The organism is Methylosinus sp. LW3 (genome assembly GCF_000527115.1).
Lineage (GTDB): Bacteria > Pseudomonadota > Alphaproteobacteria > Rhizobiales > Beijerinckiaceae > Methylosinus.
Window position 1 is genome coordinate 1,507,591 of the sequence record NZ_AZUO01000001.1, and the last position, 109,053, is coordinate 1,616,643.

The 109,053-nt window shown below is 66.1% G+C and carries 111 protein-coding genes, 1 other RNA gene and 1 pseudogene; 73 read left to right on the top strand and 40 right to left on the bottom strand.

Features of this window, described 5'->3' with window-relative positions:
- The 4 genes and pseudogenes from METLW3_RS28765 to trxA all read right to left on the bottom strand — a co-directional run.
- Positions 1–1,685 (bottom strand): annotated as a pseudogene (locus METLW3_RS28765) (hypothetical protein); the annotation flags it as partial.
- Between the two features lie 460 nt (positions 1,686–2,145).
- Entirely contained in the window at positions 2,146–3,240 is a 1,095-nt protein-coding gene (modC, locus tag METLW3_RS0107535; RefSeq protein ID WP_024879347.1) for a molybdenum ABC transporter ATP-binding protein, read from the bottom strand.
- Positions 3,237–3,956: a molybdate ABC transporter permease subunit gene (gene modB / locus METLW3_RS0107540; RefSeq protein ID WP_024879348.1), complete on the bottom strand. Its 720-nt coding sequence runs from the start codon at positions 3,954–3,956 to the stop codon at positions 3,237–3,239. Before modB ends, modC begins: the two co-directional genes overlap by 4 nt.
- 41 nt (positions 3,957–3,997) lie before the next feature.
- Complete coding sequence (gene trxA, locus METLW3_RS0107545; protein WP_024879349.1) at positions 3,998–4,324, bottom strand: thioredoxin; 327 nt, start codon at positions 4,322–4,324, stop codon at positions 3,998–4,000.
- A 268-nt stretch (positions 4,325–4,592) separates the two neighbouring features.
- On the opposite strand from trxA, the gene METLW3_RS0107550 reads away from it, so the two are divergent.
- Together METLW3_RS0107550 and METLW3_RS0107555 are read left to right on the top strand one after the other, a co-directional pair.
- Positions 4,593–5,333 carry an ABC transporter permease gene (locus tag METLW3_RS0107550; protein WP_024879350.1) on the top strand — a complete coding sequence of 247 codons (741 nt, stop codon included), beginning with the start codon at positions 4,593–4,595 and terminating at the stop codon, positions 5,331–5,333.
- Entirely contained in the window at positions 5,323–6,063 is a 741-nt protein-coding gene (locus METLW3_RS0107555) for an ABC transporter ATP-binding protein (RefSeq protein ID WP_024879351.1), read from the top strand. Before METLW3_RS0107550 ends, METLW3_RS0107555 begins: the two co-directional genes overlap by 11 nt.
- A gap of 93 nt (positions 6,064–6,156) precedes the next feature.
- Here the strand turns inward: METLW3_RS0107555 and METLW3_RS0107560 are convergent, their stop codons facing one another.
- Positions 6,157–7,320, bottom strand: a complete 1,164-nt coding sequence (locus METLW3_RS0107560) for an LptF/LptG family permease (RefSeq protein WP_024879352.1) — start codon at positions 7,318–7,320, stop codon at positions 6,157–6,159.
- An 81-nt stretch (positions 7,321–7,401) separates the two neighbouring features.
- Entirely contained in the window at positions 7,402–8,301 is a 900-nt protein-coding gene (locus METLW3_RS0107565) for a hypothetical protein (protein ID WP_024879353.1), read from the bottom strand.
- A gap of 272 nt (positions 8,302–8,573) precedes the next feature.
- On the opposite strand from METLW3_RS0107565, the gene METLW3_RS0107570 reads away from it, so the two are divergent.
- Positions 8,574–9,791 (top strand): glycosyltransferase, encoded by a 1,218-nt coding sequence (locus tag METLW3_RS0107570; protein WP_024879354.1) that lies wholly within the window; start codon positions 8,574–8,576, stop codon positions 9,789–9,791.
- A gap of 14 nt (positions 9,792–9,805) precedes the next feature.
- On the top strand, positions 9,806–11,050 hold the full coding sequence (locus METLW3_RS0107575) for a glycosyltransferase (RefSeq protein ID WP_024879355.1): 1,245 nt from the start codon (positions 9,806–9,808) through the stop codon (positions 11,048–11,050).
- On the opposite strand, the gene METLW3_RS0107580 is transcribed toward METLW3_RS0107575, so the two are convergent.
- Positions 11,041–12,057, bottom strand: coding sequence for a patatin-like phospholipase family protein (locus METLW3_RS0107580; protein ID WP_348625810.1), 1,017 nt, complete (start codon positions 12,055–12,057; stop codon positions 11,041–11,043). The two genes, METLW3_RS0107575 and METLW3_RS0107580, sit on opposite strands and share 10 nt — an antisense overlap.
- 120 nt (positions 12,058–12,177) lie before the next feature.
- Here METLW3_RS0107580 and METLW3_RS0107585 point away from each other — a divergent pair, with 120 nt between their 5' ends.
- The 4 genes from METLW3_RS0107585 to METLW3_RS0107600 all read left to right on the top strand — a co-directional run bounded on the left by METLW3_RS0107585 (position 12,178) and on the right by METLW3_RS0107600 (position 14,752).
- On the top strand, positions 12,178–12,459 hold the full coding sequence (locus METLW3_RS0107585) for a type II toxin-antitoxin system ParD family antitoxin (protein ID WP_024879357.1): 282 nt from the start codon (positions 12,178–12,180) through the stop codon (positions 12,457–12,459).
- Positions 12,456–12,800, top strand: a complete 345-nt coding sequence (locus METLW3_RS0107590; protein WP_024879358.1) for a type II toxin-antitoxin system RelE/ParE family toxin — start codon at positions 12,456–12,458, stop codon at positions 12,798–12,800. Before METLW3_RS0107585 ends, METLW3_RS0107590 begins: the two co-directional genes overlap by 4 nt.
- Before the next feature lie 116 nt (positions 12,801–12,916).
- Positions 12,917–14,005 carry a heat-inducible transcriptional repressor HrcA gene (gene hrcA / locus METLW3_RS0107595; RefSeq protein WP_024879359.1) on the top strand — a complete coding sequence of 363 codons (1,089 nt, stop codon included), beginning with the start codon at positions 12,917–12,919 and terminating at the stop codon, positions 14,003–14,005.
- A 33-nt stretch (positions 14,006–14,038) separates the two neighbouring features.
- A complete protein-coding gene (locus METLW3_RS0107600; protein ID WP_024879360.1) occupies positions 14,039–14,752 on the top strand; it encodes a class I SAM-dependent methyltransferase in 714 nt (237 codons plus the stop codon).
- Positions 14,753–14,832: 80 nt separating this feature from the next.
- On the opposite strand, the gene METLW3_RS0107605 is transcribed toward METLW3_RS0107600, so the two are convergent.
- From METLW3_RS0107605 to lnt, 10 genes are all read right to left on the bottom strand, one after another.
- Complete coding sequence (locus METLW3_RS0107605) at positions 14,833–16,338, bottom strand: ammonium transporter (RefSeq protein WP_024879361.1); 1,506 nt, start codon at positions 16,336–16,338, stop codon at positions 14,833–14,835.
- A gap of 31 nt (positions 16,339–16,369) precedes the next feature.
- Positions 16,370–16,708: a P-II family nitrogen regulator gene (locus METLW3_RS0107610; RefSeq protein ID WP_003610684.1), complete on the bottom strand. Its 339-nt coding sequence runs from the start codon at positions 16,706–16,708 to the stop codon at positions 16,370–16,372.
- A 317-nt stretch (positions 16,709–17,025) separates the two neighbouring features.
- Positions 17,026–17,913, bottom strand: a complete 888-nt coding sequence (locus METLW3_RS0107615) for an acyl-CoA thioesterase II (protein WP_024879362.1) — start codon at positions 17,911–17,913, stop codon at positions 17,026–17,028.
- Positions 17,913–18,137 (bottom strand): Trm112 family protein, encoded by a 225-nt coding sequence (locus METLW3_RS0107620; protein WP_024879363.1) that lies wholly within the window; start codon positions 18,135–18,137, stop codon positions 17,913–17,915. The genes METLW3_RS0107615 and METLW3_RS0107620 overlap by 1 nt, the downstream gene beginning before the upstream one ends.
- 131 nt (positions 18,138–18,268) lie before the next feature.
- On the bottom strand, positions 18,269–18,937 hold the full coding sequence (locus METLW3_RS0107625; RefSeq protein ID WP_024879364.1) for an LON peptidase substrate-binding domain-containing protein: 669 nt from the start codon (positions 18,935–18,937) through the stop codon (positions 18,269–18,271).
- Positions 18,938–18,984: 47 nt separating this feature from the next.
- Complete coding sequence (locus tag METLW3_RS0107630; protein ID WP_024879365.1) at positions 18,985–19,878, bottom strand: co-chaperone YbbN; 894 nt, start codon at positions 19,876–19,878, stop codon at positions 18,985–18,987.
- A gap of 109 nt (positions 19,879–19,987) precedes the next feature.
- Positions 19,988–20,731 (bottom strand): tRNA (guanosine(46)-N7)-methyltransferase TrmB, encoded by a 744-nt coding sequence (trmB, locus tag METLW3_RS0107635; protein WP_245267248.1) that lies wholly within the window; start codon positions 20,729–20,731, stop codon positions 19,988–19,990.
- A 41-nt stretch (positions 20,732–20,772) separates the two neighbouring features.
- Positions 20,773–21,963 carry a methionine adenosyltransferase gene (gene metK, locus METLW3_RS0107640; protein ID WP_024879367.1) on the bottom strand — a complete coding sequence of 397 codons (1,191 nt, stop codon included), beginning with the start codon at positions 21,961–21,963 and terminating at the stop codon, positions 20,773–20,775.
- A 151-nt stretch (positions 21,964–22,114) separates the two neighbouring features.
- Positions 22,115–22,558, bottom strand: a complete 444-nt coding sequence (locus METLW3_RS0107645; protein ID WP_024879368.1) for a helix-turn-helix domain-containing protein — start codon at positions 22,556–22,558, stop codon at positions 22,115–22,117.
- Between the two features lie 119 nt (positions 22,559–22,677).
- Positions 22,678–24,363: an apolipoprotein N-acyltransferase gene (lnt, locus tag METLW3_RS0107650; RefSeq protein WP_024879369.1), complete on the bottom strand. Its 1,686-nt coding sequence runs from the start codon at positions 24,361–24,363 to the stop codon at positions 22,678–22,680.
- 217 nt (positions 24,364–24,580) lie between these two features.
- Between lnt and METLW3_RS0107655 the strand changes: the two genes are divergently transcribed.
- From METLW3_RS0107655 to der, 8 genes are all read left to right on the top strand, one after another.
- Positions 24,581–25,042 (top strand): NAD(P)H-dependent oxidoreductase, encoded by a 462-nt coding sequence (locus METLW3_RS0107655; protein ID WP_024879370.1) that lies wholly within the window; start codon positions 24,581–24,583, stop codon positions 25,040–25,042.
- 185 nt (positions 25,043–25,227) lie between these two features.
- Positions 25,228–25,659 (top strand): hypothetical protein, encoded by a 432-nt coding sequence (locus METLW3_RS0107660; RefSeq protein WP_024879371.1) that lies wholly within the window; start codon positions 25,228–25,230, stop codon positions 25,657–25,659.
- A gap of 78 nt (positions 25,660–25,737) precedes the next feature.
- Positions 25,738–26,145, top strand: a complete 408-nt coding sequence (locus METLW3_RS0107665; protein ID WP_024879372.1) for a DUF350 domain-containing protein — start codon at positions 25,738–25,740, stop codon at positions 26,143–26,145.
- 5 nt (positions 26,146–26,150) lie between these two features.
- Entirely contained in the window at positions 26,151–26,573 is a 423-nt protein-coding gene (locus tag METLW3_RS25320; RefSeq protein WP_157096253.1) for a hypothetical protein, read from the top strand.
- Positions 26,570–27,724 carry a glutathionylspermidine synthase family protein gene (locus tag METLW3_RS0107675; protein ID WP_024879374.1) on the top strand — a complete coding sequence of 385 codons (1,155 nt, stop codon included), beginning with the start codon at positions 26,570–26,572 and terminating at the stop codon, positions 27,722–27,724. The genes METLW3_RS25320 and METLW3_RS0107675 overlap by 4 nt, the downstream gene beginning before the upstream one ends.
- 60 nt (positions 27,725–27,784) lie before the next feature.
- Positions 27,785–28,150, top strand: a complete 366-nt coding sequence (locus METLW3_RS0107680) for a 2Fe-2S iron-sulfur cluster-binding protein (RefSeq protein ID WP_024879375.1) — start codon at positions 27,785–27,787, stop codon at positions 28,148–28,150.
- Between the two features lie 243 nt (positions 28,151–28,393).
- Positions 28,394–29,101, top strand: a complete 708-nt coding sequence (locus METLW3_RS0107685; RefSeq protein WP_024879376.1) for a tetratricopeptide repeat protein — start codon at positions 28,394–28,396, stop codon at positions 29,099–29,101.
- Positions 29,102–29,151: 50 nt separating this feature from the next.
- Positions 29,152–30,549 carry a ribosome biogenesis GTPase Der gene (gene der / locus METLW3_RS0107690; RefSeq protein ID WP_024879377.1) on the top strand — a complete coding sequence of 466 codons (1,398 nt, stop codon included), beginning with the start codon at positions 29,152–29,154 and terminating at the stop codon, positions 30,547–30,549.
- A gap of 10 nt (positions 30,550–30,559) precedes the next feature.
- Here the strand turns inward: der and METLW3_RS0107695 are convergent, their stop codons facing one another.
- The 3 genes from METLW3_RS0107695 to METLW3_RS0107705 form a co-directional block, all read right to left on the bottom strand.
- Positions 30,560–30,844 (bottom strand): hypothetical protein, encoded by a 285-nt coding sequence (locus METLW3_RS0107695; protein ID WP_157096252.1) that lies wholly within the window; start codon positions 30,842–30,844, stop codon positions 30,560–30,562.
- Between the two features lie 16 nt (positions 30,845–30,860).
- Positions 30,861–31,481: a hypothetical protein gene (locus tag METLW3_RS0107700; RefSeq protein ID WP_157096251.1), complete on the bottom strand. Its 621-nt coding sequence runs from the start codon at positions 31,479–31,481 to the stop codon at positions 30,861–30,863.
- A gap of 222 nt (positions 31,482–31,703) precedes the next feature.
- Entirely contained in the window at positions 31,704–32,210 is a 507-nt protein-coding gene (locus METLW3_RS0107705) for a molecular chaperone DnaJ (protein ID WP_024879380.1), read from the bottom strand.
- A gap of 239 nt (positions 32,211–32,449) precedes the next feature.
- Between METLW3_RS0107705 and METLW3_RS0107710 the strand changes: the two genes are divergently transcribed.
- The 8 genes from METLW3_RS0107710 to METLW3_RS0107745 all read left to right on the top strand — a co-directional run bounded on the left by METLW3_RS0107710 (position 32,450) and on the right by METLW3_RS0107745 (position 38,285).
- Positions 32,450–32,869: a rubrerythrin family protein gene (locus METLW3_RS0107710; protein WP_018264950.1), complete on the top strand. Its 420-nt coding sequence runs from the start codon at positions 32,450–32,452 to the stop codon at positions 32,867–32,869.
- Positions 32,870–33,074: 205 nt separating this feature from the next.
- Positions 33,075–34,415 (top strand): heterodisulfide reductase-related iron-sulfur binding cluster, encoded by a 1,341-nt coding sequence (locus METLW3_RS0107715; protein WP_024879381.1) that lies wholly within the window; start codon positions 33,075–33,077, stop codon positions 34,413–34,415.
- A 161-nt stretch (positions 34,416–34,576) separates the two neighbouring features.
- Positions 34,577–35,167, top strand: coding sequence for a DUF3501 family protein (locus METLW3_RS0107720; protein ID WP_024879382.1), 591 nt, complete (start codon positions 34,577–34,579; stop codon positions 35,165–35,167).
- The gene (locus METLW3_RS0107725) at positions 35,164–35,487 is read left to right on the top strand and encodes a helix-turn-helix domain-containing protein (RefSeq protein WP_024879383.1); all 324 of its coding nucleotides are present in this window, start codon (positions 35,164–35,166) and stop codon (positions 35,485–35,487) included. Before METLW3_RS0107720 ends, METLW3_RS0107725 begins: the two co-directional genes overlap by 4 nt.
- An 81-nt stretch (positions 35,488–35,568) precedes the next feature.
- The gene (locus METLW3_RS0107730; protein ID WP_024879384.1) at positions 35,569–37,167 is read left to right on the top strand and encodes a peptide chain release factor 3; all 1,599 of its coding nucleotides are present in this window, start codon (positions 35,569–35,571) and stop codon (positions 37,165–37,167) included.
- Between the two features lie 61 nt (positions 37,168–37,228).
- Positions 37,229–37,459: a DUF433 domain-containing protein gene (locus METLW3_RS0107735; RefSeq protein ID WP_024879385.1), complete on the top strand. Its 231-nt coding sequence runs from the start codon at positions 37,229–37,231 to the stop codon at positions 37,457–37,459.
- The gene (locus METLW3_RS0107740) at positions 37,460–37,819 is read left to right on the top strand and encodes a DUF5615 family PIN-like protein (protein ID WP_024879386.1); all 360 of its coding nucleotides are present in this window, start codon (positions 37,460–37,462) and stop codon (positions 37,817–37,819) included.
- A gap of 82 nt (positions 37,820–37,901) precedes the next feature.
- On the top strand, positions 37,902–38,285 hold the full coding sequence (locus METLW3_RS0107745) for a hypothetical protein (protein WP_024879387.1): 384 nt from the start codon (positions 37,902–37,904) through the stop codon (positions 38,283–38,285).
- A gap of 11 nt (positions 38,286–38,296) precedes the next feature.
- Here the strand turns inward: METLW3_RS0107745 and METLW3_RS0107750 are convergent, their stop codons facing one another.
- Complete coding sequence (locus METLW3_RS0107750) at positions 38,297–38,623, bottom strand: hypothetical protein (RefSeq protein WP_245267250.1); 327 nt, start codon at positions 38,621–38,623, stop codon at positions 38,297–38,299.
- A gap of 166 nt (positions 38,624–38,789) precedes the next feature.
- The gene (locus METLW3_RS0107755) at positions 38,790–40,535 is read right to left on the bottom strand and encodes an alkaline phosphatase family protein (RefSeq protein WP_024879389.1); all 1,746 of its coding nucleotides are present in this window, start codon (positions 40,533–40,535) and stop codon (positions 38,790–38,792) included.
- 403 nt (positions 40,536–40,938) lie between these two features.
- On the opposite strand from METLW3_RS0107755, the gene glyA reads away from it, so the two are divergent.
- The 10 genes from glyA (at position 40,939) to METLW3_RS25325 (ending at position 50,149) form a co-directional block, all read left to right on the top strand.
- The gene (glyA, locus tag METLW3_RS0107760; RefSeq protein ID WP_024879390.1) at positions 40,939–42,213 is read left to right on the top strand and encodes a serine hydroxymethyltransferase; all 1,275 of its coding nucleotides are present in this window, start codon (positions 40,939–40,941) and stop codon (positions 42,211–42,213) included.
- 154 nt (positions 42,214–42,367) lie between these two features.
- Positions 42,368–42,877: a transcriptional regulator NrdR gene (gene nrdR / locus METLW3_RS0107765; RefSeq protein ID WP_024879391.1), complete on the top strand. Its 510-nt coding sequence runs from the start codon at positions 42,368–42,370 to the stop codon at positions 42,875–42,877.
- Positions 42,874–44,013 carry a bifunctional diaminohydroxyphosphoribosylaminopyrimidine deaminase/5-amino-6-(5-phosphoribosylamino)uracil reductase RibD gene (gene ribD, locus METLW3_RS0107770; RefSeq protein ID WP_024879392.1) on the top strand — a complete coding sequence of 380 codons (1,140 nt, stop codon included), beginning with the start codon at positions 42,874–42,876 and terminating at the stop codon, positions 44,011–44,013. The genes nrdR and ribD overlap by 4 nt, the downstream gene beginning before the upstream one ends.
- 1 nt (position 44,014) lies before the next feature.
- On the top strand, positions 44,015–44,620 hold the full coding sequence (locus METLW3_RS0107775) for a riboflavin synthase (RefSeq protein WP_024879393.1): 606 nt from the start codon (positions 44,015–44,017) through the stop codon (positions 44,618–44,620).
- Positions 44,621–44,949: 329 nt separating this feature from the next.
- Positions 44,950–45,450: a 6,7-dimethyl-8-ribityllumazine synthase gene (ribH, locus tag METLW3_RS0107785; RefSeq protein WP_024879394.1), complete on the top strand. Its 501-nt coding sequence runs from the start codon at positions 44,950–44,952 to the stop codon at positions 45,448–45,450.
- Entirely contained in the window at positions 45,447–45,905 is a 459-nt protein-coding gene (nusB, locus tag METLW3_RS0107790; protein ID WP_024879395.1) for a transcription antitermination factor NusB, read from the top strand. Before ribH ends, nusB begins: the two co-directional genes overlap by 4 nt.
- A 152-nt stretch (positions 45,906–46,057) precedes the next feature.
- Positions 46,058–47,041: a thiamine-phosphate kinase gene (thiL, locus tag METLW3_RS0107795; RefSeq protein WP_024879396.1), complete on the top strand. Its 984-nt coding sequence runs from the start codon at positions 46,058–46,060 to the stop codon at positions 47,039–47,041.
- A gap of 202 nt (positions 47,042–47,243) precedes the next feature.
- A complete protein-coding gene (locus tag METLW3_RS0107800; protein ID WP_024879397.1) occupies positions 47,244–49,427 on the top strand; it encodes a sodium-translocating pyrophosphatase in 2,184 nt (727 codons plus the stop codon).
- 126 nt (positions 49,428–49,553) lie between these two features.
- Positions 49,554–49,781, top strand: coding sequence for a hypothetical protein (locus tag METLW3_RS0107805; RefSeq protein ID WP_024879398.1), 228 nt, complete (start codon positions 49,554–49,556; stop codon positions 49,779–49,781).
- Positions 49,778–50,149: a type II toxin-antitoxin system death-on-curing family toxin gene (locus tag METLW3_RS25325; RefSeq protein ID WP_036308748.1), complete on the top strand. Its 372-nt coding sequence runs from the start codon at positions 49,778–49,780 to the stop codon at positions 50,147–50,149. Before METLW3_RS0107805 ends, METLW3_RS25325 begins: the two co-directional genes overlap by 4 nt.
- A 31-nt stretch (positions 50,150–50,180) precedes the next feature.
- On the opposite strand, the gene METLW3_RS0107815 is transcribed toward METLW3_RS25325, so the two are convergent.
- Together METLW3_RS0107815 and METLW3_RS0107835 are read right to left on the bottom strand one after the other, a co-directional pair.
- A complete protein-coding gene (locus METLW3_RS0107815) occupies positions 50,181–51,686 on the bottom strand; it encodes a YcjX family protein (RefSeq protein ID WP_024879399.1) in 1,506 nt (501 codons plus the stop codon).
- Between the two features lie 715 nt (positions 51,687–52,401).
- Positions 52,402–52,941, bottom strand: coding sequence for a histidine phosphatase family protein (locus METLW3_RS0107835; protein WP_348625811.1), 540 nt, complete (start codon positions 52,939–52,941; stop codon positions 52,402–52,404).
- A gap of 363 nt (positions 52,942–53,304) precedes the next feature.
- Here METLW3_RS0107835 and METLW3_RS0107845 point away from each other — a divergent pair, with 363 nt between their 5' ends.
- The 4 genes from METLW3_RS0107845 to METLW3_RS0107865 all read left to right on the top strand — a co-directional run bounded on the left by METLW3_RS0107845 (position 53,305) and on the right by METLW3_RS0107865 (position 55,092).
- Positions 53,305–53,610: a hypothetical protein gene (locus METLW3_RS0107845; protein WP_024879401.1), complete on the top strand. Its 306-nt coding sequence runs from the start codon at positions 53,305–53,307 to the stop codon at positions 53,608–53,610.
- Positions 53,611–53,725: 115 nt separating this feature from the next.
- A complete protein-coding gene (locus tag METLW3_RS0107850; RefSeq protein ID WP_024879402.1) occupies positions 53,726–54,091 on the top strand; it encodes a tRNA-binding protein in 366 nt (121 codons plus the stop codon).
- A gap of 204 nt (positions 54,092–54,295) precedes the next feature.
- Positions 54,296–54,574, top strand: coding sequence for a DUF1778 domain-containing protein (locus METLW3_RS0107860; protein ID WP_024879403.1), 279 nt, complete (start codon positions 54,296–54,298; stop codon positions 54,572–54,574).
- Positions 54,571–55,092, top strand: a complete 522-nt coding sequence (locus tag METLW3_RS0107865; protein WP_036308750.1) for a GNAT family N-acetyltransferase — start codon at positions 54,571–54,573, stop codon at positions 55,090–55,092. The genes METLW3_RS0107860 and METLW3_RS0107865 overlap by 4 nt, the downstream gene beginning before the upstream one ends.
- A 45-nt stretch (positions 55,093–55,137) precedes the next feature.
- On the opposite strand, the gene METLW3_RS0107870 is transcribed toward METLW3_RS0107865, so the two are convergent.
- Together METLW3_RS0107870 and METLW3_RS0107875 are read right to left on the bottom strand one after the other, a co-directional pair.
- Positions 55,138–55,542: a DoxX family protein gene (locus METLW3_RS0107870; protein ID WP_024879405.1), complete on the bottom strand. Its 405-nt coding sequence runs from the start codon at positions 55,540–55,542 to the stop codon at positions 55,138–55,140.
- A gap of 53 nt (positions 55,543–55,595) precedes the next feature.
- Positions 55,596–55,826 (bottom strand): DUF4287 domain-containing protein, encoded by a 231-nt coding sequence (locus tag METLW3_RS0107875; RefSeq protein ID WP_024879406.1) that lies wholly within the window; start codon positions 55,824–55,826, stop codon positions 55,596–55,598.
- A gap of 50 nt (positions 55,827–55,876) precedes the next feature.
- Between METLW3_RS0107875 and METLW3_RS0107880 the strand changes: the two genes are divergently transcribed.
- Complete coding sequence (locus METLW3_RS0107880) at positions 55,877–56,536, top strand: TetR/AcrR family transcriptional regulator (RefSeq protein ID WP_024879407.1); 660 nt, start codon at positions 55,877–55,879, stop codon at positions 56,534–56,536.
- 42 nt (positions 56,537–56,578) lie between these two features.
- Here the strand turns inward: METLW3_RS0107880 and METLW3_RS0107885 are convergent, their stop codons facing one another.
- Both METLW3_RS0107885 and METLW3_RS0107890 read right to left on the bottom strand, forming a co-directional pair.
- Entirely contained in the window at positions 56,579–57,664 is a 1,086-nt protein-coding gene (locus tag METLW3_RS0107885) for a cell wall hydrolase (protein ID WP_024879408.1), read from the bottom strand.
- Positions 57,665–57,998: 334 nt separating this feature from the next.
- The gene (locus METLW3_RS0107890; protein ID WP_024879409.1) at positions 57,999–58,418 is read right to left on the bottom strand and encodes a secondary thiamine-phosphate synthase enzyme YjbQ; all 420 of its coding nucleotides are present in this window, start codon (positions 58,416–58,418) and stop codon (positions 57,999–58,001) included.
- A 392-nt stretch (positions 58,419–58,810) separates the two neighbouring features.
- On the opposite strand from METLW3_RS0107890, the gene METLW3_RS28160 reads away from it, so the two are divergent.
- Entirely contained in the window at positions 58,811–59,080 is a 270-nt protein-coding gene (locus METLW3_RS28160; RefSeq protein ID WP_157516536.1) for a hypothetical protein, read from the top strand.
- A gap of 70 nt (positions 59,081–59,150) precedes the next feature.
- Here the strand turns inward: METLW3_RS28160 and ppdK are convergent, their stop codons facing one another.
- Entirely contained in the window at positions 59,151–61,832 is a 2,682-nt protein-coding gene (gene ppdK / locus METLW3_RS0107900; RefSeq protein WP_024879411.1) for a pyruvate, phosphate dikinase, read from the bottom strand.
- A 275-nt stretch (positions 61,833–62,107) separates the two neighbouring features.
- Here ppdK and METLW3_RS0107905 point away from each other — a divergent pair, with 275 nt between their 5' ends.
- The 5 genes from METLW3_RS0107905 (at position 62,108) to METLW3_RS0107925 (ending at position 66,884) form a co-directional block, all read left to right on the top strand.
- The gene (locus tag METLW3_RS0107905) at positions 62,108–62,317 is read left to right on the top strand and encodes a DUF1192 domain-containing protein (protein WP_024879412.1); all 210 of its coding nucleotides are present in this window, start codon (positions 62,108–62,110) and stop codon (positions 62,315–62,317) included.
- Positions 62,318–62,417: 100 nt separating this feature from the next.
- Positions 62,418–63,479, top strand: a complete 1,062-nt coding sequence (gene tsaD, locus METLW3_RS0107910; RefSeq protein ID WP_024879413.1) for a tRNA (adenosine(37)-N6)-threonylcarbamoyltransferase complex transferase subunit TsaD — start codon at positions 62,418–62,420, stop codon at positions 63,477–63,479.
- A 32-nt stretch (positions 63,480–63,511) separates the two neighbouring features.
- A complete protein-coding gene (locus tag METLW3_RS0107915; protein ID WP_024879414.1) occupies positions 63,512–64,057 on the top strand; it encodes a phospholipase D-like domain-containing protein in 546 nt (181 codons plus the stop codon).
- Complete coding sequence (locus METLW3_RS0107920; RefSeq protein WP_024879415.1) at positions 64,054–65,046, top strand: NAD(P)H-dependent glycerol-3-phosphate dehydrogenase; 993 nt, start codon at positions 64,054–64,056, stop codon at positions 65,044–65,046. Before METLW3_RS0107915 ends, METLW3_RS0107920 begins: the two co-directional genes overlap by 4 nt.
- Positions 65,047–65,324: 278 nt before the next feature.
- Positions 65,325–66,884, top strand: coding sequence for a hypothetical protein (locus METLW3_RS0107925; protein ID WP_157516537.1), 1,560 nt, complete (start codon positions 65,325–65,327; stop codon positions 66,882–66,884).
- On the opposite strand, the gene METLW3_RS0107930 is transcribed toward METLW3_RS0107925, so the two are convergent.
- Positions 66,865–67,920 carry a DUF2865 domain-containing protein gene (locus METLW3_RS0107930; RefSeq protein WP_245267254.1) on the bottom strand — a complete coding sequence of 352 codons (1,056 nt, stop codon included), beginning with the start codon at positions 67,918–67,920 and terminating at the stop codon, positions 66,865–66,867. The two genes, METLW3_RS0107925 and METLW3_RS0107930, sit on opposite strands and share 20 nt — an antisense overlap.
- Positions 67,921–68,162: 242 nt before the next feature.
- Here METLW3_RS0107930 and METLW3_RS0107935 point away from each other — a divergent pair, with 242 nt between their 5' ends.
- Complete coding sequence (locus METLW3_RS0107935) at positions 68,163–68,687, top strand: CreA family protein (RefSeq protein WP_024879418.1); 525 nt, start codon at positions 68,163–68,165, stop codon at positions 68,685–68,687.
- Between the two features lie 29 nt (positions 68,688–68,716).
- On the opposite strand, the gene METLW3_RS0107940 is transcribed toward METLW3_RS0107935, so the two are convergent.
- Positions 68,717–69,052 carry a hypothetical protein gene (locus tag METLW3_RS0107940; RefSeq protein WP_024879419.1) on the bottom strand — a complete coding sequence of 112 codons (336 nt, stop codon included), beginning with the start codon at positions 69,050–69,052 and terminating at the stop codon, positions 68,717–68,719.
- A 213-nt stretch (positions 69,053–69,265) separates the two neighbouring features.
- On the bottom strand, positions 69,266–69,664 hold the full coding sequence (locus METLW3_RS0107945) for a carboxymuconolactone decarboxylase family protein (protein WP_024879420.1): 399 nt from the start codon (positions 69,662–69,664) through the stop codon (positions 69,266–69,268).
- Positions 69,665–69,749: 85 nt separating this feature from the next.
- Here METLW3_RS0107945 and METLW3_RS0107950 point away from each other — a divergent pair, with 85 nt between their 5' ends.
- Complete coding sequence (locus METLW3_RS0107950; RefSeq protein ID WP_245267255.1) at positions 69,750–70,247, top strand: hypothetical protein; 498 nt, start codon at positions 69,750–69,752, stop codon at positions 70,245–70,247.
- Positions 70,248–70,436: 189 nt separating this feature from the next.
- Positions 70,437–71,180 (top strand): hypothetical protein, encoded by a 744-nt coding sequence (locus METLW3_RS0107955; RefSeq protein ID WP_024879422.1) that lies wholly within the window; start codon positions 70,437–70,439, stop codon positions 71,178–71,180.
- Here METLW3_RS0107955 and METLW3_RS0107960 read toward each other — a convergent pair whose 3' ends face one another.
- Positions 71,181–72,080: a LysR family transcriptional regulator gene (locus METLW3_RS0107960; RefSeq protein WP_024879423.1), complete on the bottom strand. Its 900-nt coding sequence runs from the start codon at positions 72,078–72,080 to the stop codon at positions 71,181–71,183.
- 94 nt (positions 72,081–72,174) lie between these two features.
- Between METLW3_RS0107960 and METLW3_RS0107965 the strand changes: the two genes are divergently transcribed.
- Entirely contained in the window at positions 72,175–73,095 is a 921-nt protein-coding gene (locus METLW3_RS0107965) for an alpha/beta hydrolase (protein ID WP_024879424.1), read from the top strand.
- Between the two features lie 27 nt (positions 73,096–73,122).
- Here the strand turns inward: METLW3_RS0107965 and METLW3_RS0107970 are convergent, their stop codons facing one another.
- Positions 73,123–74,319 (bottom strand): beta-ketoacyl-[acyl-carrier-protein] synthase family protein, encoded by a 1,197-nt coding sequence (locus METLW3_RS0107970; protein WP_256388644.1) that lies wholly within the window; start codon positions 74,317–74,319, stop codon positions 73,123–73,125.
- A 292-nt stretch (positions 74,320–74,611) separates the two neighbouring features.
- Here METLW3_RS0107970 and rnpB point away from each other — a divergent pair.
- From rnpB to aspS, 20 genes are all read left to right on the top strand, one after another.
- An RNA gene (gene rnpB / locus METLW3_RS27040) (RNase P RNA component class A) lies at positions 74,612–75,004 on the top strand.
- Between the two features lie 524 nt (positions 75,005–75,528).
- Positions 75,529–76,539 (top strand): 16S rRNA (cytosine(1402)-N(4))-methyltransferase RsmH, encoded by a 1,011-nt coding sequence (gene rsmH / locus METLW3_RS0107980; RefSeq protein WP_024879427.1) that lies wholly within the window; start codon positions 75,529–75,531, stop codon positions 76,537–76,539.
- Entirely contained in the window at positions 76,539–76,925 is a 387-nt protein-coding gene (locus METLW3_RS0107985; protein WP_024879428.1) for a hypothetical protein, read from the top strand. Before rsmH ends, METLW3_RS0107985 begins: the two co-directional genes overlap by 1 nt.
- Positions 76,922–78,691 carry a penicillin-binding protein 2 gene (locus METLW3_RS0107990; RefSeq protein WP_024879429.1) on the top strand — a complete coding sequence of 590 codons (1,770 nt, stop codon included), beginning with the start codon at positions 76,922–76,924 and terminating at the stop codon, positions 78,689–78,691. Before METLW3_RS0107985 ends, METLW3_RS0107990 begins: the two co-directional genes overlap by 4 nt.
- Positions 78,691–80,139: a UDP-N-acetylmuramoyl-L-alanyl-D-glutamate--2,6-diaminopimelate ligase gene (locus tag METLW3_RS0107995; protein ID WP_024879430.1), complete on the top strand. Its 1,449-nt coding sequence runs from the start codon at positions 78,691–78,693 to the stop codon at positions 80,137–80,139. Before METLW3_RS0107990 ends, METLW3_RS0107995 begins: the two co-directional genes overlap by 1 nt.
- A complete protein-coding gene (locus tag METLW3_RS0108000; RefSeq protein WP_024879431.1) occupies positions 80,140–81,558 on the top strand; it encodes a UDP-N-acetylmuramoylalanyl-D-glutamyl-2,6-diaminopimelate--D-alanyl-D-alanine ligase in 1,419 nt (472 codons plus the stop codon).
- Positions 81,559–81,570: 12 nt separating this feature from the next.
- Positions 81,571–82,653 (top strand): phospho-N-acetylmuramoyl-pentapeptide-transferase, encoded by a 1,083-nt coding sequence (gene mraY / locus METLW3_RS0108005; RefSeq protein WP_024879432.1) that lies wholly within the window; start codon positions 81,571–81,573, stop codon positions 82,651–82,653.
- 4 nt (positions 82,654–82,657) lie between these two features.
- A complete protein-coding gene (gene murD / locus METLW3_RS0108010) occupies positions 82,658–84,082 on the top strand; it encodes a UDP-N-acetylmuramoyl-L-alanine--D-glutamate ligase (protein ID WP_024879433.1) in 1,425 nt (474 codons plus the stop codon).
- The gene (locus tag METLW3_RS0108015) at positions 84,079–85,242 is read left to right on the top strand and encodes a putative peptidoglycan glycosyltransferase FtsW (RefSeq protein ID WP_024879434.1); all 1,164 of its coding nucleotides are present in this window, start codon (positions 84,079–84,081) and stop codon (positions 85,240–85,242) included. Before murD ends, METLW3_RS0108015 begins: the two co-directional genes overlap by 4 nt.
- On the top strand, positions 85,239–86,363 hold the full coding sequence (murG, locus tag METLW3_RS0108020) for an undecaprenyldiphospho-muramoylpentapeptide beta-N-acetylglucosaminyltransferase (RefSeq protein ID WP_024879435.1): 1,125 nt from the start codon (positions 85,239–85,241) through the stop codon (positions 86,361–86,363). Before METLW3_RS0108015 ends, murG begins: the two co-directional genes overlap by 4 nt.
- The gene (gene murC, locus METLW3_RS0108025) at positions 86,360–87,766 is read left to right on the top strand and encodes a UDP-N-acetylmuramate--L-alanine ligase (RefSeq protein WP_024879436.1); all 1,407 of its coding nucleotides are present in this window, start codon (positions 86,360–86,362) and stop codon (positions 87,764–87,766) included. The genes murG and murC overlap by 4 nt, the downstream gene beginning before the upstream one ends.
- Before the next feature lie 223 nt (positions 87,767–87,989).
- Positions 87,990–88,916 (top strand): UDP-N-acetylmuramate dehydrogenase, encoded by a 927-nt coding sequence (murB, locus tag METLW3_RS0108030; protein WP_024879437.1) that lies wholly within the window; start codon positions 87,990–87,992, stop codon positions 88,914–88,916.
- Positions 88,913–90,427, top strand: coding sequence for a hypothetical protein (locus tag METLW3_RS0108035; RefSeq protein WP_024879438.1), 1,515 nt, complete (start codon positions 88,913–88,915; stop codon positions 90,425–90,427). Before murB ends, METLW3_RS0108035 begins: the two co-directional genes overlap by 4 nt.
- A gap of 505 nt (positions 90,428–90,932) precedes the next feature.
- Positions 90,933–91,271, top strand: a complete 339-nt coding sequence (locus tag METLW3_RS25330) for a hypothetical protein (protein ID WP_036308753.1) — start codon at positions 90,933–90,935, stop codon at positions 91,269–91,271.
- Between the two features lie 202 nt (positions 91,272–91,473).
- Positions 91,474–92,397 (top strand): D-alanine--D-alanine ligase, encoded by a 924-nt coding sequence (locus METLW3_RS0108045; protein ID WP_024879439.1) that lies wholly within the window; start codon positions 91,474–91,476, stop codon positions 92,395–92,397.
- The gene (locus METLW3_RS0108050; protein ID WP_084484811.1) at positions 92,394–93,392 is read left to right on the top strand and encodes a cell division protein FtsQ/DivIB; all 999 of its coding nucleotides are present in this window, start codon (positions 92,394–92,396) and stop codon (positions 93,390–93,392) included. Before METLW3_RS0108045 ends, METLW3_RS0108050 begins: the two co-directional genes overlap by 4 nt.
- The gene (ftsA, locus tag METLW3_RS0108055) at positions 93,389–94,702 is read left to right on the top strand and encodes a cell division protein FtsA (protein ID WP_024879441.1); all 1,314 of its coding nucleotides are present in this window, start codon (positions 93,389–93,391) and stop codon (positions 94,700–94,702) included. Before METLW3_RS0108050 ends, ftsA begins: the two co-directional genes overlap by 4 nt.
- Before the next feature lie 97 nt (positions 94,703–94,799).
- Positions 94,800–96,506, top strand: coding sequence for a cell division protein FtsZ (gene ftsZ / locus METLW3_RS0108060; RefSeq protein WP_024879442.1), 1,707 nt, complete (start codon positions 94,800–94,802; stop codon positions 96,504–96,506).
- Between the two features lie 218 nt (positions 96,507–96,724).
- Entirely contained in the window at positions 96,725–97,645 is a 921-nt protein-coding gene (lpxC, locus tag METLW3_RS0108065; protein WP_024879443.1) for a UDP-3-O-acyl-N-acetylglucosamine deacetylase, read from the top strand.
- A gap of 135 nt (positions 97,646–97,780) precedes the next feature.
- Complete coding sequence (aspS, locus tag METLW3_RS0108070) at positions 97,781–99,559, top strand: aspartate--tRNA ligase (protein ID WP_024879444.1); 1,779 nt, start codon at positions 97,781–97,783, stop codon at positions 99,557–99,559.
- A gap of 230 nt (positions 99,560–99,789) precedes the next feature.
- Here aspS and METLW3_RS0108075 read toward each other — a convergent pair whose 3' ends face one another.
- The 4 genes from METLW3_RS0108075 to METLW3_RS0108090 all read right to left on the bottom strand — a co-directional run bounded on the left by METLW3_RS0108075 (position 99,790) and on the right by METLW3_RS0108090 (position 102,635).
- Positions 99,790–100,266 carry a GNAT family N-acetyltransferase gene (locus METLW3_RS0108075; protein WP_024879445.1) on the bottom strand — a complete coding sequence of 159 codons (477 nt, stop codon included), beginning with the start codon at positions 100,264–100,266 and terminating at the stop codon, positions 99,790–99,792.
- Positions 100,263–100,973: an aminotransferase class IV family protein gene (locus tag METLW3_RS0108080; RefSeq protein ID WP_024879446.1), complete on the bottom strand. Its 711-nt coding sequence runs from the start codon at positions 100,971–100,973 to the stop codon at positions 100,263–100,265. The genes METLW3_RS0108075 and METLW3_RS0108080 overlap by 4 nt, the downstream gene beginning before the upstream one ends.
- Complete coding sequence (locus METLW3_RS0108085) at positions 100,925–102,124, bottom strand: aminodeoxychorismate synthase component I (protein ID WP_026598170.1); 1,200 nt, start codon at positions 102,122–102,124, stop codon at positions 100,925–100,927. Before METLW3_RS0108085 ends, METLW3_RS0108080 begins: the two co-directional genes overlap by 49 nt.
- Positions 102,125–102,200: 76 nt before the next feature.
- Positions 102,201–102,635, bottom strand: coding sequence for a MarR family transcriptional regulator (locus METLW3_RS0108090; RefSeq protein ID WP_024879448.1), 435 nt, complete (start codon positions 102,633–102,635; stop codon positions 102,201–102,203).
- A gap of 80 nt (positions 102,636–102,715) precedes the next feature.
- Here METLW3_RS0108090 and METLW3_RS0108095 point away from each other — a divergent pair, with 80 nt between their 5' ends.
- The 4 genes from METLW3_RS0108095 to METLW3_RS0108110 all read left to right on the top strand — a co-directional run bounded on the left by METLW3_RS0108095 (position 102,716) and on the right by METLW3_RS0108110 (position 107,421).
- On the top strand, positions 102,716–103,474 hold the full coding sequence (locus METLW3_RS0108095) for an SDR family NAD(P)-dependent oxidoreductase (RefSeq protein ID WP_024879449.1): 759 nt from the start codon (positions 102,716–102,718) through the stop codon (positions 103,472–103,474).
- Between the two features lie 123 nt (positions 103,475–103,597).
- The gene (locus METLW3_RS0108100; protein WP_024879450.1) at positions 103,598–104,473 is read left to right on the top strand and encodes a TIGR00282 family metallophosphoesterase; all 876 of its coding nucleotides are present in this window, start codon (positions 103,598–103,600) and stop codon (positions 104,471–104,473) included.
- Positions 104,470–105,387, top strand: a complete 918-nt coding sequence (locus METLW3_RS0108105) for a neutral zinc metallopeptidase (RefSeq protein ID WP_024879451.1) — start codon at positions 104,470–104,472, stop codon at positions 105,385–105,387. Before METLW3_RS0108100 ends, METLW3_RS0108105 begins: the two co-directional genes overlap by 4 nt.
- 123 nt (positions 105,388–105,510) lie before the next feature.
- Positions 105,511–107,421 carry a S9 family peptidase gene (locus METLW3_RS0108110; protein ID WP_024879452.1) on the top strand — a complete coding sequence of 637 codons (1,911 nt, stop codon included), beginning with the start codon at positions 105,511–105,513 and terminating at the stop codon, positions 107,419–107,421.
- Positions 107,422–107,517: 96 nt separating this feature from the next.
- Here the strand turns inward: METLW3_RS0108110 and METLW3_RS0108115 are convergent, their stop codons facing one another.
- Positions 107,518–108,048 carry a hypothetical protein gene (locus METLW3_RS0108115; RefSeq protein WP_024879453.1) on the bottom strand — a complete coding sequence of 177 codons (531 nt, stop codon included), beginning with the start codon at positions 108,046–108,048 and terminating at the stop codon, positions 107,518–107,520.
- Positions 108,049–108,147: 99 nt separating this feature from the next.
- Complete coding sequence (locus METLW3_RS0108120; protein WP_024879454.1) at positions 108,148–108,903, bottom strand: hypothetical protein; 756 nt, start codon at positions 108,901–108,903, stop codon at positions 108,148–108,150.
- Positions 108,904–109,053 lie beyond the last annotated feature (150 nt).

Genomic DNA, 109,053 nt, shown 5'->3' on the forward strand with positions numbered 1-109,053 from the left:
CCGAGCTGCGTTGCGGTGAGGCCGGCGAGCTGCGTGGAGGTGAAGGCCTGCACCTCGGTCGAGGTCAGCGCGCCGAAGGCCGTGGCCGAGAGCGATCCGATCTGGGTTGAGGTGAGGTTGGCGACCTGGGTTGTCGAGAGATCGCCGACGCTTGTCGCGCTGAAGGCCGCGATCTGGCTGGTGGAGAAGTCGGCCGCATCGATGGCGTCGAGATAGGAGGCGGAGAGGCCGCCGATCTGCGTCGCCGTGAGGCCGCGGACCTGCGTCGAGGTGAGGTCGGTGACCTGCGTGGTGGAGAGGTTCGAGATCGCCGTGGTGGTGAGCTTGCCGAGCTGCGTTGCGGTGAGGCCGGCGAGCTGGGTGGAGGTGAAGGCCTGCACCTCGGTCGAGGTCAGCGCGCCGAAGGCGGTGGCCGAGAGCGATCCGATCTGGGTGGAGGTGAGGTTGGCGACCTGGGTCGTCGAGAGATCGCCGACGCTTGTCGCGCTGAAGGCCGCGATCTGGCTGGTCGAGAAGTCGGCCGCGTCGATGGCGTCGAGATAGGAGGCGGAGAGGCCGCCGATCTGCGTTGCGGTGAGGCCGCGCACCTGCGTCGAGGTCAGATCAGTGACCTGCGTCGTGGAGAGGTTCGAGATCGCCGTCGTGCTGAGCTTGCCGATCTGCGTGGCGGTGAGGCCGGCGAGCTGCGTGGAGGTGAAGGCCTGCACCTCGGTCGAGGTCAGCGCGCCGAAGGCGGTGGCCGAGAGCGAGCCGATCTGGGTTGAGGTGAGGTTGGCGACCTGGGTCGTCGAGAGATCGCCGACGCTTGTCGCGCTGAAGGCCGCGATCTGGCTTGTCGAGAAGTCGGCCGCATCGATAGCGTCGAGATAGGAGGCGGCGAGGCCGCCGATCTGCGTGGCGGTGAGGCCGCGCACCTGCGTCGAGGTGAGGTCGGTGACCTGCGTGGTGGAGAGGTTGGACAGCGCCGTGGTGGTGAGCTTGCCGAGCTGCGTTGCGGTGAGGCCGGCGAGCTGCGTGGTGCTCCAGGCCTGGACTTCCGTCGATGAGAGGCCGGCGAAAGCCGTCGCCGACAGGGCGCCGATCTGCGAGGCGCTGAGGCCTTCCGCCTGAGTGGTGGAGAGATTGCCGGCCGCGGCGCCGTCGAGTCCGGCGATCTGGGAGGTGGTCAGATTGGCGAGATTGACCGCGATGAGATCGTCGGTGCTCAGCGCATTGAGCTGCGAGGTGGTGAGGCCGCGCACCTGCGTCTGGCTCAGCGAAGTAATCTGCGTCGTCGAAAGATTGCTGATCGCCGTGGTGGTGAGCTTGCCGATTTGCGTGGAGGTGAGCGCGCCGATCTGTGTGGCGTCCCATCCCTCCAGCTCGGTCGAGGTGAGCGCGCCGATCTGCGAGGAGGTGAGCGCCGCGACCTGAGTGGCGGTGAATTCGTCGGCTTGCGTCGTCGTCAAATTGCCGATCTGCGCGAGCGAGAGGCCGGCGATGGCGTTGGCCGAGAGCGCTGCGATCTGCGTCTGCGCGAAAGATTGGAGATCGGTCGAGTTGAGCGCGTTGAGCTGCGTCGATTTGAGCGCCGCCGCCTGCGTGGTGCTGAGCGCCGCTATGTCCGTTGTCGTCAGATTGGATATGATCGTCGTGGTGAGCCCGGCAACCTGAGTGGCGGTGAGAGAGGTGAAGATCGAGGTCATCGGGCGCTCCGCTTCCAATGAAGCTGTTTACGAAGAAACGAAAGTTTGACGGCGTGACGGTTCTCGGCCCGAGCGCGCTCGGTCCGCATCGGGCGTGAGCGTAGGACGCAGCGAGGACGCGCGAGCGATCGCTCCGGCGCGAGGGGCCGGCGGCTGTGCCTTGGTCACGAAGGTTTTTGGAGAACACCGTCGCGCTTGGCCGTGCCTCCAGCGGAGTCCTGCGAGCCGGAATGGGCTCGCGAGTTCCTGGCCGGGCCGGCGGCGGACAGATCATCTGTCCTGTTCGGCGCGAATACGAAGCGATCCCTTATCGGAGGCTTCGCGGTTTTGAAGATCGCACGGAGGTCTTAATAAACATCTAAATGAAAGAGCTAACGAATTCCTATGATTTCGGTTCGAGGATTCGTGTCCGAGGGAGCCGTCCGCGAAGCGGCGTCGCCATGCTCGCGCAGCGGCGCGCTCACGCGTTTGCGCGGAGTTCTCTCTCGTCCAGCGCCACCGATTTCACCAGCGCATAGACTTGCGCGCCGACGCTCAGATTCATCTCGGCGACCGATAGCCGCGTCGTCGCCGAGATGAGCCGATCGCCGCCTTCGAGCTCGAGCCGCACGAAGGCGAGCGGACTCGCGTCCTCGTCGATCGCGACGATGCGGCCGAGAAGCACGGTGCGTATGCTGGTGTTCTCCGGCTTGCGGTAGGCGAGCGCCACATCGGTGGCGTTGATGAGCGCGCGCACCTTCCGGTCGCCGTTGACGATATGCGCCGCGACGACGATCTCGCCCGAGGGATGCGCGAGCCGCGTCACGCCATAACGCGCATCAAAGGCGCCGACATGCGCCACCAGCGCGCTGACCACCGAGAAGCGGCCGCCTTCTGTATGCCGGCTCGCGGCGGCGAGCGTCTCCGAGGGCAGGCCCTGCGCGACAATGCCGCCGCGCTCGAGCGAGATCACCTCGTCGGCGAGGCGCAATATCTCGTCGGCCGCGTGAGACACGAGCAGGATCGGAATCGAGAATTCGTCGCGCAGCCGCTCGATCAGCGTCATGATCTCCTGGCGCCGGTCATAGTCGAGCGAGGCCATGGGCTCGTCCATCACCAATAGGCGCGGCGAGCAGAGCAGGGCGCGGGCGAGGCCGACGCGCTGCCGCTCGCCGCCCGAGAGCGCGCCGGCGCGGCGGCGCAGCAGATGCGCGACGCCGAGCGTCTCGACCACGGCCTCGAATGGCACGCGGCGCTCCGCCTTGGGCGTGAAGAAGCGGCCGAACAGAATATTCGTCTTTACGTCGAAATGCGGAAACAGCAGCGCATCCTGAAACACGAGGCCGATTCGGCGCTTCTCCGGCGGCACGAAGAGACGCTGCGCCGTATCGACGAGAAGCGCGCCATTGACGACGATATGGCCCTCGTCCGGCGCCGCGAGGCCGGCGACGAGATGGGCGAGCGTCGTCTTGCCGGAGCCGGACGGCCCATGCAGCGCGAGGATGCGGGCCTTGGAGGTGAAGGCGGCGGCGAGAGTGAAATCGCCCCGGCGCAATTTTATATCGACGCCGATCATTTGCCGGCTCGCGTCGCATCGGCGCGCTTTTGCAAAATCTCCGAGACGATGAGGGCGGCCACGGCGATCGTCGCCGATACGGCGGCGAGCCGCAGCGCGTCGGCGTCGCCGTCCGGCGTCTGGGTGAAGCTGTAGATGGCGGAGGGAATCGTCTGCGTCTCGCCGGGAATATTGGAGACGAAGGTGATCGTTGCGCCGAACTCGCCGAGCGCCTTGGCGAAGCCGAGAATCGAGCCGACGATGACGCCGGGCGCCGCTAGAGGCAGCGTCACCAGGAAGAAGGTCCACAGTGGATCGGCGCCCAGCGAGCGCGAGGCGAGCGCCAGCCGCTCGTCGATGCTCTCGAAGGAGAGGCGAATCGGGCGGATCATCAGCGGAAAGCTCATCACGGCGGCGGCCAGCGCCGCGCCGGTCCAGCGAAAGGCGAAGACAATGCCGAAATATTCCGCGAGAAAGTGGCCGAGCGGCGTCTTGCGGCCGAGCAGCAGCAGCAGGGCGAAGCCGGTGACGACCGGCGGCATGACCAGCGGCAGATGAATGAAGGCGTTCAGCGCCGCATGGCCGGGAAAGCGCCAGCGCGCCAGAGCATAGGCGACGAAGACTGCGAGCGGCAGGGAGAACGCCGTGGCCGTCCCCGCGACCTTCAGGCTGAGGACGATCGCCGTCAGCTCCTGCGGGGAGAACTGGAGGGAAGGCGCAAAATCCGAGAGGTTCATGCTCTGAGGATTTACGCCTTCACTCCCGCTACGTCGAGCGCTTATATAGCGCCGTTGATCCAGCGCAGCAATTCGCCCTTGGGCGCGGCGCCCACCTTCTGCGAGGCGGCCTTGCCGTCCTTGAAGATGATGAGAGTCGGGATGGAGCGAATGCCCAGCATGCCGGCGACATTGGGATTCTCGTCGACGTTGAGCTTGACGATCTTGAGCTTGTCCTTGAGCTCGGTGGCGATCTCCTCGAGCGCCGGCGCAATGGTGCGGCAGGGGCCGCACCATTCGGCCCAGAAATCCACGACGACCGGCTGGTCGGATTTCAGAACCTCGGCTTCGAAGCTCGCATCGGAGACTTTGACGGTCACGGCAGACATGGCTTTCCTTTCGAATTGAAACTTTTCCGAAAGAGTAGGAACCGCGCGGCGCCGCGTCAAGCCGAGGTCGACCCTGGCCGGGCGGCGCCCGGCCGATCCGGCCCGCCCGGCGCCGGACCGTTGACAGAGGCGGCGCCGAGCTGGTCTATGCGGCTGCGCCGCCGCATTCGATCCCAGGAGGTTCGGCCTGTCGCTCGCTCAGATACCGCCCATCGCCTATGTCGCTCCCTTTGAGCGGGCCTGGCACCATAGGGAGCTCATCCGCGCCGTGGTGCGGCGGGAGCTCACCTCCAGATTCCGCGGCTCCGTGCTCGGGCCGCTCTGGGCCGTGCTCGCCCCGCTGATCATGCTGCTCACCTATACCGTTTTGTTTTCTATAACGGTTCCGCAATTGTCCGCGGGCATGAGCACCAGCGATTACGCGGCCGGCATCTTCATCGGGCTCATCGTCTTCAATTTGTTCAGCGAGCTCGCCTATCGCGGGCCGGGCCTGCTGCACGAGCATGTGACCTTCGTGAAGAAGTCGATCTTTCCCAGCGAGACCATCGCCTGGGTGGCGACGATTCGCGCCTTCGTCTATGGCGGCATCAGCCTCGGCGTCTATGTGGTCTTCCGCCTGCTGACGGCCGGCGAATTGCCGATGACGATTTTTTTCGCGCCGCTGCTGATTCTGCCCTTCGCCTGCTTCATGCTCGGCGTGGTGTGGTTTTTGATGGCGCTCGGCGCCTTCACCCGCGATGTGGCGCATATCATGGTGTCGGTCGTGCCGGTGCTGATGTTCGCGACGCCGATCTTCTATCGGCTCGATCAGATGCCCTCGCATATCTCGATCTGGCTGCGCCTCAATCTCGTCGGCGACTATATAGAGATGCTGCGCGGCGTGGCGCTCGACGGCGTGCTGCCCAATCCCATCGCTTATGTCGCGCTGTCGCTGGTGTCTTACGGGATATTCCTGTTCGGCTATCAGTTCTTCATGCGCTACAAATCGGTCATCGTCGATGTCATCTGAACCCATCATCCGCTGCGACGGCGTCGGCAAGGCGTTCCAGCTCTATCTGCACCGCAACGACCAGCTGAAGCAGATCCTGTTCGGCCTGTGGAAGAAGTTCTATCAGGAGCATTGGGTGCTCCACGACATAGGCTTCGAGGTCGGCAAGGGCGAGAAGGTCGGCATTATCGGCCGCAATGGCGCGGGCAAGACGACGCTGCTGCAAATTCTCTGCGGCATCACGCGGCCGACGCGCGGCTCCTTCGAGGTGAAGGGCCGCGTGGCGCCGATTCTGGCGCTGGGCTCGGGCTTCGACGGCCTGCTCACCGGACGCGAGAACGCCATGATCGGCGGCGCGATCCTCGGCCTCAAGCGCAAGGAGGTGGAGAAGCGCCTGCCGGCCATCGCCGAATTCGCCGATATCGGGCCTTTCTTCGATCAGCCAATGCGGCTCTATTCCAGCGGCATGGTGGCGCGCGTCGCTTTCGCCATCTGCGCCAACGCCGACGCCGATATTCTCATCGTCGATGAGGCGCTGTCGGTCGGCGACGAGGTGTTCCAGGCCAAATGCGAGGCCTTCATCGCCGATTTCGCCAAGACCGGGACCATTTTGATGGTCTCGCACGATCTGCGCTTCCTCGGCGATCTCTGCGACCGCGTGATCTGGATCGACGAGGGCGCGGTGCGCGAGACCGGCGCGCCGGATGTCGTCATTCCCCATTATCGCGAGGTCGTGCTCGCCGCCGCGTGATGTCGTCATTGCAAGCGAAGCGAAGCAATCCAGGAGTCGAGGGCGGCCCCTGGATCGCCGCGTCGCTTCGCTCCTCGCGATGACGAAGGTTGGTCAGGCCGCGAGGGTCTGCGGCTCCGCGGCGATGGTCTCGAAGGCCGAGAGCTTGCGCATCGGGCTGGTGTTTCTGTTGCGCCGGTAGATCAGCAGGATCGACACGCCGATCTCGAGCGCCGCCGCTCCCGCCAGAAGAAAGGCGAAGCGCGCATCGGCGCGCAGCAGCGATTCGAGCGCCACCAGAAAGAAAATATGCGTCGCCGGAATGGCGATGATGACCAGCGAACTCATGCCGCCGCGTCGCCCGGTGACGCTGCCGAAGGTCAAGACCAGCGCCATGGCGAGCAGCGTATGCGCGATGGCGAGCGAAGGCACGCCGAAGCGCTTGGCCGCCTCCGCCATCCATTCGCCGGCCTGGCGGCGGTCGAGCTTGGCGGTTTGCCAATTGGCGATGAATTCCGGCAGAGTCAGCTCATAGACGCCGCGCCAATTGCGCGGCGGCAGCGATTCGCTACCCTGCATCGGCAGCGCCATCGCATATTCGTCGAAATTGGCGATGCGGACCTCGTCCGTGTCGAAGGGCTTGGTTTGAATGCTGCCGTTGGACAGCGCCACCACGACGCCGGAGGGCTGGCGGCGGAACTCTGCACGCGCCGCGGTGATCGTCTCCTCCTGGCGCTTCTCGATGGAAATCTGCCGCACGAAGAGATTGACGGCGACGTCCGGCGACTCCCAGCGCTGGAGATAGAGAGTCTTCACGCCATTGTCGAAAGTGTAGAAATGCGCCGCGTCCAGCATGCGGTGATTGAGCGAGTTGCGCACCACATTGATGACGTCTTGCAAGCCGCTGGCGTAATAGGGCGCCATGAGATTGGCGAGCCCATAGCCGAAGACGACCAGCGCGCCGGCGCAGACGATCGCCGGCCGGCAGATGGACCATACGGACAGCCGCAGCGCATAGAGCACGGCGATCATGCCCTCATTGGACATGCGTGCGAATTCGAGCGCCGTGGCGACGCCTATGGCCATGGGCAGAGTGATGAAGCCGACTGTCGGCATGGTGCCGACCAGCGCCGGGGCCAGCAGGCCGGCGCGAATCGCCGCCGGGGTCAGCGTGTAGAGCAGATAGGAGAGCACGACCGGCACGATGAGCGCGAGCTGGACGACGAGCGTGCTGAACAGGATGCGCCGTGCGAGATAGAGGAAAAGTAGGCGAGGCATGTGTCCTGTTCCGTGCGACGAAATCGACCCGTCCCGGAGGGAGGGCCGCCGCCGCACGGCAGTCTCATAGCGGAATTCGGCCTATTTGCGAAATTTCGCCCAGGAGGCTTTGGAAAACTCCTTCCACGAGGCGTCGAAAACGCCCGTCGAGGGGAGGGCGGTCGCCCCAGCCCAATGGCAGAAGTAGATTTCCTTGCCGTCTGGATCGAGCGGCTTGCCCTCGGAAAAGGTGATTCCGGGCGCCTGATAGAAGCTCTCATGCGAGGCGCGCTCGACGCAATGCGGCAAAAGCGTGATGGCGAGCCCGCGCCGATGCGTCACGAAATTCACCAGAGGCTGGGCGAAGAGCTGCCCGCGCTTGCGCACCTCGTGGAAGAGCTTGGCGTCCTCGCGCATCGTCTCGATGAAATGGTCGAGCTTCAAATATTGGTTGGACGTGACCCAAAAGCCGTCGTTGAACAGCAGCGCGTCGCGCAGGAAGGGGTAATTGGCCTTCTTCTCGTTATAGACATATTCGAAGCTCGGCGAGGCGACGATGAATTCCGTCTTCTTGGCCTCGAGCCGGCCGAAAATGGGCGAGAAATCGCGATAGAGCACCACATCGACATCGACATAGGCGACCTCGTCGAGCGGCAGGGCGAGGGCCTGCAGCTTGCGCAGCCGGCGGCGATTGCCGTTGAACGGGCCGGGATAGAGCTCGGCGGCGAGTCTGTCGATCGCCTCGGGAACCTCCTCGATGAAATGCGCGCCGTATATGTCCGCCGCGCGCCGCGTCTGCGCGACATTCTCGTCATAGGGGACGAGATAGAGCGGCAGATGCGCGTTGGTCTGCGCATAGCTCTCGAGGAAGGGGAGCAGCCAGTCGATGATCTTGTCATTGCCGACGATGGCGATCCCATAACGCTTGCCGGCCGCGGCCCCGCTCTGATCGGGGGCGGCGCGTGGCAGGGAAAAATCTGGATTTGCGGGTCGAAGGCTCATATACCCCGTCTACTTGGAAACGCCGCCGCAGGGCAAGCGGGGCGGGCCGATACGGGGACGCGCAGGAAGAGGCGTTTCCACCTCCCCCTTCGAGGGGGAGGTCGAGCGCCGAAGGCGCTCGGGAGGGGGGGCTCTCCGAGTCTCGGGGCTACGCACCACGCCGGCCGAGCCTCTTCCTCATTGGGGGTGGGTGGGGCGCGCCTGCGTCCCATCGTCGCGCGGAACGGGAGGGGTCGATCGAGCAGCTTGTTTCCAACGACGCTTCCGTCGCCGTGGGGCCGCTCGCGGGGAAGACGGTCGCGGTGGTTCACGCCGCCTGGCATTCCTGCGGCAGCTATCAGGTCAATGTCAGCCAGCTCGAGGCCTATCGCGCGCTCGGAGCGCGGACGATTTCCGTCGCTCTGATGGACACGCCGGCCCCGCGGCCGCCGCGTGGGCCGCGCTGGGAGGCCTATTTCGCCGCCTCCGCCGATCTGCCGGCCGACAAGCGCTATTTCTGCGGGCCGAGCCGGCTCGCCGCTCTCTCGCCGTCCTTTCTCGCCCATGCGTGGTGGCGGCTGATCCATGGCGATCAGGCGACCTGGCTCGTCGAGCTCGCCAAGCTCGTCGCTCTTCCTCCCGGCCTCGCAGACGAGAATGTCGATCTCGTGCATGCGAATCATTACTTCACGCTGCCCTTTGTTGCTCGACTGCTTCGTGGAAGAAATGCGCCGGTCATGGTCGAGACGCAGGACATACAAGCGCGACAATATATTCTGCGCAATCAGGGCGGCTTTTTCCTGCCGCCCTACGTGACCTATGACGATATGTTGTCGGTAGAGCTCGAGTGGATGCGCGCGGCGGATCTCTGCATACATCTCAATGAGGAGGAGCGGGCGGAGTTTGTCCGTCTGCTGCCGCAGGCGCGTCATCGCCTCGTCTATCCCGCCATTGCGCCGGTTCCCTGCGGGCCGGGCGGCGATCGCATCATCATCGTCGCCAGCGACAATTACGGAAATTTCGTCAGCCTGCGCTGGTTCCTGCGCGAGGTCGCGCCGCTCGCGCCTAGCGTCGAGGTGGAGATCTACGGCAATATCGATTCGGGCGTGAAGCGCCTCGACAAATCGCTCTACGAGTCTCACCGCGCGCTGTTCAAGGGGCGCATCGACGACATCGGCGCCGTCTATGCGCAGGCCGCCTGCGTGCTGCTGCCGACGATCGAAGGGCATGGCCTCTCGGTGAAGGCGGTGGAGGCGATGGCGAGCGGCGCGCCACTCATCGCCACGCGCCGGGCGTTTCGCGGCATGGCCATCGATCCCGAGCGGCTCGGCAATGTCATTCTCGCCGATGAGGCCGCCGATTTCGCCGCCGCCCTGCGCGAGATCGGCCAGCGTCGCGACGCGGGCGCGCGCGAAGTCTCCGACACGCGCCGCCTCTATGACGATATGTTCAGCCCTGCGGCCTATGCGCGCGCCTTGCACGAGACGGCCGCGCCGTTGCTCGTGCGATGAACGACGCTCACGCAATGAAAGACACTGCTTCTCTGCCGCTCGCCGGGCGTCATGTCGCCATTGTGCATCCGGCCTGGCACTCCTGCGGCACATATCGCGTCGTGCTGGGGCAGGTCGCGGCCTATCGCGCGCTCGGCGCCCGCGTCGCGCCGGTCGCCATATGCGATCTGCCCGGCTTCACGCCGGAACGCGCCTGGCGCTGGCGCGCTTTCGTCGAGGCGACGCCCGAGCTATCGCGAGGCGAACGCTGGTTCGGCGGCGCGTCTTTCCACGCTTTCGCGGCGCCGCGCTTTCTGCGCGATGTTCTGTGGCCCTTTCTCCATGGCGATCAGGCGGTCATTCGCGCCGGCGTCGCCGAGCGCGCGGAGCTGCCGCTGGGCCTCATGGATCGCCGCTTCGATCTCGTGCATTGCAATCATTTCTTCCTGATGTCGGTGGCGAAGCGCCTCGCGCGCGGCGCGCCCATAATGCTCGACAGCCATGATCTGCAAGCACGCCAATTCGCGCTGATGAACGAGCGTGCGCCCTTGCTGCCGCCGCGCGTGACCTATGAGCAAATGCTCGCCCGCGAGCTCGATCTGATGCGCGGCGCCGATCTTCTGCTGCATCTCAATGCGCAGGAATATGATGATTTCCGCGCGCTGCTGCCTCAGAAGCAGCATGCGCTGCTCTATCCGAGCGCGCCGGAAGCGCCGCTCGGCCCCGGCGGCGAGGATATTCTGCTCGTCGCCAGCAACAATAGCGCCAATGTCGATAGCGTCTGCTGGTTCCTGCGCGAGGTTCTCGGCGATACGAAAATTCCGCATTTGCGCATCGTCGGCAATGTCGACGCCGGCGTGAAGGCGCGCGATCCCGCGCTCTATGCGGCGCATCGCGCGTGTTTCGTCGGCCGCGTCGACGATCCGGGCGCCGCTTATGCGACGGCGCGGCTCGTGCTGCTGCCGACGATCAGCGGCCATGGCCTCTCCATCAAGACGGTGGAGGCGCTGGCGAGCGGCCTGCCGCTCGTCTCGACGACCCACGCCTTTCGCGGAATGCATGTCGATCTCGCGCGCTTTACCGATGTGACGATTGCCGACAGCGCGGAAGATTTTGCGCGCGCGTTGAAGGCCGCGGCGGTCGACGCGCGCGTTCCGAGCGAGACGCAGCGCGCGGCGAGCGAGATGCGCCGCTTCTATGACGCGCATTTCTCGCTCGACGCCTATCGCGCCAATCTCGCCGCTCTGGCGCCGACGCTCATCGGCGCGCGTCACACATAGTCCAGCATAGATGCGAGATCGAAGCTCGAGCGCTTCCCCAGCGCATCGCCATTGCGCTCGAGAAACTCCTCTGCGCGGCGTCTTCCTTCCTCGCGCAGCATCAGCAGGAAATCCCATTCGGCGATCAGCTTGGAGGAGGCCGACAGCTCCGCGGCCATGTCCGTCGCGATGGCGTGAATGCGCATGGAGGCCCAGCGCGCGCCCTCGCTATGGCCGGGATCGGCGACCTCGCGCAGCAGCGCGATCATGCGCAGCTCTTTGAGCAATGGCGAGTTGAAGGAAATCTCGTTCAGCCGGTTCAAAATATCGATCGCGCTGCGCGGCGTCTCCTTGCGCTCGATCGGATTGACCTGCACCAAAATCGTGTCCTGCGACGCGCATTCTCGCACCAGCGGCGTGATGGTCGGATTGCCGGCGTAGCCGCCGTCCCAATAGGCCTCGCCGTCGATTTCTATCGCCTGGAACATTGTCGGCAGGCAGGCGGAGGCGAGCAGCGCCTCGGCGCTGAGATCGGCGTTGCGGAAAACGCGCGCGCGGCCGGTGCGCACATTGGTCGCCGTCACGAAGAGCTTGATCGGCGAACGCGCCAGACGCTCGAAATCGATGGTCTCGCACAATATGTCGCGCAGCGGATTGGCGCCGGCGGGGTTGAGGTCATAGGGCGAGACCAGCCGCGAGGTCATGTCCATGGCGACGAAGGCCGGCGAATTGTCCAGCGTCCAGCGGCCGAGCGCCATATCCAGCGGGCTGCGCTGCAGCGGGCTGAAGCGGGCTGCGGCGGCGACGCGCCGCCAGAACTCCTCCATCGTCGCACGGGCGCCCTCGACGCCGCCCTGCGAGAATCCATGGATGAGCGCGGCCGCGTTCATCGCCCCGGCGGAAGTTCCGGAGACCCCGTCTATGCGCAGCCAAGGCTCCTCGATCAGCCGATCGAGCACGCCCCAGGTGAAGGCGCCATGCGCGCCGCCGCCCTGCAAAGCCAGATCGACGAGGATTTCGTCTCGCATCGCGCCTGTCCCGCCCACAACCATATCCAGGAAAGATAGGGCGTCGGCTTCGCTCGCCATCCCGCGCTGCTGGCATTATATGCCAATAGGGGTTAGGATTTGGAAAAAAGGGAGCCGTCCATGCCGACCCGCAATGTCGTCCTCACGGAGAGGCAGGAAAGCCTGATCGAGGCGCTCGTCCAGAGCGGGCGCTATCAGAATGCGAGCGAGGTGTTGCGGGAAGGCCTGCGCCTCGTCGAGAGCCGTGAGATCGAGGAAGCGCGCAAGCTCGAAGCCCTGCGCAGCGCGGCGAGAGAAGGCGCTTCGGCTTTCGACCGGGCCGAGTTCAAAGAATTCGCCGACGCCTCCTCGCTTCTCGCGCATCTAGACGCGCTCGCCGCCTCCGGGGCCTCGGAAAAGTGACCGAGACGTCTTGGCGCATCCGCCTCGGCGCCGAGGCGGAGCGCGATTTTCTGCGTATCCTGCAATATACGGCCGAAACCTTCGGGCCGCGCCAGACCGCAATCTACAAAGCGACGCTCATGGACGCCCTCGCCGAGCTGACGCAAGGGCCGAATGTGGCGGGTAGCAGGGCGCGGGACGAAATCCTCCCCGGTGTTCGCACGCTCCACCTCGCACGGCGCGGCCGCCGAGGACGGCATTTCATCATGTATCGCGCGGCGGAGGGGAAGGTCGTCGAAGTGCTGCGCATCCTGCATGACGCCATGGACCTCGCTCGGCATATTCCGCCCGATATCGGTTGACGCTGTGGCCAGCTCGGCGCGGAGCGCCTATCTGAAATCCCTTCGCTCCTTCACGCAGACCGGGCTTGCACGTAGACCGGGCTTGACCCGCGCCGCCGAGGCGCCATTCTTCCGTCATGATCCGCATGGGCCATCCGATACCTCCCGCCGGCGCGCAGAGCTTCGCCAATCTCGGCGACCGGCCGCGCGAAATCTTTCGCCAGATCGTCGACACCTATCTGTCGAGCGGCGATCCCGTCGGCTCGCGCCAGCTCTCGCGGCTGCTGCCCATGGCGCTGTCGCCGGCCTCGGTGCGCAATGTGATGCAGGATTTGGAGGAGCTCGGACTCGTCTATGCGCCGCACACCAGCGCCGGCCGCATGCCCACAGAGCTCGGCCTGCGCTTTTTCGTCGATTCTCTGCTGCAGATCGGCGACGTCGCCGAGGATGAGCGCGCGCAGATCGAGGCGCAGGTCGAGGCCGCCTCCAAGGACCATGACCTCGAGGGCGTGCTGGCCGAGGCCACGAGCATGCTCTCCGGCCTCACCCGCGGCGCCGCCGTGGTGGTGACGAGCAAGGACAATGCGCGGCTGAAGCAGATCGAGTTCGTGCGCCTCGAGCCCGAGCGCGCGCTCGCCATTCTCGTGGGGGAGGATGGCTCGGTCGAAAATCGCGTGCTGCAGGTGCCGCGCGATCTGCCCGCCTCCTCGCTGATCGAGGCGGCCAATTATCTCAACGCCCGCATTCGCGGCCTCACCCTCGGCCAGGTCCGCTCGGAAATAGAGGATGCGCGCAAGGCGGCGCAGAACGAGCTCGACGAATTGACCGCCCGGCTCGTCGACGCCGGGCTCGCCAGCTGGGGCGGGGCGGGGGCGGAACATCGCCAGCTGATCGTGCGCGGACAGGCCAATCTGCTCGAGGATCTGACCGCTATGGCCGATCTCGACCGCATCCGCCTGCTGTTCTCCGACCTCGAGACCAAGACCGAGGTCATCGATCTCCTCGAGCGCGCCGAGACCGGCGAGGGCGTGCGCATCTTCATCGGCTCGGAGAATCGGCTGTTCTCGCTCTCCGGCTCCTCGATGATCGCCGCGCCGCTGCGCGACGGCAATAAGCGCATCGTCGGCGCGCTGGGCATCATCGGCCCGACGCGGCTCAATTACGCGCGCATCGTGCCCATGGTGGATTATACCGCGAAAGTGGTGGCGCGGGTCGTGGGCGGTTAGCGCTCGCGCGCCGATTTCGGATAGGGAATTTTCATGTCACGGCCCGACGACGCATTCGACGCGGCGGCGCATTTCGACGAGGCTTCCGCGACGCGATACGATCGGCGCATTCGATCGTTCTGTCCGAGCTATGACGCGTTGCATCACATGACGACGGCTTGGCTCTCGCGCCTGCCGGAGCGCGCCGAATTTCTCTCCGCCGGCGCTGGAACGGGCGCCGAGATTCTCGCTCTCGGCAGCCGTTTTCCCCTCTGGCGCTTCACCGCGGTCGAAGTCTCGATCGATATGATGACGGCTTGCCGGAACCGTGTCGCCGCCGCGGGCATGGCGGAGCGCGTCGCCTATTTCCAGGGGCGTGTGCAGGAGTTTCGATCAGCGACGTCCTTCGACGCCGCTTCGTCTATCTTCGTGTCCCACTTCATCGCGGGGCGGGAGGAGAAGCTCGCCTATTTCCGCGCGATCTCGTCGCTGCTGAAGCCTGGAGGATCATTCATCCTCGCCGACCTTTTCGGTGACAGAGCGTCGAGCGAATTCGGCGCGCTGCTGGACGCATGGCTGGCGTCCTACGCGTCCCATGGAGTCGCTGCGCCGGAACTGGAGAAGGATCGCGCCCATATCGAGAATGACATCGCCTTCGTTTCCGAGAGTGAATTGCTCGAATTGCTGCACGAGGCGGGCTTCGACGCGCCCATCCGCTTCTATCAGACCTTCCTCTTCGGCGGCTGGATGATGACGAAACGAGTCTGAGAGCGGTCACGCGTGTCGGCTCTTGCAAACAAAAACGGCGCCCCGTGGGGCGCCGTTCTGCGTTTCGCGAGACGAAGGTCTCAGTAGTTGTAGGCGCGCTCGCCGTGCTCGGCGATGTCGAGGCCCTCGCGCTCCTGATCCGGAGCGACGCGCAGGCCGATCACCACATCGACGATCTTGTAGAGGATCGCCGAGCCGATGCCCGAGTAGAGGATCGTCGCGCCGACGGCCGTCGCCTGCGAGATCATCTGCTGCGCCATGTCGTATTTGCCGGCGAAATTCTCGCCGATGTTGGTGTAGTCGGTGATGCCGACGCCGCCGAGGTCCGGGCTCACCAGAATGCCCGTGGCCAGAGCGCCGGTGATCCCGCCTATGGCGTGCACGCCGAACACGTCGAGCGAGTCGTCATAGCCGAAGAGGTTCTTCACCTTGGAGACGAAGAACAGGCTGATCGGCGAGACGATGAAGCCGAGCGCGATGGAGCCGATCGGACCGGCGTAGCCGGAAGCCGGCGTCACCGCGACGAGGCCGGCCACGGCGCCCGAGATCAGGCCGAGCAGCGACGGCTTGCCCTTCAGCGCCCATTCCGCCAGCAGCCAGGAGAGCGCCGCCGCGGCGGTCGCCACCATGGTGTTGACGAAGGCGAGCGCCGTCGTGCCATTGGCCTCGAGGTTGGAGCCGGCGTTGAAGCCGAACCAGCCCACCCACAGCAGCGAGGCGCCGACCATGGACAGCGTCAGCGAGTGAGGCGGCAGCGCCTCCTTGCCGTAGCCGATGCGCTTGCCGAGGATCAGCGCGCCGACAAAGCCGGCGATGCCCGCGTTGATGTGGACGACGGTGCCGCCCGCAAAGTCCAGAGCGCCCGTGCCGTGCATCCAAGGAGCGAGGCCGCCGGCGATCCAGCCGACAGAGCCGATCAGCGTGTCGATCTCGCCTTGAGCGGCGGTCTTGGCTTCATCCGTCGTCGCGGCGGCGAGCTTGGTGGCCGCATCGACGATGGCGTTCGGATCGGCGACGCCCCACACCCAATGCGCGACCGGGAAATAGATGAGCGTCACCCACAGCAGCACGAAGACGAAGGCCGCCGAGAATTTGATGCGCTCGGCGAAAGCGCCGATGATGAGAGCCGGCGTGATCATGGCGAAGGTCATCTGGAACACGAAATACGCGTATTCCGGAATCACATGGCCGGGGGTGAAGGTCGGCGCGTTGGAGGAGGCGTCGACGCCCTTCATGAGCAGCTTGTTGAAGCCGCCGATATAGGCGTTGAGCGAGCCGCCGTCGCCGAAGGCGAGCGAATAGCCGTAGAGCGTCCAGACGACGCCGACCAGCGCGACGATCGCGAAGGTCTGCGTGAGCACGGACAACATGTTCTTCGAGCGCACCAGGCCGCCGTAGAACAGAGCGAGGCCCGGGACGGACATCATCAGCACCAGCGCCGAGGAAATGAGCACCCAGGCCGTGTCGCCGGGATTGGGAACAGGCGCGTTGCCGGCGGCGAGCGCGGGGTCGGCGAGGCCCACGGCGATCGCCGCGCCGACGAGAGTCGAAGCCGCAGACAGGCTCCGAGGCAGACGAAGTCTCATTTGGAACTCCTGGTGATTTTTCGTGAGTGGGTCAGAGCGCGTCGGCGTCGCGCTCGCCGGTGCGGATGCGGATCGTCTGCTCGAGGGGAAGGACGAAAATCTTGCCGTCGCCGATCTGCCCGGTATGGGCGGCGGTCGTGATCGCTTCGATGGCCTTGGCGACGAGCTCGGACGTCACGGCGACCTCGATTTTCAGCTTCGGCAGGAAGCTGACGGCGTATTCCGCGCCGCGGTAGATCTCGGTATGACCCTTCTGGCGCCCGTATCCCTTGACTTCCGTCACGGTGAGACCGTGGACGCCGATGTTCGTCAGCGCGTCACGGACCTCATCGAGCTTGAAGGGCTTGATGATCGCTGTCACGATTTTCATCTGCCTATCCTGTTGTTCTAGACCTTCATGGCGGTGACTGCTCGCCTTGCGAGACGGCGCCCAATGCGGCGATGGCCATGATGAGCACCGTTGTGCTCATGCCGCGAACCTTCAAATGCCGTGCCAGCTCTCGCGCCGCCGCGCGGGGAGACACGCATTGGAAAAGAACTGCGAAGCAAATCAAATCCGTGGCGAAGCGACGCAGGCGACAGGAAGCGCGCTGCGCAAAGGGTTTGCGCCCGCGACCGTGAGGTGCGGCGAGAGGGCGGGGGAAAGCGTAGGCGCCTGCAAAAAGGCAGCAGGCGCCTACTAAACAGTCAATCAGCTGCTCGAGTTTCGGATGAATGATCGCGGATCAAGCCTTCCTGCGCCACAGAGGCGACGAGCCGTCCGTCCGAGGAGAAAATCATTCCCCGTGTGAGCGTGCGCGCGCCGGCGGCGGTCGGGCTGTCCTGCGTGTAGAGCAGCCATTCATCGGCGCGGAACGGGCGATGGAACCATAAGGCGTGATCGAGGCTCGCGACCTGCAGCCGCTCGTCGAAAATGGAGCGGCCGTGCCGCGCCAGCGCCGTGTTGAGCAGCGTCATGTCGGAAAGATAGGCGAGCAGCGCTTGATGAACGGCAATCTCGTCGCCGATGCGCTCGGCGATCTTGAACCAGATGAATTGCCGAGCATCCGCCTCAGGATTGTTCAAAAAAAAGGCGCTCGGATCGACCACGCGTATATCGACCGACGGCGATCCGGCGATGCATTCCGAGGCGGCGAGCGGCAGAAAATCGGCGAAGCGCTCGGCCAGCGCGTTTTTCGTCGGCAGCGTCTCGGGCGCCGGCGCTTCTGGCGCGGGAAGGGCGTGCTCGAGGCCAGGCTCCTCGATATGGAACGAGGCCTCCATCGAGAAGATCGTCCGCCCGCGCTGCTTGGCCTCGCAGCGCCGCGTCGTGAAGCTCTTGCCGTCACGCAGTCGCGTGACGAAGAAGTCGATCGGCTCGCGCGGGTCGCCGGCGAGGATGAAATAGGCGTGCAGCGAATGGGCGGGGCGGTCGGCCGGCACGCTGCGCTGCGCGGCGACCAGCGCCTGGCCCACCACCTGACCGCCATAGACGCGCGCATTCTTGCACCGGCTGTAGCCACGGTAGGCGTCCGGGCCGATCGGCTCGAGATCGAGAAGCGCGAGCAGCTCGCGCGTGCTGTTGTGCGCGTCCATCAGTCGACGGGCCGGGCCTCCTCCGGCAGCATGATGGGAATGCCGTCGCGGATCGGATAGGCGAGCCGGGCGGAGCGGGAGATCAGCTCCTGGCGCTCGGAGTCATATTCGAGCGTCGATTTGGTGAGCGGGCAGACCAAAATCTCGAGAAGGCGCGGATCGACCTTCGTCGCCTCGGATGCGTCCTCGCCCTCACGCGCGGGCTTATCGGATTTGTCGCTCATCGTGACGCCTTTCTGCTCTGCGAGCCATAGGGCTTCGGGGAGATCTGGGCTTCGGGGAGATCGCTGCGCGCAGTCTCGGCCGCCTCCTGGTAAAACTATCTCGCTATATGCCGCAGCGGCGGAAAAAGTCTCTAATGGAATTGCGGCGGATCGTCGCTGTTCTGCGCCAGATCGAGCTCGGCCAGCGCGACCAGAATCTCGGCGCGCGAGCGCAGATCGACCGCCTCCAGCAGCGCCTGCTTCTCGCTGGCGCCGAAGGGGCTCATCATGGCGAGCGCATTGACCAGCGCCTCATTGGGGGCGGCGTCTATGCTCGTCCAGTCGACGTCGAGCTGGGAGCCGTCGGCGAACTCGCGCAGCATGCGGATCATTCCGGTGCGATCGACATTGTCCTCGCCGGCGCCGGGCTCGAGATCGACGAGGAAATCGTCATAGCTGACCCGGCAGCTGCGATAGGCCAGAGTCGTCGGCAGCTCTTCTTCTATGCGGAAGCGCGCTATGCCGGTGAGGGAGATGAGATAGCGGCCGTCGCCGGTCTCGGAGAAGCGCGTGATGCGGCCGGCGCAGCCGATCTTGTGCAGCGCGGGGGTCTGCTCGCGCTCGTCCTGGCCGGGCAGCGGCTGAATCATGCCGATGACGCGCTGCGAGGCGATGGCGTCATCGACCATGGCCAGATAGCGCGGCTCGAATATGTTGAGCGGCAGCTCGCCGCGCGGCAGCAGCAGCGCGCGCGTCAGCGGAAATACCGGAATGACGACGGGCAGGTCGCTCGTGTCTTTATAGGGATGATTGACGCTCATGTCGGTCAGCGGCGGTCGCCGCTACTCCTCGAGAAAACGCGCTCGCATCATGAGAACAGCAGCGACGACAGGCGTCGCCTGGCGCCTATGGTCGCTTTGTCGAGCGGTCCCCAGGCGTCGAAGAACTGGATGAGCTGCTTCCTCGCCCCGTCGTCGCTCCAACTACGGTCCTTTCGGATGATGTCAAGGAGCGCGGTTGCGGCCTCGTCGCGCTTGCCTTTGGCGTTGAGCGCGAGGGCGAGATCGAAGCGCGCCTGCAGATCGTCGGGATCGAAGGCGACGCGCTTGTGCAGCTCGTCGATCTCGCCGAGATCGGAGGCTGCGAGCGCATTCTCCAGCGACGCCGCCGCAGCGGCGACCAGAGAGTCGGCGCGGATCGGGGCGGGCAGGCCGTCGAGCAGCGCTTGCGCGTCGGCGAGGCGCTCCTGCTCGACATAGAGGCGGGCGAGCTCGGCCGCCGCTTTCGTGTAAGGGGGCTGGCGCGCGACGAGCTGCAGCAGGATCGCCTCGGCGGCCTCGAGCTGGCCCTCGCCGATCAGCGCCTCGGCGGTGAGGAAGTCGTCGGTTCCCTCGTCCTCGAGCGGGCCGGCGAGGCGCTCGATGAAGCCGCGCAGCTGCTTCTCCGGCAGCGCGCCGACAAAGCCGTCGGCCGGCCGGCCGCGCTGGAAGGCGACGACCGCGGGAATGGATTTGACGCCGAGCTGTCCGGCGACCTCTGGATGCTGGTCGATGTTCATCTTGACGAGCTTCACGCGCCCGCCGGCGGCCTTTACGGCGCGCTCGAGGGCGGGGGCCAGCTGCTTGCAGGGCTCGCACCAGGGAGCCCAAAAATCGACGAGCACGGGCTGGCGCAGCGACGCCTCGAGGACGTCGGCGCGGAAGCTCTCCGTCGTCGTTTCGGTCGTTCGGGCGTCGTCTTGCGCCGTCAGTTCCGCCGCCATCGCACCATCTCCCGCACCGCCTGCCAGACCTTCGATCGGAAATCGCTCTCGAGAATCATTCGCCGGAGCCAATTCGATCGATCGCGATTCCATTCGACCGGAACGCGCTCTAGGCGTCGCTCGCTCCGTCGCCACGCCGCATGAACGTCAGATAGACCGGTTTGCGTCCGGCCGCCATCGCTTTCGCCTCGTATTTCGTCTGCGTCCAGCCCTGCCAGGGCGTGAGCCAGTCCTTAGAGGCCGCCGCGGTCCATGCAAAATCCGTGGACTCTCGGACGCGCGCCAGCGTCCAGCCGGCATAATCGTCGATATCCGTGGCGAAACGCAATTCCCCGCCGGGGCGCAGCACATGGGCGAGCGCCTCCAATGTCTCCTTCGAGACGAAGCGGCGTTTGCGATGTCGGCGCTTGGGCCAGGGGTCGGGATAGAAGAGGTAGGTGCGGCCGAGGCTCGCCTTCGGCAGCCAGCCGATCACCTCCGCCGCATCGCCCTGGTGGAGGCGGATATTGGCGAGGCCCAGCGCGTCGATCCTCGCGAGCAGCTTGGCCATTCCGTTGACGAAGGGCTCGCAGCCGATGAAGCCGACGTCGGGCCGGGCGGCCGCGGCGGCTATCAGATGCTCGCCGCCGCCGAAGCCGATCTCGAGACGCACCTCCGCGACCGCGGTCGGAAACAGGCCAGCGGCGGAAGGGCAGGGCTGCGAGAGATCGAGCGTCAGCCGCGGCAGCAGATCCTGCAGCAGCCGCGCCTGGCCGGCGCGCAAGGCCTTGCCCTTGCTGCGGCCGTAGAGGCGGCGCGCCACATGGGCCGCGCCGCCGTCGATCGCTTCTTCCAGGTCGCCGTCTCGTTCCATGGCTCAGTCTTTGGCGTCTTTGTCGCCGAAGATCGCCTGCGTCAGGAGAACTGCGCCTTCAGCGCGTCGACGAGATCGGCGCGCTCCCAGGAGAAGCCGCCTTCCTCGTCCGGCGTGCGGCCGAAATGGCCATAGGCCGAGGTGCGGGCGTAGATCGGTTTGTTGAGCTGCAGATGCTCGCGAATGCCGCGCGGCGACAGGCGCATGATCTGCGGCAGAATGGCCTCGAGCTTGTCCTCGGGAACCTGGCCCGTGCCGTGCAGATCGACATAGATCGACAGCGGCTCGGCCACGCCGATGGCGTAGGAGAGCTGCAGCGTGGCGCGATCGGCGAGGCCCGCCGCCACGATGTTCTTGGCCAGATAGCGGGCGGCGTAGGCGGCCGAGCGGTCCACCTTGGTCGGGTCCTTGCCGGAGAAGGCGCCGCCGCCATGCGGAGCCGCTCCGCCATAGGTGTCCACGATGATCTTGCGGCCGGTGAGGCCAGCGTCGCCGTCCGGGCCGCCGATGTGGAACTTGCCGGTCGGATTGACGTGCCAAACCGTCTCCTTGGTGACGAAGCCCGCGGGCAGCGCCTCGAGGATATAGGGCTCGACGATGGCGCGAACGTCCTGCGGCGTCAGATTCTCGTCGGTGTGCTGATGCGAGAGCACGATCTGCGTGGCCTCGACCGGCTTGCCGTTCTCATAGCGCAGCGTGACCTGGCTCTTGGCGTCCGGGCCGAGGCCCTTTTCCTTGCCGGTGTGGCGGGCGTGGGCGAGCTTCTCGAGAATCTTGTGGGCGTAATAGATCGGCGCCGGCAGCAGATCGGGCGTCTCGCGCACGGCGTAGCCGAACATGATGCCCTGATCGCCCGCGCCCTCGTCCTTATTGCCGGCGGCGTCGACGCCTTGCGCGATATCGGCCGACTGGGCGTGCAGCAGCACCTCGACATCGGCGTTCTGCCAATGGAAGCCGGCCTGCTCATAGCCGATGGACTTGATCGCCTTGCGGGCGACGTCGACGATCTGCTCCTTGGAAATCGCGGGGCCGCGCACCTCGCCGGCGATCACGACGCGATTGGTGGTGGCGAGCGTCTCCGCGGCGACGCGGATCTGATAGGGGTCGACGCCGAACTTGGCGCCCTCGCGAAAAAACAGATCGACGATTTCGTCTGAAATGCGGTCGCAGACCTTGTCGGGATGGCCTTCCGAAACCGACTCGCTGGTGAAAAGATAGTTCTGTCGCGTCACATCCAATCTCCGTCAATCGCCGCTCCGCCGTTCTCCGGCGGACAGACCTGTCCATTCGCCCAAATCAGTACAGGCGTCGTTCGTTTCGTCAAGCCGTATGTGCCAAAATGTTCTTTATAGAGAACTCGGTCGGGGTGAGCCGAGCTTCGGCCTATTTGTCGGCCGTATCGCCTATGCCCGGCTCCCGCGCGACTTCGTCCTGCTCGGCCAGCGTCGAGATGAGGTCGATGACACGCTTGCGCACCTTGGGGTCCTTGATGCGGGCGAAGGCGCGATTGAGATGCAGGCCTTCCGCCGTCGAGAGGAAATCGACGACATATTGCGAGGAGGATTCCTCCGCGAAGCCGTCGCCGGAGGCGGGCTGGGAGTTGGGGGCGCCCTCGAAGAAGAAGGAGGGCGGCACGTTCAGCGTCTTGGAAATCTGCTGCAGCCGACTGGCGCCGATGCGGTTTGTGCCTTTTTCGTATTTCTGCACTTGTTGGAATGTGAGGCCGAGCGCCTCGCCGAGTTTCTCCTGACTCATCTTCATAAGGATGCGTTGCATGCGCACGCGACTTCCGACATGCTTGTCGATCGGATCGGGCGCTTTTTTCACTGCGAATGCTTCCTTTTGCTCATCAGGTGCCGCCTTTTGTTCGAAGATGCTGATCTACAGTGGATTTCGCCCTTTCGATCGCTGGCGCGGACGTGCTCGCCACTGTGTCGAGGAGCGTGTCATCGCGCGCCCACACGACCGGAAGTCGAACCCGCGAGGCCGCGAAAGCGTCCGAACAGGGCGAAAATTATTGTGAAGAACCAAAGCGTTGAAGTCCAGCGAAAAGGATGGGCGGCAAAGGGAGGCGCGTCGGTCGCGCGCGGCAGGCGCGCATCGATGACGCCTTCGACGCCGAGCGGCAGGCGGTGGAGAATGCGGCCATAAGGATCGACGACCGCGGAAACGCCGGTGTTGGCGACGCGCGCCAGCGGCAGCCCTTCCTCAATGCTGCGCAGACGCGCCTGGGCGAAATGCTGATAGGGTCCGCTGGTCATGCCGAACCAGCCGTCATTGGTCACATTCAGCAGCCATTGCGGCCGCTCGCCGGCGGGCTCGACCGTCTCCCCGGGGAAGATCGCCTCATAGCAGACGAGGGGGGCGGCCAGCGGCAATCCCGGCGCAGCGAACCGTCGCGGCCCGGTTCCTTCGTCCCATGTTCCGGGGACCAGCTGCGAGACGCCGAGCGGCGCGAGAAGCTTGGAGAGTGGCAGATATTCGCCGAAGGGCACGAGGTGCGTCTTGTCATAGGCGGCGACGATGCGGCCGCCCTGAACGGCGAGGATCGAATTGAAAATCTTGGTGTGGCGCTTGCCGTCCTCGCGCCGCGCATCCTCCTCCGCGCGCGCCGCGCCGGTCAGCAGCACGGCCCCGCGCATGGTCGCGGCGATGCGCGCGAGCGCCTCCGGATCGCGCGAGAGGATGAAGGGGAAGGCCGATTCCGGCCAGATCAGATGCGTCGCATCGGCGACGCCGGAGCGGCCGGGCGCGACCGCGCGATCGGAGAGCTCGAGATAGCGGCGCAAAATCTCCGGGCCGTTCTCGGGCTTGAATTTCGCGTCCTGCGGGAGATTGGGCTGCATCAGCCGCAATTTGACGCCCTCGACATATTCCGTCTTGCCGGCGCCTAGCCGCAGCGCGCCATAGCCCGCCATGCCGACGGAAAGGACGAGCGCGACGATGATAGAGGGCGTGAGGCGGCGCGGGCCGTCGATGAGCGTTGCTGGCGCGGCGAACAGAATGACCGCGAGAATATCCAGCCCATGCAGTCCGACGATCGCGGCCGTCTGATCGAGGAAGGGAATGGCGGCGAGCGCCATGCCGAAATCATTCCAGGGAAAGCCGGTGAGGACGTAGCCGCGCAGAAACTCCGAGGCGCCGAGCCCGGCCGCGAGCGCGAAAATGCGCGCCGAGCCGCCCGACCACAACGCCCGCGCGAGCGCGAAGCCCAGCGCCGGAAACAGCGCGAGGACAGCGGGCGCGCCGATGACTGCCAGCGGCAGCGCCCAGGCGAATTGGTCCGGCTCCACCAGCATGGCCGCGCCGAGCCACCACAGCCCTGCGAGAAAATAGCCGAAGCCGAGCCACCAGCCGGCGCCCGCCGCGCGGCGCATGGAGCCGGCGAGATAGGAGAGGCCGCCGGCGCCGCGCGCGGACGCCGAGCCGTCGAGCAGCCACACGGAGACGCACATGGTCACGAGCATGGCCGGGGCGAGATCGAGGGGAGCCAGCGCCAGCGCGCCCACGGCGCCCGCCGCAAAGGCGATGGCGCGGCGCGTCCAGCCCTCGGCGAGGATGATGCGTTGCGGAAGTGTCGGTCCCGTCCGCGCGCCATCGGCGAAGGACCGGGTAAGAAATTGCTGCGCCATGTGCATCCGTTCGATTCGAATTGGCGTAACGACTTTATCCCGTCCAACGGCTACGCCCTAGAGCCGGCTCGAAAACGGCTCTCGCATTTCAATGGGATCGAATTGTGATCGCTCGCGCTATTTACGAGAATCGTTATCATTTTCGAGCGAGGCCGCGCTGTGCGGCGGCGCACGCGGCGATGGCCGCGAGAGACGAATCGAGAGACGAATTCGCCCGATGACCGCCAAGCGCCTTCTCATCCTCGCCCATGCGCCTTCGCCCAATACGGAGCGTCTGCGTGCGGCCGTTCTCGCCGGCGCGCGCGAGATCGCCGGCGTCGAGATCGCAATGCGCGCGCCGCTGGAGGCGACGCCGGAGGATGCGCTCGCCGCCGATGCGCTCATTCTGGGAACGACGGAAAATCTCGGCTATATGAGCGGCGCGCTGAAGGATTTCTTCGACCGCAGCTATTATCCCTGTCTCGACCGCATGCAGGGCCGGCCTTACGCGCTCTATATTCGCGCCGGAAACGACGGCGCCGGCGCGCGGCGCAGCGTCGAGAGCGTGGCGACCGGCCTGCGCTGGCGCGCCGTGCAGGAGCCGCTGATTTTTCGCGGGCCTTGGCGGGAAGAATTCGTCGAGGCGTGCCGCGAGCTCGGAATGGCGATGGCCGCGGGGCTGGAGGCGGGGGTGTTTTGACGTAGGCCGCGGTCAGTCGCGCGAGGCGTCGTCGATTCCGGCGCGCCTATCTTTCTTCGCGGTCTCTCGATATGTTTGCGTATCTATTTTTGAAAGGTGCGACTTTGCGCTCGGGATTTGTCATCGGCGGCGTCATTGCGTCGGCGCTGTTCCATTGCATCGCTTTTCTCCACGGTCGATGAGTCATGGCGGAGGAAGAGCCCGGCATCGAATTTTTCGGCCACGGTCTGGGGCCGAGACGCGCGGAGAGCCCGCGCAAGCGATCGCTTCGCGTCGAACGCAAAGGCATAGCGATCTATGGCCACGGCCTCGGACCGCGCCCGGCCCCGCCGCCTCGCCTAGAGGCGCCCGTCGGCGAATCTCTGCATCTGCCGTCAGAGCAAGCGTGGCCGCTCGCCATCGCGCTGATTGCGCTTGGCGCGATCTCGATCGGAATTTTCGCGCTGGCGCAGATCGTCGATCGTCAAATATGCGCGGCCGATCCGCGGCGCGATTGCGAACGCGGAAGCGACCCAGGAGGCGGGAGCGGCGGAGGTGGGGGCGGCAGTTTGTCGGGCTATCACGCCTATTACGGCGGATTCGGCGAAAGCGGCGGCTTTCACGCGGGCGGCTCGTGAGACGGCGTCTCGCGGCGCTTCTATCTTTCGTTCATCCGCTTTGCTAACCTCTTCGCGATTTTTACGAGAGGACCGACCTTGCCTGCAGATCTCGCATCCGGCCTTCTGTCCTTTGCGGCTTATTTTCTCGGGGCCATCGCCTATTGCGCCGCATTCTGCGTCGTCTACACGCGTTTGACCCCGCATTGCGAGTTCGATCTCATCGTCGATGAGCACAACGCCTCTGCGTCCATCGCCTTCGGCGGCAGCCTCATCGGCTTCGCCATCGCGCTCGCCGGCGCGGTGCACAACACGCAGACGGCGCTCGAATTCATCATTTGGGGCTTCGTCGCCTTCGCCACGCAGATCATCGCCTATCTTCTCGCGCGGCTCGCGCATCCGGGCCTTTCGCAGGCGATCGAGCAGAACGCCATAGCCGCGGCGGTGTGGCTCGGCGCCGTTTCCATTTCCGCCGGCGTGCTCAGCGCCGCCTGCATGAGTCCGTGAGAACCATGGCCGAGCCGCCTCGTAAGGAGTTCGGTCGCCGCGGGATGGCGCCGCCCGTCGTCACCCATGCGCCCAAAGGGCTTCCCGGCGGCGCCTCTCCGTCGCCCTTTCGCAAGCGCTCGCTCGCCATCGCCGTAATAGCGGTCGGCTCGCTGTCGATCGGCGCGCTGGCGCTGATGGAGAAGCCGCGGCGCGATTGTCCAGAGGGCGCCGATCCAGAGCGGCAGGATTGCAGCCATTCGAGCAGCCATTCCAGCAGCCATGGCGGCTCGGGCGGACATTCCTATTCCAGCGGCTCGTCGTCTTCCTCCTCGCATTCTTCCTCGGGCGAGAGCGCGTCCGGCCATGCGGGCGGCTCGTCTCTCGGGCATGCGGTGTCATTCAGCGGTTTCGGCGGCTCCGGCGCGGGGCATGGCGGCGGCTCATGAGGCGCGAGCTTTCGCCGCCGCGGCCGGACTTCGCCGAGGAGGCGCGCAAAATTGGATTTCAATACGCGCAGCCCGATGGCGAGCCCTATTGGGACGAGAGCGCGCGCTATGTTTTCTCCCTGCGCGAGATCGAGGACGATCTCGAGAAAGCGACGGCCGATCTCGCCGCGCTCAGCGAGGAGGTCGTCGCGCGCATCGTGCGCGACGAGCAGGCGCTGGAACGTCTGCGCATTCCGCGTCACGCATGGGGTCTCATCGCCGAGAGCCATGCGCGCCGCGATCCTTCGCTCTATGGGCGTTTCGACTTTTCCTATTGCGGGGAAGGGCCGCCGAAGCTGCTCGAATATAACGCCGACACGCCGACGAGCCTGTTCGAATCTTCCGTCGTGCAATGGTTCTGGCTCGAGCAGATGATCGCGCGCGGCCATTTGCCGACAGGCGCGGATCAGTTCAATTCGCTGCATGATCGCCTGATCGCGCGCTGGCGCGAGATCGCCGACGGCGGGGCTGTGCATTTCGCCTGCATGACGCAGAGCGTCGAGGATCGCGGCAATGTCGCCTATCTCTCCGATTGCGCGACGCAGGCCGGCTCCTGGACCGCGCGCATCGACATGCGCGACATCGGCCTCGCGGGCGAGATGTTCGTCGATCGCCTGGGGCGGCGCGTGGAGCGAATGTTCAAGCTCTATCCTTGGGAATGGATGTTCGCCGACGCTTTCGGCAAATCGGCGGCGATGGGCGCGACGCGTTTCGTCGAGCCGCCATGGAAAGCGATCGCGTCGTGCAAGGGATTTCTCGCCTATTTGTGGGAGGCTGCGCCTGGCCATCCCAATCTTCTGCCCTGCTTCTTCGAGGACGATGCGCGCGCTGCGTCTTTGACGCGATATGCGCGCAAGCCGCTCTACTCGCGCGAGGGCGCCAATGTCGCGCTCCACGACGGCGAGACTCTGCTCGCGCGCACGGATGGCGACTATGGCGGCGAAGGCTTCGTGCGTCAGCAATTATGCGCGTTGCCGAGCTTCGGCGGACGTTATCCCGTGCTCGGCTGCTGGCTCGTCGGCGGCGAGCCGGCCGGCATGGGCGTGCGCGAGGATGCGTCATTGGTGACGACGGATCGCTCGCGCTTTTTGCCGCATGCGATCATCGATTGACGCATAATGAGTCGGGGCGTACGCTCTTCCCTGCAAATAAAAAAATAAGGGAGGACGGCCATGCCCGATGTCACCTTCTCCACCCCTCTTCTCCATAAAAATGTGACGGTCTATGCGGTCGCCGGCGACACGCACACGATACTCGCCGTCGCCGAGGCGAATAAGATTCCGATCCCGCATGACTGCAAGGACGGCGAATGCGGCTCCTGCCTCATCGAGGTGACGCCGCTCGACGACAAGACCATGGGCGCGACGCTCACCGAGAAGGAGAAAGCGCAGCTCAAATCCATGGGCAAGATCACAGCGGAGGAGATTTCCCGCGCGGTGGTCGACGACATTCCGCCCAAATATCGGCTCGCCTGCCAATATGTGGTGCGTGACCAGGACATATTGGTGAAATTCACCGGAGAGCCCGGCGGCGCCTGACGCTAGCCTGAGCGCGACGATCCAGAGCCGCAGGCCGGCTCTGGATCAGACGCGCGGGCGCGCCCTCGAGCGGGCGCCGCGCTATATCGATCCTCGGCGATTTTCCCGCCGCGTCCGCCTCATGGCCGTGGCGAAGCCGGCTTCGGCGCGGGCGGCGCCGGGGGAACTGGCCTTGCGTGCTCGCGCATGCTAACAGCGGCCTCCGCGCCCGGAACCTCCGGCGCCCACGCGACAGGAGCGGTCATGTCCGACATTTTCCATGAGGTCGACGAAGACGTCCGCCGGGACAAGGCGGCCAACCTCTGGAAGCGCTATCAGACGCCGGTGTTCGTCGGCGCTTTTCTGGTCGTCGTCGCGACGGGCGTCTATAGCTTCTTCGAGACCAATCGCTTGAAGACGGCCGAGGGCGCCAATGTCCGCTTCGACGCGGCCGCCGCTTTGGCGACCGGCGGCAAGGACGCCGAGGCGGTCGCCGCCTTCGAGGCGCTGGCCAAGGATTCGCCGCGGGGCTACGCCACTCTGGCGCGCATGCGCGCCGCCGAGGGGCTGGCCAAGAGCGACAAAGCCAAGGCTGTCGCCGCCTTCGACGCCATCGCCGAGGACAAGGGCGTCGACAAGCTCACCCAGCAAGTCGCCAAGCTGCGCGCCGGCGTGCTGATGCTCGAGCAGGGCGACCGCCAGAAGATGGTGGACCGGCTCGGCGAGCTCGTCACCGCCAATGGCCCGTTCCGCTACACGGCGCAGGAGCTCATCGGGCTCGACGCGCTGCAAGACAGCGATTTCGACGAGGCCGAGCGCGCTTTCAAGATCATTCTCAACGATCAGGAGGCGCCGCACGCCATGCGCCAGCGCGCCGGCGCCTATAAGGCGCTGCTGGACGCCGCGCGCGGCTCCTCGCCTCCGCCGGCCGCCAAAGAGCCGGCCGCTCCCGCACCCGCTCCCGCCAAGTAAGCGCGAGCTTCACAGGCGACGTCGCCGCGACGTTGGACCAAAGGGCCACAATGTCCTTCACGCTCGCCATCATCGGCCGGCCGAATGTCGGCAAGTCGACCTTATTCAACCGGCTCGTCGGCAAGAAGCTCGCGCTCGTCGACGACCGGCCCGGCGTTACGCGCGACCGCCGCGAGGGCGAGGCGCGCCTCGCCGATCTGCGCTTCACCATTATCGACACGGCCGGCCTCGAGGAAGGCGCCTCCGCCACGCTGGAAGGCCGCATGCGCGCGCAGACCGAGGCGGCGATCGAGACCGCCGACGCCATTCTGTTCATGATCGACGCGCGCGTCGGCGTGACGCCGGACGACAAATATTTCGCCGATCTGGTGCGTCGCGCCGGCAAGCCGGTCATCCTCGCCGCCAATAAATCGGAAGGGCGCAAGGGCGAGGCCGGTGTGGTCGAGGCCTATGAGCTCGGCCTCGGCGATCCCGTGCCGCTCTCCGCCGAGCATGGCGAGGGCCTCGGCGAATTCTACGACGCGCTGCGGGAAGCGCTGCCGGAGGCGACCGCGGTTTGGGAGGAGGATGAAGAGGCGGCGACCGACATCGCCGTCTCGGCCGATGAGGACGGCAGCGAGGTCGATCCGACCAAGCCGCTGCGCATCGCCGTGGTCGGGCGGCCCAATGCCGGCAAATCGACGCTGATCAATCGCCTGCTCGGCGAGGACCGCCTGCTCACCGGGCCGGAGGCGGGCATCACCCGCGACAGCATCTCCGTGCCTTTCCGCTGGCGCGACCGCGATATGAAGCTCTTCGACACCGCCGGCCTGCGCAAGCGCGCCAAGGTCGTCGACAAGCTGGAGAAGCTCGCCGGCGCCGACGCGCTGCGCGCCGTGCGCTTCTCGGAGGTCGTCGTGCTGCTGCTCGACTCGGCCATTCCGTTCGAGAAGCAGGATTTGACCATCGCCGATCTCGCCGCGCGCGAGGGCAGGGCGGTGGTCATGGCGCTCGGCAAATGGGATGCGGTGGACGATCCGGGGACGCGATTCGCCAAGCTGCGCGAGGAGGCCGAGCGCCTGCTGCCGCAGATCAAGGGCGCGCCGGTGGTCGCCGTCTCTGGCGTGACCGGCTATGGGCTCGACAAGCTCATGCACGCCATTCTCGATGCGCATGAAGTCTGGAACCGCCGCATCTCGACGGCGCGGCTCAATCGCTGGCTGGAGAGCGCGATCGACGAGACGCCGCCGCCGGCGGTCTCCGGCCGGCGCATCAAGATCCGCTATATGACGCAGGCCAAGGCGCGGCCGCCGCATTTCATCCTGTTCGGCAATCAGCTCGACGAGCTGCCGGCGAGCTATCTGCGCTTTCTCACCAATGGATTGCGCCGCTCCTTCGATCTGCCGGGCACGCCGATCCGCATCTCCACGCGCTCGGGGGAGAATCCGTTCGACAAGGGGAGGAAGTAGGCGGGCAGCTTCATTCGCCGCGCTTCTTTGTCGCGAGAGGAGACTTCGCCGGCGCCTCGACGATCAGCTCGGTCGTCTGTTCTCTCCTGAATTGCTCGGGTCGCGTGATGGGGGTCAGCGTAGGCCAAAAATCATAGGCGCCCGGCTTGGTCGGATCGGCGGAGCCCCGGTTGCGACGCTCCGAGCGGCCGATCGGCAGCAGGGTGAGCAGCGCGCCGAAAAGGGCGAGCGTCAAATCGAGCTCGCTCAGCAGAATGGCGGAAATGATGCGGGCGTGCCTTCGGAAAAAGCGCATGTTCGGCTCCGTGCTTTCAGCGCCCACTCTCTGAAATGTCCCTTTTGACGAAATGTTTTTCGATGAGCTGCACGATAATGGCCGCGCCGACGGCGAGGGCGGCGTAGTAGTTTTCTTCCGGCGAGCCGGAGAGCAGCGTTGCGCCGACCACGACGGAAAACAGGACATAGCCCGGGTTGCGAATGATAGCGCTGAGGGTGCGTCCGAGTTTTCGATATGGGGGCGCACCATCGATTATCGAAGCTGCCGTTCCGACGTTCTCCGCGCCGCGTGCTGCTTCGATGCGCGCCGCTATGATCTCCACGAGCTTCGCCGTGTCTATGTCGAGGGGCATAGCGGGCAGGAAAATTTCTTGCGGCACTTGGCGATCACATCGGGCGATCCAGTTCAAGAAATCTTTGCGAAGAAGGCATCGCGTCGCGGTAGGCGTCAGTCGCAGCGTCCACCATTCGCGCCCGCCATGCTTTGTCTTGGATATCGTTTCGAAGTCCCGCCAGGGCAGCGGCGCGGCGGACGCCGAGGGATAGACAAGGCCCTCCGCCTCGAGGATCAAGACGGGAGACCGTCTGAACAGCTTCCCCAGCGCCGAAAACGTCGCTGCGCCGCAAAGAAGCGCGCCGATCGCCGCCAGCGTCATGACGACGAGACCGAAACGCCCCGAGAACAGCACGGAGACGCTGGCGATGGTCAATCCAGCGGCGAGCAGAACGCGGCCCCAAAGGTTGCCGCCGCGCAAATATCGCGCTTCGATCCTGCAATGATTTGTCGTCTGCCCCATCGCCGCCTCCGGGACTTGCGATGGAGGCAGACTACAACGATCACTGCTTTCCGGGAACGGAAATCGGTCGCCCGCGCTTCCTCAGCTCGCCCCTTCGAACTGCGCCAGCAGCGCGTCGCGCGCCTCGGCGATGCGGCGGTAATCCTCCGCGCTGCCGCCGGCGTCGGGATGCGCGGTCTTGGCGAGGCGGCGGAAGGCGGATTTGATCTCGGCCGGCTCCAGCGCGCCTTCCAGAGGCAATTCCAGCGTCTCGCGATGCTCCTGATTGTCGTCCTCGTCGAAATTGAACATCTTCTGGAAGGCGGCGCGCTGCTTGCGGCCTTCTAAGCGCAGCTCGACCTGATCCTCCTTCCAGCGTTGGAGCGACATCACGAAGCAGGCGCCGAAGGCGATGCGGCCCTGCGTCTCCAATTCGTCCAGGCTGAACGGCCCCACCACATCATAGGGCGGCGCGAGACAGGCCATGCGGACGCCGTCGACGATCTCCACGCGGCCGATCGTGACCTTGTCGGATACGCCGAGCGAGCCGTTCCAGACGACCCAGTCCAATTGATCCGCCGATGTGTCCGTCACGCAGCCCGCTCTCATGCCGTCGGGCGCCCCGTCGCTTTTGTGCGAAAGGGGCCGCCGCATTCGTACAATCTCACGTTACATGCAGTTTCGAAGCCAATTTTGCGCTGCAGCACGGTTTTGAGGCTCCGTCCCCAGCCAAACGCCCTATTGGCGCTTGGCAAGCGGCAATTTCAAATTATTCTAAACAAGGGCGTTCCGACTGGCCGTCGGGACAGCGGGCGTCCCCATGAGAGTACATCCAAGGAGCTTTAGTCATGGCTACGCTCAAGGGCACCAAGACCGAACAGAATCTGAAGGATGCGTTTGCCGGCGAGTCTCAGGCGAACCGCCGCTATCTCTATTTCGCTCAAAAGGCCGATATCGAAGGCCATAATGACGTCGCGACCGTGTTTCGCTCCACCGCCGAGGGCGAGACGGGCCACGCCCATGGCCATCTCGAATTTCTCGAGGTGGTGGGCGACCCTGCGACTGGTCTGCCGATCGGCAAGACCGAGGACAATCTGAAGGCCGCCGTCGCCGGCGAGACGCATGAATATACGGATATGTATCCGGGCTTCGCGCGCTCCGCCCGCGAGGAGGGCTTCGAGGAGATCGCCGACTGGTTCGAGACGCTGGCCAAGGCCGAGCGCTCGCACGCCGGCCGTTTCCAGAAGGCGCTCGACGAGCTGAAGTAAGCGCGCGACCCGATTTCCGGCTGATCCTTCGCGCGGCCTTCGCCGCCTTCCTTCTCCCCGCTTGCGGGGAGAAGGTGCGGATGAGGGGCCGGGGCGTTTTCCGTCTATGGCTCACGCCCCGAGCCCCTCACCCCGGCCCTCTCCCCGCGCGGAGAGAGGGAGAAAACGCATGAGCCGATCGGAATAATTCGACCAGGGCAAAGCGATGAGAGAAGGCGGGCTCGAGGCGCCCTTCCGGCGTCCATTGGATTGGGAAAATCCAGATTTCTACGACGAGGCGAAGCTCGACGCCGAAATGCGCCGCGTGCTCGATATTTGCCATGGCTGCCGGCGCTGCTTCAATCTCTGCGATTCCTTTCCGCGCCTGTTCGATCTCGTCGACGAGTCGGCGAAAGGCGAAATCGAGACCGTCGCCAGCGTGGATTTCAAAAAGGTCGTGGACGCCTGCACGCTCTGCGACATGTGCTTTCTGACCAAATGCCCCTATGTGCCGCCACATGAGTTCGATCTCGACTTCCCGCATCTGATGCTGCGCTATCGCGCTGTCGAGGCGAAGAAGAATGGCGTCGGTTTCGCGGATCGCCAGCTCGCCGAGACCGACCGCAATGGCGCATTGGCGACGAAGATCGCGCCGCTCGCCAATTGGGCGACCGACTGCTCGCATCATGCCGCGCGCAATGCGCTGGAGAAGGTCGCCGGCCTGCATCACGAGGCTGTGCTGCCGAAATATTCGAAGAAGAGCTTGGAGGCGCTCGCGAAGGAGACGCCGGTCGAGGTGAACAGAGAGGCGCCGGGCTTCGGCCGCAAGGCGGTGATCTACGCCACCTGCTTCGGCGAATATAATGATCCCAGCGTCGGGCTTGCGGCGCGCGCGGTGCTCGCCAAGAATGGCGTCGAGACGGAGATTCTGCACCCGCATTGCTGCGGAATGCCATTGCTCGAGCAGGGGCTCATCGGCGAGGTCGCGGCCTCGGCAAAGCAAGTGGCGGCCGCCTTCGAGCCCTGGATCGACAAAGGCTATGACATTATCGCGCTGGTTCCCTCCTGCGCGCTGATGCTGAAATTCGAATGGCCGCTGATCGTCACCGATGATCCAAAAGTGAAGCGCCTCGCCGCCTCGACCTATGATCTCAGCGAATATGTCGTCGGCATCTCGCGCAAGGAGGGGCTGGCGGAAGGGCTCTCGCCGATCGAGGGCGGCGTCGCCTTTCATGTCTCCTGCCATTCGCGCGCGCAGAATATCGGGCGGAAAGGCGCGGAGCTGCTGGGTCTCGTCCCGCAGGCGGATGTCGCCGTCATCGAGCGCTGCTCGGGCCATGGCGGCGCCTGGGGCTATAAGACGGCGAATTTCGAGACGGCGCTGAAAGTCGGCAAGCCGGTGGCGCGGCAGGCGCAATCGTCGGGCAAAGCCTATATCGTCTCCGAATGTCCGCTCTCCGGCCCGCATATCGTGCAGGGAATGGAGCGGCTGGACGCGGAAGCGAAAAAGCCCGCGCTTCTCGCGCATCCGATCGAGATTCTCGCGCGGGCCTATGGGGTGAAGTGACGGCGTCGCGCCCTTCCGCCGTCATTGCGAGGAGCGAGGCGACGAAGCAATCCAGAGTCGAGGGCGGCTCCTCGATTGCTTCGCTTTGCTCGCAATGACGCCCGAGGCGGCGCGTTCGTCCCGCCATCGAACCGACCGAGAAGAAACTGGAGCGATCCAAAATGGCGCAAAAGCACCACATCACCGTCGCCGATCTTCTTCCGCCGGACGAATACGCCAAGGTCCGCGTCGAGAGCCGCCGCCGTATCGCCGCGCGCAAGCGCAATCGCCGCGTCGAGGTCGGGCCTTTCGTGACCTTTTATTTCGAGGATTTCGAGACGATCTGGCTGCAGATCCAGGAGATGATCCACATCGAAAAGGGGACGCTCGAGCAGGCGCCGAGCGAGATCGCGGCCTATGAGCCGCTGATCCCCAAGGGCCGCGAATTGGTCGCCACCTTCATGATCGAGATCGACGATCCGCTGCGGAGAAAGCGCGTGCTGGACACGCTGGGCGCGATCGAGGAGACCGCCTTCATCGAATTGGGCGGCTCGCGTATCGCCGGCGTCGCTGAAGCCGATCAGGACCGCACCAGGGCGGACGGCAAGGCCTCGGCCGTGCAATTCGTGCATTTCCCCTTCACCGATGCGCAGGCGGCCGCCTTCCGCGAGCCCGGCGCACGCGCGCTGATCGGCTTCACGCATCAGAATTACGGGCATATCGCCGTCATGCCGGAGGCGGTGCGGGCGGAGCTGGCGGGGGATTTCGCGTGAGGGCGTCCGGCTCCCCGAAATCCGCCAAGCGCGCGACGGCGATCGACATCGGCGCGGAGCTGCTCGCATCGGTGCGGGAAATGAAGGCCGGCGCCAGGGCGCGGGTCCACAATCCCGAACTCCCGCCCGAAATCCCGCAATTCGCACGCGCGCGGCTCGCCTCCGGCCTGTCGCAGGCGGCCTTCGCCGCTCTGCTGGGCGTGTCCGTGCGGACCTTGCAGGATTGGGAGCAGGGCCGGCGCAAGCCTTCGGCGGCCGCGGTGACGCTCTACAAGATCGCCGAGCGCCGGCCGGAGGTCTTGCGCGAGCTCGCGGCGTGAGCCGGCACGGAAAGCTGGCCTTATCCGCCGATTGCCCTTAAAGGGCGTGGCGAACCCGCCACTTTCCAGCGAGCCTCAGCCTTGACCAGCCCACAGCCGAGCGACCCCGTCTCGCGGCGGCGCACCTTCGCCATCATCTCCCACCCGGACGCGGGCAAGACCACGCTCACCGAGAAGCTTCTGCTGTTCGGCGGCGCGATTCAGCTCGCCGGCGCGGTGAAGGCCAAGCGCAACGCGCAGCAGACGCGCTCCGACTGGATGAGCATAGAACGCGAGCGCGGCATTTCCGTCGTCACCTCGGTGATGACCTTCGAATATGGCGATTGCGTCTTCAACCTGCTCGACACGCCGGGCCATGAGGACTTTTCGGAAGACACCTATCGCACGCTCTCCGCCGTGGACGCGGCGGTGATGGTAATCGACGCCGCCAAGGGCATAGAGGCGCGCACGCGAAAACTCTTCGAAGTGTGCCGCCTGCGCGATATTCCGATCGTCACCTTCATCAATAAGCTCGATCGCGATGGCCGCGATCCGTTCTCGCTGCTGGACGAGATCGAGAAGACGCTGGCGCTCGACACCGCGCCGGTCACCTGGCCGATCGGCTCGGGCCGCAGCTTCGCCGGCACCTACTGCTTCGCGACCAAATCCGTGCGCAAGATCGACGCCGATACGGAGCCGATGACCGTCTCCGGCCTCGACGATCCGGCGCTGCTCGCATTGCTGCCGGCGCATGAGGCGGACGCCTGGCTGGAAGAGGCCATGCTCGCCGAGGAAGGCTGCAAGAAGTTCGAGCTCGCGGCGTTTCGCGAGGGGCATTTGACGCCGGTCTTCTTCGGCAGCGCGCTGCGCAATTTCGGCGTGCGCGATCTCATCGACGCAATGGCCGAATATGCGCCCTCGCCGCGCGGGCAGGACGCCGACAAGCGCCATGTCGAGGCCAAGGAGCCGAAGATGGCCGGCTTCGTGTTCAAGATTCAGGCGAATATGGACCCGAACCATCGCGACCGCATCGCCTTCATGCGCGTCTGCTCGGGCAAGCTTTCGCGCGGCATGAAGGCGAAGATCGTGCGCACCGGCAAGACCATCTCGCTCAATGCGCCGCAATTCTTCTTCGCGCGCGACCGCTCCATCGCCGATGAAGCCTATGCAGGCGATGTGGTGGGCATTCCCAATCACGGCATATTGCGCATCGGCGACACGCTCACCGAGGGCGAGGAGATTTCCTTTCGCGGCGTGCCGAGCTTCGCGCCGGAAATTCTGCGCCGCATCGCCATCTCGGACGCGATGAAGGCCAAGAAGCTGCGCGAAGCGCTGCGCCAGCTCGCGGAGGAGGGCGTGGTGCAGCTCTTCCTGCCCAATGACGGCTCGGGCGCGCTGGTCGGCGTCGTCGGCGCGCTGCAGCTCGATGTGCTGGCGACGCGGCTCGAGGCCGAATATGGGCTGGAGACGAAATACGAGACCTCGCGCTTCGGGATCTGCCGCTGGATAACCTCGCAGGACCCGATCGCGCTGAAGAGCTTCATCGAATCGCATGGCTCCTCCATGGCGGAGGATATAGACGGCGCGCCCGTGTTCATGTCGTCGAGCGAGTTCCAGCTGCGCTATGACGCGGAGCGGCATTCTTCCATCGTGTTCTCGGATGTGAAGGATTATCAGAAGAACGGGGCGGGGAAGGGGTGACGAGCGTTCTGGCGATTCGCCGGGAAAGGGCTATAATTTCTCTATAGCGAGGAGCGCCATCATGTCCGACGAAGCGCGCATTATTCTCGACCCCGCCGTGCTCGCAGGAAAGCCCGTTGTGCGCGGCACGCGGCTTTCAGTCGAATTCATCATCGGGCTGATGGCCGATGGCTGGAGCGAAGCCGATATTCGACGCAACTATCCCGTTCTCGAGCGGGAGGATATCGTGGCTTGCCTCGGATATGCGCGTGATGCGCTTCGATCGGAAAAATTTTTCCCCAGCGCCGTGTAGATGCGATTTCTCGCTGACGAGAATTTTCCGGGCGACGCAGTGTCGGCCTTGCGAGCCGCCGGTCACGATGTTTCCTCTTTGAGCGAGAGGTCGCCGGGCGCCCGGGACGTGGACGTTCTCGTCATGGCGGAGACGGAGCTACGCATTCTTCTGACCTTCGACAAGGATTTCGGCGAGCTCGCTTGGAGCGCGGGGCTTCCGGCTTCCTGCGGGATAATCCTCTTTCGAATGCCGACGCCGCCCGCCGCCGCAATTGGGGAGGCGCTCCTCGCTCGCATCGAAGAACGCAGCGACTGGGCGGGCCATTTCTCGGTCATCGAGACCGGCCGCGTGCGAATGCGCTCGTTGCGCCCGGCCTGACGAGGCTCGCCGCGGCGAAGCGAGACAATTCTTTCGCCTTCGCCTATGCTGCCCGATCGCAAGAGCAAAGGAGAACCGACCCATGTCCGAGGCGTCGTCCGGCCTCAATCTCGATCCGATCGGCGAGGATTTCATCCTGAGCCGGAAAGGCGACGATGGCGTGACGGCTAGAATCGTCCTCACCGCCGCCGATATTCTCGAGCTGACCCGCTCCGCCCTCGCGCTGCGCGAGAAGGGCCTCGCCCAGCGGCAGCCGGCCAGCGGCGAGGTCGAGGCGGTGCTGGCGACGCCGGTCGAGTCGATCGCCGTGCATCGGGAGATGATCGGCGACAATCTGCTGCTCACGCTCGTCTCGCCGGATGGCAATCGGCTCGCCTTCGCTCTTCCCTCGGCGGTCGCGGGCGATCTCGTGGAGCGGCTGGTGGGCGTTCTCGAGACGCGAGGGGCCGCGCCGGCCCGGCAGTGAGCCTCTCGCCCTCAGGGCGAGACGCGATATTCCTCGGTGAGGTCGCCGCGGATCAGCGTGACGATCTTCTCCGTTCCCGAGCGGACCCAGCGCGCGTGACAGATCTTCGGCCCGCACAGCACCTCTGGAAAGCGATAGAGCGGCTTGCCGGAGGGGAGCTTGAGGCCGAAGCCGGCGTCCGGCCTCCAGCCCTGCGAGGCGAGCTGGTCGCGAAACTCCCGATAGATCGGCAATTGCGAGAAATCGGCGTCCTGCGCGACCGCCGCTCCCGACAGGAAAACGAAGAGCGAGCCGGCGCAGGCGAGCATCGCGCGCCGACCGGAGCTGGAGGAATTCATCTTGTCGAGCCCCCTCTGCGGCGCGGGCGAACGAGCCGGCGCCGCGGGCTTCATCGCATGATCGCGCGGCTCTGAAAAGTTCGACGCGACTTTCGGAACCGAATGCGAGACCCGCAACGAAAACGGCCCCACTCGCGCGGGGCCGTTTCCTTGGCGGTCGCGTCGCTCAGCGCTCGGCGGCTTCCAGCGCCCGCGCGAGGCTGTGGACCTCCGCATCGCGCGAGGCGAGCGGGGCGAGATGGTAGCGCTCCTCGATCAGCTTCAGGATCGAGGTCGTGTCGTAATTCGCATGATCCACCCCGGAGCGATCGAAGCGCTTGGAGATCAGCAGCGCCGGAATGCGCGTGCCGGGACCCCAGCGATCATGCGCGCCGCCGCCGGCGTGATGGTCGTGGCCGTGATGATGCTCTCTTTCGGCCACATGCTCGCTCTGATAGGGCGGCGGCGGCACATGGTCCCAGGAGCCGCCGAACTCGTCATAGGTGACGATGATGAGCGTCTCGCGCCCGTCCGGGCCGTTGACGATGGAGGCGATCAGATCGACGAGATGCGAGCTGCCATCCGCCTCGCTGGCGTAGCCGGGATGCTCGTTCTCCGCGCCGATCAGCTTCACGAAGCTGACGGGCTTGAGCCGGCCGGTCTTGGCGAGCTGGACGAACTCCGCCTCGTCGCGCAGATGATCGCGGCGCGCCGCCGCGCCCGGCGCATAGGCCTTGAAATAGTTGAACGGCTGATGGTGGAACTGGAACAGCTTGTCCGGGCAGTTCGGAAAGGTCGCCGTCGCCATCGCGTTCGGATCGGCGCAGCTGGTCCCGTTTCCATTGGTCCAGCCGGGCGCGCCGATGTCGCCATTGGCGTTGGACCAGCCGCCCGAATACCAGGCCCAGTCGATCCCGCGCGCGGAAAGACGGTCGCCGATCGTCGCATTTTCCAGCGGCGGCAGGCGCTTCGCATCCGCCGTTCCGGGCGCGTAGGGCTGATAGTAAGGCTGGATCGTATTGATCGCGAAATCGCCACAGGCGACATTCTCCGGCGTCGCCGGACGTCCCGAGGGCGGATTGCAGGAGGCGGTCAGCTGCGCGTCCTTGGCGGAGGAGCCGAGCAGATTCGTATAGAGCGTGGTGCTCGCCGCCATGCCATTGGCGTCAACCACGGAATGGAGGTCGTTCGCGCTCGCGTCATTGAGCGCATTGGCGAACACCGGCGTCGCCGCGGCGACGAGCCATTGGTGATTGAGGAAGGAGCCGCCGAAGGCCGATTGGAAGAAATGATCGGCGATGACGTAATGCGGCGCGCCATGCTTGTGGAGCGCGGCATAGATCGGCAGCTTGGTGGTGTCGTAATAGCCCATGGAGAGGCCGGCGGCGTCGCTGCCCGTCACATAGCGATTCTGCTTGCCGCCATTGATCTGGAACTGCTCGCTGTAATAGCGATGCACGAGATCGCGCGTGCAGCCGCCCGTGAGGGCGCCGGCGGCATTCTTCAGCACGCCGTTCGCAGCGGAGACGCCCGGCGCGGGACAGGTCTTGTCGGCCGCGGCGATATAATTGTCGATCTCGAAGGGCTTGTTCTGGAAGGCGCTGACGAAGGTGGTCGCGCCGGTCGCATCCGTGCAGCTCGTCGCCAGCGGCGACGGCGAGGCGAGATTCACATCGTTCTGCAGCAGGCAGGAATAGGCGGTGGTCCCATCGGCGCGGACCTGCTTGGTGTGCGCCGGATCGGCGAAGGGTAGGCCCTGCACTGGCTCGCCATTCACCGCGCCCCACAGGCCGAACAAATTGTCGAAGCTGTGATTTTCCTGGTAGATGACGACAATATGGTGAAATTCGCGCAGAGATTCTGAGCTGGCGGGAGTAGCCGACGCCGCGCAGGCGAGGGCCGCGAGGCCGCCGATCGAATGCTTCAGGAACATTTTGTAGCCCCCTAATATTGGCGGGGCGGACGCTAGCGAGGCAACATATCCGGTCGATGACAGTCGCGGCGCCGCTTCGATCGCCCGCGACGCGCCGGAAACGGGAGTGAATTGGCCGGCGCCGCGACAAACTCCGTCCCCGCGTCGGTTGCGCCTCTTTTCGTCCCTGCGAGAGCGTGATAAGCGAACCCTCACACCGATGCGCGAGCGCGCATTCTGCGGCCGGATTTCGATCGGCCGAAAGAGTTTTGCGCTGAAAACGGGAGCTCGAGGCCGTTTCGGGATCGCCGTTTCCGGCGACCCCGAGCGAAACCTCGCTTCCCGCGAACGGCTCCGCCCGAAGGCGCGGGCGAGCCGGGAGCCGCCGTCACTTGCCGCGCCTTGTCTCGATAGAGGATGCTAAATGAGCCAATCCGCTTTCTTCACTGCCTCGCTCGCCGATTCGGATCCTGATCTCGCCAAGGCCATCGGCCTCGAGCTCGGCCGTCAGCGCGACGAGATCGAGCTCATCGCCTCCGAGAACATCGTGTCCAAGGCGGTTCTGGAAGCGCAGGGCTCCGTCCTCACCAACAAATATGCCGAAGGCTATCCGGGCAAGCGCTATTACGGCGGCTGCCAGTTCGTCGACATCGCCGAGAATCTGGCGATCGAGCGCGCCAAGCAGCTGTTCGGCTGCGGATTCGCCAATGTGCAGCCCAATTCCGGCAGCCAGGCCAATCAGTCGGTCTTCCTCGCTCTGGCGACGCCGGGCGACACGTTCATGGGCCTCGATCTCGCCGCGGGCGGCCATCTGACCCATGGCTCGCCGGTCAATCTCTCCGGCAAATGGTTCAAGCCAGTTCCCTATACGGTGCGCAAAGACGATCAGCGCATCGACATGGAGCAGGTCGCCGCGCTCGCCGCCGAGCACAAGCCGAAGATCATCATCGCGGGCGGCTCCGGCTATTCGCGCATTTGGGACTTCGAGGCCTTCCGCAAGATCGCGGATAGCGTCGGCGCCTATTTCATGGTCGATATGGCGCATTTTGCCGGTCTGGTGGCGGCGGGCCTGCATCCGTCGCCCTTCCCGCACGCCCATATCGTCACCACCACCACGCATAAGACGCTGCGCGGCCCGCGCGGCGGCATGGTGCTGACCAATGACGAGGACATCGCCAAGAAGATCAATTCGGCGGTCTTCCCGGGCCTGCAGGGCGGCCCGCTGATGCATGTCATCGCCGGCAAGGCGGCCGCCTTCGGCGAGGCGCTGAAGCCCGAGTTCAAGGCCTATCAGCAGCAGGTCAAGGACAACGCCCAGACGCTGGCCCAGACGCTGGTCGACGCCGGCCTCGCCATCGTCTCCGGCGGCACCGACAATCATCTGATGCTGGTCGATCTGCGTCCGAAGAAGCTGACCGGCAAAGCCGCGGAAGCCGCGCTCGGCCGCTCGCACATCACCTGCAACAAGAACGGCATCCCCTTCGATCCGGAGAAGCCCTTCGTCACCTCTGGCATCCGTCTCGGCTCGCCGGCCGCCACTTCGCGCGGCTTCGGCACGGCGGAGTTCAAGCTCGTCGGCGGCTATATCGTCGAGGTGCTGGACGGCCTCGCCGCCAAGGGCGAGGCGGATAACGCCGCGACCGAAGCCGCGGTGAAGGAGAAGGTCCACGCGCTGACGGCGAAGTTCCCGATCTATTGATCGGGTTATCGCAGGGCGCCTTCCGTCCCTTCTCCCCGCTCGCGGGGAGAAGGTGAGGATGAGGGGCCGGGGGCTTTTCCCGCTGGGGAACTACGCCCCGAGTCCCTCTTCCCACGACGGGGAGAGGGAGCAGCATCGGCGGTAAGGTGAGTCCATGCGCTGTCCCTATTGCGGCTCGCCCGACACGCAGGTGAAAGACTCCCGGCCGGCCGAGGATTCCTCCTCGATCCGGCGTCGGCGCGTCTGTCCCGGCTGCGGCGGCCGTTTCACCACTTTCGAGCGCGTGCAGCTGCGCGAGCTGATCGTGGTGAAGAAATCGGGCCGCCGCGTGCCTTTCGATCGCGACAAGCTGATGCGCTCGCTGGAAATCGCGCTGCGCAAGCGGCCCATCGATCCCGAGCGCGTCGAGCGCATGGTCAATGGCGTCGTGCGCCAGCTCGAGAGCTCCGGCGATACGGAGATCGAGAGCACGCAGATCGGCGAATTGGTGATTCAGGGCCTCAAAACGCTCGATGACGTGGCCTATGTGCGTTTCGCCTCCGTTTATCGCGATTTTCGCGAGGTCGGCGATTTCCATGCGCTGATCGACGAATTGTCGCATAGCGAGGGCGAGCAGCGCGCGGATACGGTGGTGGACCCCGAAACCGCGCCGGGCGGGAGATGACCGCGACGAAGCCGCAATCCGAGTCTCAGACCATCATAGACGACGCCTTCATGGCGGCGGCGCTGGCGATCGGCCGGCGCAATCTCGGCCGCACCGGGCCTAATCCCGCCGTCGGCGCGATCATCGTCAAGGACGGCGTCGTCATCGCGCGCGGCTATACGGCGCTGGGCGGGCGCCCGCACGCCGAGGCGGTCGCCGTGGCCGCCGCCGGCGAGGCGGCGCGCGGGGCGACGCTCTACGCCACGCTGGAGCCGTGCTCCCATCACGGCGCGACGCCGCCTTGCGTGGACACGATCATCGCCGCTGGAATCGCCCGCGTCGTCTCCGCGCTCGAGGACCCGGACGATCGCGTCGCCGGCCGCGGCCACGCCCGGCTGCGCGAGGCCGGCGTGGAGGTGACGACCGGCGTGCGCGCCGCGCAGGCCCGCGCCGATCATCTCGGCCATATATTGCGGGTGACGCAGGGCCGGCCCATGGTCACTCTCAAGCTCGCTCAGACGGCGGATGGCTACGCCGCCGGGGCCGAGCACGACCCGCGCCTCTTCATTACCGGCGCGCTCGCCGATAGCGTCACCCATATCGAGCGCGCGCTGCACAGCGCGATCATGATCGGCTATGGCACCGCCTCGGTCGATGATCCGCTGCTCACCGTGCGCCTTCCCGGCCTCGAGGCCTTCAAGCCGCTGCGCGTGGTGCTGGACGCGCGGCTGCGCCTGTCGCGCAGCTCCCGCCTCGCCGCCACAGCGCGCGAGACGCCGACTCTCGTCATCGTCGGGGAGGGCGTCGCCGAGGCCGAGGCGCAGGATTTCGCCGCCGCTACCGGAATTGAGGTCACGCGCGCCGGCGTGGACGCCGCCGGCCGTCTCGCTCTGCGCGAGGCGCTGGGCGAGCTGGCGCGGCGCGGCATCACGCGCGTCTTCAGCGAGGGCGGCCCGCGCGTCGCCGAGAGCCTGCTCGTCGCCGCGCTCGCCGATGATGTCGTCCTTCATACCGGGCTGAGGCCGCTGGGCCGTCAGGGCCGGCTCGCGCTCACCGCGACGGCGCGCGCCATTCTCGAGGATGAGAGCCGCTATCGTCTCGCCGATACGTCCATGCTCGGCGTCGATCGCATGACACGCTACGAGAGGATCGGCTGAAATGTTCACGGGCCTCGTCACCGACGTCGGCGAAATTCTCTTCGTGGAGACGCGCGGCGAATTGCGCCGCATCGCCATCGCCTGCGCCTATCCGCTGGAGAGCATCGCCCTCGGGGCCTCCATCGCCTGCTCCGGCCCTTGCCTGACGGCGGTGGGCCTGCGCCGCGAGGGCGCCCGCACCGTGTTCGAGGTGGACGCCGCGGCCGAGACTTTGGCGCGCACCACGGCCGACGAATGGGTCGTCGGCCGCCGCATAAATCTCGAGCGCTCGCTGAAGATCGGCGACGAATTGGGCGGCCATATCGTCACCGGCCATGTCGACGGGGTGGCGACGATCGTCTCGCGCGATGATTTCGACGGCATGTCGCGCTTCTCTATCGAGGCGCCGCATGAATATGCCCGCTTCATCGCCGAGAAGGGCTCTGTGGCGCTGGACGGAACCTCGCTCACCGTGAATGCGGTGGAGGGCGACCGATTCTCCGTTCTCATCATCCCGCATACGCTCGCGGTGACGACCTGGGGCGGCTACAGGGCAGGGGACCGCCTCAACCTCGAGGTCGATCTGATGGCGAGATACGCCGCCCGGCTGGCGGAAGCGGGGAATTAGGGCGCCGTCATTGCGAGCCGTAGGCGAAGCAATCCAGAGTCGCGGGCGGAGTCTTCGATGGGAGCCGCCTCGCGATTCTGGATCGCTTCGCTGCGCTCGCGATGACGGGAGCCGCTCACGAGCTGTAGGCTTTCCCCGAAAAAATGTGTATCCATCGCCGCTTCGTTTCATAGAGCGTCGCGCGCCACCTCCCAGCCCTCCCCCGTTTCGCGGGAGAGGGAGCAGGTTGCGCACTTCATAGAGAGGTCGCGGGACGCTCGCCGCATCCCTCTCCCGCAGAGCGGGCGAGGGTGAGGGAGGGGTGCGCCCCTCCGCCCATGGAGTCGTGAATGGCAGGGTCTTACCGCGCCGATGACGATGATCTCGCGCCTGTCGAAGGCGCGCGCATTCTCGTCGTCGAATCGCATTTCAACGAAGATATCGTCGAGCTTCTGCACGAGGGCGCCGTCCATGCGCTGGAAGAGCTCGGCTGCGACGTCACCACCATCACCGTCCCCGGCGCGCTCGAGCTGGCGGCCGGCGCGGCGATAGCGCTGGACGCGGCGGAGGCCGCCGGCGCGCCATATGAGGGCGTGGTGGCGCTCGGCTGCGTCATTCGCGGCGACACCTATCATTTCGAGATCGTCGCCAATGAGAGCGCCCGCGCGCTCACCGATCTCTCCGTCTCGCGGCGCCTGCCGCTCGGCAATGGCGTCCTGACCGTGGACAATGAGGTGCAGGCGACCGTGCGCGCCGATCCCAAGCAGGGCGGGGCCGACAAGGGCGGCGACGCCGCGCTGGCGGCGCTCGCTCTGGTGCGCTTGAAGCGCAAGCTCGGGGGCCGCTCGTGAGCGTCGAGGAGAGGTCGGCGGCAAGGCTCGCCATCGTGCAGGCGCTCTATCAGATGGAGGTCGCCGGCAAGGGACTGAACGAGATCTATGCCGAATTCGAGTCGCATTGGATCGGCCGCGAGATCGAGGGCGTCCAATATAAGCCGGCCGAGCTGCAGTTCTTCCGCGACATTGTAAAGGGCGTGCTCGACAATCAGGAGACTATCGACCGCGCGCTCGATGGCGCTCTGCAGGGCGGCTGGCCGTTGCAGCGCATCGAATCGGTGATGCGCGCGATTTTGCGCGCCGGCGGCTATGAGCTGGGGTTTCGGCGCGACATACCTGTCAAAGTGGTCATCAAGGAATATGTGGACGTCGCCGGCGCCTTCTTCGGCGCGACCGAGTCGGGCATGATCAACGCCGTGCTGGATCGCCTGGCGCGACAGGCGCGGCCGGAGCATTTCGCCGAGAAGTGATCTCTCCCTCTCCCCGCTCGCGGGGAGAGGGCCGGGGTGAGGGGCTCGGGGCGTGAGCCAGAAACGGAAAACGCCCCGTGCCCCTCATCCTCACCTTCTCCCCGCAATGCGGGGAGAAGGAAGTCGGCGATGTCTCGGGCGAGGAGGAAGCGATGACAGAGCGCCGCTTCAGCGAGGACGAGCTGATCGCCGAAATCTTCGCGCCGCTTGCGGGGGAGGGCGCCTTCGGCCTGCGCGACGACGCGGCTCTGCTGCCGCTGCGTGGGGCGCAGGAGATCGTCGTCACCACCGATGCGCTGGTCGCCGGCGTGCATTTCTTCCCCGACGATCCGCCCGGCCTCGTCGCCAAAAAGGCCTTGCGCGTAAACCTCTCCGATCTCGCGGCCAAGGCGGCGGAGCCTGTGGGCTTCCTGCTCACTCTGGCGCTGCCGCCCGATTGGACCAATGATTGGGCGCGCAGCTTCGCCGCCGGCCTCGCCGAGGATGCGCAGGCCTTCGCCTGTCCGCTGCTCGGCGGCGACACGACGGCCACGCCCGGACCTCTGACCATCTCCATCACCGCCTTCGGGCGCGCGACGCGCTTCGTCTCGCGTGCGGGCGCGCGGCCGGGGGATCGCATTTTCGTTTCCGGAACCATAGGCGACGCGGCTCTCGGCCTCGGCGTCGCGCGCGGCGAGGCTTTCGCCTCGCGGCTGGGGCATGGGGCGCGGGCGACGTTGCTCGAGCGCTATCGACTGCCGCAGCCGCGCCTGCCGCTGATCGCGGCGCTGCGCGATCACGCCAGCGCCGCCATGGATGTCTCCGACGGTCTCGTCGGCGATCTCGCCAAGCTGCTTCGTGCGAGCGGGGCGAGCGCGCAGGTGGAGGTCGCCAAGGTTCCGCTCTCGGCGGCCGCGCGCGAGGCGATCGCGCTGGAGCCGGAGCTGCTCTCTCGCGCGGTCACGGGCGGGGACGATTACGAGATCCTCTGCTGCGCCTCCACCGACGCCGCCAGCGCGCTGACGCTCGCGGCGGGGGAGGCGGGGGTCGCCTTCGCCGAGATCGGCGTCGTCACAGCCGGCGCCGAGCCGCCACAATTCTACAATTCATCTGGAACTATTTTAAAATTCAGTCGTCTATCCTTCAGTCACTTCTAACCGCGCGGCGGCGCGCGACCTTTGCCGCCATTGCCGAAAACCGGCGTTTCTGGCATGACTGACGCGCTATTCCCCGGCGCCGCAGCCGTACGATTCGACTGTGGTCGGAATATCGTTGTCGCCGGGACGAAAATTGCCGCAAGCGCGGGCCACGAGAACAAATCAGCGCGCGCGGCCGAGGAACGGAGAGGGCGCAATCGTCATGGTATTGTTTCTCAGCATCGTCTTCGGACTATTGTCTGTCGCCTATGGCGTCAAGACTTGGCAAGAACTCGAGAAGGCGGACGCCGGCTCTGCACGCATGCAGGAAATATCCGGCGCCGTCGCGGAGGGCGCGCAGGCCTATCTGAAACGCCAATATACGACGATCGCCTATGTCGGCGGCGTCATCTTCGTGCTGCTCGTCATTCTGCTCGGCTGGGCGGTGGCCTTCGGCTTCCTCATCGGCGCGGTGCTCTCGGGCGCGGCCGGCTTCATCGGCATGAATGTCTCCGTGCGCGCCAATGTCCGCACCGCGCAGGCGGCGACCATCTCGCTCGCCGGCGGCCTCGACATCGCCTTCAAGGCGGGCGCGATCACCGGCCTTCTGGTCGCCGGCCTCGCTCTGCTCGGCGTCGCGATCTATTACTTCATCCTCACCGTTTTCGCGGGCTATGCGCCTTCCGACCGCACCGTCGTGGATGCGCTGGTCGCGCTCGGCTTCGGCGGCTCGCTGATCTCCATCTTCGCGCGTCTGGGCGGCGGCATCTTCACCAAGGGCGCCGATGTCGGCGCCGATCTCGTCGGCAAGGTCGAGGTCGGCATTCCGGAGGATGATCCGCGCAATCCCGCCACCATCGCCGATAATGTCGGCGACAATGTCGGCGATTGCGCCGGCATGGCGGCCGATCTCTTCGAGACCTATGTCGTAACCATTGTCGCGACCATGGTTCTGGCGTCGATCTTCTTCGCCGGACAGGCGGGGCTCTATTCGGCCATGGTCTATCCGCTGGCGATCGGCGGCCTTTCCATCGTCACCTCCATCGCCGGCACCTATTTCGTGAAGCTCGGCGCCGATGATTCCGAGCTCGGCAAGATCGCCGGACCGCTGTTCGAAAAGATCGGCGTGCCGGACACGATCATGGGCGCTCTCTACAAGGGCCTCATCGCCGCCGGCGTGCTGTCGATCGGCGGCCTCTTCCTCGCCACCACTTTCACGGTCGGCTGGGGCGAGATCGGCAAGGCCAATGGCGAGGCGATCCATGGCTATGGCCTGTTCTTCGCCGGCCTCATCGGCCTGCTGGTGACGGGCCTCATCGTCTACATCACCGAATATTACACCGGCACGGGCAAGCGTCCCGTGGTGTCGATCGCCCAGGCCTCGGTGACGGGCCATGGCACGAATGTCATTCAGGGCCTCGCCGTCTCGCTGGAAGCGACGGCGGCGCCGGCGATCGTCATCGCGCTCGGCATCATCTTCGCCTTCCAGGCCGGCGGCCTCTATGGCGTCGCCATTGCGGTGACGACCATGCTCGGCCTCGCCGGCATCATCGTTGCGCTCGACGCCTTCGGCCCCGTCACTGACAACGCTGGCGGCATTGCGGAAATGGCCGGCCTGCCCAAGGAAGTGCGCCACAATACCGACGCGCTGGACGCGGTCGGCAACACCACCAAGGCCGTCACCAAGGGCTACGCCATCGGCTCGGCGGGCCTCGGCGCTCTGGTGCTGTTCGCCGCCTATTCCAATGATCTGCGGCATTTCACCGAGACTGGCGTTCCTTACTTCAAGGATATCGGCAAGGTCGATTTCGATCTCGCCAACCCTTATGTCGTCGCCGGCCTCATCCTCGGCGGCCTCATCCCCTATCTCTTCGGCGGCATCGCCATGACGGCGGTCGGCCGCGCGGCGGGCTCCGTGGTGGAGGAGGTGCGCCGGCAGTTCAAGGAGAAGCCCGGCATAATGGACGGCTCGCAGCGGCCCGACTATGGCCGCGCGGTAGATCTGCTGACGCAGGCGGCGATCAAGGAGATGATCATCCCTTCGCTGCTGCCGGTGCTGGCGCCGATCGTCGTCTATTTCGGCGTGACCATCATCTCCGGCTCTAAAGCCAATGGCTTTGCGGCGCTGGGCGCGGCGCTGCTCGGCGTCATCGTCAACGGCCTCTTCGTCGCCGTGTCGATGACCTCCGGCGGCGGCGCCTGGGACAACGCCAAGAAGAGCTTCGAAGACGGCTTTGTCGATAAGGACGGCGTCACCCATTACAAGGGCGGCGACGCGCACAAAGCCTCGGTGACCGGCGACACGGTCGGCGACCCCTATAAGGACACCGCCGGCCCGGCCGTGAATCCGGCCATCAAGATTACCAATATCGTGGCGCTGCTGCTGCTGGCGATTTTGGCGCGGTGAGCGGATCAGCGAAACGATGATGCGAAGAGGCGGGGGAGACCCCGCCTTTTTCGTTTTGGTTTCGGTTCTTGATTTATCTTGACGTTTCTTGATAGGGGCCGATATTTGCTTTCGAGGGAGAGCGCGATGGCCGTCGTTCGAGAGAAATTCGCCACACAGGTGGATCGCGACATGTTGGCGGCGATCCGAAAGATCGCCAAGGAAGAGGGGCGGCAGCTTCAGTCGATCGTCGAGGATGCGCTCGGCGCCTATGTCGAAAAGCATGACAAGTCGCGACCGCGGCCGCATGTCATGTCCGCCTACGAGTCCAGTCTCGAGCGTTTCGGATCGCTCTATGAGAAACTGGCCAAGTGACGGATTTTCCGACCGTGGTCGAGGTGCTGGCGATCCACTATCACCAGATAGCGCGATACGGCGGCGCCCACGGCGTTCGCGACCTCGGGCAACTCGAGGCGGCGCTGTTCCGACCGCAGTCGGGATATTATTCGGACTTGATCGCTCAGGCCGCGGCGCTGTGGGAAAGCATGTCGCAAAATCATGCCTTCGTGGATGGCAACAAGCGCACGGCATTTGCCGTAATGTTCACTTTCCTGGCGATGAATGGCGTTCGGCTGACCGCTGACGCCGACGAGACATGGACCTTTCTGTCTCGTCTCTACGAAGCCGACGCCTTTCGTTTCGATGCTCTCGACCAATGGCTGAGAAGCAATACGGCCCATTGATCGTCGCGCGCCCATATTGGTCTGCCGGCCCTCACCCCAGCCGATCTCCGAACAAAAACTCCATCGCCCGATCCAGCCGGATATGCGGCAAGGGCAGGGGCTCCTTGTCGCGGCCGAGGGAGGCGATCGGCGGGCGGAACTTCAAAAAGCGGAAATCGGCGTCCTCCTCGGCCAGCGCCAGCGCGTCGCCGCGGAAGACATGGCGCGGATCGGCCGGCAATTCGCCGGGGAAGATCGCGCCCTCCGCCACGCCGTCGAAAACGTCGTCGCCGATGCGCTCGCCCTCGATCGGCGTGCCGACGATGGCGGCGAGCGATTCCCCGTCATGCTTGACGATGGCCTCGCGCGTCGCGCGCACGGCGGCGAGCGCGATCACGTCTATGGTCGCGCCGACGCCCTCGGCCCGCTCGATCGCGCGCGAGGTGAGATGCCGCAGCACGGCCTCGAGCCGATCATGGCTCGTATGGTGGAGATGATCGGCCTTGGTGGCCGCGAAGAGGATGCGGTCGATCTTCGGGCGGAAGATCGTCGAGAGCAGATTGGAGCGGCCGGTGCGAAAGGCGGTCAGCACATCGGCGAGCGCGGTCTCCAGATCGCGCACGGCGGCGGGGCCGGAGTTCAGCGCCGCGAGCGCGTCCACCAGCACGATCTGCCGATCGAGCCGGGCGAAATGATCGCGGAAGAAGGGCCGCACCACATGGGTCTTATAGGCCTCGTAGCGGCGCTCCATCATCGCCGCGAGGCTCCCGGACGGAGGCGCCGAGCCTTCCTCCACCGGCAGCGGCGCGAAGGTCAGCGCCGGCGAGCCCTCGAGCTCGCCCGGCATCAGAAAGCGCCCCGGCGGCAAGGTCGAGAGGGCGAAGCGCTCCGTCTTGGCGGAGCGCAGATAATTGGTGAATAGCGCCGCGAGCTTGCGCGTCACATCCTCGGAGGCGGGCTCCTGCGGCTCGACGCCCGCCGTCGCGCCGCGCCAATCGGCGGCGATGGTCGCGCGCGCCGCCGCGGAGGCGGCCTCCAGCGTCTCGCGCGACCATTGCGCATAGGATTTTTCCAGGAGCGGCAGGTCGAGCAGCCATTCGCCGGGATAATCGACGATGTCTATGTCCAGCCGCGCCGGACCGGGGCGGAAGCTCGACAGCAGCCCGGCGGATTTGCGGTCATATTCCAGCGTGACGCGCAGCTCGGAGATACGCCGAGTCGATTGCGGCCAATGGCGATCGGCGCCGGTCAGCGCGGAAAGATGCTCCTCATAGGAGAAGCGCGGCACGGCGTCGTCCGGCTGTGGATCGAGATGGGCGCTGCGCAGGCGATTCTCGGCGGCGACGCGGAAGACGGGAAGCTGATTCTTGCGGCCATGCGCGGCGTCGCGCGCGGCGACGGCGCGCGTCAGATGATGCACCAGCGAGGTGATGAACACCGTCTTGCCGGAGCGCGACAGGCCGGTGACGCCGAGCCGCAAGCGCCCGCCCGCCAGAAAGTCCTTGAGGCTGGCGGCGGCGACGGTGGTGTCGAAGAGAAGATCGGAAATCTGCGACAAGGTGGCGGCTCGGGCGTGCGGGGTCGCCCTTCGTGTAACAAGCGGCCGGCGATTTGGGTAGGGCGCGCAATGTTCGCCAGCGCACAAACGCCAGGGAGAGCGGCGGCTAATCTCCACACATCGCAAACGACGCGAAACACAAAACGGAGCAAACCCCAATGAAGAAGCTTTTCCTGACCCTGGGCCTGATCGCGGGCTTCGTCTTCAGCGCCGCTGGCGCGCAGGCCTTCAATCCGCAGCCCGATCCGCCCGGCGTTCATGGCGGCGACGAGTGAGAGCAGCGGCGATATTTTTTCGAACAGTCACGAAATTTCGGAGCAAATCCCAATGAAGAAGCTTTTCCTGACCCTCGGCCTGATCGCGGGCTTCGTCTTCAGCGCCGCCGGCGCGCAGGCCTTCAATCCGCAGCCCGATCCGCCCGGCGTCCACGGCGGCGACGAGTGAGAGCGGCGGCGATATTTTTTCGAACAGTCACGAAATTTCGGAGCAAACCCCAATGAAGAAGCTTTTCCTGACCCTGGGCCTGATCGCGGGCTTCGTCTTCAGCGCCGCTGGCGCGCAGGCCTTCAATCCGCAGCCCGATCCGCCCGGCGTCCACGGCGGCGATGAGTGATACGGCCCATCCTCCTTCTCCCCGCTCGTGCTGCTCGTGGGGGGGAAGGAAGGCGGCCACGCCGCGCGAGCCGATCAGCCGAAGATCGCGGGAGGCCGCGCTTCAGTCCGGCTCGTCGGCGATTCCGCCGCGCAGATCGCCCGGAGTCACGAATCGCTCGAGGTGGCCGGCGCCTTCGCCGACCATCGCCCAATCCTCGGCGTCGAAATCCAGCACCGCCAGCGCCGCGGTCGGATATTTGGAGCGCATGCGGGTGAGCGCCTCCGGCTCGCCATCGGAGGCGAGGGCCGAGGCGAGCTCGGCAAAGCCGGGATTATGCCCGATGGCGAGCAGAGTGGATATTTCTGCCGGCGTCTGACGCACGGCGTCCAGCAGCCGATCGGGCGTCGCGAGATAGAATTCGTCGTCCAGCCGGCGCTCGACCTCCTTGGGGAAGGCCTCGAGCGTCAGATCCAGCGTCCGTTTGGCCCGACGCGCGTCGGAGGCGACGGCGAGATCCGGCGCCAGCCCGGCCTCGGCCAGATAGCGGCCGACGGAGCGGGCGTCCTCCTCGCCGCGCTTCGTCAGCGGGCGCTGGCGGTCGCCTCCCGCGGAATGGGCGTCGGCTTTGGCGTGGCGCAGCAGGATGAGACGTCGCATCATTCTTTCGGCCCGATCGCTAGACGGCGGCCCGGAGCGGAAGCGCCCCGAGCGACATTTTTTCGTAAAAGGCGCCCGCAGGCGCGCCGGAGCCTGTCCGGCCGGAAATCACTCTTTGCCGATCATAGCGAAAGTTTCGCGACGCGGCGCGCCCATATGCGTGGCGCCGCCCGCCGGTCCCGCGAGCGAAATGCCGCGCTGATCCGCTCGCGCGCGAGGTTTTCGAAGCGCCTCGGTTGCGCTATAGCAATTTCCCCAATGGCGGCCAGCCGCCGTTCCGCGCGCCCGAGGACGGAAATCTCTTGCGCGCGGCGGACTTTGTCGATTGGCGGCGCTCGCGCCGTGGGAACTGGGGGAAGGGAACGCATGATCCGCGAATTCCAATATCGTGGCGAAACTTTCAGGGTCAACGCGCATGGCGTCGCCGGGCACGAGGAGGTGTTCATCATGCACCTCGTCGAGGGCGAGGAAGAGGGCGAGATCTCCATCGATCGCATGACCGAGGAGAACGACACCAGCGCGCCGATCGACGCCATCTGCGTGATGCTGTGTGACAAGCTCATCATCGAGAACAGCATCGCCGTCGCTGATCCGGACGGAGCCTTCGCCTGGGTCGAGATGAAGACGCAGCGTGACGTGCTGCCGACGCGCGACGACTGGGCCGCGCACTGAGACGGCGCCGGCCCGCCGCGAGCGTGGGCCGGCGGCGAGTATTCTTTGTCGAGAGGCCGCCTCGTGCGGCTTCTCGACGAAAAGCGGCGCGCAGCCGCGCCACGGATTTTTACGCATGAGCTCCGACCTCGCCGCGCCTGCGGCCGAACGGATCGATTTCACGCATTTTTTGGCCGTCGACATTCGCATCGGCACGATCGTCGCCGCCCATGCCTTTCCCGAGGCGCGCAAGCCCGCCTATAAGCTCGAGATCGATTTCGGCCCTGGCCTCGGCGTGAAGCGCTCCAGCGCGCAGATCACGGCGCATTACGATGTTTCGACGCTGGTCGGGCGTCAGGTGGCGGCGGTGGTGAATTTCCCGCCGCGGCAGATCGGCAAATTCATGTCCGAGGTGCTGACGCTCGGCTTTCCGGACGAAAATGGCGATGTGGTGCTGGTCGCGCCGGAGCGGGCCGTGCCGAATGGAGCGCGGTTGTATTGAGGGGGCGGCGGCTCGCCGCTTTATTTGAAGACGTTGAACCAACCGAACAGATCCACCAGAGACTCGAATGTCTCCAGCCAGCCGTTCCAGGCGAATATCCGCTCTCGAATCGTCGGTGGTTCTTGTTCCGACATCGTCGCGGCGGAACCGTCGTCCCGCTCCCCTCGAATTGAAATTTCGAGTCTGTATGCTATTGTCATACGCATGAAAGAGCAATCCACCGCAACCTCCGTCCTGAGCGTCCGGGTCTCGCCCGATGAGCGCGCGCTGCTCGAGGAGGCGGCGGCTCAGTCGCGCATGACGTTGAGCGAATTCATGCGTCGCAAAGCCGTGGAGGCGGCGGAGGCCGAAGTGCTCGAGCGTGGCGTCGTCGCCATACCGGCGAAAGATTGGGAGGCGTTCGAGGCGTGGCTGGAACGTCCCGCCGAGCCGATAGCTGCGCTTTCAGCATTGGCGCGCCGAACGCCCTCTTGGAAAAAATGAAGATCGCGGCGCCGTCGCCGCCGCGGCCGCTCCGGGAAAGCGACGACCGCAGCCAGTTCGATTGCGGGCGAGCGTCCCTCAATGACTGGTTTCGCCGCCGCGCGTGGATCAACCACCTCAATGACGTGTCGCGCGTCAATGTGATGACGGCCGGCGACACGGGCCTCATTGTCGCCTATGTGGCGATGAGCGCGGCGCAGATCGAGCGCGCCTATCTGCCGAAGCCGCAGCAACGCAATCGCCCCGACCCCGTGCCCGTCCTACTGCTCGGACAGCTCGCTGTGGACAAAGCTTGTCAGGGAAGGGGATACGCCGCCGACCTTCTCTTCTTTGCTTTCGAGACAGCCTTGCGCGTTTCCGAGATCATCGGCGGCGCCGGCCTCGTCACGCATCCGCTCGACGACAAGGCGCGGAGCTTCTACGCGCGATGGGGGTTTTGCGAGCTGCCCTATGATCCGCGCCGCGCGATGATTATTCGCATGGCGGATCTGCGGGCGAGTTTCGCTGGGCGTTCTTGAAACTGTGAAGCGAGCGCGAGCCTTCAGGCTCGCATTTTCTCGCCTCTATCGGCTGATGGGGATCAAGCTCCGTAGGCGATCGCTCCTCAAATAGAGAGCGCCCCAGAGCGCTATGCCCACATAGACGCCGAACAGCGTGTGGCTGAAAAGCGGGCTGCCGATACGCATATGTGTCGCGACGGCGCCGCCGAGATATGCGGTGAGCAATATGGCCCCGAGAATGGAGGTTCTCGGCATCGCGTATAACGCTGTGCTTATCAGCAAGACGAGCCCGAGCGGGACGACGGTCGCCGTCGGCCAGCCGAGCTGCGCCGTCGTTTCCAACACGATGGGAAGCTGCGCGAGCTTCATGGCCACGTCCATCAGCATGAACAGGCCCACCAGTCCGGTGAGGCCATAGCCGGTCCATCGCATCCAGTTTCCAGTCGCGGCCGTGTCCGATCGTGTCATATGCGCCTTCCTTCCTTCGAGGCTCGCAGAGTCGTTGCTTTCGATATGCGCCGCTATTCGGGGAGCTGTGGTTTCCCGCCCTTGAGCACAGCGTAAATTGCCATGGCGTGGCCGTGACCGAGCCCGAAATCCTCTTTGAGCCACTTGACGATCTCGCCGGCCTTGACGCCTTTCTCGACCGTTCCTCGTCGCGTGAAGCCCTTCTCCTCGGCGAGCTTCCTGAAGTCGTCGGCGTCCTTGCCCGTCTTCGCTTTGATGTTGTCGAGATAGGCTTGGAACGTCATGGGCGATCTCTTGGAGATGCACATATTGAATATAGTGAGATGTATCTAAAATGGCGGCGAGTGGCAAGCGGCGATATGCATCAGCGCTTCGGAGCCGATCCGCCGAGGCGACGAAGACTCGCGTTCTCGACGCTGCGAAGGAGCTGTTCACGAATCAGGGCATAGACGGGGTGACGATCGCCCGGATCGCCGAAACAGCGGGCGTCGCCGCGGCGACCGTTTATGCGCTGTTCAAATCCAAGGAGGGCATTCTTCGCGCCCTCATGCGCGCGTCCCTTTTCGGGCAGAAATTTCAGGACGCGCTCGCCCTGCTCGAAGGAGTGACCGACCCTGTCAGTTTGATCGCGCTGACGGCGCATGTGGCGCGCGCCATTTACGAGAGCGAAAGCGCCGAGCTCGGTCTATTTCGCGGCGTTTCGGCTTTTTCACCCGCGCTTCGCAAGATGGAGCAAGAATTCGAGACGACCCGATTCGAGATGCAGGAAAAGCGCGTCGATCACCTCTTCGCGAAAGCGAAGCAGCGGGAGGGGCTCCGATTGGACGAGGCGCGGCGCATTCTCTGGATGTACACGAGCCGCGAGATCTATCGAATGCTCGTGCATGAGGGCGGCTGGACGCCGGATCGGTATCAGCAATGGCTGTCCGAAACGCTGGTGCGCGCGCTGGTGGATGACGCGGCGGGACGAGAATGGGCGTCCTCGCGGGATTGAATTGCGAGGCCGCCTATTTCGAGCTCGGCGCCTTTCTTTGTCTCACGTCTGCCCCGGCCGCAGCCGGTAGAAGATATGATTGCCGATCTTGTCCATCTTCTTCAGCTGCTTGGCCCAGCGCGGCTTCACATAATTCGCATGGTAATGCGTCGAGCGGCCCACATCCGAAATATAGGTGTGTCCGTTCATCACCTCGTCGGCGACGCGCTGCGCCGTAGCCCAGGAATCGGGCTCGGTGACGCGCAGCTTGCGGCCTTCGCAGGCGAAGGAGAATTGGCAGGCCTTGTAATGGCTGCGGTTCTGATAGACGACGCCGCAGACGCTGGTCGGATAGAGGCCCGACGACACGCGGTTCAGCACCACTTGCGCCACCGCGGCCTGACCCGCCTCCGGCTCGCTGCGCGATTCGAAATAGACCGCCTCGGCGAGGCAGCGCTTCTCTCGCGCCAGCTTGTCCGGGTCGATCAGCGAGGCGTAATCGGGCGGCGCCTTCATGTCCTTCAGCGCGTGCGAGGGCGCGAAGGAGGCGACGGCGATCGGCACCGCGTCGGGCTGCGCCGGCGTGGAGGAGGCGAGCGCCGCGGCGCGCGCGACCTGCGGGGTGGCGCCATGGGCGGCGCGCTCGCGCATCGCCTCGAGATTGCGCTGCGTCGTCGCCGAGCCGCGCTGCGTGGGCGAGGCCTGGCCATTGCCGCGCTGCGTCGTCGGCGCGCCGCCGGAATCGGCGGGGAGGTCGGACGCTTCCGGGCCGGCGAGGGAGATGGTCGTCGTTTCGCCATCGGCGCCGAGCGAAACCTCCACCGTCTCGCCGTCATTGCGCCGCGTGTCGAAGGAGGGGCGCATGGCGATGACGGGATCGCCCTTCTTGGTGCGGTCCACCTCGGGGAAAGCCTCGGCATGGGGCTTCAGCGCGTCATGAGGCTCGCGCTCGTCCGGCTGCGCGTGAATATCCTCCTGCGAGCCGATGGCGAGGCGCGCCGTCTGCATGCGCGCCAGATGCGGCGCTATGTTCCAGCCTTGCGAAGGGTCCTGGCCGGCGGCCGCGGTGAAGGACACCAACAGGCCAGCGCCCAGCCACCAGGGCGCGATGACGCCTATGGCCCAGCTCACTCCCGACCGACGACCCATACGCTGACGCCCCGTCTCGACTCGCGAAGCGTGGCCGAAACGCCACACGCAAACGCAGAAAAGCTTACGGGGAAAACTTATCGCGCATTAGGCTTGCGGGTCGGTTAAGGCGGCGCTCTTCGCATGTCCCGCTTTGGATCATTCGGCTTCCGGCTGATTGGTTCGCGCGGTGTTTGCCGTCTTCCTTCTCCCCGCGTGCGGGGAGAAGGTGAGGATGAGGGGCTCGGGGCGTTTTCCGTCTGTGGCTCACGCCCCGAGCCCCTCACCCCGGCCCTCTCTCCGCTCTCGCGGGGAGAGGGGGGAACGCGCCGAACCATCCAGCCGGAAAGTCGTATCAGTCGCCGAGGAGGTGGGCGACGAGCTCGCGCGTCTGCGCGCCGTGGCGATGCTCGAAGAGATAGATCGCCTGCCATGTCCCCAGAACCAATGCGCCGCGCGACAGCGGGATGGAAAGCTGAGTTTGTGTCAGCGCCGTGCGTATATGGGCGGGCATATCGTCCGGGCCTTCGGTGTCGTGCTCATAGAGACCATCGCCCTCGGGCGCGAGGCCCGCGAAGGCGCGCTCGAGATCGCGCAGCACGGCCGGATCGGCGTTCTCCTGAATGGTGAGCGAGGCTGATGTGTGCCGGCAGAACAGCGTCAGCAGGCCGGTCGTCAGCCCCTCGCCGCGCGCCCAGGCGGAGATGACGCGGGTGATGTCGTAAAAGCCCTTGCCGCGGGTTTCGACATGGAAGTGATGGAGCAATTGGCGCATGGGCGCAATGTGCGTGCGGCGTGCGGCGAAGTCCAGCATGGCGCAGGCAGGTGAGGGGAGGCGGAACACGGGCGCGGCGGTAGTTCTGTATTCGTTCTATGGATTATCGGAAGCGGCGACTGGATCGTCAAATTATTAGGGGACCGTTAATCAACGCGCGCGAGCCTGCGTTCATTGAGTTTTTACAATGTTTACTTTCCTAGGAGGGACCTATGTGGCGATTCTTCACCACGCTTGGCCTCGTGGCCGTTTGGGGCGTCCTCGGGTTGCAACAAGGATTCGGCGCGCCGCAATCTCGAAAGCCTATCGCGCTCGGGGCGGCGGCGAGCGCCGAGCCTCTCGTTTGGCAGCCCCCAGCGGAAATCGCAGATAAAGCTCTCGCAAAGGATGAGGTGACGGGCTCGGTCGGCGGCGAGCGCAGCGACGCGCATGGGTCCGCGTCGATCGATGCGGCGGCGTTCGAGAAGTTGCGCACCGAGGTGTCGGCGTTGCGCCGCGCGATCGACACGATTTCCACCCATGAAAACCAGTCGTCCGAACATGCGGCGACGGCCGGCGGCGTCGTCAAGGCGATAAGAGGAGTCGAAAAACGGCTCGCCGTTCTCGAGGCGCGCCGTTCTTCGCGATCGACGGTCGCGGGCTCGTCCGTTCCGCGGCCTTGACGGGCGAATTTCGAGCGAACGGGGCTGCGCTCCCCGTTCGACTCGCGCGCTTGAAAATCGTCGACGCGGCTCACATCGTCCCGGCTGCGGCCTCTTTGCCCAGCGCCGCCTGCGCCGCGGCGAGCCGCGCGATCGGCACGCGATAGGGCGAGCAGGAGATATAATCGAGGCCGACGCTCTCGAAGAAGGAGATGGAGGCCGGGTCGCCGCCATGCTCGCCGCAAATGCCGAGCTTGATCGAAGGGCGAACGGCGCGAGCGCGCTCGGCGGCGATACGCACCAGCTCGCCGACGCCCTGCTGATCGATGGTCACAAAAGGATCGGCCGCCAATATGCCCTTTTGCGTATAGGCGCCGAGGAAGGAGCCGGCGTCGTCGCGCGAGACGCCGAGCGCCGTCTGGGTGAGATCATTGGTGCCGAAGGAGAAGAATTCGGCCGTCTCGGCGATCTCGGCGGCGCGCAGGCAGGCGCGCGGCAGCTCGATCATCGTGCCGATGTGATATTTGGGCGAGAGGCCGGTTTCGTCCTCCACCGCTTTGGCCATCGCCCTTATGCGCTCGGCGACGAAATCGAGCTCCGCCTTCGAGAAGACCAGAGGCACCATGATCTCGACCATCGCCGGAACGCCGGTCTGCGCGGCGGAGGCGATCGCCGCCTCGAAGATCGCGCGCGCCTGCATCTCGGCGATCTCGGGAAAGGCCACGGCGAGGCGCACGCCGCGAAAGCCGAGCATAGGGTTGAACTCGGAGAGCTCCTTGGCGCGCTGGCGCAGCTTGGCCGGATCGGCGCCCATGGCCTGCGCCACCTCGGCGATCTCGGATTCCGTATGCGGCAGGAACTCGTGCAGCGGCGGGTCCAGCAGGCGGATCGTTACCGGCAGGCCGGCCATGATCTCGAACAGCTCCTGAAAATCGCCGCGCTGGATCGGCAGCAGCTTGGCGAGCGCAGCGCGGCGGCCCTCGACATCATCGGCGAGGATCATTTCCCGCACGGCGACGATGCGATCGTCTTCGAAGAACATGTGCTCGGTGCGGGCGAGGCCGACGCCCTCGGCGCCGAAGCGCCGCGCCGCGCGCGCATCGGCCGGCGTCTCGGCGTTGGCGCGCACGCGCATGCGGCGGGCCTTGTCCGCCCATTCCATCAGCACGGCGAATTCGCCGGTGAGCTCGGGCTGGCGCATCTTCACCGCGCCGGCGATCACGCGCCCGGCCGAGCCGTCTATGGTGACGAGATCGCCCTTGGAAAAACGCCGCCCGGCGACGGAAAAGCTCTGATCCTCGTAATTGACGCGGATCGCGCCGACGCCGGAGACGCAGGGCTTGCCCATGCCGCGCGCCACCACGGCGGCGTGCGAGGTCATGCCGCCGCGCGTCGTCAAAATGCCCTCGGCGGCGTGCATTCCGCCAATGTCTTCCGGGCTCGTCTCGACGCGCACCAGAATGATCTTGCGGCCCTGCGCGGAGAGTTCCTCCGCCTCCTCGGCGTCGAAGACGATCTCGCCGACGGCGGCGCCGGGCGAGGCGGGCAGACCGCTGGCCAAAATCGTCGGCTTCACATCCGGGTCGATGGTCGGATGCAGCAATTGGTCGAGCGACAGAGGATCGATGCGCAAAATCGCTTCGTCGCGCGTGATGAGCCCCTCATTGGCCATATCCACGGCGATCTTCAGCGCGGCCGGCGCGGTGCGCTTGCCGGTGCGCGTCTGCAGCATCCAGAGCTTCCCGCGCTCGACGGTGAACTCCATGTCCTGCATGTCGCGATAATGCTTCTCGAGCAGAGCCGAGACGTGGCGGAACTCCTCGAACACATCCGGCAGCGCCGCCTCCATGGAGGGGCGGTTGGAGCCGCCGGCGCGGCGCGCCGCCTCGGTGATCGATTGCGGCGTGCGAATGCCGGCGACGACATCCTCGCCCTGGGCGTTGATGAGGAACTCGCCATAGAGCTCGCTCACGCCGGTCGAGGGGTTGCGGGTGAAGGCGACGCCGGTCGCGGAATTATCGTCCATATTGCCGAAGACCATGGCCTGCACATTGACGGCCGTGCCCCAATCCTCGGGAATACTGTGCAGCTGCCGGTAGATGACGGCGCGATGATTCATCCAGGAGGAGAAAACGGCGCTGATCGCGCCCCATAATTGCTCGCGCGGCTCCTGTGGAAAGGGGCGGGCAGTCGCTTTCTCGACAATCGTCTTGAATGTGTCGACGATAAAGCGCCAATCATCGGCCGAAAGATCCGTGTCGAGCGAGAGGCTCTTCTTCTCCTTATAATGCTCGAGCGCGTCCTCGAACTCGTGATGCTCGAGGCCGAGCACCACTGTCGCGTACATTTCGATGAAGCGACGGTAGGAATCATAGGCGAAACGCTCATTGCCGGCGATCGCCGCCAGCGCCCCGACGGTTTCGTCGTTGAGGCCGAGGTTCAGCACCGTATCCATCATGCCGGGCATTGAGGCGCGGGCGCCGGAGCGCACCGAGACCAGCAGCGGCCATTTCGACTCGCCGAAACTATGGCCGGCGAGCTTGCCGAGACGCTCCAGCGCCGCGTCGATCTGCGCGCCGAGCTCGGCCGGATAGGTCTTGCCATTCGCATAGAAATGCGAGCAAACCTCGGTCGTTATGGTAAAGCCCGGGGGAACCGGCAGGCCGAGCCCGGCCATTTCGGCGAGATTGGCTCCCTTGCCGCCGAGCAGGTTCTTCATCGCGGCCGCGCCTTCGGCCGCGCCGCCGCCGAAATTATAGACCCATTTGGTCATAGCATCATTTTCCGGGCGCCACGCTGCGGCGCAACATACAAGAACCGGACCGCCGAGAGCTTCCCACGAGGGTTTCGCATATTCGAGCTCACGCTCGCAACCGGCGGCGTCGGCGAGAGGCTGGTCCTTTGTTGCAAAATAGGTCGGCCGAGACGAATATTCCGTGAACAGCGGCCCCGCCTGCGCAGAAAAGGGACGCTCGTCCCGGAGCATGGCGAGCGGCGCGCTTTTCTGGTCTAATGCGAATTCCGCGAGGAGAGCTTCGGGACGGCGCCATGATCGACGACCAGTATGAGCGTTCGCGCGCCGGAGCGGTCGGCGGCAAGACCGTCTCGCATGAGATCGGCCAGCCCCTGGACGCGCTCTCGGTCGCCGAATTCGACGAGCGCATCGCGCTGCTGCGCGCCGAGATCGAGCGGCTGGAGCAGGCGCGCGCCGCCAAGGCGGCCTCGCTCGCCGCCGCCGACGCGTTTTTCAAGAAATAGATCGGCGATTTGCTTTGCCGGGCCGCGCGCCTATAGGTTGGCGCCTGTTTTCGCTCCCGCCGGCAGGGCGATTCGTCCGCTGGCGCTCAAGGACCCGTCCATGCGCGTTCTCGGCATTGAAACCACCTGCGACGAGACGGCGGTCGCCGTCGTGGCCTCGCGCATCGGCGGCGATGGCGGCGACATTCTCTCCAATGAGGTGATGAGCCAGATCGCCCAGCATGCGGCCTATGGCGGCGTGGTGCCGGAGATCGCGGCGCGCGCCCATATCGATGTGCTGGAACGGCTGATCGTCCGCGCGCTGGACACGGCGGGAACCGATATCGCCGGCGTCGACGCCATAGCGGCCTCGGCCGGGCCGGGCCTCATCGGCGGCATTCTGGTCGGTCTCACCGCGGCCAAGGCGCTGGCGCTGGCCGCCGACAAGCCCTTCATCGCCGTCAATCACCTCGAGGCCCACGCGCTCACCGGCCGCCTGACCGAGCGGCTGGATTTCCCCTATCTCGCTCTGCTGGTTTCCGGCGGCCACACGCAGCTCGTCGCCGTGCTGGGCGTCGGCGATTACAAGCGGCTCGGCTCGACAGTGGATGACGCGGCCGGCGAGGCCTTCGACAAGGTCGCGAAAATGCTCGGCCTTCCCTATCCCGGCGGCCCGCATATCGAGCGTTTGGCGGAGGAGGGCGATCCGGCCCGTTTCGATTTTCCGCGTCCCATGTTCGGCCGTGAGGGGGCGGATTTCTCGCTCTCCGGCCTCAAGACCGCGGTGCGCCAGGAGATCGCCCGGATCGGAACGCCGACCGAGCGCGACGTCGCCGATCTCGCCGCCTCCTTCCAGGCGGCGATCGTCGATGTGCTGGTCGATCGCGTTCGCTCTGGCCTGCGCATCTTCACGCAGAGCGGCGGCCAGCCCAATGGCCTCGTCATCGGCGGCGGAGTCGGCGCCAATGGCGCGATCCGCCGCGCGCTCACCCGCCTCTGCGCCGAGACGGGGCTGCGCTTCGTCTCGCCGCCGCCGGGCCTCTGCTCCGACAATGGCGCCGTCGTCGCCTGGGCCGGGCTCGAGCGCTTTGCGCGCGGGATGACGGATGATCTGACCTTCGCCGCCCGCCCGCGCTGGCCGCTCGACGCCAACGCCGGCGCGCTCCATCACGGCAAAGCCTGAGCGGGGGCGATGCCTTCGGCGGGGCGGATGAGATGAAGCGGCTCTTGCTGGCCGCGGCGGCGACCTTCTCGGTTCCGCCGCAGCCCGGCGGCCTGCTGTCGCAGGAGCCGCTCGCCGTCGGCGTGCGCGTTTTCTACGGACCGCGCCCCGGCTTCGAGGATCTCGATCTGCGCCTCATCGGCGGCGCCAAAAAATCCATCGACATGGCCGCCTATGTCCTCACCGATCGTGCGGTGATCTCCGCGCTGGGCGCCGCCGCCATGCGCGGCGTGCGCGTGCGCATCTATATCGATGGCGAGGAGCGCGGCGGCCTCAGCCCGGCCCTGGAGGCCATAGCTGCGGCGCGCAACATGCAGATCAAGCGCAAGGGCCGCTCGCGCGATCTGATGCATTTGAAGTCCTATCAGGTGGATGGTCGGGCGCTGCGCAGCGGCTCGGCCAATTTTTCCGTCTCGGGCGCCGAATTCCAGGACAATGACCTCATATTGATCGAGAGCCCGGCCGCGGTCGAGCAATTCGAGGAGACTTTCGAGCGGCTATGGGCGCGTTCGGACAATCAGAAGATCGGGACGAGATGACGAGCGAGGAGAAGATCGCCGTGTTGGGCGCAGGCGCCTGGGGCACGGCGCTCGCCAATGTGGCCGCGACCGGACGCACGGGCGTCGTGCTCTGGGGCCATGACCCCGCGCATACCGCCGCTCTCGCGCGCGACCGCGAGAACCGCGCCTATCTGCCGGGCCTGCCGCTGGCGGCGGGCGTCGCGCCTCACGCCGATCTTTCGGCCGTGGCGGGCGCCGGCGTCGTGCTCTCGGTCGTTCCGGCGCAGGCGATGCGCGAAGTGGCGCGACGCTTTCGCGACATTCTCGCGCCGGGAACGGCTTTCGTCATCTGCTCCAAGGGCATAGAGCGCGGCACGCGGCGCTTCATGAGCGAGGTGGCGGCGCAGGAATTGCCGCAGGCGCAGATCGCCATTCTCTCTGGCCCGAGCTTCGCCGCCGATGTCTGCCGCGGCCTGCCGACGGCGGTGACGCTCGCCGCGCGCGACGAGGCTCTGGCCAAGCGCCTCTGCGAGACATTGTCGACGCGCGCCTTCCGCCTCTATCGCTCTACCGATGTTCTGGGCGTCGAGATCGGCGGCGCGGCGAAGAATGTTCTCGCCATCGCCAGCGGCATGGCGGCGGGCAGGGCGCTCGGCGCCAGCGCCGGCGCCGCGCTGATCGCGCGCGGCTTCGCCGAGTTGACCCGGCTCGGCCGCGCCTATGGCGTCAATCAGGAGACTTTGATGGGCCTCTCCGGTCTCGGCGATCTGGTGCTCACCTGCGGCTCGGCGCAATCGCGCAATTTCGCGCTGGGCGCGGCGCTGGGGCGCGGCGAGGCGCCGCTCGAGGCCGCCCATGGCAAGCTCGCCGAGGGCGCCTTCACCGCCGCGGCGCTCGTGGCCATGGCCAAGGAGCGCGGCGTCGAAATGCCGATCGCCGAGGCTGTGGATGCGATCCTGTCGGGCGCGATCGGCGTCGATCAGGCGATAGAGGCGCTGCTGATGCGGCCGCTGAGGGCCGAGGCTTGAGCTTTCGTTGACGGCTTGGTGATAGAGTCTCGACCTGGTCGTTTCTCGCAACGTTCGTCGTCTTCCTTCTCCCCGTTTACGGGGAGAAGGTGAGGATGAGGGGCTCGGGGCGTTTTCCGTCTGTGGCTCACGCCCCGAGCCCCTCACCCCGGCCCTCTCCCCGCGAGCGGGGAGAGGGAGCGATAGCCGCGCTGATCGGCCGAAACCGAGAGACGATATTGCGTTGAATGAGGGCGAGCCATCACGCTCACACTCACTTTCCGATTTTGCGAGCCATCGTGGATCTCTCCGCGCCCCCTCCCCAACCCTCCCCCGCTTTGCGGGAGAGGGAGCAGATTCCGCGCGTCATCGACGTTTCGCGTAACGTCGCCGTTCCCCTCTCTCGCGAAGCGGTAGAGGGTGAGGGAGGGGGCCTCGGTGCCTTCCGTTACGCCCTCATCGCCCTTACCCTGCTCGGCGCGGCGCTGCGCCTCTACGCCGCGCAGGGCGATCTCTGGCTCGATGAAATCTGGACGCTGAACCTGCTCGAGCGGGCGCATTCCTTCGGCGATGTCTTCATCGGCCTGCATCACGACAATAATCACGTCGCCAATTCCGCCTGGCTCTATCTCATCGGCCCAAACGCCTCGGTTCCGCTGATGCGATTGGCGGCGGTCGCGTTCGGGACGCTGGCCATTCCCGCCGCCGCGGCCGCGAGCCGTCGCTATTGCGCGGCCGCCGGCCTCCTCGCGGCTTTCGTCTTCGCGACCTCCTATTTCTTCGTCCATTACGGCTCGGAGGCGCGCGGCTATGCCGGCATGACGCTCGCCGTGCTGCTGGCCTATGGTCTCGTGGACGCCATTCTGGCCGAGGGCGCCTCCTGGCGACGCCTGCTGGCGCTGGCGGCGGCGATCGGCTTCGGGACCTTCTCCCATCTCACCATGATCGAGGCGAGCGGCGCGCTGGCGCTCACGGCGTTGCTGCGGTTTCGCCGCAGCACTCTCGGCCGGGCGGTCGCCATAGGGGCTGTCGCCGGGCTCGCCAGCCTTCCGGCGCTGTTCTGCTTCGCCTATGGCGCGCTGGCGCCGGATTTTCAGGTCGGGGCCATGGTTCCGCTGAGCCCGGCGATCTTCGCCGAGGGCGTCGCGGGAATGGCGCGGGCGACCTTGGGATTTCCGCGCGGCGTCGATGATTTCGCCCTTCTCGGCGCCGCGGGCCTGCTCGCCCTCGGCCTGCTGGCGGTTCTGCCGGCGGAGCGGCGGGTTTTCCCGGCCATCGCCGTCTTCGGCCTGCCGCTGCTGCATATCGCCGCCGGCCTGCCGAGTCAGCAATATCCGCGCTTTCACGCCACCGCGGCGATCGGCCTGGCTCTGCTCGCCGCCGAAGGCTGCGCCGCCCTCTATCGTGCTGGAGCATTGCGGCGCGGGGCGGCGGCAGTCCTGCTCGGCGCCTTCGCCATAGGCGACGCCGGGCGGCTCGCCGATTTCTACCGCGACGGCCGCGGCCATTACGCCGATGCGGTGAAGATCATGGCCGAGCGCAAGGAGGCGCCCTACGCCGTCGATTTCGCGCGCGGCGAGACGAAGGCGGTCGTCGCCTATCACGCTCGCAAGCTGGGCGTCGTCGCGACGATGGTCTCGCCGGCTGAATGGTGCGCGACGCCGCCGGCCTTTCTGCTGGTGGTCGATCTGCCCGATTCACAGGCGGAACATGCAGAGAGGCGCTCCGCCGGGCCGCAGGATTGCCGCTCGGCCTTCCTGCGCCGCGGATATTTCCCGGCCTCGGGCCTCTCGGGCTTCGCCTGGACGCTCTATGAGCGCGAGAATCCAGAGATGGAGATCACAAAGTCGGCGCGATGACGCGGACGCGCTTCTTGACGCCATCGGCGCCGACGATCTCGCGCGTCGTCTCATGCGCGTCGACCGGGCGCTTCTCCGGTTGCGCCGCCTCCGTGGCGGGAAGGTTGGGCGAGACGGCGCCGCGCGCGGCGCGCACGCCGATCGGCCGCGACATCTCCTCCGCCTTCTCCGCCGAGACGACGAGATCGCCCTTATTGCGCTCGGCCAGCAGCCGCTCCGCCTCGGCGAGCGTCTCCGCCCAGCTGCGGCCGGGCGGCCGGCAGGAGCAGGTCGGATCATAGCTCTTGGTGAATTTCAGCGCATTGGGATGGTCGCCATAGGCTTCGCCATCCATCGACACCGCTGTCTCTATGTCGCGCGAGGGCGAGCGCGTGTAGAGCGCTACTTCCACATTTGGGCATTGCGCGCGGCACAATTCCTGGAGATCGGCGAGATTGGCGCGCCGCGCCGAATAGCTGATGGGGAAGAAGCCGCCGTCGCAGGCGCGCACGCAGACGGCCAGCGAGCCGCCGCGCGCGACAGGCCCGCCATTGTCGTCCTCGTCGCGTTCCTGCTGCCCGTTGAGGGGCAGCTCGCGGACCGGCGTCGGCTCCTCCTCCTGCGAGCCGAACAGCTCCTCGAAAATATTGCGCTGGCGGGAGGCGACGCGCACCGGCTGCTGCGGCTGCCGGCACTGCTGATCGAAGCGCGCCTGCAGCGCCTGCCGCTGGCCGTCGCCGGAGTTTTGCTGGAGCGAGGCGAGGTTGGAGCGCATCTGCGCGATGCGGCCGTTGATCGCGCCGCATTGCGCCGGCGGCGCGCTGCCGAAGAAGAGGAACTGCTGCCGGTCGCAGCCGATGGAACGCCCATAGGCGACCGTGCGGTCGATCTCCTTCTGCTGGGTCGCGGCGGCGGCGCGATAGCGGGCGGAGCCGCTATTATTGCCGGCGGCGGCGATCTGCGCCCGCAGATTGTCGCAATAGGCCGATTGCGCCATCGCCTGCGCGGAGAGCAGAGCGGCGGCGGCCAGAACGAGTGCGCCCGCGAGGCGTCGCAACGGCCCCTTTCGGGAAAGCGTCTTCCGAATGATATGTTTCGCCGACATTGGTCCTATATTTCGCGATTCGAAAGGCGAGGCGCCGCGGGCCGGCGAATCCGAAACCGTCGAGCTCGAGACCATATCGGCCATATCATCCGTCCGATCAATCGGCGCGCGATTGTCGCGAGCTTCTTGTCGCGAACAAGGCGCGTCACGACATTTGTCGAGGGAATTTCCTGGCGCTCTGGAGGAACGCAGTTATGAAGCCGTCCAAATTCGTCCTGTCCGCTCTCATCGCCTCGGGGCTCTTCGCCGCCGCGGGCGCAGCGCCCGCCCGGGCCGACGGGCCGGATCTGATCTTTCGCAAGTCCACCGACTTCAAGCTGCTGACGCCGAATGACAAATTGGCGACCTATGTGCTCGACGACCCCGAAATTGACGGGGTGGCCTGCTATTACACGGTGCATGAGAAGGGCGGCGTCGCGGGAATGTTCGGCGTCGCGGAGCAGACCTCCGATGTGTCGCTGTCCTGCCGTCAATATGGGCCGGTGAAATTCAAGGAGAAATTCGGTCAGGGCGACGAAGTGTTCAGCGAGCGCCGCTCGGCGCTGTGGAAGCGCCTGCATATCGTCCGCGGCTGCGACGCCAAGCACAATGCGCTGGTCTATATGGCCTATTCCGACCGGCTGATCGAAGGCTCGCCGGAGAACTCCACCTCGGGCGTGCCGATCCAGCCCTGGGGCGCCGGCGATGTGGAGCAATGCGGCGAGTTTTTGAAGAAATGACGCAGCGGCGGGCCTGCGCCCGCCCACGCTCATTCGCTGCAGGAAACGACGGCGGCTTCCGCCGTCAAGGGCTTGCGCGCCGAGGCCGGGCCGATCGCCGAGGTCACATCGTCGGCGCGGCCGAAGGCCACCGCGGGGCCGTGGCCATGCGACTCGCACCAGCTGTCGGCGACGATCTTCCCGCAATCTTTCTTCTGCGTGATGCATTCGACGACGCCATAGCCTTCGTGGCCGGAAATCAAATAGACATTCTTCGGCGCCTCGGCGGCGCGGGCGCCGCCCTGGGCCGCCGCGAGCAGCAATCCGCCCAGCAGCGGAAAGGCGAGACGCGGGAGAACGAGACGCTGAAATTCGGTGGAGAGCATCGGGGGGCACGCCTCGCGCGGGGACGCTCATTCGCCTCACCGCGCCGGCTCCTGGTATATGCGATCGCGGTTAAGGCGCGGTTAAGTTCGCGCCGATTTGCGTAAGAGACGTCGAGGGCGGGCCATTCACGCCACGACGAGCGCGGGCAAGACGCTGGCGCGAAGGTTTTGCCGACCCGGACTCTCGGAGCCCGGGGGCGTGGGCGTCGCCGTTCAGCGAATATCGTATTCCGCATCCACCTCCACGCCGAGCGCGGTGACGAGACGGTTGGTTTCCGAAGCCATGCCGACGATCGCCAAGAGCTCGTTGAACTCCGCCTCGGTCATGCCCTTGGCGCGCGCGCTCGCCGTGTGGGAGTGGATGCAATAGCTGCAACCATGCGCGATGGAGACGGCGATATAGATCATCTCCTTCACCTTCGGGTCCAGGACGCCCGGTCCCATCACCGCCTTTATGCTCTCCCATGTGCGTTTCAGCGTCACCGGATCATGCGCGAGGGCGCGCCAGAAATTATTGACGAAATCGCTTTTGCGCGTCGCGCGAATATCGTCGAAGACCGCGCGGGCTTCGTCCGAGAGCTCATCGTCGCCGAGCAGCTTCACAGTGGCCATTGTTCCCTCGCTTCCTCTCACATTCGCCTTCGGCCTATCATAGCGGCGGCGTGCGCGGCGCGCATGTCTCGAGATGGAGAGGAAGATGTCGATCGGCGTATTGGCTCGCAGGGCGCCCGCGGCGCTCATCGTCGCGCTTTTGGGGATTGCGTCGCCGGCGGCGGCGCAGCAAGGGCGCATATGGAGCTTCTCTCTCGACGAGGCGAAGCCGCCGATGGCCTTTCTCAACTATGGCGTTCCCGAAACGGACGATTCCCTCGGCGGCTTTCATTGCGACGCCCATAGCGGCGCGACGACGCTGTTCATCTCCGAAACCGACGGCAAGCAGAAGGCCGGCAAGGCCGCGACGGCGATTTTGGCGGTCGGCGACGCGCAGACGAAGGTCGCGGGAAAGCTCGTGCCGAATGAGGAGGCGGGCGTTCCGAGCTTCGAAGGGCGGGTCGCCGCCGATGATCCGATCTTCGCCGCCATGGCGCGCGGCGAGACGCTCGTCGTGACGATCGGCGGCTCGAAACAATCCGCGCCGCTGAAAGGCGCATGGGCAAAGATCGGCAAATTCGTCGACGCCTGCAAGAAGAGGTGACGGCGGCGCGGCGCTTTCCTGCGCCGCCGTCGATCTCGTCCTGATGCGCCACCCGCGGGCCGGGCTGTCTCGACAGCGCTCATAAAATAGTTATAATCGATCGACTTTATATGAATATGGATCGGCTATGCGCTTCGCCGGCCTTCTGAGCGCGGCGCTATCCACCTTCTCACGCCAAAGGTCGTTCCCATGAGCGAAGCCGTCGATAGCCTACCCGTCGCGTCCAAAATTCATCTGCCGAAACAGGGCTGGTTCGTTGGGCTCGCAGTCCTGCTGCTGCTCGTCGGCTTTGCGCCGACCTTCTATCTGAAGCCGGTCTTCGGCGCTGGAAAGCCGCTGACCCTGCTCGTTCTCGCGCATGGCGTGACGACGACGGCCTGGCTCGCCGTCTTCATCTATCAATATGTCGCCGCGAGCCGCGGCGCGCTGAAGAATCACCGCACTGTGGGCGTGATCGGCGCGGTTCTCTTCGGCCTCGTCATCGCATTGTCGATCGTCACCGCGGTGGCGCGCGTCGCCGCCGCGGACCCCAAGGTCGCGGGAACGGCGCCTTTGATCGGCCTCGCCTATCCCTTCTGGGTGATCACCGAGGTCGCCTTCTTCGGCATAGGCGCTTTCGTCACTGTACGTCGTCCCGAGTGGCACCGCCATTTTCAGCTGGCGAGCTTCTTCACCTTCATCGCTCCGGCGACGGCGCGTGCGCTGCGCTTCGTCATTCCGGGCGGACCGGCGGTGACTTATGGATCGCTGCTGATCTCGCTTCTGCTCTATGTCGGGGCGAGCCGTCTCGACGACGGCGCCGGAAAATTGTCGCGCGCGGCGCTGGTCGCCATCGGCGTTCAGCTCGCGGCGGCGGCTCTGATTTTCGTCAGCCTCTCCGGCGCGGATCCATGGCTGTGGTTCGCTTCCGCCATCACGGGCTATTCTTTGTAATTAGAATATCCCTTCGATGCGGCGTAGCGCCGGCGTGGCGAAATCCACGAAGGCGCGCACCGCGGGTCGCAGGAATTTCGTCGAAGGATAGACGAGGAAGAATTCGCTCGGCTCGATCTCATGATCGGGCAATGCGCGGGTCAATGCGCCGCTGCGCAGCTCTTCGGCGACGAGCAGGAGCTGCGTGGTGGCGACGCCGCGGCCGGCGCGCAGCGCCTCGAGGAGAACCTGCGCGCTATTGGTCGTGAGCTTCGGCCGAACGGCTATGTCTTCCGCGCTGTCGCCCTTGCGCAGACGCAGCGCGCCATTGTGCAACGACGCGTCGGTGACGAGAAGATCATGCGCGGCGAGATCGGCGGGCGTGCGTAGAGGCGCCGCGCGCGAGAGATAGGCGGGCGCGGCGACGAGGATGCGCCGGCTGAAGCCGATGCGCTTTTGAATCAGTGATTGTTCTCTCGGCCGGCCCATGCGCAGCGCGAGGTCGATATTCTCGAAAATGAGATCGACCGGACGATTTTCGAGCGACAGAGCGACGGCGACGGAAGGATGCGCGTCCTGAAACGCCATCGCGATGCGAAACAAATGCCTTTCGCCGATACAGCTCGGGCCATGCAGGCGCAACTCGCCGGCGATCGCCGCGCCGTCGCCGCGAAGACTTTCCAGCGCGGCGTCTATCGCCGCGAGCGGGCCGCCGGCGGCCTCATAGAGCGCGAGGCCTCGCGCCGTGGGACGTAGCGCGCGCGGGCCGCGCTCCAGCAGGCGCGCGCCGGCATGCGCTTCGAGATTGCGCAGCATCTTGCTGACGGCAGGCTGCGACACGCCGAGGTCGGCGGCCGCGGCGGTCATCGAGCCGCGCTCGACGATGCGGATGAAAGCGCGAAGGGCGGCGGCGAGGTCCATGCATAACATTTGGTTATAATAATTCGATCCGCCTATTCGATAGACGCATGAGCGACGATCGGCAACTCTCGCGAAGCTTTCGAAGGAGGAGAGGATGACGATCGACAGGCGGGCGTTTCTGGCCGCCGCTGGAGCCGTCGCGACGCAGGGATTCGCGGGGGCGCATGCCGAAGAGGCGCGACTTTTGCCGCAGGGGGCGGAGAGCCGTTGGCTCGCGCTCGACGGCGCGCGGCTGCATTTCGTCACATTGGGCGCGGGGCCGACGGTCGTGCTGCTGCACGGCTGGCCGCAGACATGGTTCGCCTGGCGCGCGACGATGGAGCGACTGGCGCCTCGCTTCACCGTCGTCGCGCCGGATCTTCGCGGCCTCGGCCTCTCCGAGCCCGCGCAGTCCTATGACAAGCGCGCTGTCGCCGGGGATATCGTCGCTCTCATCGATCGCGTGGCGGGCGGGAGGGCGCATGTGATCGGCCATGACATGGGCGGCAAGGCGGCCTTCATGCTCGCGCTGCTTCATGCGGAGAAAGTGGAGCGGCTCGTCCTCGTCGACTGCCTCGTTCCGGGAACCGAGAATATGGACGCGCGGCGCGGCGGCGCCTGGCACTACGGTTTTCACATGGCGCGCGACATTCCCGAGCTGCTGACGCGCGGACGCGAGAGGGATTATATCGCCGCGCAAATTCGCGCCTGGTCGCATCGCAAGGACGCGGTCGGCGCGGCGGCGATCGACGAATTCGCGCGCCATTATGCGAGGCCGGGCGGCATGGCCGCGGGCTTCGACTATTATCGCGCGCTGCCCGAGGATGCGCGTCTCGTGGCGAGCCTTTCGGATCGTAGGCTCGACATGCCGGTGCTCGCCATCGCCGGGCGACATGGCGTCGGGCCGCGACTCGCCGAAGCGCTGGCGCTGCGGACGCGAGCGCTTTCCTCTATTGTCGTCGAGGAGAGCGGCCATTTCGTCCCCGACGAGGCGCCGGAGACGTTTTTTCGGGAAGTCGAGCGATTTCTCGCGTGACGCGTGAGATGGCGCGAGACGCCGGCTCTATCGCGCCCGCCGCACCACCAGCACGGCGTTGATGCCCCCAAAGGCGAAGGAATTGGACATGGCCGCGCGGATCGGCACGCGGCGCGCCTCGTGCGGCACGGGGTCCACCGGGCATTTGGGGTCCGGCGCCTTGAAATGGATCGTCGGCGGGGCGAGCTGCTCGCGCAGGGCGTTTATCGTGATGGCGAGCTCGAGCGCGCCGGAGGAGCCCAGCGCATGGCCGTGGATCGGCTTGGTCGAGGAGACCGGCAGACGCGCGCCGCGCTCGCCGAAGACGCGCAGGATCGCCTCCGACTCGGTGATGTCATTGGCGTAAGTGCCGGTGCCATGGGCGTTGAGATAATCGATATCGTCGGGCGTGAGGCCGGCGCTCTCCAGCGCCTGCCGCATGGCGGAGGAGGGGCCTTCGACATTGGGCCGCAGCGGATCGAAAGCGTCGCTCGACGTGCCATAGCCTGCGAGCTCGCAGAGCGGCGCATGGCCGCGGGAGTGCGCGAGCTCCTCCGTCTCCAGCACGAAGATCGCGGCGCCCTCGCCGAGCACTATGCCGTTGCGGCCGGCCGAGAAGGGCCGGCAGAAATCCGGCGTCAGCACGCGCAGCGCCTCCCAGGAGCGCAGCGAGCCATTGATGACGGCCGCCTCCGCCCCGCCGACGATGGCGCGATCGGCCGTGCCGGAGCGGATCATCTCCAGTCCGACGCCGATCGCCTGGCTCGCTGAGGAGCAGGCGCTGGCGATGGCGAATGTCGGCCCATTGCAGGAAAAGCGCATGCCCAGCATGGTGGGCGCGGCGCTGGGGATGAGGCGCGGCACGGTCAGCGGATCGGCGCGCTCGCGCGTGTTGTATTCCTTATGCGCCTCGTCATCGATGGTCTTGGAGCCGCCTATGCCGGAGCCGATGACGACCGCCGTGCGCGGCCCGGCGATATCCTTGCGCGCAAAGCCCGCCTGCGCCATGGCCTCGTCGGCGGCGACGATGGCGTATTGGGTGAAAGGGTCGCAATAGGGAAGAATCTCGGGCTCGAGATAGGCGAGCGGATCGAAGTTCTGCGGCTGCGCGGCGATCTTGATGCGGCCGCCATAGGGTCGCTCGAGCTTCAGCGGGCGGACCTGACATTGGCCGTCGCGCGCCGCCTCCCAAAGTGGCTGCGCCCCGACGCCGGCGGCCGAAACCGCGCCCATGCCCGAGATCACAACCCGTCTCTCGTTCGATTTCACCGCTGTCGCCAAAGTAGAAATTCGCTCCGTTGCCGCCGTCTCCAGTCCGACGGGACCAGACGTTAATCCTTTTTGCCGTCACGATCGCCTCGCGCGCAAGCAGAGGTCCTCGCTTTTCCCCGAAAAGGCGCGCGGCGCGGCGCCGCAGCGGTCTCTACTCGACTGATTCATAAGTTGTTCTACTGAGACGTGCGGCTCTGCGCAGCCGCGGCCGCTGGTTTTTGCGGCGTCTTGACCTTCCGCGCCGGTCTGCCTATTGGCTCATCAGCCAGTCGGCTGGATGGCCGCTGTCCTTCGGGATAGAGGAAAGTCCGGGCTCCACGGAGACACGGCGCCGGATAATGTCCGGCGGGGGCGACCCCAGGGAAAGCGCCACAGAAAGCAAACCGCCGCGGCCTTCGGGCTCGCGGTAAGGGTGAAAGGGTGCGGTAAGAGCGCACCGCTCGGGCGGCGACGTTCGAGGCATGGCAAGCCCCGCCGGGAGCAAGACCGAATAGGGGCGACTGGAAATAGCGATATTTCCTGGCCCGTCTCCGGGTCGTCGCCCGGGTTGGTTGCTAGAGGCGGCGCGCAAGCGTCGTCCCAGAGGAATGGCCATCGCGCGTGGAAGGGGCGACCCGACCGCGCCATACAGAACCCGGCTTATAGGCCGACTGGCGATTTTTTGGGTGAGCGGTAGGAGCGCCGGAAGAGGCGCTTCTACCTCCCCCTCGAGCGGGGAGGTCGAGCGCGAATGCGCTCGGGAGGGGGTGAACGCCCCAAGTCTTTGCTGTCGAACCCCACCCCGGACCGCTGCGCGGTCCGACCCTCCCCCTAAAGGGGAGGGTAGATACGGCGCCTGTGGAATTTGCTACGGCCTACCGCCACGCCCCCCGATGGCTAACGCGAAATGCGCGGCTCGCGCCCGCGTCAACGCTCTCTTAACCCTGACGACGGCTAATAATCGCAAGCGCCGCGCCGCCCGCGCCGCTCCGTCGCCCGTGGTCTTTCATGATATGCGTTGTTGTTCAGAGCGATGACACGTCTCTCCGGGAAAAGTCGCGCCCGCGCCTCGCGCGCGTCGGCGCTTTCGCGTCTGCGCGCGGGCTCGGCGGACGGCCGCGTCGACGCCAAATATCCGCCCTGGAGGGCGCGTCCGACGGGCGCGGACCGGCCCTGCGGCGACATTTTCGGATCGGAGGAGAGATGACGGCGAGCGGCGCTGAGCGGCATGTTCCCGTGCTGCTCGAGGAGGCGGTCGCCGCCCTCGCGCCACAGGCGGGCGGCGTCTATCTGGACGCCACCTTCGGCGCTGGCGGCTACACGCGCGCCTTGCTGGCGCATGAGGGCACACGCGTGCTGGCGCTCGACCGCGATCCGAACGCCATAAGGGGCGGCTATGCGCTGGTGGAGGAGGCGGGCGGACGGCTGACTCTGGTGGAGGCGCGCTTCTCCGAGCTGGCGCAGGTCGCCGAGCGCGCGGGGCTGGCGCCGCTCGACGGAATCGTCGCCGATATCGGCGTCTCCTCCATGCAGTTCGACGAGGCGGCGCGCGGCTTCTCCTTCCGCAATGACGGCCCGCTCGACATGCGCATGGAAGGCCGCGGACCGAGCGCCGCCGACATTATCGCGGATGCCGAGGAAGAGGCGCTCGCCGATATTCTGTATCACTATGGCGAGGAGCGCGCCTCGCGCCGCATCGCCCGCGCCATCGTCAATGCGCGCGAGGCCGGCCGCATAGAGACGACGCGCGCGCTGGCGCAGATCATCGAGCGCGCCGCGCCCGGAAAGCCGGGCGATATTCACCCGGCGACGAGGAGCTTTCAGGCGCTGCGCATCGCCGTCAATGACGAGCTGGGCGAATTGGTCGCCGCGCTGGGCGCCGCCGAGCGGGCGCTGAAGCCGGGCGGTCGGCTCGCCGTGGTGACGTTTCACTCGCTCGAGGATCGCATCGTCAAGCAATTCTTAGGCGAACGCTCCGGCCGCGGCGAGACGCGCTCGCGGCTCCTGCCTGGCGAGCCGGTTCCGCCGCCGCGGACCTTCATCAGCGAAGGGCGCCAGCCGGTGACGCCTTCGGACCGCGAAATCGCCGCAAATCCGCGCGCGCGCTCCGCCAAGCTGCGCTTTGCGACGCGAACGGACGCGCCGGCGCGCGCGATCGACGAGTCTCTGGCGCGTCTCGCCCGCCTGCCGGAACGCGTGAAAGGAAGACGCTGATGCTGCGCATTCTCAATGTCGTCGCCATTCTCGCGCTGATCGGCTCGGGCTTCTACGCCTATTCGATCAAATATCAGACCATGCTGCGCGCCGAGCAGATCAACAAGATGAAGCGCGAGGCGAAAAGCGAGCGCGACGCCATCGCCGTGCTGCGCGCCGAATGGGCCTTCATGACGCGGCCCGAGCGCGTGCAGGATCTCGCCGACAAATATCTCGATCTGAAGCCGGTCGCCGTGACGCAGATCGCCACGGCGCAATCGCTGCCGGAAAAGCCCGAGCGCATCGACTCGATCGGCCGCAAGCTGGATGCGCTCGGCCTCGGCGGCGCCGCGACGACTCCGGCCGCGAGCGAGGCGCCGACGACGCCGAAAGGAAAGCCGCGATGACGACCGCCGAAACTGTGACGAAAGCCGTGAAGCGAGGCCTGCGCGGGCCGCTCGACGGGCTGTTCACCACCTCGCTCGGCAAGACAGGCGCGCGCATGCGCCTCGTCGCCGTGGGCTTTTGTTGCCTTTATGTCGGCATTGGCGCGCGTCTCGTCGCCATCGGCTTCAAGCCTGATCCGACGACGATGCGCCGCGCCTCCGGCGAGCCCATCGCCGCGTCGCGTCCCGATGTGCTCGATCGCAATGGCGAGATACTCGCGACCGATGTGAAGACCATGTCGGTCTTCGCCGAGCCGCGCCGTCTCATCGACAAGGACGAGGCGACCGAGCTGCTGACCGCGGTGCTGCCCAATGTCGACTCGCGCGAATTGCGCGAGCGTCTCGCCTCGCGCAAGGGCTTCGTCTGGGTGAAGCGCGAGGTGACGCCCAAGCAGCGCGACGAGGTGTTTCATCTCGGCCTGCCGGGCGTCGGCCTCGCGCCCGAGAATAAGCGCGTCTATCCCAATGGGCCGGCGGCGGCGCATGTGCTCGGCTATGTCAATATCGACAACGCCGGCATCGCCGGAATCGAGAAATATATCGACGGGCAAGGCCTCGCCGATCTTCACGACGCCGGCTTCAGCCTGACGCCGGAAGAGCTGAAGCCCATCTCGCTGTCGATCGACATAAAGGCGACGCACGCCATTCGCGACGAGTTGGAAAAGGGCGTCGCGCATTTCAAGGCCAAGGCCGGCGCCGCGGCGATCATGGACGTCAACACCGGCGAGATCATCGCGCTCGCCTCGCTGCCGGATTATGATCCCAACAAGCCCGGCGACATGCGCGATCCGACGATCATCAATCGCATGAATGTCGGCGTCTATGAGATGGGCTCCACCTTCAAGGCGCTGACCATCGCCATGGCGCTCGACTCCGGCAAGGTCAATCTCAACTCGCGGCTCGACGCGCGCGGCACGCTCAATTTCGGCCATTTCCGCATTCACGATTATCACGCGACCAATCGCGTGCTCACCCTGCCGGAAGTGTTCACCCATTCCTCCAACATCGGAACGGCGCGCATGGCGCTCGGCCAGGGCGTCGAGCGGCACAAGGCGTTTTTGCGCAAGATGGGCCAGCTCACGCGCATGCGCACAGAGTTGCCAGAGAGCGCTGAGCCGATCGTGCCGAAGAATTGGGGTGAGCTGAACACCATGACCATCGCCTTCGGCCATGGTCTCGCCGTCGCGCCGCTGCAGGCGATGATGGCTGTCGGCGCGCTGATGAACGGCGGCTATCTGATGGCGCCCACTTTCCTCAAGCGCAACGAGGAGGAGGCGAAGAAGAGCGCCGTGCAGGTGATCAGGCCGGAGACCAGCGAGTCCATGCGCTATCTCATGCGGCTCAACGCCGAGATCGGCTCCGCCAGGAAGGTCAACGTCAACGGCTATTTCGTCGGCGGCAAGACCGGAACCGCGGAAAAGGTGATCGGCGGCCATTATTCCAAGACCCGCCTCTTCACCACTTTCATGGCGGTGGCGCCGGCGGACAAACCGAAGTATCTCTTCCTCACCATTATGGACGAGCCGCAGGGCCTTCCGGAGACCGGAGGCTACGCCACGGCCGCCTATAACTCGGGCCAGGTGACGGGCCAGATCATCGAGCGCGTCGGCCCGCTGCTCGGCCTGCCGCCGCGCTTCGAATTGCCGACGCAGCCTTTCCCGCTGCTCGCCAAGCTCGGCTATGGCATAGCCAATAGTCCCGCTGTTCCCGGCGGGGGAGGGCATTGATGCGATTTTCCGACCTTCTCGACGAAGCGACGGCGGCGGGCTGCGGCGATCTCGATATCGACGGCGTCACGGCCGACAGCCGCGACGTGCGCGAAGGCTATGCTTTCTTCGCCGTGCCGGGTCATGCCGGCGACGGCCTCGCTTACGCCGCCGATGCGCGCGCGCGTGGGGCGCGCGTGGTCGTCGCGCCGCACGCGGCCGAGGTCGGGCTGCCGTTACTCGTCGTCGCGGATGTGCGCGCGGCGCTCGCTCATGCTGCGGCGCGATTTTTCGCGCGTCAGCCGCAGATCGTCGCCGCGGTGACAGGCACCAGCGGCAAGAGCTCGGTCGTCGATTTTCTGCGCCAGATCTGGCTGACGCTCGGACGCGACGCGGCCTCGCTCGGCACGATCGGAATCGTCGATACAAATGGTGCGCATTACGGCTCGCTGACGACGCCGGGACCTGTGGCGCTGCATCAGTCGCTCGACGCGCTGGCCGCGCGCGGCGTCACCCATCTCGCCATGGAGGCGTCCTCGCTCGGCATAGACCAGCGCCGCCTCGATGGCGTGCGTCTGACAGTCGGCGCCTTCACCAATTTCTCGCGCGATCACCTCGATCATCATCGCGATCTCGAGGACTATTTCGAGGCGAAGATGCGCCTCTTCGACACGCTGCTCGCGCCCGGCCAGACGGTCGTGATCGACGCCGACAGCTCGGTCGCCGCGCACGTGATCGACATTTGCGAGAAGCGCGGGCTGACGATCTTCGATGTCGGCGAGAAGGGCCGCGCCATATCGCTGCTCGAGGCGGATGCGCAGGCGCTCGGCTCGCGCTTGCGGCTGCGCTGCGGCGACGAGACTTTCGCCGTCGCTTTGCCGCTCGCCGGCGCGTTTCAAATTTCCAATGCGCTGGTCGCCGCGGGAATGGCGATCTCCTGCGGCGAGGAACCGGCGCAGGTTTTCGCAGCGCTGGAGAAATTGCGCGGCGCCCCCGGACGGCTGGAGCTCATCGGCGCGCGCGACGGCGCGCCCGTCTTCGTCGATTACGCGCATAAGCCCGATGCGCTGGACAAGGTGCTGGCCGCCGTGCGCCCTCTGGCGAAAGGACGGCTCGTTGTCGTTTTCGGCGCCGGCGGCGATCGCGACAGAGGCAAGCGTCCATTGATGGGCGAGATCGCGGCGCGCGCGGCGGATGTCGTCGTCGTCACCGACGATAATCCGCGCAGCGAGGAGCCGGCCTCGATCCGCGCCGCTATATTGGAGGCGGCGCGCCACGCGAAGGGCGCGGAGATTCACGAGATCGGCGACCGCGCCGCGGCGATCCGCGCGGCGGTCTCCTGGCTGCGCGATGGCGACGCGCTGGTGGTCGCCGGAAAGGGCCATGAAACGGGCCAGATCGTCGGCGATCAGGTCCTGCCATTCTCCGACCGTGCGGCGGTCGAGGCGGCCTTGCAGGGTGGGACTTGAATGAAACAGCAAGCGCTATGGACCGGACTGGGGCTGATCGGCGCATTGCGCGCGCGCATCAGCGGCGGCTTGCCGCGCGACGTCAATGGCGTCTCCATCGACACGCGCACGCTGGCGCCGGGCGATCTCTTCTTCGCCATAAAGGGCGAGGCGCGCGACGGTCATGATTTCGTGCGCATGGCGTTCGAGCGCGGCGCCGCGGGCGCGGTGATCGACGACGCACACGCTGGCGAGTTCCGTGATCTCTCGCCGCTCTATGTCGTGCGCGACGTGCAGGAGTCGCTGGAATATCTCGGCGCCCGCGCGCGTGAGCGCTCGCCCGCCTATATTGCGGCGATCACCGGTTCGGTCGGCAAGACATCGACCAAAGACATGGCGAAGACAGTGTTCTCGCGCTTCGGCGAGACGCATGCTTCGGCCGCCTCCTACAACAATCAATGGGGCGTGCCGCTGTCGCTGTCGCGCATGCCGGCCTCGGCGCGCTACGGCCTGTTCGAGATCGGCATGAATCACGCGGGCGAGATCGCGTCGCTCGTGCGCTTCGTCGAGCCGCATGTCGCCGTGGTGACACGCGTCGCGCCCGTGCATCTCGAGCATTTCGACTCGCTCGAGGCTATAGCGGCGGCCAAGTCCGAGGTTTTCTCCGGTCTCGTCGAAGGCGGCGTCGCCATCGTCAATCGCGACGACGAGACTTACGAGACGCTGCTGGAAGGCGCCGCCGCCTCCAGAGCCGCGCATGTCTTCTCCTTCGGCGAGAGCGAGGCCGCGCAGGCGCGGCTGCTCTCCTATGATGGCGAGAGCCAAGTCGCCGAGGCGGAGATTTTCGGCCGCCGCCTGCGTTACCGCATCGGCGCGCCGGGCCGGCATTTCGCAGTCAATTCGCTCGCCGTGCTGACCATCGCCCATGTCTTCGGCATAGATCTCGCCGAGGCGGCGGAGACGCTCGCCGATTTCGCCCCGCCCAAGGGACGCGGCCGTCGGGAGACGCTGGTGATCGGCGGCGGCGCCCTCACGCTCATCGACGAGAGCTACAACGCCAATCCCACCTCCATGCGCGCGGCTTTCGATCTCATCGGCGCGGAGAAGAGCGCGCGGCGACGCATCGCCGTGCTCGGCGATATGCTGGAGCTCGGGCCGAGCGCCGGCGAATTGCACGCAGGCCTCGCCAAAGACCTCGAGGCGGCGAGCGTCGATCTCCTCTTCACCGCCGGCCCGCTGATGGCGCGGCTCTTCTACGCCGCGCCCGAGTCTATGCGCGGCGCGCATCGCGCCAACGCCGCCGAGCTCGAGGAGGCGGTTCTCTCCGCGCTGGCGCCGGGCGATGTGGTCATGATCAAGGGCTCGAACGGCTCGCGCATGGCGCGCATCGTCGAGGCGATCAGAACGAAATTCCCGGCCGAAACCGAAGCGGCCTCGTAAAGGAAAAGACGAATGCTGACGCTGCTCGCGGACTTCTCGCATCTCTTCGGTCCGCTGAACCTCTTCCGCTACATCACCTTCCGCGCCGCCGGCGCGGCGACGACGGCGCTGTTCTTCGTCTTCTTCTTCGGCCCCACCATCATCGACGCGCTGCGCTTGAAGCAGGGCAAGGGCCAGCCCATTCGCGAGGACGGTCCGGCCTCGCATCTGCTCACCAAAAAAGGCACGCCGACCATGGGCGGGCTGATGATCCTCTCGGGTCTGCTCGTCGCCACTCTCCTCTGGGCGAATTTGAAGAATTCCTATGTGTGGATCGTCATTCTCGTCACCGCCTCCTTCGGCGCGATCGGCTTCTACGACGATTATCTGAAGGTGACGAAGCAATCGCACAAAGGCTTTTCCGGCAAGGCGCGGCTCGCGCTCGAGTTCGCCGTCGCCGGCCTCGCCTGCTATGCGCTCACCACGGTCGGCGGCGACAATATGTCCAAGCTGGCGCTGCCGCTGCTCAAGGGCTACGCCTTCTCGCTGGGCTGGCTGTTCATTCCCTTCGGCGCCTTCGTCATCGTGGCGGCGGGCAATTGCGTCAATCTCACCGATGGTCTCGACGGCCTCGCCATCGTGCCGTCGATGATCGCCGCCGGGGCCTTCGCCATCATCGCCTATCTCGTCGGCAATTCGATCTTCTCGGATTATCTCGGCGTCAATCACGTCGCCGGCACCGGCGAGCTCACCATTGTCTGCGCGGCGCTCATCGGCTCCGGTCTCGGCTTTCTGTGGTTCAACGCGCCGCCGGCGCAGATCTTCATGGGCGACACCGGCTCGTTGGCGCTCGGCGGATTGCTCGGAACCATATCGGTCGCCATCAAGCAGGAGTTCGTGCTCGCCATCATCGGCGGCCTCTTCGTGCTCGAGGGCGCTTCCGTCATCGTGCAGGTGGCGAGCTTCAAGCTCACCGGCAAGCGCGTGTTCCGCATGGCGCCCATCCACCATCACTTCGAGCAGATGGGCTGGACCGAGCCGCAGATCGTCATTCGCTTCTGGATCATCTCCTTCGTTCTCGCCCTTCTCGGGCTCTCCTCGCTGAAGCTGAGGTGAGCGCATGACTCCGGCGACGACATTTGCAGGGCGCAAGGTCGCGCTCTTCGGCTTGGGCGGCTCCGGCCTTTCGACGGCGCGCGCATTGATCGCAGGCGGCGCGAATGTCGCCGCCTGGGACGATGGCGAGGCCGGCCGCGCCAAGGCGCAGGCGCAGGGCGTCGAGATCGTCGATCTGACGAGTGCGGATTGGCGCGAGTTCTCGGCGCTCATTCTTTCGCCCGGCGTGCCGCTGACACATCCAGAGCCGCATTGGACGGTCACACGCGCGCGCGAGGTGGGCGTCGAGGTGATCGGCGACATAGAGCTGTTCTGCCGTGAGCGGCAGGCGAAGGCGCCCGGCGCGCCCTTCATCGCCATCACCGGCACCAATGGCAAATCGACGACAACGGCGCTGATCGCGCATCTCTTGCGCAGCGCCGGCAAGGATGTGCAGCTCGGCGGCAATATCGGCACGCCGATCCTCGATCTCGAGCCGCCCTCCGAGACGCGCATTCACGTCATCGAATGCTCCTCTTTTCAGATCGATCTGACGCCTTCGCTCGCGCCGTCCATCGGCATTCTCATCAATCTGACGCCGGACCACATCGACCGTCACGGCACGATGGAGAATTACGCGGCGGTGAAGGAGCGTCTCGTCGCCGGCGCCGATGTCGCGGTGATCGGCGTCGACGACGCCTTCTCTCATGCGATCGGCGCGCGGCTGACCGAGCGACGCCGCGAGGGCCAGCGCGTCTATCCCGTCTCCGCCGCGCGTGCGCTCGATTGGGGCTTTTTCATCGAGGCGCGCAAGGCGCTCTATCGAGAGGCCGGCCATGGGCCGGAGGAGACGGAGACGCTCGGCGATCTCGAGGGCGCGCGCACATTGCGCGGCGCGCATAATGCGCAGAACGCCGCCTTCGCCGCCGCGGTCGCCTGGCATTGCGGACTTTCCTGCGCGGAGATCGCGCGCGGGCTGCTCACCTATCCCGGCCTGCCGCATCGCATGGAGGAGGTGGGGCGTCGCGGGCGCGTCGTCTTCGTCAATGATTCGAAAGCCACGAACGCCGACGCGGCGGAGAAGGCGCTGCTCTCCTACGACGATATTTTCTGGATCGCCGGCGGCAAGGCGAAGGAGGGCGGCATAGAGCCGCTGCGTCCGCTCTTCCCACGCATCGCCAAAGCCTATCTCATCGGCGCGGCGGCGCAGGATTTTGCGCGCACGCTCGAGGGCGCCGTGACTTACGAGCACTGCGGAACGCTCGATGTGGCGATCGCGCGCGCGGCCGAGGAGGCCGCGCTGAGCGCGGCGCGCGAGCCCGTGGTGCTGCTGTCGCCGGCCTGCGCCTCTTACGATCAATTCGCCAATTTCGAAGCGCGCGGCGACGCTTTTCGCCTGCTCGCGCGCGAGCTGCATGCGCATGCGCCCATTGCCGGAGAAAGCCTATGATCTCGCGCGCGGAGCGTTCCACCTTCTCTGATTGGGCCTGGACGATCGATCGCTGGCTCCTCGCCGGCGTCGCGCTGCTCATCGTCTGCGGCCTCGTCTTCGCTATGGCCGGCAGCCCGCCCGTCGCCGAGCGGCTGCATCTCTCCACCTTTCATTTCGTGCATCGGCAGGTGATCTATCTCGCGCCGGCGATCCTCGTGATGATCGGCGTCTCCTTTCTCACGCCGCGTCATGTGCGGCGCGCGGCGATTTTGCTGTGGATCGTCTCGCTCGCGCTCGTCGTCGGCACGCTGTTCTTCGGCCAGGAGGTGAAGGGCGCCAAGCGCTGGATCTTCGGAGTTCAGCCCTCCGAATTCTTGAAGCCGGCCTTCGTCATCATGGCCGCATGGGCCTTTTCGGAAGGCGCGAAGCGCAAGGACGTTCCCGGCAATCTTCTCGCCATCGCTCTGCTGCCCGTCACCGTCGCGCCGCTGGTGATGCAGCCGGACATCGGCCAGACCATGTTGATCTCGCTCGTCTGGGCGGGGCTCTTGTTCATGGCCGGCATTCACTGGTTCTGGATTTTCGGCGTCGGCGGCGCGGGCGCCGTCGGCGCGGTCGCGGCCTATAAATTTCTGCCGCACGTCCATGCGCGCGTGACGCGCTTTCTCGATCCGCAAGCGGCCGGGCAGGGCGTCGCCGACACATTCCAGGCCGACACCGCGCTCTACAGCTTCATCAGCGGCTCCTGGTTCGGCAAAGGGCCGGGCGAAGGCACGCTGAAGCGCATATTGCCGGACGCGCATACGGATACGATCTTCGCCGTCATCGGCGAAGAGTTCGGCCTCTTCGTCTGCATGGCGGTGGCGGCGATCTACGGCCTCATCGTGCTGCGCGGGCTCTATTCCGCCTCGCGCAATGACGACGCCTTCTGCGGCTTCGCGACCGCCGGCCTCGTCATGCTGTTCGGCCTGCAGGCCGCGATCAATATGGCGGTGAATCTTCAGCTCATGCCGTCGAAGGGCATGACGCTTCCTTTCATTTCCTATGGCGGCTCCTCGCTCATTTCGCTGGCGCTCGGCTTCGGCTTTCTGCTCGCTGTCACGCGTCGGCGCCCGCATATAGAACCCGTCGTCGAGACGGAGCATGCGAGCCATGCGCCGATGGGAGCGGCGGCATGAGCGCGCCCGTTCTGCTCGCCGCCGGCGGCACCGGCGGTCATCTTTTTCCGGCCGAGGCGCTCGCGCATGCGCTGCGCGCGCGTGGGCTCGAGGTGGAACTCGTCACCGATGAGCGCGCCTTGCGCTATGGCGGCGAGTTTCCCGCGCGCGCCATGCATACAATCGCTTCCGCGACTCCGCGCGGCGGCTCTGTCTTCGCCAAGGCGACGGCGATCGCGACGCTCGGCGTCGGCGCCGCGCAGGCGCTGTTTCTTCTGCGGCGCATTCGGCCGCTCGCCGTCGTCGGCTTCGGCGGCTATCCCAGCGTGCCGCCGCTCTTCGCCGCCACGCTTCGGCGCATTCCCGCAGTGCTGCATGAGGCGAATGCGGTGATGGGCCGCGCCAATTCCTTTCTCGCCGGCCGCGTCGATGCGGTCGCCTCGGGCTTTCCGCTCTCCGGCGTTTCGGATGCGCTCACGGAAAAGATCGTCGTCACCGGCAATCCGCTGCGACCCGCCGCGCTCGCGGCGGCTGCGTTGCCTTATCCTGTGTTCGACGACGGCAAGCTGCGCCTTCTCGTGACCGGCGGCTCGCAGGGCGCGCGAGTGATGTCCGATATCGTGCCCGCGGCGCTCGAATCTCTGCCGAAAGAATTGCGTGAGCGCATAGAGCTGACGCAGCAGGCGCGCGAGGAAGATCTCGCGCGTGTCACCATGGCCTATGCGCGCGCCGGAATCGTCGCGCAGATTGCGCCCTTCTTCGCCGATCTGCCGGAGCGCATCGCGCATGCGCATCTCGTGATCGCGCGCGCCGGCGCCTCCACCGTCACTGAGCTGGCGGCGATCGGGCGACCGAGCATTCTGGTGCCGCTGCCGCATGCGTTGGACCAGGACCAGGCGGCAAACGCCGCCGTGCTGGCGAAATCCGGCGCAGCGGAGGTCGTGCGCCAAGCCGATTTCACGCGGCAATGGCTCGCCGAACGCATCGCCGCGCTCGCTGCGGACAGCGACGAATTGCAGCGGCGCGCGCAGGCGGCAAAAAGCGTCGGCGTGACCGACGCGGCCGAGCGGCTCGCCGATCTCGTGCTCGCCGTCGCGCAGAAGAGAGAGAGCGCCGCGCTGGCGCCAGGGAGCCGAATATGAGAATGCCGCGCCGTCTCGGCCCCATTCATTTCGTCGGCATTGGCGGAATCGGAATGTCCGGCGTCGCCGAAATTCTGCTCGCGCAAGGCTATGATGTGCAGGGCACGGACGCCGCCGACAGCGCCAATCTGCAACGTCTCGCCGGCAAGGGCGCGCGCGTGCATGTCGGCCATGACGCGAAATGGCTGGGCGAAGCAGCCGTCGTCGTCGTGTCGAGCGCGATCAAGCGCGACAATCCCGAGCTGGCGGAGGCGCGCGCGCGGCGCCTGCCCGTGGTGAAGCGCGCGGAAATGCTCGCCGAGCTGATGCGCGACAAGCGTTGCGTCGCCGTCGCCGGCACGCATGGCAAGACGACGACCACCTCGTTGGTCGCCACTCTGCTCGACGCCGGCGGTCTCGATCCGACAGTCGTGAATGGCGGCATCATCAACGCTTACGGCACAAATGCGCGGCCGGGCGCCGGCGAATGGATGGTGGTCGAAGCTGACGAGAGCGACGGCACATTCTTGAAGCTGCCGGCGGAAGTCGCCATCGTCACCAATGTCGATCCCGAGCATTTGGATCATTTCGGCGATTTCGACGGCGTGAAGAAGGGCTTTCGTAGCTTCATCGAAAATCTGCCGTTCTATGGTTTTGCAGCCGTCTGTCTCGATCATCCGACCGCGCGCGAGATCATCGGCCAAATCGAAGATCGCCGCGTCATTTCCTATGGCGAGAGCGAGGAGGCCGAGGCGCGTCTGCTCGATCTCGATCTTTCCGGCGGCGTCGGACGCTTTTCGGTGCTCCTGCGTGATCGTGATACGGGCGCAGAGACGCGGCTCGACGAGCTTCTGCTGCCGGCAGCGGGGCGGCACAATGCGCTCAACGCCACGGCGGCCATTGCGGTGGCCCATCGGCTCGGCGTTCCCGCGGATAAGATTCGCGAGGGGCTCGCGCGCTTCGCCGGCGTGAAGCGGCGCTTCACCAAGACGGGCGAGTGGAAGGGCGTTTCCATCTTCGACGATTACGGTCATCACCCGGTCGAGATCGCCGCCGTGCTGCGCGCCGCGCGCGCTTCCACCAAGGGCAAGGTGATCGCCATCATGCAGCCGCATCGCTACACGCGGCTGCAGTCGCTGTTCGATCAATTCGCAGGCTGTTTCAGTGACGCGGATGTGGCGCTGATCGCCGATGTTTATCCGGCCGGCGAGAGCGAGATAGAGGGCGTCGACGGCCCGGCGCTGGCGCGCGCCGCCGCTGCGCAAGGGCATGAGCGCGCGAGCGCCTTCGCTTCGCCGCAGGAGCTGCCGGGATTGATCCGCGAGATCGCCGCGCCGGGCGATTATGTGGTGTTTCTCGGCGCCGGCGACATTACGAAATGGGCTTATGCGCTGCCGGCGCAATTGGCGGAGCTCGCGCCATGACAATCGCGCAGACATGGAGAACGCGCGTCCCTTCTCCCGCTCGCGGGAGAAGGTGGCCCTCGCGTCAGCGAGGGTCGGATGAGGGGCCGCGTAGAAGTGCGGGGCTCTTCGTTTTGCTGCGTTCAAGTGCTGCGCGTAATGTCGATGGACCCTCATCCGACCCGGCTACGCCGGGCCACCTTCTCCCACGAGTGGGAGAAGGAGACGCGCACGGAGATTGCGGATGAGCTTTCCGGATATCTCGGCCGAGATCGTCGCGCTCGCGCCGGAATTGCGCGGGCGTCTCGCCGCAAATGAGCCGCTCGCGCCGCTCACCTGGTTTCGTGTCGGCGGGCCGGCGCAGCTTCTCTTCTCGCCGGCGGACGAGGCCGATCTCGCTTACTTTCTCGCGCGACTGCCGCGCGAGATTCCGGTCACGGTCATCGGCCTCGGCTCCAATCTCATCGTGCGCGACGGCGGCGTCACGGGCGTCGTCGTTCGGCTGACGGCCAAGGGCTTCGGGGCCATCGCTGTCGAAGAGGGCGAGCGAATTCGCGTCGGCGCCGCGGTTCCCGATGTGAAGCTCGCGCGCGCGGCGGCGGACGCCGGCATAGACGGGCTCGCTTTCTATCGCGGCATTCCGGGCGGCGTCGGCGGCGCGCTGCGCATGAATGCGGGCGCGCATGGCGGCGAGACCAAGGATGCGCTGATCGAGGCGCGCGGCGTCGATCGCGCGGGGAATCTGCGCATCTATACGAACGCCGATCTCGGCTTCTCCTATCGCCATAGCGATGCGCCGGACGATATGATTTTCACGCAGGCGCTGTATCAGGGCCGCAAGGGCGATCCCGCGACGATCCTCGCGGAGATGGAGCGTATCACGCAGGCGCGCGAGGCCTCGCAGCCCATTCGCGAGAAGACGGGCGGCTCCACTTTCGCTAATCCGCCGGGCCATAAAGCGTGGCAATTGATCGACGAGGCCGGCTGCCGCGGGCTCGTGATCGGCGATGCGCAGGTCAGCGAGATGCATTGCAATTTCCTCGTCAATCGGGGCCGGGCGACGGCCGCCGACGTCGAGGCGCTGGGCGAGGAGGTGCGGCGGCGCGTGCAGGAGAAGAGCGGCGTTCTCCTGCGCTGGGAGATCAAGCGGATCGGCCTCGCCCTCGCATGACGGTCCTCGAGAAGAGCGCGCGCGCGAGCGTCGAGAGCGACGGGCTCGCGCAGCTTTTGTCGAGCCCGCTGCTCGGCGTGGCGCTCGCTGTTGTCGCCGTCGCGCAGCAGCTCATCGGCCATATCGATTGCGACGTCTCCTGGTTCTCGACCTTCGCCGAGAAGGTTCTCGACGGGCGCATCGCCTATGTCGAGGTGAGCGATCCCAATCCGCCGGCGGCCTTTCTCTCGCTCATGCCGGCCGTGCTGCTGGCCCGCGCGCTGCATCTTCCGACGGAGGCGATTGTCGCGGCGCTGGTCTTTCTCGCCGCGGCGGGCTCCATCGGCTTTTCTTTTCTGCTGCTGCGCCATGGCGCGGCGCGCAGCTGGCGCGAATGGATGCAGCTGCTCAACGCCGCGATCTTTCTGCTGCTGGTCGCGCCGGAGATCGTCTTCGCCGAGCGCGAGCATATTGCTCTGCTCGCTCTGCTGCCGCTGCTCGCCGCGCTGGCGGCGGAGGGGCGCGCGCCGGCGCCGCGGCTCGCGCATATCGTCGCGGGAGTTTGCGGCGGTCTCGCCGTGGCGTTGAAGCCGCATTTCATCCTCGCCATCGCGCTGCCGGCTCTGGCGATAGTTCTCCGGGAACGCAGCGTGCGCGCCTTGCTGCGAGCGGAACTGATCGCCGCGGCGCTCGCCTCCGTCGCCGTGACCGGCGCGACGCTGATCGCTTTTCCGGCCTATGTCGGCGAGGCGCTGCCGCTCGCGCTCGAGGTCTATGGGCCGGCGCGCGACGAGCTCGGCCATTTTCTCGCGCATTCGCTCGCGCTCGCCTATGTGGCGCTGCTCGCGGGCTTTGTCGTCGCGGCGCGCGGGGCCGCCCTCGGCCGTGCGAGTCTGGTCGCGCTCGCTTCCTCGCTCGGCTTTTTCGCGGCCTTTCTGCTGCAGGGGAAGGGCTGGATGAATCACGCCTATCCGGCGATGGTTCTGCTGCTATTCGCCTGGATATTTCTCGCTCTGCGCGACCGAGCGGCCCCAGCCGCCGGCCTGCGCGCGGCGCTGACGAAATTCCTGTTCGTGCCGGCGCTGCTCGCCGCGCCGGCCTATTTCGGAATCGTCGAGCAGCTGACCGATCACGAGGAGCACGAGGACCTTCTGGCCGCCGTGGCCGCGGTCGCGCCGCCGCATCCGCGCATCGCGACCATCGCCAGCCAGCTCGATTTCGGCCATCCTCTGACGCGGCGGCTCGCGGGCGAATGGGTGGGGAGGCAGAATGCGCTCTTCGTCACAGCGGCCGTGGGCCGGCTGCTCGAGACGGCGGGGCCGGAGCGGCGCCAGCGGCTGGAGGCGCGGCGCAGCGCCGATCTCGCCGCGCTGGCCGAGGACATTCGCGCGGGGCGCCCCGATGTCATCGTCGCCGAAGATCGGGCGACGCGGGAATGGGTGCTGAAGCGCCCGGAAATGGCCGGCGCGCTCGATGGCTACAGGCTCGCGAAACAGGCGGCGGATATAGAGATTTGGCGGCGGGCGGAGTGAGAGTGGGGAGGCGCCGCCTGACCGATTCCCAGTCGCTCGGGGAGTTCTCGAGGTTGCCGAGCCCGATTTGCGAATTGCTCGCGCTGCTGGCAGAGTGCGTTCGACGAGGGACGACCTATGAGAGCGGATGATTTTCAAATTTGGCTCGAGGAAAAGGGAGCTCTCGGCGGCTGCCCCTTTTGCGGGACGAACAATTGGATCGGGGAGTCGTCGGCCGAGGATGAGCAGCAATTGGTAAAAGTGTCGGTCGTTTCTCGCGGAAAAGCGCGTTCCGACGATTCTGGCCCCCCATATTCGGTTCTGGTCCGACACGACTGCTATATGCTTACTTGTAGTCATTGCGGCTTCGTGCGCTTACATAACGTGTCGGTGGTCGACAAAAATGACTGAAAAGCCTCGTCTGCACGTCGTCGGCGGCTCGACGGCTCCCCATGATAGAAACATCGCCCAGGCAAGCGCTGGAGCTGCGAGCGCTGGAGCTGGAGCCGGCGGCGGAGGAGATGGGATGAGCGATCTCGAGCGTCGTGTCACCACACTCGAGTCGGACATGAAGAAGCTTCTTCAGGACACCGCCGAGATCAAGGGGCTTCTCCGCGCAATGCCGACGTCCTCCGACTTCAAGGACCTGAAGGCGATGTTGGCTGCAGATATCGGCGAGCTGAAGGGGCGCGTGGCCGGCCTCCCTTCCGCGGTCGAGTTCGGCGAGCTGAAAGGGCGTGTGAACGCCCTTCCGACCACGGCCAAGATCGCGTCGATTGTCTCGATCATCGGCGCCGTGATCGCCATCATTCTGCGCTGGCAGGAGATAGTGGCCTTCACCGCCGGAATGGTAGCGAAGCATTAATTTCGCGCTGCCACTCCAAGGCGTGAGTCGATCGTCGGTGGCGTCATCATGGGCTGGCGCGCTCTTTCGTAGCCCTGCCGATGGCGGCGATGATCTGCTCAGGGCATGTCGTGATGGGTGGCGGCGCGCCGTCCGCGCCCCCGCCGGCCCATTCCCAAATCCAACCGAGGGTCGAAGCCCTCGCACAACTCGAAGGTGCGTCATGACTGCTCACGTCGCCGTGCTCATGGGCGGATTCTCCTCGGAGCGCGATGTCTCGTTGCGCTCGGGCGAGGCGAGCGCCAAGGCGCTGGAGAGCGTCGGCTATCGCGTCACCCGCGTCGATGTCGGCCGCGACGTCGCCGAGGTTCTGGCCAAGCTCGCGCCGGATGTCGCCTTCAACGCGCTGCACGGCCGCTTCGGCGAGGATGGCGCCATTCAGGGCGTGCTGGAGATTCTGCGCATCCCCTACACGCATTCGGGCGTGCTCGCCTCCTCGCTGGCGATGAAGAAGGATGTGGCCAAGAGCGTCATGGCGGCGGCCGGCGTGCCCGTGCCGCGCGGCCGCGTGCTGCATCGTCTCGAGGCGGCCAAGGCCCACGCCCTCGAGCCCCCTTACGTGCTGAAGCCGGTGAGCGAGGGGTCGTCCTTCGGCGTCTTCATCGTCAAGGAGGGGCGCTCGCATCCGCCGCAGGAGCTGGCCGCCGCCGATTGGCGCCATGGCGATTTCATGCTGGCGGAGAATTTCGTCGACGGCCGCGAGCTCACTTGCGCGGTGATGGGCGACCGCGCTCTCGACGTCATCGAAATCCTCCCCGTGTCGGAGGACTTCTACGGTTTCGACGCGAAATACGCGAAAGGCGGGTCGAAACACGTGCTTCCAGCGAATCTTAAACAAAATATTTACCAAGAGGTCCAACAGTTGGCGCTCGAGGCTCATCGGGCTCTCGGCTGTCGTGGCGTCAGCCGTGCGGACTTTCGATACGACGATCGCCCCGGAGGTACGGGCGAGCTCGTCGTGTTGGAGGTCAACACGCAGCCGGGCATGACCGAGACCTCGCTGGTTCCCGAAATGGCGGCATATGCCGGATATTCGTTTGGCGAGCTCGTAAAATGGATGGTGGAAGACGCGTCCTGCGATCGTTGAGGGAGCCTGTCGAGGCTCTCTTCGATGTCGCGCATCCGCATCCCGTCCAAGCTGGCTCGTATCAAGCCGGATCGTATCAAGCCGGCGCCTATTCCGCCCCTTACGTAAACCCCGTCGCCTCCCAGCCGGCCGAGCGGCGCGTCCGCCCGCCGGCGGCCTCGGCTCCGCGCGCGGAGCGCGGGCGTCTCTCGCGGCTTGCCGCTCTGCCGGGAATCGGCACGGCGGCGCTCGCTCTGCTGTTCGGCGGAGTGGGCTTCGCCGGCGTCGCGCATAATGGCGGCTATGCGGAATTCGTCGCCCGCAATGGCGCGCCGCGCGATATCGTGGCGCGCGCGCTCGGCTTTTCCATCGAGGTCGTCACCATCAGCGGGCTCGGCGAGCTCTCCGAGGGCGACGTGCTTGCCGCTTCGGGCGTGAAGCCCACACATTCTCTGCTCTTTCTCGACGCGGAGACGATTCGCGAGCGGCTGACCGCGCTGCCGCTGGTGGAGAGCGCGCGTGTGCTGAAGCTCTATCCCGATCGGCTCATTATTGCGCTCGAGGGGCGTCGGCCCTTCGCGCTCTGGCAGCGCGACGGCAAGCTCTCGGTCGTCGCGGCCGATGGCGTCGTCATCGACGAGATGCGCGACGAGCGATTTTTGGGCCTGCCCTTTGTCGTCGGCGAGGGCGCGGAGAAGCGGCTCGACGAATATATGCGGCTGCTGGAGGCCGCTGGCGATCTCAAATCGCGCGTGCGCGCCGGCATTCTCGTCTCCGGGCGGCGCTGGTCGCTCGACATGACGAATGGCGTCGAGGTCAAGCTCCCCGAGCAGGATCCGGAGGCGGCGCTGGCCACTCTGCAGCGACTCCAGCGTGAGGCCAGGATCCTCGATAAGGATGTGATCTCGATCGATTTGCGCGCGCCGGGACGCGTAGCGGCGCGCCTTTCCGAGGAGGCGGCCGCCGCGCGTGCGGCCGCGAGTTCGCGTGGTTCACACAAGGGCGGCCAGACATGAAGTCACATCTCTTCCCGCCGCGAATGAAGCAGCTCGGCGCTCGTCGCAGCGCGACCATGGCGGTGCTCGACGTCGGCACGTCGAAGATCGCCTGCATCATCGCGCGGCTGACGCCGGTCGGCGACGGCTCGCCGCGCGGGCGCACGCATCGTGCGCGCGTGCTCGGTATCGGCCATCAGCGCTCGCGCGGCGTGAAGGCCGGACAGATCGTCGATATGGAGGAGGTGGAGAGCGCGCTGCGTCGCACGGTCGACGCGGCCGAGCGCATGGCGCGCTCGCAGATCGACGCCATCGTCGTCACCGCTTCCGGCGGCCGCCTCGCCTCGCAGCATTTCGCCGCCAAGACGCGCGTCGTCTCGGGCGCCGTCGCGCCTTCCGATGTGCATCGCGTGCTCGAGGCCTCCGCCGCCCATGTGACGGAGCGCGGCCGCGTCGTCGTCCATTCGCTGCCCACCGGCTTCTCGCTGGACGGCTCCGCCGGCATTCGCGAGCCCGCCGGCATGGTCGGCGGCGAGCTCGGCGTCGATCTCCATGTCGCCAGCTGCGATCAGGCGGCGATGCGCAATCTTCTCGTCGCCGTGGAGCGCTGCCATCTCGGCATAGAGGCGGCCGCTGCGGCGCCTTACGTCGCCGGCCTCGCCGTGCTGGAGGCCGATGAGGCCGAGCTCGGCGCCATCGTCATCGATATGGGCGCGGGCGTCACCTCGCTCGCCGTCTTCGCCGGCGGCGCGCTGGCGCATGTCGATGCGGTGACGCTCGGCGGCAATCACATCACTATGGATATCGCCCGCGGCCTCGACTGTCGTCTGAGCGACGCCGAGCGTCTGAAGACGCTCTATGGCGCGGCGATCTCCTCTCCCTCCGACGATCGCGAGACGATCGCCTTCGATCATGTGGGCGAGAGCGGCGAGCATCCGGCGCATGCGCCGAAATCGCATCTCGTGCGCATCATTCGTCCGCGCGTCGAGGAGACCTTGGAGTTCCTGCGCGACCGTCTGGCGGCGTCCGGCTTCTCGGCGCATGCGGGGCGGCGCGTGGTGCTCACCGGCGGGGCCTGCATGCTCACGGGCCTGCCGGAGGCGGCGCGCCGCATTCTGGGCGGACAGGTGCGCGTCGGCCGGCCGGCCGGCATAGACGGCCTGCCCGAATCGGCCAGGAGCCCGGCTTTCGCCGCGGCCGTCGGCCTGCTCGTCTATCCGCAATTCGCGGGGCGCGAATATTTCGAGCCACGCCGCGAGGCGGAGATGCGCGGGACCGGGACCAATGGGTACATCTCTCGGGTCGGACAGTGGTTGAGAGACAGTTTTTGAGAATTTCGAGCATGGAGAGCGAGGCGCGCGTCGGCGACACGCTCCGGGGATGGCAACCGACGCGCAGTCGCATGAAAATCAGTCGAAAGGTCTGGCGATGACGATCAATCTCAAGGCGCCCGAGCTCCGGGAATTGAAGCCCCGCATATTGGTGTGCGGCATCGGCGGCGGTGGGGGCAACGCCGTCAACAACATGATCATGTCGGGCCTGTCGGGCGTGGACTTTCTGATCGCCAACACCGATGCGCAGGCGCTCGCCTCCTCGCGCGCCGAGCGCATCATCCAGATGGGCCTGCAGGTGACCGAAGGCCTCGGCGCCGGCGCGCAGCCGGAAGTCGGCCGCGCCGCCGCGGAAGAGGCCAAGGACGAGATCCGCGAACACCTCACCGGCGCGCATATGGTGTTCGTCACCGCCGGCATGGGCGGCGGCACGGGCACGGGCGCCGCGCCTGTCATCGCGGCCATCGCCCGCGAGATGGGCATTCTCACCGTCGGCGTCGTCACCAAGCCCTTCCATTTCGAGGGCCAGCGCCGCCTGCGCATCGCCGAGGGCGGCATCGCCGAGCTGCAGAAGTCGGTCGACACTCTGATCATCATCCCGAATCAGAATCTTTTCCGCATCGCCACGGAGAAGACGACCTTCGCCGACGCTTTCGCCATGGCCGATCAGGTGCTCTACTCGGGCGTCGCCTCGGTCACTGATCTCATGGTCAAGGAAGGCCTCATCAATCTCGACTTCGCCGACGTGCGCTCGATCATGCGCGGCATGGGCAAGGCGATGATGGGCACGGGCGAGGCCACCGGCGAGCGCCGCGCCAGCCTCGCGGCGGAGGCGGCCATCGCCAATCCGCTGCTCGACGAAGTGTCGATGAAGGGCGCCCGCGGCCTCTTGATCTCGATCACCGGCGGCAACGACCTCACCCTCTATGAGGTGGACGAGGCGGCGAGCCGCATCCGCCAGGAGGTGGACGAGGACGCCAACATTATTCTCGGCGCGACCTTCGACTCCTCGCTCGAGGGCGTCGTGCGCGTGTCGGTGGTGGCGACGGGCATCGATCTGCCTTCTACCGCCGCCGAGGACGCCGCGGCCGCGGAAGCCCGCGTGCTGGAGGCCGCCGAGCGTCTGCGCGCCCAGGTGGCGGCGCAGGGCCGGGTCTCCTTCGTACAGACCATCTCCGAGCCCGCTCCGCAGCCGGCGCCTCAGGCCTATGCGCCCGAGCCCGCGCCGGCGCCGATCGAGCGCCAGCCCTCGCCCTATTACGGCGAGCCGCAGCAGGCGCAAGCGCCCTCGCGCGACGTCTATCTCGAGCAGGTGGCGGCGCGTCCGGTCTATGCGCCGGAGCCCGCGCCGCAGCCGGCCCATATGATGGAGGCGCATGAGCCCTACATCCCGCCGGCCGCCGAGCTGCCGCGCATGCGCATGCCGCAGATCGAGGACTTCCCGCGTCCGGTGCAGGAGCAGTATCGCCAGGCGCGCGGCGACGTCGCCGGCGCTCAGGCGCCAGAGGCCGCCCGCCGCCGCACGCTGCTGGAGCGCCTCGCCTCCTTCGGCGCGAGCCGCCAGGAGGACACGCTGCAGGGGCCGGCCGCCGCCGCCGCGCCGCGTCCGCAGATGCGCCCGCAGGCTCCCGCGCCCACGCAGAGCCATGCGGAATACGCCAAGCGCCCGGTTCCCCAGGCGCCGCAGCAGCCGGCGGGACACGCCGGGCTCGATCCGCATGGCCGCCGCGTGGCGCAGGCCCGCTCGATCGAGGAGGAGCAGCTCGAGATCCCGGCCTTCCTGCGCCGCCAGATCAACAGCTGATCTTTCGCCGATCCTGCGCCGCGTGATCGCGAAATCTGTGAAAGGCCCGCTCCGGCGGGCCTTTTCTCATTCGTGTCGGCTGTAACATTTTGTAAAAAACCGTGACTGGAGCCCCGCTGCGGCGCGGATTATTCTGCGCCGGCGCCGCTCCGCCACAATCGCGCATCATCGCGCGCGTGCGGCGGGCCGGACCGCTTTCCCGGAGTGAGACGAAATCGATGACGTCGCATCGACCGACGAGGATGCAGACGACGCTCGGCGCCACAGTGGCGCTGGGCGGCGTCGGCGCGCATAGCGGCCTCGCCTCGCGGCTCCTCCTCATGCCCGCCGAGGCGGGCTCGGGAATCGTCTTCACGCGGCTCGGCGGCGTGGATGCGCTACGCGCTGAGGCGCGCAATGTCTCCTCCACCGATCTTTGCGTGCGCCTCGGCTCCGGCGCCGCGTCCATCTCGACGATCGAGCATCTGATGGCGGCGCTGCGCGGCCTTCGGGTCGACAATGTGGCGATCGAGGTCGACGGGCCGGAGGTTCCGGCGATGGACGGCTCGGCGGCGGCTTTCGTCGAGGCGATCGACGAAGCGGGAATCGTCGCGCTCGCCGCGCCGCGCCGCGCCATTGTGATTCGCGCGCCGGTGCGCGTCGCCGACGGCGCCGCTTGGGCCGAGCTCACGCCCGCGCCAGCCGGCGGCTTTTCCATGGATGTCGAGATTTCCTACGCCGCCGCGCCGATCGGCCGCATGCGGCGGCGGATGCGGCTGACGCCGGCGAGCTTTCGCGCCGAGATCGCCCGCGCCCGCACCTTCGGCTTTCTATCGGACGCCGAGCGTCTGTGGCGCGAGGGCAGGGCGCTCGGCGCCTCGCTGGACAACACCATCGTCCTTTCGGACGGCCGCGCGCTCAATCCGCAGGGGCTGCGCTTCGCCGACGAGTTCGTCCGTCACAAAATGCTGGACGTGCTCGGCGATCTCGCCCTCGCCGGCGCGCCGATCATCGGCGCTTTCCGCTCCTATCGTGGCGGCCACAGGCTCAATCTCGCTCTGGTCGAGACGCTGCTGGCGACGCCTTCCGCTTTCGCCATCGTCGGCGGCGAGCAGCGGCCGCGCGGGCGCCCCGCCGCCCGTATCGGCGCGTCTGGCTGAAGCTCCGCTTCCGCTCGTCCGCCATGTTTCGGTCGCAGCGCCCGCCACGCAACGCTCCGGCTTGACACCGGCGCTTCCCCCTGCGCTTCTCCGCGGCTAGAAACGTCCCTCCCTACGAGACAAAAGACACGCAAAATGCATCGCTATCGTTCGCATAATTGTGGAGAGCCGCGCGAGGCCCATGCCGGCGAGAAAATCCGGCTCTCCGGCTGGTGCCACCGCATTCGTGACCATGGCGGCGTGCTGTTCATCGATCTGCGCGACCATTACGGCCTCACCCAATGCGTGGTGGACCCCGATTCGCCGGCCTTCAAGGCCGCGGAGAAGCTGCGTTCCGAATGGGTCGCGCGCCTCGACGGCGAGGTGCGCAAGCGCCCCGCCGGCACAGAAAATCCCGACATGCCGACCGGTCTCGTCGAGGTCTATGTCACCGAGATCGAGGTGCTCGGCCCGGCGGCCGAGCTGCCGCTGCCGGTGTTCGGCGATCTTCCCTATCCGGAGGAGACGCGGCTCAAATACCGCTTCCTGGACCTGCGCCGCGAGAAGCTGCACGCCAATATCATGCTGCGCGGCAATGTGATCGATTCGCTGCGCCAGCGCATGAAGTCCCAGGGCTTCTTCGAGTTCCAGACGCCGATCCTCACCGCCTCCTCGCCGGAGGGCGCGCGCGACTTTCTGGTGCCTTCGCGCATTCACCCCGGCAAATTCTATGCATTGCCGCAGGCGCCGCAGCAGTTCAAGCAGCTGCTGATGGTGGCGGGCTTCGACCGCTATTTCCAGATCGCGCCCTGTTTCCGCGACGAGGACGCCCGCGCCGACCGCAGCCCCGGCGAGTTCTACCAGCTCGATATTGAAATGAGCTTCGTGACGCAGGAAGACGTGTTCGCCTCGGTCGAGCCCGTGCTGCGCGGCGTGTTCGAGGAATTCGGCGGCGGCAAGCCGGTGACGCCGATCTTCCCCAAGATCGCCTTCCGCGACGCCATGCTGAAATATGGCTCCGACAAGCCCGATCTGCGCAATCCGCTGATCATCGCCGATGTGAGCGCGGAATTCGCGCGCGACGATGTGAGCTTCAAGGCCTTCAAGGGCAAGGTGGTGCGCGCCATTCCGGCGCCGGGCGCAGCCGCGCAGCCGCGCAGCTTCTTCGACAAGCTCAATGATTGGGCGCGGTCTGAAGGCGCGCCGGGCCTCGGCTATATCATCTTCGACGAGGAGAATGGCGCGCTGATCGGCAAGGGGCCGATCGCGAAATTCATCCCGCCGGAGGCGCTGGCTGCGCTCGCCGCCAAGGGCGGCGTGAAGGCCGGCGATGCGCTGTTCTTCTCGGCAGGCGAGGAGCTGAAGGCGGCCAAGCTCGCCGGCGCCGCGCGTCTGCGCGTCGGGACGGAACTCGGGCTTTCGAAGACCGATGTCTTCGAGTTCTGCTGGATCGTCGACTTCCCGATGTACGAGTATAACGAGGACGACAAGAAGATCGACTTCTCGCATAATCCTTTCTCCATGCCACAGGGCGGCCTGGAGGCGTTGGAGAGCAAGGACCCGCTCGATCTTCTCGCCTATCAATACGACATCGTCTGCAACGGCATCGAATTGTCCTCGGGCGCGATCCGAAACCATCGCCCGGACATTATGAAGAAGGCTTTCGAGATCGCCGGCTATGGCGAGGATGTGCTGATCGAGAAATTCGGCGGCATGTATCGCGCCTTCCAATATGGCGCCCCGCCGCATGGCGGCATTGCGCCGGGCGTCGATCGCATCGTGATGCTGCTGGCGGGCGAGGAGAATTTGCGCGAGGTGGTGCTGTTCCCGATGAATCAGCGCGCCGAAGATCTGCTGATGGGCGCGCCCTCCGAGGCGACGGCCAAGCAGCTGCGCGAGCTGCACATTCGCTTGAACCTGCCCGAAAAAGGCTGAGCCTACCAGCTGCGCCCCTTCTCCCACTCGTGGGAGAAGGTGGCCTCGCGAAGCGAGGTCGGATGAGGGCGGCTGCGGTTGGCTGCCCTCTTGAAATTTATCTCCATGTCGGATCGCAATGAAAATCCGCGCATGGATTTGATATTTCGCCCTACGTCGAAGAACCCTCATCCGACCCCGCTTCGCGGGGCCACCTTCTCCCACAAGTGGGAGAAGGAAGGGATGCGGCGTCATTTTTCCGCGAGATTTCCCAGCGCGGGGCCGGTCATGCGGCAGATTTTCCATTCATGCATGAGCTTTGCGCCCTGCGCCTCGTAGAAGGCGATGGAGGGCGCGTTCCAATCCAGCACCGACCATTCGAAACGGCCGAGTCCTTCGGCGACGCAACGCCGCGCGAGATGGGCGAGCAGCGCCTTGCCTATGCCGGCGCCACGAAACTGCGGCCGCACGAAAATATCCTCGAGCCAGATTCCGTGCCGGCCGCGAAACGACGAGAACGTATAGAACCAGAGCGCGAAGCCGGCCGGCGCGCCGTCCCATTCGGCGATATCGCAGAAGACGCGCGGATTTTGCGCGAACAGCGCCTCGGCGAGCATTTCCTCCGACGCTTCGACCTCATGCGAGAGCTTCTCATATTCCGCTAGCTCGCGCACGAAAGCGGCGACCAGCGCGCTATCCGCGCGCGCGGCGGGGCGGATGCGGATCACGCCTCCTCGTCCTCGGCGGTCTCGTCCTCGACGGACTCTTCCTCGACGATCAACGCCGCGCGAACGAGCCCGCGCACGGAATTGCCGAAATAAAATTCCGCGTCGCCGGCAAAGTCCTCGAGCCGCAGCAGGCTCTCGCGCGCCTTGCCGCTGGCGAGAAGATGCGCGCGCAATGTTCCCGGCAAAAGCCCGCTGGAGAGCGGCGGCGTCAGCAGCACGCCATCGCGTGCGAGAAAGACATTGGTGCGCGCGCCCTCGCAGACTTCATCGCGCTCATTGCGAAACAGCACTTCGTCGGCGCGGCAGCGCATCGCCGCTTCGGCCAGCTCGCGCTCATAGAGCTCGCGCCGCGTCGTCTTGTGGCGCAGCATCGGATCGTCGGCTTCGAATCGCGCCTCGGCGATGGCGACGCGCCAGATCGTATCCGGCGTGATCGCGTCGATCGGCAGCGAGCTGGCCTCGAAACGGCCGTCGCGGCCGAGCGCATAGCGCACGCGCAGACGGTCGTCGAGCGGATCGGCGACCTCCTCGTTCAGCGCCGCGAGAAAGGCCTCGTCGCTATGGAGAAAGCCGAGCGCGCGCGCCGAGGCGGAAAGCCGCGCGACATGCTCGTCCAGATAGAGAAAACCGCCGTCCTGCGTCCACAGCAGCGTTTCGATCAGGCCGAAGTCTTCGCTCCGGTCAGGAATTTCGCCTTGATCAGACATTCCTCATATTCCTCGCGCGCCCGCGAATCGGCGACGACCGCAGAGCCGACGTTGCAGACGAGCTCCCCATCGGGGAAAAGTGTGAGCGTGCGGATCGCCACATTGAAACGGATCGCCCCGTCGGGCGCGATGAGGCCGAGCGAGCCGCAATACACGCCGCGGGGCGCGCATTCGAGATCGCGAATAATCTCCATGGCGCGGATTTTCGGCGCGCCGGTCACGGAGCCGCAGGGAAATAGCCCGGCGAAGAGATCGGCGAGCGTCACGCCGTCGCGCAGCTTGGCCTCTATGCCGGAAGTCATCTGATGCAGCGTCGGATAGGTCTCGACGGTGAAGAGATCGGTCACGCGCACCGAGCCGACCTCGGAGAGGCGCGAGAGATCGTTGCGCAGAAGATCGACGATCATCAGATTTTCGGCGCGCGATTTCTCGTCCTGCGTCAGCAGCGCGGCGCGCGCCATATCCTCGGTCGGCAGAAAGCCGCGCCGCGCCGTGCCCTTCATCGGCCGCGCGCGGATCACGCCTTCGCAGGCGTCGAAAAAAACCTCCGGCGAGAGCGAGACGATTTTCTCCTCGCCGAGCGCGACCACGCCGCCATAGGCGACCGGCTGGCGCTTGCGCAGCGCGCGATAGAGCGCCGTCGCCTCGCCCTCGTAGCGGCCATGCATGGGGAAGGTCAGATTGATCTGATAGACGTCGCCCGCATAGATGAGCTCGCGGCAGGCGTCGAAGCGCTCGGTATATTCGGCGAGGCTCCACGCGGGGGTCAGCGCGATCTCGACCGGCGCGGTCTCGGTCGCGAGCGAGGCGGCGTTGCGCCACTCATATTGGCGCGGCGCGCGAAACGCGCCGAAGAGCAGCAGCGGCGTGCGCGCCCGGGGCAGGGGGCCGCTCGCGAATTTCGCTTCCAGCGCATAGCCCAGCTCATAGCCGGCGTAGCCCGCGAGAAAGAGCCCGCGCCGTGTCGCCGCCTCCATGCGCGCGAAAGCCTGCGGGACCTCCGCCGCCGTGTCGGCGCGGATGATCTCCTCCGGCTCGTCGAAGAGCAGGGCGGCGCCGTTTCGTCCGTCCTCGAAGACGACGAAGGGGCCATCGGGCGCCTTATTGGGGTCGAAAGGCTCGCGCCCGCGAAGCTCGGCGATATGGAACATGAGGGACGCGGCGCTCCGGTTCGGAAAGCCCATCTTATATCAGCCGGGCCTGCGGATGAAGCCGCGAGTTGGAGCTTCATAGCGAAGCGCCTGAAGCTTTCGCCGGCGCGATTTTGTCGAGCAGCCGGATCAGCTGCTCGATCTCGGCCGCGCTAAGCTCGGAAAAGGCGCTCTGCAAGGCTTCTTCAAGCAGAGGCGCCGCGCGTTCGAGCAGCTCTCTTCCCGAATCTGTCAGATGGTGGCGGATCGCGCGGCCGGGTCCGCTCACGCGTTCGACGAGGCCACGTTTCGCCAATTTGCTCACCAGCTCGCCGACGGATTGATCGGTCATCAGGCTCGCCTCGGCGAGCGCATGGGTGGATAGGGCCGGATTGGCGCGAATTCGTTCGAGGACGACCCAGAGCGCCATCGTCAGGCCGATGCTCGCGAGACGTCGGTCGAGAAGCGCGCTCTTTGCGGCTTGCGCGCGCTTCAGCCCGAGCGCCGCCGCCCTCAATCGGTCATCGACCATATAAGGCCCCTTGTATAATTGCCTCGATCAATATATAAGGGTCCTTGTATAAGGGGCCTTTAATTTTCAGGAGAGCGCTCATGTCCATCGTCGAGTCCGCCGATTCCACGGGCGATACCGCCCGCGTCGCTCTTATAACCGGAGCCACTGCCGGCATGGGGCTCGAAATCGCGCGTCAGCTGGCGGCGAAAGGGCTGAAGGTCGTCATCGGCGCGCGCGACGTCGAGCGCGGCGACTCCGTCGTGACGGAACTTCGCGAGGGGGGGGATGTCGTCGCGCTCGCGCTGGACGTCACCGATTCCGCCGGCGTCTCTCAGGCCGCGATCCGGCTCGCCGGCGAGATTGGTCGGCTGGACGTGCTGATCAACAATGCGGGGATCGCCAGGGACCAGCACAAGCGTCCGACGGAAACAACATTGCAGGATTTTCGTGAAACCTACGAGACGAATGTCTTCGGCGTGGCCATGGTGACGAACGCGTTTCTGCCGTTGCTCATGAAATCCGAAGACGGCCGCGTCATAAATCAATCCGCCTTGCTCGGCTCGCACAGCATGACGGCGCGCATGGAGCCGCCTCTGGTGAAGCTCAATTGGCTCGCCTACAACAGCTCGAAAGCGGCGCTGAATTCGCTCACGCTGGAATATGCCAAGCATTTGAGAGAGACCTCGGTCAAAGTCTATGCGACCTCGCCGGGGCAGGTCGCGACCGCGCTCAATGGCTATCGCGCGGGCGGGGTGACGCCGGCGGAGGGCGCGGAAGTCGCCGTGCGTCTCGCGACGCTGGACCCGGCGCCGACGAGCGGCGGCTTTTGGGGGCCTGCCGGGCGACTGGACTGGTAGCGTCGACCCCAGCGGAAAATTGCTCCCCGCCCCATTGCGCTATATGGAACATCTGAACTTCCCTTCTATCCCACGAGCGTTCTCATGCCCCATTCCACCGATTATTCGCCGAGCGAGCGCGGGATGCGCCTCCTCTTCATCGGCGATGTGGTGGGGCGGGCCGGGCGCAAGGCGATACAGGAGCGGCTGCCGGAGCTGCGCCGTCGCTGGGCGCTCGATTTCATCGTCGTCAATGGCGAGAACGCGGCCGGCGGCTTCGGCATAACCGAGGCGATCTGCGACGAGATGCTCGCCGCCGGCGCCGACTGCATCACCACCGGCAATCACGCCTTCGATCAGCGGGAGGCGCTGGTCTTCATCGAGCGCCAGCCGCGGCTGCTGCGCCCGGTGAATTATCCGCCCGGCACGCCCGGCCGGGGCGCCAATCTCTACACGGCCGAGAACGGCCGTCAGGTGCTGGTGGTGAACGTCCAGGGCCGCGTCTTCATGGACGCGCTGGACGATCCCTTCGCCGCTATTGAGCGGGAAGTGGGCGCCTGTCCGCTGGGCATGGCTTGCGACGCGCTCATCGTCGACATACATGCCGAAACGTCCAGCGAGAAAATGGCCATGGGCCATTTCGTCGACGGACGCGCCTCTCTGGTGGTGGGCACGCACACCCATGTGCCGACGGCGGACGGGCAGATATTGCCGCATGGCACGGCCTATATGACCGACGCCGGCATGACCGGAGACTATGATTCGGTCATCGGCATGGAGAAGGAGGAGCCGCTGCGCCGCTTCACGCGCAAAACGCCGGGCGCCCGTTTCGAGCCCGCCCAGGGCGAGGCGACGCTCTGCGGCGTCGCAGTGGAGCTTTCGGCCGACGGCCTCGCGCGGCGCATCGCCCCGGTGCGGCTCGGCGGCCGGCTGGCGCAGGCCAAGCCGGACTTCTGGCAGGAGGAGGACGAGGCCCGGGCAGGGCGGCTCGTCGAAGCGATCGGAGCGCCAAGGCGATGAGATGGGATCAGCTCGGCCAGTCCGACAACATTGAGGATCGTCGCAGCCAGGACTACGCCGACGCCGGCGCGGGGCCGAGCTTCGGCGGCGGTGGCGGGCTCGGGCTGGGCACGATCGTCATTCTCGGCGTCCTCGCCTATGCGTTCGGCATAAATCCGGCGCTGCTGATCGGCGGCGCGGAAGTGCTCAGCAATATGCGCGGCGGCGGGCAGGTGGCGCAGCAGCGGCTCGATCGCCCGACGCGTCAGGCGCCGACTGGCGCGCCGGCCGATCGCCAGGGTCAGTTCATCTCCGCCGTGCTCGCCGGCAATGAGCGCGTGTGGTCGCAGATTTTGCCCGAGCAGAAGGGCATTCGCTTCGACCCGGCGCGGCTCGTTCTGTTCAACGGCGTCACCGGTTCGGCTTGCGGCCGCGCGCAATCGGCCATGGGGCCTTTCTACTGCCCCGTCGACCGGAAAATCTATCTCGACACATCGTTTTTCCGCGACATGGATCGGCGCTTCGGCGGCGGCGGCGATTTCGCCTATGCCTATGTGATCTCCCATGAGATGGGCCATCACATCGAGAATCTGCTCGGCATTCTGCCCAAGGTGCAGCGCGCGCAGCAGATGGCGTCGAGCCGTTCCGAGTCCAATAATCTCTCGGTCCGCGTGGAGCTGATGGCCGATTGCCTCTCCGGCGTCTGGGCGGCGCACGCCGATCAGAATTGGAAGATTCTCGAGAAGGGCGACATCGAAAAGGCGATCAACACCGCGCAGGCGATCGGCGACGATCGTCTCCAGCGTTCCGCGCAGGGCTATGCGGTGCCGGACAGCTTCACCCATGGCTCCTCGGCGCAGCGCGTCGAATGGTTCCAGCGCGGTCTGCAGACCGGCAAGATCGACGCCTGCAACACATTTACGGCGCAGCGCTAGCGTCTTGCGTCATTGTTCGACTGACAAGCGAGCCTGAAGGCTCGCGGTCCAAAGAGCTCCCTGGACCGCGAGCCTTCAGGCTAGCTCTGTGAAGCGGTTTCGATTTTGCGGAGATCGATTGCAATGCCCGACCAGCTCATTCCCAGAGCGCATCTTTTCGGCAATCCGACCAAGGCGGGGACGCGGCTGAGCCCGGACGGGCGGCGGCTCGCCTGGCTGCAGCCGGATGCAGGCGTGCTCAATATTTTCGTGGCGCCGCTCGATCGCCTCGAGGATGCGCGCGTCGTCACCAATGATCGCAAGCGCGGCGTGCGGAGCTTCTCCTGGGCCTATGACGGCCACAGCCTGCTCTATATGCAGGACGAGGGCGGCGACGAGAATTTTCACGTCTATGTCGTCGACGCCGAGGGCGGTCCCGCGCGCGACCTCACGCCCTTCGAGGGCGTCGCCGCGCGCGTCAGCGGAACCAGTCGCAAGATTCGCGATCGAATCCTTCTCTCCATCAACCGCCGCGACAAGCGCTTTCACGATCTCTATTCGGCGATCATCGCCACTGGCGAACTGACGCTGGTGCAAGAAAATCCAGGCTTCGCCGGCTTCATCCACGACGATGATCTCGCGCCGCGCCTCGCCATACGCAGCGGCAAGGATGGAAGCAGCGAGATTTTGCGTCCCGATGGCGGCCGTGGCTGGACGCAATGGATTACCTTTTCGCCGGAGGATGCGCGCACATCATCGCCGCTGCATCTCGACGCCGCGGCGAAGACCTTGTTCTTGCGCGACAGCCGCGGGCGTGACAAGGCTGCGCTGTTTCGCGTCGATGTCGCCTCTGGCGAGACCAAGCTCATCGCCGAGAGCGACAAGGCCGATATCGGTCATATCATCGGCGATCACGACAGCTATGAGCCGCTCGCCTATAGCGTCGAGCGCGAGCGCTTCGAATATGTCGCGCTCGACGATCGCATAAAGGCGGATATCGACTTTCTGAACGCGCGCGGCATCGGCGATTGGAGCATCGGTAGCCGCACCGAGGATGATTCTCTCTGGACCGTCTCGGCGCAATCCGACACCAGCCCGTCCGCCTCCTATCTCTATGATCGCCGCGCGAAGAGCCTGCGCCTGCTGCATCATGCGCGGCCGCAGCTCATTGGCGCGCCTTTGCGTCCGATGCGGCCGGTGACGATCAAATCGCGCGATGGGCTCGATCTCGTCTGCTATCTCACGTCGCCGCAGACGGCGGAGGCGAAGGCGCCGCAGCCCATGGTTCTCTATGTCCATGGCGGGCCATGGTCGCGCGATTCCTTCGGCTATAACGCCGCGCATCAATGGCTCGCCAATCGCGGCTATGCCGTGCTCAGCGTGAATTTCCGCGCCTCGACCGGGCTCGGCAAAGCATTCGTCAACGCCGGCGATCACGAATGGGGCCGGCGCATGGACGATGATCTCAACGACGCCGTCGATTGGGCGATCCGCCAGGGGATCGCCGATATGAGCCGCATCGCCATAATGGGCGGCAGCTATGGCGGCTATGCGACTCTCGTCGGCCTCACGCGCAATCCGCAGCGCTATGTTTGCGGCGTCGATGTCGTCGGCCCGTCCAATCTCGAGACGTTGATCGCGACCATTCCGCCCTATTGGGAATCCGCACGCGCGCAATTGGTGAAGGCGCTCGGCGATCCGGCGACGGAGGAGGGGCGCGTGCTGCTGCGCGAGCGTTCGCCGCTCCATTCCGCCGATCGTCTCGCCAAGCCGCTGCTGATCGCGCAAGGCGCCAATGATCCGCGCGTGAAGAAAGCCGAGGCCGAGCAAATGGTCGCGGCGCTGGAGGCCAAGAAGATTCCCGTCGCCTATCTGCTCTATCCCGACGAGGGCCATGGCTTCGCGCGGCCGGAGAATGCGCTCTCCTACCACGCCGTCGCGGAGAATTTCCTCGCCCGTCATCTCGGCGGTCGCGCCGAGCCGGTGCGGGCGGAAGAGCTTTCTGCGAGCAGCCTGAAGATAGAAAAGGGCGCGTCGGAGCTGGCGCTGCCGTAGCGGCCGCCCGCCGCTGGACGAGAGCGAGCCTGAAGGCTCGCGGTCCAACGCGCGCCATGGACGGCGAGCCTTCAGGCTCGCATCGGAGAACCCACGTCAGATTGCGCGGCGGGCTTTCGTCGTCAGCTCGGTCGCGCGCAGCTTTTTGGCGAGCGTCGCCAAATCGCCGGCGGCGCCGAAATCCTCGCGCCGGGCGACGAGGCCGACGGGCTCCGCCAGCCGCGGCGCGATGCGCGTCAGCAGCGAGCTGGGCGCGGCGCGCAGCACGAGCGCGCGGTCGCGTCCGCCATAGGCGAGAGCGTCGCGCACTTCATCGACGAAGCCGCGCTCGGGCGCATGGCCGGCGCGCAGAACAAGCACATCGGGATAGCGCATCGCTGGCAGCGCGCGGGCGAGGCCGGAGCGCGCGTCGACGGCTTCCACCAGCCCACAGCCGGCCTCCTCGGCAATGATGCCGAGGCCGGAGTCGGGCGGCCCCACCAGCACGGCGTCGGCGACGAGGCCGGCGACGCAAGCGTCGATGAGCGAGGCGAGCGTGCGCACGATCGCGTCGCGCTCGGCCGATTCCCGGGCGCGCCCGCCCGTCGCCGGGGGCGTGTCGAATGCGAGTATGACGGCCGAAAGCATGAGCGTCGCCAGAGAGAGCGCCTATCGTAAGACGCTCATATCCCATATTTTCGCCCTGCTCGGCAAATGCGCCGCGTCAGCCCCGCCAAATGTGCCGCGTCAGCTTCGCAACGTGTCGAATGTCGCGGCGATCTCGGCGGCGTCGAAATCCGCTATTGCGGCGGGCAGCAGCGGGTCCTCGCCGTCGATCCAGCGCTGCTCGGCGTCGGCGTCGTCGAGCGCTATGGCGACTGCGCCATTGAGCTCATAGAGGCGCCAGGCGAGGCCGGCCGAGCGCATCGAGGACATCATCGCATTCTGCACCATGCTGCGGACCATGAGATGCGGCGTCGAGACGGCGGTGTCGGCGTCGTAGCCGTTGGTCGCAGCGAGGCAGGCGTTCTTGTCATAGGAGGCGTGCCCGCGACAGGCGAGCGGACGCAGCCGATAGAGCAGGCAGAGGCCCGCCTCGATATAGGGGCAGGGCTGGCGCAGCGCCATGCGGGCGCTCTCCGAGCAGCCATTGGCGAAAGCGTTGATCGCGGCTATGCGCCCCGGCAGATCGACGCCGCGCTGCGCGAGCGCGCGCTGATTGGCGTTGACGAAACGCGCGATGAGAAACACCTCCGGCGCCGTGGCGACAACGCGCAGCACGCAGCAGGCGGGACAATCGCCGGCGCAGGCGATGGCCGGCGCGCCTTCCGTCTGAATGACGAGATTGCCCTCGAAGCTGTCGAAGGCCTGGAGGCAGAGCGCGCCGATGAATTCCGGCCGCTTGCGGCGCTCGCGGATCGTCGCGTCGAAGGCGTGCGCCATAGCTTTGAAGAAGGAGGAGGGGCCGTCGGAGGTCGGATCGGTCGGGCTCGGATCGGTCATGGGCGCGCTCGGGTCGTGGCTCTCATTCGTGTTATGTAACCATGATACATAACGATGGGCAAGCCGCCGAATCCCCCCAAAGCCGGCGGTTGCAGCGCCGGACGCCCGCGGCGGCCGGAACTCGCATCCTGCTCGCGCGTTTTCTAGCTC

Excerpts from the sequence above, each read along its gene's own strand:
- modC (WP_024879347.1), bottom strand. The coding sequence starts at position 3,240 with ATGATCGGCGTCGATATAAAATTGCGCCGGGGCGATTTCACTCTCGCC.
- modB (WP_024879348.1), bottom strand. The coding sequence starts at position 3,956 with ATGAACCTCTCGGATTTTGCGCCTTCCCTCCAGTTCTCCCCGCAGGAG.
- trxA (WP_024879349.1), bottom strand. The coding sequence starts at position 4,324 with ATGTCTGCCGTGACCGTCAAAGTCTCCGATGCGAGCTTCGAAGCCGAG.
- METLW3_RS0107555 (WP_024879351.1), top strand. The coding sequence starts at position 5,323 with ATGTCATCTGAACCCATCATCCGCTGCGACGGCGTCGGCAAGGCGTTC.
- METLW3_RS0107560 (WP_024879352.1), bottom strand. The coding sequence starts at position 7,320 with ATGCCTCGCCTACTTTTCCTCTATCTCGCACGGCGCATCCTGTTCAGC.
- METLW3_RS0107565 (WP_024879353.1), bottom strand. The coding sequence starts at position 8,301 with ATGAGCCTTCGACCCGCAAATCCAGATTTTTCCCTGCCACGCGCCGCC.
- METLW3_RS0107575 (WP_024879355.1), top strand. The coding sequence starts at position 9,806 with ATGAAAGACACTGCTTCTCTGCCGCTCGCCGGGCGTCATGTCGCCATT.
- METLW3_RS0107580 (WP_348625810.1), bottom strand. The coding sequence starts at position 12,057 with ATGCGAGACGAAATCCTCGTCGATCTGGCTTTGCAGGGCGGCGGCGCG.
- METLW3_RS0107585 (WP_024879357.1), top strand. The coding sequence starts at position 12,178 with ATGCCGACCCGCAATGTCGTCCTCACGGAGAGGCAGGAAAGCCTGATC.
- hrcA (WP_024879359.1), top strand. The coding sequence starts at position 12,917 with ATGATCCGCATGGGCCATCCGATACCTCCCGCCGGCGCGCAGAGCTTC.
- METLW3_RS0107600 (WP_024879360.1), top strand. The coding sequence starts at position 14,039 with ATGTCACGGCCCGACGACGCATTCGACGCGGCGGCGCATTTCGACGAG.
- METLW3_RS0107605 (WP_024879361.1), bottom strand. The coding sequence starts at position 16,338 with ATGAGACTTCGTCTGCCTCGGAGCCTGTCTGCGGCTTCGACTCTCGTC.
- METLW3_RS0107610 (WP_003610684.1), bottom strand. The coding sequence starts at position 16,708 with ATGAAAATCGTGACAGCGATCATCAAGCCCTTCAAGCTCGATGAGGTC.
- METLW3_RS0107615 (WP_024879362.1), bottom strand. The coding sequence starts at position 17,913 with ATGGACGCGCACAACAGCACGCGCGAGCTGCTCGCGCTTCTCGATCTC.
- METLW3_RS0107620 (WP_024879363.1), bottom strand. The coding sequence starts at position 18,137 with ATGAGCGACAAATCCGATAAGCCCGCGCGTGAGGGCGAGGACGCATCC.
- METLW3_RS0107625 (WP_024879364.1), bottom strand. The coding sequence starts at position 18,937 with ATGAGCGTCAATCATCCCTATAAAGACACGAGCGACCTGCCCGTCGTC.
- METLW3_RS0107630 (WP_024879365.1), bottom strand. The coding sequence starts at position 19,878 with ATGGCGGCGGAACTGACGGCGCAAGACGACGCCCGAACGACCGAAACG.
- trmB (WP_245267248.1), bottom strand. The coding sequence starts at position 20,731 with ATGGAACGAGACGGCGACCTGGAAGAAGCGATCGACGGCGGCGCGGCC.
- lnt (WP_024879369.1), bottom strand. The coding sequence starts at position 24,363 with ATGGCGCAGCAATTTCTTACCCGGTCCTTCGCCGATGGCGCGCGGACG.
- METLW3_RS0107655 (WP_024879370.1), top strand. The coding sequence starts at position 24,581 with ATGACCGCCAAGCGCCTTCTCATCCTCGCCCATGCGCCTTCGCCCAAT.
- METLW3_RS0107660 (WP_024879371.1), top strand. The coding sequence starts at position 25,228 with ATGGCGGAGGAAGAGCCCGGCATCGAATTTTTCGGCCACGGTCTGGGG.
- METLW3_RS25320 (WP_157096253.1), top strand. The coding sequence starts at position 26,151 with ATGGCCGAGCCGCCTCGTAAGGAGTTCGGTCGCCGCGGGATGGCGCCG.
- METLW3_RS0107675 (WP_024879374.1), top strand. The coding sequence starts at position 26,570 with ATGAGGCGCGAGCTTTCGCCGCCGCGGCCGGACTTCGCCGAGGAGGCG.
- METLW3_RS0107680 (WP_024879375.1), top strand. The coding sequence starts at position 27,785 with ATGCCCGATGTCACCTTCTCCACCCCTCTTCTCCATAAAAATGTGACG.
- METLW3_RS0107685 (WP_024879376.1), top strand. The coding sequence starts at position 28,394 with ATGTCCGACATTTTCCATGAGGTCGACGAAGACGTCCGCCGGGACAAG.
- der (WP_024879377.1), top strand. The coding sequence starts at position 29,152 with ATGTCCTTCACGCTCGCCATCATCGGCCGGCCGAATGTCGGCAAGTCG.
- METLW3_RS0107695 (WP_157096252.1), bottom strand. The coding sequence starts at position 30,844 with ATGCGCTTTTTCCGAAGGCACGCCCGCATCATTTCCGCCATTCTGCTG.
- METLW3_RS0107700 (WP_157096251.1), bottom strand. The coding sequence starts at position 31,481 with ATGACGCTGGCGGCGATCGGCGCGCTTCTTTGCGGCGCAGCGACGTTT.
- METLW3_RS0107705 (WP_024879380.1), bottom strand. The coding sequence starts at position 32,210 with ATGAGAGCGGGCTGCGTGACGGACACATCGGCGGATCAATTGGACTGG.
- METLW3_RS0107710 (WP_018264950.1), top strand. The coding sequence starts at position 32,450 with ATGGCTACGCTCAAGGGCACCAAGACCGAACAGAATCTGAAGGATGCG.
- METLW3_RS0107715 (WP_024879381.1), top strand. The coding sequence starts at position 33,075 with ATGAGAGAAGGCGGGCTCGAGGCGCCCTTCCGGCGTCCATTGGATTGG.
- METLW3_RS0107720 (WP_024879382.1), top strand. The coding sequence starts at position 34,577 with ATGGCGCAAAAGCACCACATCACCGTCGCCGATCTTCTTCCGCCGGAC.
- METLW3_RS0107735 (WP_024879385.1), top strand. The coding sequence starts at position 37,229 with ATGTCCGACGAAGCGCGCATTATTCTCGACCCCGCCGTGCTCGCAGGA.
- METLW3_RS0107740 (WP_024879386.1), top strand. The coding sequence starts at position 37,460 with ATGCGATTTCTCGCTGACGAGAATTTTCCGGGCGACGCAGTGTCGGCC.
- METLW3_RS0107745 (WP_024879387.1), top strand. The coding sequence starts at position 37,902 with ATGTCCGAGGCGTCGTCCGGCCTCAATCTCGATCCGATCGGCGAGGAT.
- METLW3_RS0107750 (WP_245267250.1), bottom strand. The coding sequence starts at position 38,623 with ATGAATTCCTCCAGCTCCGGTCGGCGCGCGATGCTCGCCTGCGCCGGC.
- METLW3_RS0107755 (WP_024879389.1), bottom strand. The coding sequence starts at position 40,535 with ATGTTCCTGAAGCATTCGATCGGCGGCCTCGCGGCCCTCGCCTGCGCG.
- glyA (WP_024879390.1), top strand. The coding sequence starts at position 40,939 with ATGAGCCAATCCGCTTTCTTCACTGCCTCGCTCGCCGATTCGGATCCT.
- nrdR (WP_024879391.1), top strand. The coding sequence starts at position 42,368 with ATGCGCTGTCCCTATTGCGGCTCGCCCGACACGCAGGTGAAAGACTCC.
- ribD (WP_024879392.1), top strand. The coding sequence starts at position 42,874 with ATGACCGCGACGAAGCCGCAATCCGAGTCTCAGACCATCATAGACGAC.
- METLW3_RS0107775 (WP_024879393.1), top strand. The coding sequence starts at position 44,015 with ATGTTCACGGGCCTCGTCACCGACGTCGGCGAAATTCTCTTCGTGGAG.
- ribH (WP_024879394.1), top strand. The coding sequence starts at position 44,950 with ATGGCAGGGTCTTACCGCGCCGATGACGATGATCTCGCGCCTGTCGAA.
- thiL (WP_024879396.1), top strand. The coding sequence starts at position 46,058 with ATGACAGAGCGCCGCTTCAGCGAGGACGAGCTGATCGCCGAAATCTTC.
- METLW3_RS0107800 (WP_024879397.1), top strand. The coding sequence starts at position 47,244 with ATGGTATTGTTTCTCAGCATCGTCTTCGGACTATTGTCTGTCGCCTAT.
- METLW3_RS0107805 (WP_024879398.1), top strand. The coding sequence starts at position 49,554 with ATGGCCGTCGTTCGAGAGAAATTCGCCACACAGGTGGATCGCGACATG.
- METLW3_RS0107835 (WP_348625811.1), bottom strand. The coding sequence starts at position 52,941 with ATGATGCGACGTCTCATCCTGCTGCGCCACGCCAAAGCCGACGCCCAT.
- METLW3_RS0107845 (WP_024879401.1), top strand. The coding sequence starts at position 53,305 with ATGATCCGCGAATTCCAATATCGTGGCGAAACTTTCAGGGTCAACGCG.
- METLW3_RS0107850 (WP_024879402.1), top strand. The coding sequence starts at position 53,726 with ATGAGCTCCGACCTCGCCGCGCCTGCGGCCGAACGGATCGATTTCACG.
- METLW3_RS0107860 (WP_024879403.1), top strand. The coding sequence starts at position 54,296 with ATGAAAGAGCAATCCACCGCAACCTCCGTCCTGAGCGTCCGGGTCTCG.
- METLW3_RS0107865 (WP_036308750.1), top strand. The coding sequence starts at position 54,571 with ATGAAGATCGCGGCGCCGTCGCCGCCGCGGCCGCTCCGGGAAAGCGAC.
- METLW3_RS0107870 (WP_024879405.1), bottom strand. The coding sequence starts at position 55,542 with ATGACACGATCGGACACGGCCGCGACTGGAAACTGGATGCGATGGACC.
- METLW3_RS0107875 (WP_024879406.1), bottom strand. The coding sequence starts at position 55,826 with ATGACGTTCCAAGCCTATCTCGACAACATCAAAGCGAAGACGGGCAAG.
- METLW3_RS0107880 (WP_024879407.1), top strand. The coding sequence starts at position 55,877 with ATGGCGGCGAGTGGCAAGCGGCGATATGCATCAGCGCTTCGGAGCCGA.
- METLW3_RS0107885 (WP_024879408.1), bottom strand. The coding sequence starts at position 57,664 with ATGGGTCGTCGGTCGGGAGTGAGCTGGGCCATAGGCGTCATCGCGCCC.
- METLW3_RS0107890 (WP_024879409.1), bottom strand. The coding sequence starts at position 58,418 with ATGCGCCAATTGCTCCATCACTTCCATGTCGAAACCCGCGGCAAGGGC.
- ppdK (WP_024879411.1), bottom strand. The coding sequence starts at position 61,832 with ATGACCAAATGGGTCTATAATTTCGGCGGCGGCGCGGCCGAAGGCGCG.
- METLW3_RS0107905 (WP_024879412.1), top strand. The coding sequence starts at position 62,108 with ATGATCGACGACCAGTATGAGCGTTCGCGCGCCGGAGCGGTCGGCGGC.
- tsaD (WP_024879413.1), top strand. The coding sequence starts at position 62,418 with ATGCGCGTTCTCGGCATTGAAACCACCTGCGACGAGACGGCGGTCGCC.
- METLW3_RS0107915 (WP_024879414.1), top strand. The coding sequence starts at position 63,512 with ATGAAGCGGCTCTTGCTGGCCGCGGCGGCGACCTTCTCGGTTCCGCCG.
- METLW3_RS0107920 (WP_024879415.1), top strand. The coding sequence starts at position 64,054 with ATGACGAGCGAGGAGAAGATCGCCGTGTTGGGCGCAGGCGCCTGGGGC.
- METLW3_RS0107935 (WP_024879418.1), top strand. The coding sequence starts at position 68,163 with ATGAAGCCGTCCAAATTCGTCCTGTCCGCTCTCATCGCCTCGGGGCTC.
- METLW3_RS0107940 (WP_024879419.1), bottom strand. The coding sequence starts at position 69,052 with ATGCTCTCCACCGAATTTCAGCGTCTCGTTCTCCCGCGTCTCGCCTTT.
- METLW3_RS0107945 (WP_024879420.1), bottom strand. The coding sequence starts at position 69,664 with ATGGCCACTGTGAAGCTGCTCGGCGACGATGAGCTCTCGGACGAAGCC.
- METLW3_RS0107950 (WP_245267255.1), top strand. The coding sequence starts at position 69,750 with ATGTCGATCGGCGTATTGGCTCGCAGGGCGCCCGCGGCGCTCATCGTC.
- METLW3_RS0107955 (WP_024879422.1), top strand. The coding sequence starts at position 70,437 with ATGAGCGAAGCCGTCGATAGCCTACCCGTCGCGTCCAAAATTCATCTG.
- METLW3_RS0107960 (WP_024879423.1), bottom strand. The coding sequence starts at position 72,080 with ATGGACCTCGCCGCCGCCCTTCGCGCTTTCATCCGCATCGTCGAGCGC.
- METLW3_RS0107965 (WP_024879424.1), top strand. The coding sequence starts at position 72,175 with ATGACGATCGACAGGCGGGCGTTTCTGGCCGCCGCTGGAGCCGTCGCG.
- rsmH (WP_024879427.1), top strand. The coding sequence starts at position 75,529 with ATGACGGCGAGCGGCGCTGAGCGGCATGTTCCCGTGCTGCTCGAGGAG.
- METLW3_RS0107985 (WP_024879428.1), top strand. The coding sequence starts at position 76,539 with ATGCTGCGCATTCTCAATGTCGTCGCCATTCTCGCGCTGATCGGCTCG.
- METLW3_RS0107990 (WP_024879429.1), top strand. The coding sequence starts at position 76,922 with ATGACGACCGCCGAAACTGTGACGAAAGCCGTGAAGCGAGGCCTGCGC.
- METLW3_RS0107995 (WP_024879430.1), top strand. The coding sequence starts at position 78,691 with ATGCGATTTTCCGACCTTCTCGACGAAGCGACGGCGGCGGGCTGCGGC.
- METLW3_RS0108000 (WP_024879431.1), top strand. The coding sequence starts at position 80,140 with ATGAAACAGCAAGCGCTATGGACCGGACTGGGGCTGATCGGCGCATTG.
- mraY (WP_024879432.1), top strand. The coding sequence starts at position 81,571 with ATGCTGACGCTGCTCGCGGACTTCTCGCATCTCTTCGGTCCGCTGAAC.
- murD (WP_024879433.1), top strand. The coding sequence starts at position 82,658 with ATGACTCCGGCGACGACATTTGCAGGGCGCAAGGTCGCGCTCTTCGGC.
- METLW3_RS0108015 (WP_024879434.1), top strand. The coding sequence starts at position 84,079 with ATGATCTCGCGCGCGGAGCGTTCCACCTTCTCTGATTGGGCCTGGACG.
- murG (WP_024879435.1), top strand. The coding sequence starts at position 85,239 with ATGAGCGCGCCCGTTCTGCTCGCCGCCGGCGGCACCGGCGGTCATCTT.
- murC (WP_024879436.1), top strand. The coding sequence starts at position 86,360 with ATGAGAATGCCGCGCCGTCTCGGCCCCATTCATTTCGTCGGCATTGGC.
- murB (WP_024879437.1), top strand. The coding sequence starts at position 87,990 with ATGAGCTTTCCGGATATCTCGGCCGAGATCGTCGCGCTCGCGCCGGAA.
- METLW3_RS0108035 (WP_024879438.1), top strand. The coding sequence starts at position 88,913 with ATGACGGTCCTCGAGAAGAGCGCGCGCGCGAGCGTCGAGAGCGACGGG.
- METLW3_RS25330 (WP_036308753.1), top strand. The coding sequence starts at position 90,933 with ATGAGCGATCTCGAGCGTCGTGTCACCACACTCGAGTCGGACATGAAG.
- METLW3_RS0108045 (WP_024879439.1), top strand. The coding sequence starts at position 91,474 with ATGACTGCTCACGTCGCCGTGCTCATGGGCGGATTCTCCTCGGAGCGC.
- ftsA (WP_024879441.1), top strand. The coding sequence starts at position 93,389 with ATGAAGTCACATCTCTTCCCGCCGCGAATGAAGCAGCTCGGCGCTCGT.
- ftsZ (WP_024879442.1), top strand. The coding sequence starts at position 94,800 with ATGACGATCAATCTCAAGGCGCCCGAGCTCCGGGAATTGAAGCCCCGC.
- lpxC (WP_024879443.1), top strand. The coding sequence starts at position 96,725 with ATGACGTCGCATCGACCGACGAGGATGCAGACGACGCTCGGCGCCACA.
- aspS (WP_024879444.1), top strand. The coding sequence starts at position 97,781 with ATGCATCGCTATCGTTCGCATAATTGTGGAGAGCCGCGCGAGGCCCAT.
- METLW3_RS0108080 (WP_024879446.1), bottom strand. The coding sequence starts at position 100,973 with ATGTCTGATCAAGGCGAAATTCCTGACCGGAGCGAAGACTTCGGCCTG.
- METLW3_RS0108085 (WP_026598170.1), bottom strand. The coding sequence starts at position 102,124 with ATGTTCCATATCGCCGAGCTTCGCGGGCGCGAGCCTTTCGACCCCAAT.
- METLW3_RS0108090 (WP_024879448.1), bottom strand. The coding sequence starts at position 102,635 with ATGGTCGATGACCGATTGAGGGCGGCGGCGCTCGGGCTGAAGCGCGCG.
- METLW3_RS0108095 (WP_024879449.1), top strand. The coding sequence starts at position 102,716 with ATGTCCATCGTCGAGTCCGCCGATTCCACGGGCGATACCGCCCGCGTC.
- METLW3_RS0108100 (WP_024879450.1), top strand. The coding sequence starts at position 103,598 with ATGCGCCTCCTCTTCATCGGCGATGTGGTGGGGCGGGCCGGGCGCAAG.
- METLW3_RS0108105 (WP_024879451.1), top strand. The coding sequence starts at position 104,470 with ATGAGATGGGATCAGCTCGGCCAGTCCGACAACATTGAGGATCGTCGC.
- METLW3_RS0108110 (WP_024879452.1), top strand. The coding sequence starts at position 105,511 with ATGCCCGACCAGCTCATTCCCAGAGCGCATCTTTTCGGCAATCCGACC.
- METLW3_RS0108115 (WP_024879453.1), bottom strand. The coding sequence starts at position 108,048 with ATGCTTTCGGCCGTCATACTCGCATTCGACACGCCCCCGGCGACGGGC.
- METLW3_RS0108120 (WP_024879454.1), bottom strand. The coding sequence starts at position 108,903 with ATGACCGATCCGAGCCCGACCGATCCGACCTCCGACGGCCCCTCCTCC.